The 114,349-nt window shown below is 68.0% G+C and carries 105 protein-coding genes and 1 tRNA gene (2 of these 106 running past the window's edge); 60 read left to right on the plus strand and 46 right to left on the minus strand.

What is annotated here, in order from left to right:
- Both ACQ5DX_RS26140 and ACQ5DX_RS26145 read left to right on the plus strand, forming a co-directional pair.
- Positions 1-147, plus strand: the 3' portion of a protein-coding gene (locus tag ACQ5DX_RS26140) for a mce associated protein mas1a (RefSeq protein ID WP_430335367.1). It extends 432 nt beyond the left edge of the window; 147 of the gene's 579 nt are visible here — the last part of the coding sequence; its start codon lies off the left edge, out of view; its stop codon occupies positions 145-147.
- Between the two features lie 37 nt (positions 148-184).
- Complete coding sequence (locus ACQ5DX_RS26145; protein WP_430335368.1) at positions 185-1,078, plus strand: oxygenase MpaB family protein; 894 nt, start codon at positions 185-187, stop codon at positions 1,076-1,078.
- A gap of 196 nt (positions 1,079-1,274) precedes the next feature.
- On the opposite strand, the gene ACQ5DX_RS26150 is transcribed toward ACQ5DX_RS26145, so the two are convergent.
- The 8 genes from ACQ5DX_RS26150 to ACQ5DX_RS26185 form a co-directional block, all read right to left on the minus strand.
- Positions 1,275-2,219: an alpha/beta hydrolase gene (locus ACQ5DX_RS26150; protein ID WP_430335369.1), complete on the minus strand. Its 945-nt coding sequence runs from the start codon at positions 2,217-2,219 to the stop codon at positions 1,275-1,277.
- 136 nt (positions 2,220-2,355) lie between these two features.
- Positions 2,356-3,828, minus strand: coding sequence for a pyruvate kinase (pyk, locus tag ACQ5DX_RS26155; RefSeq protein ID WP_430335370.1), 1,473 nt, complete (start codon positions 3,826-3,828; stop codon positions 2,356-2,358).
- On the minus strand, positions 3,825-4,325 hold the full coding sequence (locus ACQ5DX_RS26160; protein ID WP_430335371.1) for a hypothetical protein: 501 nt from the start codon (positions 4,323-4,325) through the stop codon (positions 3,825-3,827). Before ACQ5DX_RS26160 ends, pyk begins: the two co-directional genes overlap by 4 nt.
- Positions 4,326-4,411: 86 nt before the next feature.
- Positions 4,412-5,149, minus strand: a complete 738-nt coding sequence (locus ACQ5DX_RS26165) for an SDR family NAD(P)-dependent oxidoreductase (RefSeq protein ID WP_430335372.1) — start codon at positions 5,147-5,149, stop codon at positions 4,412-4,414.
- Positions 5,150-5,157: 8 nt separating this feature from the next.
- Positions 5,158-5,940, minus strand: a complete 783-nt coding sequence (locus tag ACQ5DX_RS26170; protein WP_430335373.1) for an SDR family NAD(P)-dependent oxidoreductase — start codon at positions 5,938-5,940, stop codon at positions 5,158-5,160.
- A gap of 34 nt (positions 5,941-5,974) precedes the next feature.
- On the minus strand, positions 5,975-7,330 hold the full coding sequence (locus ACQ5DX_RS26175; protein ID WP_430335374.1) for an MFS transporter: 1,356 nt from the start codon (positions 7,328-7,330) through the stop codon (positions 5,975-5,977).
- A 107-nt stretch (positions 7,331-7,437) separates the two neighbouring features.
- Positions 7,438-8,319 carry a polysaccharide deacetylase family protein gene (locus tag ACQ5DX_RS26180; RefSeq protein WP_430335375.1) on the minus strand — a complete coding sequence of 294 codons (882 nt, stop codon included), beginning with the start codon at positions 8,317-8,319 and terminating at the stop codon, positions 7,438-7,440.
- Between the two features lie 11 nt (positions 8,320-8,330).
- A complete protein-coding gene (locus ACQ5DX_RS26185; protein WP_430335376.1) occupies positions 8,331-9,341 on the minus strand; it encodes an asparaginase in 1,011 nt (336 codons plus the stop codon).
- A 133-nt stretch (positions 9,342-9,474) separates the two neighbouring features.
- On the opposite strand from ACQ5DX_RS26185, the gene ACQ5DX_RS26190 reads away from it, so the two are divergent.
- Positions 9,475-10,500, plus strand: coding sequence for a LacI family DNA-binding transcriptional regulator (locus tag ACQ5DX_RS26190; RefSeq protein WP_430335377.1), 1,026 nt, complete (start codon positions 9,475-9,477; stop codon positions 10,498-10,500).
- Between the two features lie 16 nt (positions 10,501-10,516).
- Here the strand turns inward: ACQ5DX_RS26190 and ACQ5DX_RS26195 are convergent, their stop codons facing one another.
- From ACQ5DX_RS26195 to ACQ5DX_RS26205, 3 genes are all read right to left on the minus strand, one after another.
- Positions 10,517-11,230, minus strand: a complete 714-nt coding sequence (locus ACQ5DX_RS26195; protein ID WP_430335378.1) for a type 1 glutamine amidotransferase — start codon at positions 11,228-11,230, stop codon at positions 10,517-10,519.
- Positions 11,223-12,461, minus strand: a complete 1,239-nt coding sequence (locus ACQ5DX_RS26200) for a MurT ligase domain-containing protein (RefSeq protein ID WP_430335806.1) — start codon at positions 12,459-12,461, stop codon at positions 11,223-11,225. The genes ACQ5DX_RS26195 and ACQ5DX_RS26200 overlap by 8 nt, the downstream gene beginning before the upstream one ends.
- A gap of 135 nt (positions 12,462-12,596) precedes the next feature.
- Positions 12,597-12,977, minus strand: coding sequence for an SHOCT domain-containing protein (locus ACQ5DX_RS26205; RefSeq protein ID WP_430335379.1), 381 nt, complete (start codon positions 12,975-12,977; stop codon positions 12,597-12,599).
- Positions 12,978-13,150: 173 nt separating this feature from the next.
- Here ACQ5DX_RS26205 and ACQ5DX_RS26210 point away from each other — a divergent pair, with 173 nt between their 5' ends.
- Together ACQ5DX_RS26210 and ACQ5DX_RS26215 are read left to right on the plus strand one after the other, a co-directional pair.
- On the plus strand, positions 13,151-15,043 hold the full coding sequence (locus tag ACQ5DX_RS26210; RefSeq protein ID WP_430335380.1) for an alkyl/aryl-sulfatase: 1,893 nt from the start codon (positions 13,151-13,153) through the stop codon (positions 15,041-15,043).
- Between the two features lie 78 nt (positions 15,044-15,121).
- Positions 15,122-15,568 (plus strand): hypothetical protein, encoded by a 447-nt coding sequence (locus ACQ5DX_RS26215; RefSeq protein ID WP_430335381.1) that lies wholly within the window; start codon positions 15,122-15,124, stop codon positions 15,566-15,568.
- 9 nt (positions 15,569-15,577) lie between these two features.
- Here the strand turns inward: ACQ5DX_RS26215 and ACQ5DX_RS26220 are convergent, their stop codons facing one another.
- Positions 15,578-15,952: a DoxX family protein gene (locus ACQ5DX_RS26220; RefSeq protein ID WP_430335382.1), complete on the minus strand. Its 375-nt coding sequence runs from the start codon at positions 15,950-15,952 to the stop codon at positions 15,578-15,580.
- 3 nt (positions 15,953-15,955) lie between these two features.
- On the opposite strand from ACQ5DX_RS26220, the gene ACQ5DX_RS26225 reads away from it, so the two are divergent.
- Both ACQ5DX_RS26225 and ACQ5DX_RS26230 read left to right on the plus strand, forming a co-directional pair.
- Entirely contained in the window at positions 15,956-16,285 is a 330-nt protein-coding gene (locus ACQ5DX_RS26225) for a MarR family winged helix-turn-helix transcriptional regulator (RefSeq protein WP_430335383.1), read from the plus strand.
- Between the two features lie 312 nt (positions 16,286-16,597).
- Positions 16,598-18,004, plus strand: a complete 1,407-nt coding sequence (locus tag ACQ5DX_RS26230; protein WP_430335384.1) for an aldehyde dehydrogenase family protein — start codon at positions 16,598-16,600, stop codon at positions 18,002-18,004.
- On the opposite strand, the gene ACQ5DX_RS26235 is transcribed toward ACQ5DX_RS26230, so the two are convergent.
- The gene (locus ACQ5DX_RS26235; RefSeq protein ID WP_430335385.1) at positions 18,001-18,171 is read right to left on the minus strand and encodes a hypothetical protein; all 171 of its coding nucleotides are present in this window, start codon (positions 18,169-18,171) and stop codon (positions 18,001-18,003) included. The genes ACQ5DX_RS26230 and ACQ5DX_RS26235 overlap by 4 nt on opposite strands.
- Positions 18,172-18,297: 126 nt before the next feature.
- Between ACQ5DX_RS26235 and ACQ5DX_RS26240 the strand changes: the two genes are divergently transcribed.
- Positions 18,298-19,266: a tellurite resistance/C4-dicarboxylate transporter family protein gene (locus ACQ5DX_RS26240; protein WP_430335386.1), complete on the plus strand. Its 969-nt coding sequence runs from the start codon at positions 18,298-18,300 to the stop codon at positions 19,264-19,266.
- A 126-nt stretch (positions 19,267-19,392) separates the two neighbouring features.
- Here ACQ5DX_RS26240 and leuA read toward each other — a convergent pair whose 3' ends face one another.
- Positions 19,393-21,201 carry a 2-isopropylmalate synthase gene (leuA, locus tag ACQ5DX_RS26245; RefSeq protein ID WP_430335387.1) on the minus strand — a complete coding sequence of 603 codons (1,809 nt, stop codon included), beginning with the start codon at positions 21,199-21,201 and terminating at the stop codon, positions 19,393-19,395.
- Positions 21,202-21,431: 230 nt separating this feature from the next.
- On the opposite strand from leuA, the gene ACQ5DX_RS26250 reads away from it, so the two are divergent.
- Complete coding sequence (locus ACQ5DX_RS26250; RefSeq protein WP_430335388.1) at positions 21,432-21,809, plus strand: hypothetical protein; 378 nt, start codon at positions 21,432-21,434, stop codon at positions 21,807-21,809.
- Positions 21,810-21,843: 34 nt separating this feature from the next.
- Complete coding sequence (locus ACQ5DX_RS26255; RefSeq protein WP_430335389.1) at positions 21,844-23,547, plus strand: SulP family inorganic anion transporter; 1,704 nt, start codon at positions 21,844-21,846, stop codon at positions 23,545-23,547.
- A 25-nt stretch (positions 23,548-23,572) separates the two neighbouring features.
- Here ACQ5DX_RS26255 and ACQ5DX_RS26260 read toward each other — a convergent pair whose 3' ends face one another.
- From ACQ5DX_RS26260 to ACQ5DX_RS26270, 3 genes are all read right to left on the minus strand, one after another.
- Complete coding sequence (locus tag ACQ5DX_RS26260) at positions 23,573-23,806, minus strand: hypothetical protein (RefSeq protein ID WP_430335390.1); 234 nt, start codon at positions 23,804-23,806, stop codon at positions 23,573-23,575.
- Between the two features lie 124 nt (positions 23,807-23,930).
- Positions 23,931-26,552, minus strand: a complete 2,622-nt coding sequence (locus ACQ5DX_RS26265; protein ID WP_430335391.1) for a LuxR C-terminal-related transcriptional regulator — start codon at positions 26,550-26,552, stop codon at positions 23,931-23,933.
- A 104-nt stretch (positions 26,553-26,656) separates the two neighbouring features.
- Positions 26,657-29,002, minus strand: a complete 2,346-nt coding sequence (locus ACQ5DX_RS26270) for an arylsulfatase (protein WP_430335392.1) — start codon at positions 29,000-29,002, stop codon at positions 26,657-26,659.
- Between the two features lie 120 nt (positions 29,003-29,122).
- Here ACQ5DX_RS26270 and ACQ5DX_RS26275 point away from each other — a divergent pair, with 120 nt between their 5' ends.
- A complete protein-coding gene (locus ACQ5DX_RS26275; RefSeq protein ID WP_430335393.1) occupies positions 29,123-30,823 on the plus strand; it encodes a SulP family inorganic anion transporter in 1,701 nt (566 codons plus the stop codon).
- 32 nt (positions 30,824-30,855) lie between these two features.
- Here the strand turns inward: ACQ5DX_RS26275 and ACQ5DX_RS26280 are convergent, their stop codons facing one another.
- From ACQ5DX_RS26280 to ACQ5DX_RS26295, 4 genes are all read right to left on the minus strand, one after another.
- Positions 30,856-32,013, minus strand: a complete 1,158-nt coding sequence (locus tag ACQ5DX_RS26280; RefSeq protein WP_430335394.1) for an acyl-CoA dehydrogenase family protein — start codon at positions 32,011-32,013, stop codon at positions 30,856-30,858.
- A 17-nt stretch (positions 32,014-32,030) separates the two neighbouring features.
- On the minus strand, positions 32,031-33,014 hold the full coding sequence (locus ACQ5DX_RS26285; RefSeq protein ID WP_430335395.1) for an NAD(P)H-dependent flavin oxidoreductase: 984 nt from the start codon (positions 33,012-33,014) through the stop codon (positions 32,031-32,033).
- A 13-nt stretch (positions 33,015-33,027) separates the two neighbouring features.
- Positions 33,028-34,221 (minus strand): thiolase family protein, encoded by a 1,194-nt coding sequence (locus ACQ5DX_RS26290; RefSeq protein ID WP_430335396.1) that lies wholly within the window; start codon positions 34,219-34,221, stop codon positions 33,028-33,030.
- A 90-nt stretch (positions 34,222-34,311) separates the two neighbouring features.
- A complete protein-coding gene (locus ACQ5DX_RS26295; protein WP_430335397.1) occupies positions 34,312-35,112 on the minus strand; it encodes a crotonase/enoyl-CoA hydratase family protein in 801 nt (266 codons plus the stop codon).
- A 221-nt stretch (positions 35,113-35,333) separates the two neighbouring features.
- Here ACQ5DX_RS26295 and ACQ5DX_RS26300 point away from each other — a divergent pair, with 221 nt between their 5' ends.
- The gene (locus tag ACQ5DX_RS26300) at positions 35,334-36,149 is read left to right on the plus strand and encodes an enoyl-CoA hydratase (protein ID WP_430335398.1); all 816 of its coding nucleotides are present in this window, start codon (positions 35,334-35,336) and stop codon (positions 36,147-36,149) included.
- Here the strand turns inward: ACQ5DX_RS26300 and ACQ5DX_RS26305 are convergent.
- The 5 genes from ACQ5DX_RS26305 to ACQ5DX_RS26325 all read right to left on the minus strand — a co-directional run bounded on the left by ACQ5DX_RS26305 (position 36,134) and on the right by ACQ5DX_RS26325 (position 39,708).
- Positions 36,134-36,745 carry a TetR/AcrR family transcriptional regulator gene (locus tag ACQ5DX_RS26305; protein ID WP_430335399.1) on the minus strand — a complete coding sequence of 204 codons (612 nt, stop codon included), beginning with the start codon at positions 36,743-36,745 and terminating at the stop codon, positions 36,134-36,136. The two genes, ACQ5DX_RS26300 and ACQ5DX_RS26305, sit on opposite strands and share 16 nt — an antisense overlap.
- Before the next feature lie 111 nt (positions 36,746-36,856).
- A complete protein-coding gene (locus ACQ5DX_RS26310) occupies positions 36,857-38,407 on the minus strand; it encodes an AMP-binding protein (protein ID WP_430335400.1) in 1,551 nt (516 codons plus the stop codon).
- Positions 38,408-38,416: 9 nt separating this feature from the next.
- On the minus strand, positions 38,417-38,767 hold the full coding sequence (locus ACQ5DX_RS26315; protein ID WP_430335401.1) for a DUF202 domain-containing protein: 351 nt from the start codon (positions 38,765-38,767) through the stop codon (positions 38,417-38,419).
- Complete coding sequence (locus tag ACQ5DX_RS26320; RefSeq protein ID WP_430335402.1) at positions 38,760-39,128, minus strand: YidH family protein; 369 nt, start codon at positions 39,126-39,128, stop codon at positions 38,760-38,762. Before ACQ5DX_RS26320 ends, ACQ5DX_RS26315 begins: the two co-directional genes overlap by 8 nt.
- Before the next feature lie 13 nt (positions 39,129-39,141).
- Positions 39,142-39,708 carry a VOC family protein gene (locus ACQ5DX_RS26325; protein ID WP_430335403.1) on the minus strand — a complete coding sequence of 189 codons (567 nt, stop codon included), beginning with the start codon at positions 39,706-39,708 and terminating at the stop codon, positions 39,142-39,144.
- A gap of 240 nt (positions 39,709-39,948) precedes the next feature.
- Between ACQ5DX_RS26325 and ACQ5DX_RS26330 the strand changes: the two genes are divergently transcribed.
- From ACQ5DX_RS26330 to ACQ5DX_RS26395, 14 genes are all read left to right on the plus strand, one after another.
- Positions 39,949-41,061, plus strand: coding sequence for an alpha/beta hydrolase (locus ACQ5DX_RS26330; protein ID WP_430335404.1), 1,113 nt, complete (start codon positions 39,949-39,951; stop codon positions 41,059-41,061).
- The gene (locus tag ACQ5DX_RS26335; RefSeq protein ID WP_430335405.1) at positions 41,058-42,089 is read left to right on the plus strand and encodes a phosphotransferase family protein; all 1,032 of its coding nucleotides are present in this window, start codon (positions 41,058-41,060) and stop codon (positions 42,087-42,089) included. Before ACQ5DX_RS26330 ends, ACQ5DX_RS26335 begins: the two co-directional genes overlap by 4 nt.
- Positions 42,090-42,096: 7 nt before the next feature.
- On the plus strand, positions 42,097-43,383 hold the full coding sequence (gene eno / locus ACQ5DX_RS26340) for a phosphopyruvate hydratase (RefSeq protein ID WP_430335406.1): 1,287 nt from the start codon (positions 42,097-42,099) through the stop codon (positions 43,381-43,383).
- Entirely contained in the window at positions 43,371-44,336 is a 966-nt protein-coding gene (locus tag ACQ5DX_RS26345; RefSeq protein ID WP_430335407.1) for a 2-hydroxyacid dehydrogenase, read from the plus strand. Before eno ends, ACQ5DX_RS26345 begins: the two co-directional genes overlap by 13 nt.
- A 149-nt stretch (positions 44,337-44,485) precedes the next feature.
- The gene (locus ACQ5DX_RS26350) at positions 44,486-46,006 is read left to right on the plus strand and encodes an ABC transporter substrate-binding protein (RefSeq protein ID WP_430335408.1); all 1,521 of its coding nucleotides are present in this window, start codon (positions 44,486-44,488) and stop codon (positions 46,004-46,006) included.
- 13 nt (positions 46,007-46,019) lie between these two features.
- Entirely contained in the window at positions 46,020-46,964 is a 945-nt protein-coding gene (locus ACQ5DX_RS26355; protein ID WP_430335409.1) for an ABC transporter permease, read from the plus strand.
- A 26-nt stretch (positions 46,965-46,990) separates the two neighbouring features.
- Positions 46,991-48,952 carry a dipeptide/oligopeptide/nickel ABC transporter permease/ATP-binding protein gene (locus tag ACQ5DX_RS26360; protein ID WP_430335410.1) on the plus strand — a complete coding sequence of 654 codons (1,962 nt, stop codon included), beginning with the start codon at positions 46,991-46,993 and terminating at the stop codon, positions 48,950-48,952.
- Between the two features lie 2 nt (positions 48,953-48,954).
- Entirely contained in the window at positions 48,955-49,965 is a 1,011-nt protein-coding gene (locus ACQ5DX_RS26365; protein ID WP_430335411.1) for an oligopeptide/dipeptide ABC transporter ATP-binding protein, read from the plus strand.
- A gap of 16 nt (positions 49,966-49,981) precedes the next feature.
- Positions 49,982-51,520, plus strand: a complete 1,539-nt coding sequence (locus ACQ5DX_RS26370; protein WP_430335412.1) for a class I adenylate-forming enzyme family protein — start codon at positions 49,982-49,984, stop codon at positions 51,518-51,520.
- The gene (locus ACQ5DX_RS26375) at positions 51,517-53,094 is read left to right on the plus strand and encodes a sulfatase family protein (RefSeq protein WP_430335413.1); all 1,578 of its coding nucleotides are present in this window, start codon (positions 51,517-51,519) and stop codon (positions 53,092-53,094) included. Before ACQ5DX_RS26370 ends, ACQ5DX_RS26375 begins: the two co-directional genes overlap by 4 nt.
- 10 nt (positions 53,095-53,104) lie before the next feature.
- Entirely contained in the window at positions 53,105-53,926 is an 822-nt protein-coding gene (locus ACQ5DX_RS26380) for an HpcH/HpaI aldolase family protein (protein WP_430335414.1), read from the plus strand.
- Positions 53,923-55,329: a 3-isopropylmalate dehydratase large subunit gene (gene leuC, locus ACQ5DX_RS26385; protein ID WP_430335415.1), complete on the plus strand. Its 1,407-nt coding sequence runs from the start codon at positions 53,923-53,925 to the stop codon at positions 55,327-55,329. Before ACQ5DX_RS26380 ends, leuC begins: the two co-directional genes overlap by 4 nt.
- Before the next feature lie 177 nt (positions 55,330-55,506).
- Positions 55,507-57,186: a SulP family inorganic anion transporter gene (locus ACQ5DX_RS26390; protein WP_430335416.1), complete on the plus strand. Its 1,680-nt coding sequence runs from the start codon at positions 55,507-55,509 to the stop codon at positions 57,184-57,186.
- Between the two features lie 4 nt (positions 57,187-57,190).
- Entirely contained in the window at positions 57,191-57,847 is a 657-nt protein-coding gene (locus ACQ5DX_RS26395) for a GAP family protein (RefSeq protein WP_430335417.1), read from the plus strand.
- A 3-nt stretch (positions 57,848-57,850) separates the two neighbouring features.
- Here the strand turns inward: ACQ5DX_RS26395 and ACQ5DX_RS26400 are convergent, their stop codons facing one another.
- Entirely contained in the window at positions 57,851-59,047 is a 1,197-nt protein-coding gene (locus tag ACQ5DX_RS26400; protein ID WP_430335418.1) for a low temperature requirement protein A, read from the minus strand.
- Between the two features lie 136 nt (positions 59,048-59,183).
- On the opposite strand from ACQ5DX_RS26400, the gene ACQ5DX_RS26405 reads away from it, so the two are divergent.
- The 3 genes from ACQ5DX_RS26405 to ACQ5DX_RS26415 all read left to right on the plus strand — a co-directional run bounded on the left by ACQ5DX_RS26405 (position 59,184) and on the right by ACQ5DX_RS26415 (position 63,137).
- Positions 59,184-60,449, plus strand: a complete 1,266-nt coding sequence (locus ACQ5DX_RS26405; protein WP_430335419.1) for an aspartate kinase — start codon at positions 59,184-59,186, stop codon at positions 60,447-60,449.
- A 6-nt stretch (positions 60,450-60,455) separates the two neighbouring features.
- Positions 60,456-61,487: an aspartate-semialdehyde dehydrogenase gene (locus tag ACQ5DX_RS26410; RefSeq protein WP_430335420.1), complete on the plus strand. Its 1,032-nt coding sequence runs from the start codon at positions 60,456-60,458 to the stop codon at positions 61,485-61,487.
- Between the two features lie 123 nt (positions 61,488-61,610).
- Complete coding sequence (locus ACQ5DX_RS26415) at positions 61,611-63,137, plus strand: acyl-CoA carboxylase subunit beta (protein WP_430335421.1); 1,527 nt, start codon at positions 61,611-61,613, stop codon at positions 63,135-63,137.
- Here the strand turns inward: ACQ5DX_RS26415 and ACQ5DX_RS26420 are convergent.
- From ACQ5DX_RS26420 to ACQ5DX_RS26440, 5 genes are all read right to left on the minus strand, one after another.
- The gene (locus ACQ5DX_RS26420) at positions 63,125-63,604 is read right to left on the minus strand and encodes a MarR family winged helix-turn-helix transcriptional regulator (protein ID WP_430335422.1); all 480 of its coding nucleotides are present in this window, start codon (positions 63,602-63,604) and stop codon (positions 63,125-63,127) included. The two genes, ACQ5DX_RS26415 and ACQ5DX_RS26420, sit on opposite strands and share 13 nt — an antisense overlap.
- A complete protein-coding gene (locus ACQ5DX_RS26425; RefSeq protein ID WP_430335423.1) occupies positions 63,604-63,726 on the minus strand; it encodes a hypothetical protein in 123 nt (40 codons plus the stop codon). Before ACQ5DX_RS26425 ends, ACQ5DX_RS26420 begins: the two co-directional genes overlap by 1 nt.
- Positions 63,727-63,978: 252 nt before the next feature.
- Entirely contained in the window at positions 63,979-64,434 is a 456-nt protein-coding gene (locus tag ACQ5DX_RS26430; RefSeq protein WP_430335424.1) for a DUF6069 family protein, read from the minus strand.
- 96 nt (positions 64,435-64,530) lie between these two features.
- Entirely contained in the window at positions 64,531-65,106 is a 576-nt protein-coding gene (locus ACQ5DX_RS26435) for a sigma-70 family RNA polymerase sigma factor (RefSeq protein WP_430335425.1), read from the minus strand.
- A 36-nt stretch (positions 65,107-65,142) separates the two neighbouring features.
- On the minus strand, positions 65,143-66,039 hold the full coding sequence (locus ACQ5DX_RS26440; protein ID WP_430335426.1) for a hypothetical protein: 897 nt from the start codon (positions 66,037-66,039) through the stop codon (positions 65,143-65,145).
- Between the two features lie 310 nt (positions 66,040-66,349).
- On the opposite strand from ACQ5DX_RS26440, the gene ACQ5DX_RS26445 reads away from it, so the two are divergent.
- From ACQ5DX_RS26445 to ACQ5DX_RS26490, 10 genes are all read left to right on the plus strand, one after another.
- Positions 66,350-68,191 (plus strand): multicopper oxidase family protein, encoded by a 1,842-nt coding sequence (locus ACQ5DX_RS26445; protein ID WP_430335427.1) that lies wholly within the window; start codon positions 66,350-66,352, stop codon positions 68,189-68,191.
- A 217-nt stretch (positions 68,192-68,408) separates the two neighbouring features.
- Positions 68,409-71,018, plus strand: coding sequence for a glutamate--cysteine ligase (locus ACQ5DX_RS26450; protein WP_430335428.1), 2,610 nt, complete (start codon positions 68,409-68,411; stop codon positions 71,016-71,018).
- 23 nt (positions 71,019-71,041) lie between these two features.
- Positions 71,042-72,826: an N-acetylglutaminylglutamine amidotransferase gene (locus ACQ5DX_RS26455; protein WP_430335429.1), complete on the plus strand. Its 1,785-nt coding sequence runs from the start codon at positions 71,042-71,044 to the stop codon at positions 72,824-72,826.
- Positions 72,827-72,888: 62 nt separating this feature from the next.
- Entirely contained in the window at positions 72,889-74,706 is a 1,818-nt protein-coding gene (locus ACQ5DX_RS26460) for an alpha/beta hydrolase family protein (RefSeq protein ID WP_430335807.1), read from the plus strand.
- Between the two features lie 17 nt (positions 74,707-74,723).
- Complete coding sequence (locus tag ACQ5DX_RS26465) at positions 74,724-75,878, plus strand: amidohydrolase (RefSeq protein WP_430335430.1); 1,155 nt, start codon at positions 74,724-74,726, stop codon at positions 75,876-75,878.
- A gap of 23 nt (positions 75,879-75,901) precedes the next feature.
- Complete coding sequence (locus ACQ5DX_RS26470) at positions 75,902-76,525, plus strand: class I SAM-dependent methyltransferase (RefSeq protein ID WP_430335431.1); 624 nt, start codon at positions 75,902-75,904, stop codon at positions 76,523-76,525.
- 152 nt (positions 76,526-76,677) lie between these two features.
- The gene (locus ACQ5DX_RS26475) at positions 76,678-78,216 is read left to right on the plus strand and encodes an arylsulfatase (protein WP_430335432.1); all 1,539 of its coding nucleotides are present in this window, start codon (positions 76,678-76,680) and stop codon (positions 78,214-78,216) included.
- A gap of 14 nt (positions 78,217-78,230) precedes the next feature.
- On the plus strand, positions 78,231-79,163 hold the full coding sequence (locus ACQ5DX_RS26480) for an HAD family hydrolase (RefSeq protein ID WP_430335808.1): 933 nt from the start codon (positions 78,231-78,233) through the stop codon (positions 79,161-79,163).
- A 15-nt stretch (positions 79,164-79,178) separates the two neighbouring features.
- Positions 79,179-80,114: a formylglycine-generating enzyme family protein gene (locus ACQ5DX_RS26485; protein ID WP_430335433.1), complete on the plus strand. Its 936-nt coding sequence runs from the start codon at positions 79,179-79,181 to the stop codon at positions 80,112-80,114.
- A 121-nt stretch (positions 80,115-80,235) separates the two neighbouring features.
- Positions 80,236-80,724 (plus strand): DUF1269 domain-containing protein, encoded by a 489-nt coding sequence (locus ACQ5DX_RS26490; protein WP_430335434.1) that lies wholly within the window; start codon positions 80,236-80,238, stop codon positions 80,722-80,724.
- Between the two features lie 37 nt (positions 80,725-80,761).
- Here the strand turns inward: ACQ5DX_RS26490 and ACQ5DX_RS26495 are convergent, their stop codons facing one another.
- On the minus strand, positions 80,762-81,538 hold the full coding sequence (locus ACQ5DX_RS26495; protein ID WP_430335435.1) for an SDR family oxidoreductase: 777 nt from the start codon (positions 81,536-81,538) through the stop codon (positions 80,762-80,764).
- Between the two features lie 126 nt (positions 81,539-81,664).
- Between ACQ5DX_RS26495 and ACQ5DX_RS26500 the strand changes: the two genes are divergently transcribed.
- The 4 genes from ACQ5DX_RS26500 (at position 81,665) to ACQ5DX_RS26515 (ending at position 84,965) form a co-directional block, all read left to right on the plus strand.
- Complete coding sequence (locus ACQ5DX_RS26500) at positions 81,665-82,294, plus strand: TetR family transcriptional regulator (RefSeq protein WP_430335436.1); 630 nt, start codon at positions 81,665-81,667, stop codon at positions 82,292-82,294.
- A gap of 49 nt (positions 82,295-82,343) precedes the next feature.
- Positions 82,344-82,775, plus strand: a complete 432-nt coding sequence (locus tag ACQ5DX_RS26505) for an SRPBCC family protein (RefSeq protein WP_430335437.1) — start codon at positions 82,344-82,346, stop codon at positions 82,773-82,775.
- Between the two features lie 174 nt (positions 82,776-82,949).
- Positions 82,950-83,399, plus strand: a complete 450-nt coding sequence (locus ACQ5DX_RS26510) for a Fur family transcriptional regulator (protein WP_430335438.1) — start codon at positions 82,950-82,952, stop codon at positions 83,397-83,399.
- Positions 83,400-83,498: 99 nt separating this feature from the next.
- Positions 83,499-84,965: a catalase gene (locus ACQ5DX_RS26515; RefSeq protein ID WP_430335439.1), complete on the plus strand. Its 1,467-nt coding sequence runs from the start codon at positions 83,499-83,501 to the stop codon at positions 84,963-84,965.
- Between the two features lie 160 nt (positions 84,966-85,125).
- Here the strand turns inward: ACQ5DX_RS26515 and ACQ5DX_RS26520 are convergent, their stop codons facing one another.
- From ACQ5DX_RS26520 to ACQ5DX_RS26530, 3 genes are read right to left on the minus strand one after another with little or no spacing between them, the layout of a single operon-like run.
- Positions 85,126-86,166, minus strand: coding sequence for a hypothetical protein (locus ACQ5DX_RS26520; protein ID WP_430335440.1), 1,041 nt, complete (start codon positions 86,164-86,166; stop codon positions 85,126-85,128).
- Between the two features lie 48 nt (positions 86,167-86,214).
- Entirely contained in the window at positions 86,215-87,681 is a 1,467-nt protein-coding gene (locus ACQ5DX_RS26525) for a pyridoxal phosphate-dependent decarboxylase family protein (RefSeq protein ID WP_430335441.1), read from the minus strand.
- The gene (locus ACQ5DX_RS26530) at positions 87,681-89,045 is read right to left on the minus strand and encodes an MFS transporter (protein WP_430335442.1); all 1,365 of its coding nucleotides are present in this window, start codon (positions 89,043-89,045) and stop codon (positions 87,681-87,683) included. The genes ACQ5DX_RS26525 and ACQ5DX_RS26530 overlap by 1 nt, the downstream gene beginning before the upstream one ends.
- 154 nt (positions 89,046-89,199) lie before the next feature.
- On the opposite strand from ACQ5DX_RS26530, the gene ACQ5DX_RS26535 reads away from it, so the two are divergent.
- Together ACQ5DX_RS26535 and ACQ5DX_RS26540 are read left to right on the plus strand one after the other, a co-directional pair.
- The gene (locus ACQ5DX_RS26535) at positions 89,200-90,012 is read left to right on the plus strand and encodes a metal-dependent hydrolase (protein WP_430335443.1); all 813 of its coding nucleotides are present in this window, start codon (positions 89,200-89,202) and stop codon (positions 90,010-90,012) included.
- Positions 90,013-90,192: 180 nt separating this feature from the next.
- The gene (locus ACQ5DX_RS26540; protein ID WP_430335809.1) at positions 90,193-91,950 is read left to right on the plus strand and encodes a cholesterol oxidase substrate-binding domain-containing protein; all 1,758 of its coding nucleotides are present in this window, start codon (positions 90,193-90,195) and stop codon (positions 91,948-91,950) included.
- Between the two features lie 85 nt (positions 91,951-92,035).
- On the opposite strand, the gene ACQ5DX_RS26545 is transcribed toward ACQ5DX_RS26540, so the two are convergent.
- From ACQ5DX_RS26545 to ACQ5DX_RS26555, 3 genes are all read right to left on the minus strand, one after another.
- The gene (locus tag ACQ5DX_RS26545; RefSeq protein WP_430335444.1) at positions 92,036-93,076 is read right to left on the minus strand and encodes an ABC transporter substrate-binding protein; all 1,041 of its coding nucleotides are present in this window, start codon (positions 93,074-93,076) and stop codon (positions 92,036-92,038) included.
- 112 nt (positions 93,077-93,188) lie between these two features.
- Positions 93,189-93,265 (minus strand) — tRNA-Pro (locus ACQ5DX_RS26550).
- A gap of 55 nt (positions 93,266-93,320) precedes the next feature.
- The gene (locus ACQ5DX_RS26555) at positions 93,321-94,301 is read right to left on the minus strand and encodes a metallophosphoesterase (RefSeq protein ID WP_430335445.1); all 981 of its coding nucleotides are present in this window, start codon (positions 94,299-94,301) and stop codon (positions 93,321-93,323) included.
- 64 nt (positions 94,302-94,365) lie between these two features.
- Between ACQ5DX_RS26555 and ACQ5DX_RS26560 the strand changes: the two genes are divergently transcribed.
- The gene (locus tag ACQ5DX_RS26560) at positions 94,366-94,842 is read left to right on the plus strand and encodes a GatB/YqeY domain-containing protein (RefSeq protein WP_430335446.1); all 477 of its coding nucleotides are present in this window, start codon (positions 94,366-94,368) and stop codon (positions 94,840-94,842) included.
- Positions 94,843-94,864: 22 nt separating this feature from the next.
- On the opposite strand, the gene ACQ5DX_RS26565 is transcribed toward ACQ5DX_RS26560, so the two are convergent.
- Complete coding sequence (locus tag ACQ5DX_RS26565) at positions 94,865-95,752, minus strand: LysR family transcriptional regulator (RefSeq protein ID WP_430335447.1); 888 nt, start codon at positions 95,750-95,752, stop codon at positions 94,865-94,867.
- Between the two features lie 123 nt (positions 95,753-95,875).
- Here ACQ5DX_RS26565 and ACQ5DX_RS26570 point away from each other — a divergent pair, with 123 nt between their 5' ends.
- Both ACQ5DX_RS26570 and ACQ5DX_RS26575 read left to right on the plus strand, forming a co-directional pair.
- Entirely contained in the window at positions 95,876-97,210 is a 1,335-nt protein-coding gene (locus ACQ5DX_RS26570) for an MFS transporter (RefSeq protein ID WP_430335448.1), read from the plus strand.
- A gap of 34 nt (positions 97,211-97,244) precedes the next feature.
- Positions 97,245-98,873, plus strand: coding sequence for an amidohydrolase (locus ACQ5DX_RS26575; RefSeq protein WP_430335449.1), 1,629 nt, complete (start codon positions 97,245-97,247; stop codon positions 98,871-98,873).
- 61 nt (positions 98,874-98,934) lie between these two features.
- Here the strand turns inward: ACQ5DX_RS26575 and ACQ5DX_RS26580 are convergent, their stop codons facing one another.
- From ACQ5DX_RS26580 to ACQ5DX_RS26590, 3 genes are read right to left on the minus strand one after another with little or no spacing between them, the layout of a single operon-like run.
- On the minus strand, positions 98,935-99,492 hold the full coding sequence (locus ACQ5DX_RS26580) for a type 1 glutamine amidotransferase domain-containing protein (RefSeq protein ID WP_430335450.1): 558 nt from the start codon (positions 99,490-99,492) through the stop codon (positions 98,935-98,937).
- A complete protein-coding gene (locus ACQ5DX_RS26585) occupies positions 99,489-100,124 on the minus strand; it encodes a DUF2231 domain-containing protein (RefSeq protein WP_430335451.1) in 636 nt (211 codons plus the stop codon). The genes ACQ5DX_RS26580 and ACQ5DX_RS26585 overlap by 4 nt, the downstream gene beginning before the upstream one ends.
- A gap of 46 nt (positions 100,125-100,170) precedes the next feature.
- Positions 100,171-102,477 carry a transglycosylase domain-containing protein gene (locus ACQ5DX_RS26590; protein WP_430335810.1) on the minus strand — a complete coding sequence of 769 codons (2,307 nt, stop codon included), beginning with the start codon at positions 102,475-102,477 and terminating at the stop codon, positions 100,171-100,173.
- A 314-nt stretch (positions 102,478-102,791) separates the two neighbouring features.
- Between ACQ5DX_RS26590 and ACQ5DX_RS26595 the strand changes: the two genes are divergently transcribed.
- The gene (locus ACQ5DX_RS26595) at positions 102,792-103,115 is read left to right on the plus strand and encodes a WhiB family transcriptional regulator (protein ID WP_430335452.1); all 324 of its coding nucleotides are present in this window, start codon (positions 102,792-102,794) and stop codon (positions 103,113-103,115) included.
- A 116-nt stretch (positions 103,116-103,231) separates the two neighbouring features.
- Here the strand turns inward: ACQ5DX_RS26595 and ACQ5DX_RS26600 are convergent, their stop codons facing one another.
- Both ACQ5DX_RS26600 and ACQ5DX_RS26605 read right to left on the minus strand, forming a co-directional pair.
- Positions 103,232-104,371, minus strand: coding sequence for an ArsA family ATPase (locus ACQ5DX_RS26600; RefSeq protein ID WP_430335453.1), 1,140 nt, complete (start codon positions 104,369-104,371; stop codon positions 103,232-103,234).
- Positions 104,368-105,453: an ArsA-related P-loop ATPase gene (locus ACQ5DX_RS26605; RefSeq protein ID WP_430335454.1), complete on the minus strand. Its 1,086-nt coding sequence runs from the start codon at positions 105,451-105,453 to the stop codon at positions 104,368-104,370. Before ACQ5DX_RS26605 ends, ACQ5DX_RS26600 begins: the two co-directional genes overlap by 4 nt.
- On the opposite strand from ACQ5DX_RS26605, the gene ACQ5DX_RS26610 reads away from it, so the two are divergent.
- Together ACQ5DX_RS26610 and ACQ5DX_RS26615 are read left to right on the plus strand one after the other, a co-directional pair.
- Positions 105,452-105,616 carry a DUF4177 domain-containing protein gene (locus ACQ5DX_RS26610; protein ID WP_005515911.1) on the plus strand — a complete coding sequence of 55 codons (165 nt, stop codon included), beginning with the start codon at positions 105,452-105,454 and terminating at the stop codon, positions 105,614-105,616. The two genes, ACQ5DX_RS26605 and ACQ5DX_RS26610, sit on opposite strands and share 2 nt — an antisense overlap.
- Before the next feature lie 4 nt (positions 105,617-105,620).
- Positions 105,621-106,091 carry a RidA family protein gene (locus ACQ5DX_RS26615; protein WP_430335455.1) on the plus strand — a complete coding sequence of 157 codons (471 nt, stop codon included), beginning with the start codon at positions 105,621-105,623 and terminating at the stop codon, positions 106,089-106,091.
- 46 nt (positions 106,092-106,137) lie between these two features.
- Here ACQ5DX_RS26615 and ACQ5DX_RS26620 read toward each other — a convergent pair whose 3' ends face one another.
- On the minus strand, positions 106,138-106,788 hold the full coding sequence (locus ACQ5DX_RS26620) for a TetR family transcriptional regulator (protein WP_430335456.1): 651 nt from the start codon (positions 106,786-106,788) through the stop codon (positions 106,138-106,140).
- Positions 106,789-106,922: 134 nt separating this feature from the next.
- On the opposite strand from ACQ5DX_RS26620, the gene ACQ5DX_RS26625 reads away from it, so the two are divergent.
- From ACQ5DX_RS26625 to ACQ5DX_RS26665, 9 genes are all read left to right on the plus strand, one after another.
- On the plus strand, positions 106,923-107,687 hold the full coding sequence (locus ACQ5DX_RS26625) for an SDR family NAD(P)-dependent oxidoreductase (protein WP_430335457.1): 765 nt from the start codon (positions 106,923-106,925) through the stop codon (positions 107,685-107,687).
- Positions 107,688-107,811: 124 nt separating this feature from the next.
- Positions 107,812-108,597 carry an MBL fold metallo-hydrolase gene (locus ACQ5DX_RS26630; RefSeq protein WP_430335458.1) on the plus strand — a complete coding sequence of 262 codons (786 nt, stop codon included), beginning with the start codon at positions 107,812-107,814 and terminating at the stop codon, positions 108,595-108,597.
- A gap of 24 nt (positions 108,598-108,621) precedes the next feature.
- Entirely contained in the window at positions 108,622-109,626 is a 1,005-nt protein-coding gene (locus ACQ5DX_RS26635; RefSeq protein ID WP_430335459.1) for a sigma-70 family RNA polymerase sigma factor, read from the plus strand.
- Between the two features lie 111 nt (positions 109,627-109,737).
- Positions 109,738-110,463, plus strand: coding sequence for an alpha/beta fold hydrolase (locus ACQ5DX_RS26640; RefSeq protein WP_430335460.1), 726 nt, complete (start codon positions 109,738-109,740; stop codon positions 110,461-110,463).
- Positions 110,464-110,560: 97 nt separating this feature from the next.
- Complete coding sequence (locus ACQ5DX_RS26645; protein WP_430335461.1) at positions 110,561-112,036, plus strand: 2-hydroxymuconic semialdehyde dehydrogenase; 1,476 nt, start codon at positions 110,561-110,563, stop codon at positions 112,034-112,036.
- A 34-nt stretch (positions 112,037-112,070) separates the two neighbouring features.
- Complete coding sequence (locus ACQ5DX_RS26650; protein WP_430335462.1) at positions 112,071-112,841, plus strand: 2-keto-4-pentenoate hydratase; 771 nt, start codon at positions 112,071-112,073, stop codon at positions 112,839-112,841.
- On the plus strand, positions 112,838-113,296 hold the full coding sequence (locus ACQ5DX_RS26655) for a RidA family protein (protein WP_430335463.1): 459 nt from the start codon (positions 112,838-112,840) through the stop codon (positions 113,294-113,296). The genes ACQ5DX_RS26650 and ACQ5DX_RS26655 overlap by 4 nt, the downstream gene beginning before the upstream one ends.
- Positions 113,293-113,814: a 3-hydroxyanthranilate 3,4-dioxygenase gene (locus ACQ5DX_RS26660; RefSeq protein ID WP_430335464.1), complete on the plus strand. Its 522-nt coding sequence runs from the start codon at positions 113,293-113,295 to the stop codon at positions 113,812-113,814. Before ACQ5DX_RS26655 ends, ACQ5DX_RS26660 begins: the two co-directional genes overlap by 4 nt.
- A 1-nt stretch (position 113,815) precedes the next feature.
- Positions 113,816-114,349 carry the 5' portion of an amidohydrolase family protein gene (locus ACQ5DX_RS26665; RefSeq protein ID WP_430335465.1) on the plus strand. Its footprint extends 471 nt past the window's final position, so 534 of the gene's 1,005 nt are visible here — the first part of the coding sequence; it begins with the start codon at positions 113,816-113,818; its stop codon lies off the right edge, out of view.

Here is a 114,349-nt window from a genome sequence, read left to right on the forward strand (position 1 = left end):
GGCTCGGACGCCGTCGTGCTGGCGTTCGTGGACCAGGAGGCGAAGAATGTGATTGCTCCCGAGGGGAAGTCGCAGAAGTACCGCATGGTCGTCACGCTCACCCGTGACGGTGACCGTTGGATCGTCGACAACGTCGAGACCAAGTAGCCGCCGAACGCCATCCGTCCGACCGGGAGGAGCCGCCGTGCCCCGATATCTCGATCTCGCAGACTCCGAGCCACGACTGACGAACGAGCGCACGCGCATTCGGATCACCACCTCCCCGCGCGCCACCCGCCGGCGAATCACCGATGCGCTCGACTTCTGGGCTTTCGCCGGGGGCGCGGCCAACGTCGTCATGCAACTGTCGTGGCCCGAGGTGGGGCACGGTGTCGTCGAGAGCAAGGTCGAGTCCGGCAGCCTCTTCCGGCATCCGTGGAAGCGGGCGCGCACCACGTTCACGTATCTGTCGGTGGCGATCCTGGGTACCGATGACGAGCGTCGCGCCTACCGGGAGGCCGTCAACGGTGCGCACAAGCACGTGCGGTCCGACGAGAACAGTCCCGTCGAGTACAGCGCTTTCAACCGCGAGCTGCAGCTGTGGGTGGCGGCGTGCCTGTTCGTCGGCTTCGAGGACACGCACCAACTGCTGCACGGAAGGCTGACACCCGAGCAGGCCGAGGAGTTCTACCGGTCGTCGTCGACGCTCGGCACCACCCTGCAGGTCACCGAGGACATGTGGCCGGCCACGCGTGCGGATTTCGACCGCTACTGGAACATCGCGTGCGAGCGGGTCGCGATCGACGACACGGTGCGGGACTACCTGACCGCGCTGACCGGCCTGCGGATGGTGTCGTGGCCGCTGCGTTTCGCATTCGGCGGGCTGCTGGGGTTCCTCACCGCCGGATTCCTGCCGCCGCTGTTCCGGGAGCAACTCGGCCTGGAATGGAGCGACGACGACCGCCGTCGCTTCGAGCATCTGTTCCTCGCCGTCGCGTTCGTGAACCGCTTCGTCCCGCGCTTCGTCCGCCACCTGCCCAGCCGGGTGCTGATGCGCGATCTGCGGTGGCGGATCCGCAGCGGACGACCCCTCGTGTAACACCGTGGTCTCACTTGTCGGGCAAACGGTCACAACTCGGGAAACTGCAGCTCGAGGCATTGCGGAGGCCGCCTCCGCGCGTACTATCAGTAGTGCGGATCAAGTGAGTAATCGGTAACGGTGAAACGCTTGTGAAGCAGAGATGCCGCCGAGGATGTGAAGACATTCCCGGCGACACCCCTGTTTGGGGGAGTTTTCAGACGGTCCTCGCCAGCGCGCGCTGCAGCCCCAGGTGCATGTCCTCCCGCGTTCGGTCCGAGACCGACACCCCGGGAAAAGCATTGGATCCGTGAAAGGTTCCCGGCCGGTGGTGCAACTCGACGGGGACGCCCGCCCGCATCAAGCGGAGCGCGTACTCGATGGCCTCGTCGCGGAGCGGATCCAGTTCGTTGGCCGCGATCCACGCCGGGGGCAGCCCGGAGACATCGTCGGCGCGCGCCGCCGCGGCATACGGTGGCGTTTCCGTGGATCGGTCGCCGAGGTAGAAGTTCCACCCCAGGACCGCCTGGCTGTGGGTCCACAGCGGCGTGTCGATGAACTCGCGGACCGACGGCGTCTCCAGTCGGTCGTCGAGCATCGGATTGTCCAACAGCTGGTAGACGAGGCGAGGGCCGTTCTCGTCCCGCACCCGCACAGCCAGTGCCGCCGCGAGCCCGGCTCCCGCGCTGACCCCACCGATGGCCAGACGGTCCGTATCCACACCGAGCTCGTCGCCGTGCGCCGCGACCCAGTCGAGGGCGGCGGAGCAGTCGTCCAGGCCGGCGGGATAGGGGTGCTCGGGGGCGAGGCGGTACTCGACGCTGACGACGACGCATCCCACGGTGCTCGCGATCTCGACGCACGAGCGCTCGGACGCCTCGATCTCGCCGAAGACGTATCCACCGCCGTGGAACCAGACCAGCGCACCGAGCCGGGAGAAGCTGCCGCCGGGGGTGTAGATGCGGACAGGAACCTGCGGGGCACCCGGCGGCCCCGGGACCAGGCGGTCGACGACGGTCAGATCGTGGGGACGCACGACCTTGGTTGCGAGTTCGGCCGCGCGTTTGCGCTGTCGCTCGCGGAACGCCACCGGGTCGGCGATGTCTACCTGGGGGAGCGTCGGCACTAGGGTCCGCAGCTCGGGGTGGATGCGATCGATCAAGGCGTCTCCTGGGTCTCGGCGACAGCAACAATCGGAGATGTGCGTGTGCTGCAACGAGATCCAGGTTAGGAACGACAGGAACCGGCCGGACCGTATCCTCCCGTCTGGCGGGACGATACGCACGATGAGGCGCCTTCTAGTGGTCTTCCTCCCCGATCCGGTGGACGTGGATCAGGTTGGTCGAGCCTACTGTGCCGGGCGGGGATCCCGCGACGATCACCACCAGATCGCCCCGGTTGTACCGGCCGAGCGACAACAGGGCGTGATCGACCTGGAAGAACATCTGATCGGTCGACGCGACCGGATCGACGAGGAACGTCTCGGTCCCCCACGACAGCGCCAGCTGGCTGCGCACCTCCGGCAACGGCGTGAACGCCAGCAGCGGCAACGGCGAATGCAGCCGCGCCAGCCGGCGGACGGTGTCCCCGGACTGCGTGAACGCCACCAACGCCTTCGCGTCCAGCCGCTCCCCGATGTCCCGGGCCCCGTACGAGATCACCCCACGCTTCGTGCGCGGGACGTGCGTCAACGGCGGCACCCGCGCCGGATCGGTCTCCACCGCCTCGAGGATCCGGGCCATCGTCTGCACCGTCTCCATCACGAACTTGCCCACCGACGTCTCACCCGAGAGCATCACCGCGTCCGCACCGTCGAGGACCGCGTTCGCCACATCCGACGCCTCCGCCCGCGTCGGACGCGAGTTCTCGATCATCGACTCGAGCATCTGCGTCGCCACGATCACCGGCTTCGCGTTCTCGCGGGCGATCTGGATCGCCCGCTTCTGCACCAGCGGCACCTGCTCGAGCGGCAACTCCACACCCAGATCACCGCGGGCCACCATCACCGCGTCGAACGCCAACACCACGGCCTCGAGATTCTCGATCGCCTCGGGCTTCTCGAGCTTCGCGATCACCGGCACCCGCCGCCCGACCCGATCCATCACCTCGTGCACCAGCTCGACATCCGCGGGCGAACGCACGAACGACAGCGCGATGAAATCCACCCCGAGACGCAGCGCGAACTCGAGGTCCTCGATGTCCTTGGTCGACAACGCCGGCACCGACACGTTCATCCCGGGCAGCGAAACACCCTTGTTGTTCGACACCGGGCCGCCCTCGGTGACCCGGCACACCACATCGTCACCGTCGACGGACTCGACCACCAGGCCGACCTTGCCGTCGTCGACCAACAGGCGGTCACCCGGCTTCGCGTCCTGCGCGAGCTGCTTGTACGTGGTCGACACGCGGTCGTGGGTGCCGTCGCAGTCGGCGACGGTGATCCGGATCTGCTCACCGGTCTCCCACACCGTCCGGCCCTCGACGAAACGCCCCAACCGGATCTTCGGCCCCTGCAGGTCGGCCAGAATGCCCACCGCACGCCCGGTCACCTCGGATGCCTCCCGCACCCGCCGATAGTTGTCCTCGTGATCCGCGTGTTCACCGTGACTGAAGTTCAGTCGCGCTACATCCATTCCGCTCTCGACGAGCTCACGGACACGGTCACCGGAGGCGGTTGCCGGGCCGAGAGTGCAGACGATCTTGGTGCGTCGGAGCGATCGGCAGGGATCGCGGTCCGGGCGCGTCACGGGTTCGATGGGTGTTCTCCTCACGATTCGTCGACGGTCAGACCGAGGCCGTGGCCGTCCCAGGTGGTCAATCGGATGGTGCGGTGTGGTTGTTCGACAACGGCTTCCACGGCGCGTCCGCGGCCGTGCCCGTACGCCGCCATCCCGCTGAGCACGAGTGCCGCGACGGTCGTCGACGTGAAGGGGAGCACGGTGGCGGGCTCGGCCCCGGGGAAGCCGACTTGTGCGACACGTTCCGAATGGCGTTGAGGTGCAGCGAGATGCAGTGCGACGCGTCGGCGGGCGTCCGGGAGATCGCCGGCCACGATCGAGACCGGCCGTCGGCGGTCGGTGAGGGGCTCGGGTTCGTCGAACCCGGCCGGGAGTGACATCGACGACCAGTGCGGCTCGGGAGCTCCGAGCGACTCGACCGCCGCCCACATGGCGGTCAGCGAATCCGTCACGGTGGTGCGACCGGTCGGAGTCGACACGGTCCAGCCGGACGCCGCGGCACGCACGCGCGCCGATCGGGAGTCGACCATCCGGGCCACCACCTCCCGCTGCGTACGGGACCGGACGACCAGCCCGAGCCAGTCCCCGATCCGTCCTCCCGGGCACCCGCCGCACATCAGGGCATCACGTCCCCGCTGTTCGGGCCGAGGGTCTGCCCGACATAGAGGTTGCCGCCCGGGTCCGACGCCAGCAGGACCGCGGTGGGCGCGACCTCCTCGGGTAGGCCGAAGCGGCCGAGTGGCAACTCCCGGCGCTTGGCCTGCTTCCAGTCTTCGGTGATGCCGTCGACCAGCGGTGTCTCGATCGGTCCCGGTGCGATCGCGTTCACCAGCACGTTGTCCTTCGACACCTCGAGCGCGAGTGACTTCGTCAGCGCGATCGCGCCCGCCTTCGCGGCCGAGTAGTGGGTGAGGCCGACGCCGCCCTTGATGCCCAGCTGCGATGCGATGTTGACGATGCGTCCGTTGCGGGCGGCCACCATCGCGGGGACGGCGGCGCGGCACATCAGGAACATGCCGGTCAGGTCGACGTCGATCGTCCTGCGCCACATGTCGAGTGACATCTCGCTCAGCGGTGACTCCTCGAGGATCCCGGCCGAGTTGACGAGAACGTCGACCGTGCCGATGACGCCCACCGCGGCCGAGTATGCGGCCTGCACCGACTCTTCGTCGGCGACGTCGACCGCGACGGCACCGTCGGCCGCCATCGCGCGAGCCGCGTCCTCGGCCGCGGTGAGATTCCGGTCGGCGATCACGACGCGCGCACCCGCGTCGACGTAGGCCTCGGCGATCGCGCGTCCGATCCCGCTGGCGCCGCCCGTGATCAGGGCGTGTCGTCCGTCGAGAATTCCCATGATCGCTCCTAGTCCTGCATCTTGGTGGTGAGCCCGCCGTCGACGACGAGGGATTGCCCGGTGAGGTAACGGGATTCGTCGCTGAGGAGGAAGCGGACGACCGTCGCGATCTCCTCGGGTGTGCCGACCCGTCCCCACGGGATCTTCGCGCCGGCGGCGACGAGGCCGTCGGGGCCGAGCGAGTTCACCGGGTCCGACGACTGGGGTGTCTCGATGAGCCCCGGCACGATCGCGTTGGAGCGGATACCCCGCGGTGCCAGTTCGACGGCCAGCGCGCGGCTGAGCCCGAGCACCCCGGCCTTCGCCGCCGAGTAGTGGGCGTGGTCGCCCCAGCCGTAGACGCCGCCGGCGATCGACGAGATCGAGACCAGGGCGCCTGGACCGCTCATGCGGTTCGCGGCGGCGCGCAGCGTCCGCATCACACCGGTCAGGTCGACCTGCAGCATGTCGTCCCAAGCCGCATCGTCCAGCTCGGCGATCGAATGCTTGCGGAGAACACCGGCATTCGCGACTGCGAAGTCGAGGCGTCCCCATTCGGTCAGGGCCCGCTGGGCGAACGCGTCCACCTGGCTCGTCGACCGGACGTCGACCTCGTGCACGACGGCCGCGCCACCGACCGCTTGCACGCGGCGGAGGGTCTCGGCCGGATCGTGCGGATCGCCGGGGAAGGTGCCGATCACCACCCGGGCGCCGACCTCGGCCAGGGCCACGGCGGCCTCGCGTCCGATGCCGCTGGCGGCGCCGGAGACGACGGCCACCTTGCCCTGCATGTGCTCGTAGGGGTTGTTCATCTGTCGTGATCCTGTCTGTCGGTGGTCAGGCGGGTCACCCGGCGGTGACGGCGACCTTCTTGGCGAGCAACATGACCAGTCCCGAGGCGAAGGTGCCCACGGCGCCGACCCAGAACGCGGCCGTTCCGAAGCTCACGCTCGCGGAGACCATCGCGGTCAGGAGGAAGCCGCCGATCACCGCGCCGGGCTGGCTCATGGCGCCGATGAAGGTGGCACCGGTGGCGCGGCAGTCGGTCGTGTAGCACTCGGCCATGAAGAAGTTCATCGCCGAGTAGGGGCCGAGGAGGAAGAAGAGTCCGAACATGTAGGCCGGGAGCACGAAGGCCGCCGACGACGGTCCGAGAAGCATGACCGCGAACATGATTCCGCCCACCATCCAGCCACCGACGATGACGTTCCGGCGTCCGAACCGGTCGCCGGCCCAGCCGTGGAACAGGTAACCGAAGACGCCGACGACGTTCGCGAAGACCACCAGGAGCAGCGTGAGGTTGCCCGAGAAGCCCTTCCCGTCCTCGAGGACGGTGGTGCCGAGGACGCTGAACGTCTGGATGCCGAACCAGTTGATCATCCAGGCGACGGACAGCACGATCGTGTTGCGCCGGTTCGCGCCCTGGAAGATGCGTGCCAGCGAGCTCGACTCGGAGTGCTCGATCCCGTACTCGGCGGCGAGCGCGCGAGCCTCGTCGGTCTTGCCGGCCTTGCGCAGGCGGCGGATCCGGTCCTGGAGGTCGAACTGGGGGGACTCCTTCAGCCGCGCGCAGACGAACGCGATGATGAGCGCCGGCAGCGTCGCCACCACGAACACCAGGCGCCAGTTCTCCGGCCCGACGATCGAGCCCATCAGCGCGACGAATCCGGCCGCGAGGAGGGCGCCGAGCGGCCAGCCGGTCTGCACGAACGAGTAGATGAATCCACGGTGCTTGCGAACCGCTTCACTCTCGGAGACCGCGTAGATCTCGTTGAGATACGTTGCGTTGACCGCCTGTTCGGACAGGCCCATGCCGCCGATGGACTTCGCGGCGACGAGGCTCAGGGCGCCACCGGACGCGGCGGTCGCGGCCGACGAGAGGGCGGTGCCACCGACGGTGATCATCATGCCCTTGCGCCGCCCGAGCCGGTCGACGACCGGACCCACACCGAGCACGACGACTGCGGTGCCGATGCTCACGAAGGTGGAGATGAGCAGGGCGTGTGAGCTGCTCCATCCGAAGTCTTCCTTCACGCGGGGGAGGAGCGTGCCGAAGAGGATGAAGTCGTAGACCGCGACCGTCCAGGCCAGAAAGGCGATGATGGTGGACTTGCGGGTCTCCCGAATGCTGAAGCGTGGGAGTTGCTTGGTCGGTGTCGCGGAAGTTTGCGATAGTGGATGTTCCTCGGCCGTCTGGCTCATGGGTGTCCTTCCCGGGACTGATGATGTCGGAGGCTGGGGCGACGGTGGGAGCGCGGGCCTTGCGCTCCCACCGTTTTCGTTCGCTGAGGGGTTTCGTGTGCCGAGCGTCAGTTCTGACGCGGGAACCGGGCCTTGAAGTCGTCGGCCATCTGATCAAAGGTGACCCACTCGACACCGTCGTGCTTGTTGATGTGCTCGATGAGACGCTCGAGCATGAGCAGGGACTGCGGACGCCCGGACACGTCCGGGTGGATCGTGATCGGGAAGATCGCGTAGTCCATCTCGCGGTAGACCCAGTCGAACTGGTCGCGCCACATCTCCTCGAGATGCCGCGGGCTGACGAAGCCGTGGCTGTTCGGGCTGGACTTGATGAACATCTGCGGCGGCAGATCGTCGAGCAGCCAGTTCGCGGGAATCTCGACCAGGTCGGTCTCCTCACCGCGCTCGAGCGGCTTCATCCAGGTCTCGGCGGCCTGGCTGTAGTCGATCTTGGTCCACGAGTCGCCGACCCGCACGTAGTACGGCGTGAAGTCGTTGTGCATGAGCGAGTGGTCGTACTTGATGCCCCGCTCGACCAGCAGCTCGTTGGTCACCTTGGAGAACTCCCACCACGGTGCCGTGTAGCCGGTGGGCTTGCGACCGGTGAAGGACTCGATCAGCTCGATGCAGCGGTCGAGGACCGCGGTCTCCTGCTCGCGGGTCATCGCGATCGGGTTCTCGTGGCTGTAGCCGTGGATGCCGATTTCGTGGCCGGCCGCGACGACCTGCTCGATCTCGCGCGGGAAGGTCTCGATCGAGTGGCCCGGGACAAACCAGGACGTCGTGATGCCGTACTTCTCGAAGAGCTTGACCAGCCGGGGAACGCCGACCTCGCCGGCGAAGAGGCCGCGGGAGATGTCGCCGGGCGAGTCCTCGCCTCCGTACGAGCCGAGCCAGCCGGCGACGGCATCGACGTCGACACCGAAGTTGACGTAGATCTTCTTGGACATGCGTACCTCTTTCATCGGTGGGACGGACGCAACGTGGCCGGGACGGCCACGGTGGGATGGGTATGGGAGCGAACGATGTTCGCGATCTCGGGGACCGGTGCGACGGCCAGGGCCGACGCGAGCAGTATTCGGGCCTGGGCGGGGCGCAGCAGCCCCGCGGACAGCACCCCGGCCTCGGCGAGGTCGGCTCCGCCGCCGTTGCCGTAGCGGGCGACGATGTCGCCGTTCGCGACACGGGTACCGACGATCACGGGGATCCCGGCTGCGATGCAGTCCCGTGCGGCCGCGACGAAGCTCGGATTGGCGTTGCCGACGCCGGTGCCCACGATGACCATTCCACGCGCGCCGGCATCGACCGCGGCGTCCAGGAGGGTGCGGTCCGCTCCGGGGTGCACCGCGACGATGTCGACTCGGGGTAGGGCGTCGGGCAATGGAAGCGGTTGCGGGCGTGCGGGACAGTGGTCGATCTCCACCTCGCCGTCGCGCACGTGACCCAGGGCGCCGCCGGCACCGTTGTCGAAGGCATCCAGTGCCGTCGTGTGGCTCTTGCGGGTTCCGGCCGCGGCCAGGATCCGACCGTGGAAGGCGATGACGGTACCGATGCCGCGCGCGGAGGGGGTGGCGGCGACCAGTACGGCGTCGCTCAGATTCCGGGCGCCGTCCCACTCCCGGGAATCGGCTGCCAGCTGCGCACCAGTGAACACGACCGGTCGATCGTCCGCCTGGTGAAGGTCGCACAGATACGCAGTCTCCTCCATCGTGTCGGTGCCGTGGGTGACGACGACGCCGCTCACCTCCGGGTCGGTCAGTGCATCGGCGATCGCGCGGATGATCGTCAGCTGGTCGTCCGGCGTGAGCAGATAGCTGCCCGTGGTCAGGACGTCGCGACCCTCGACACGGATACCGCCCGGGGCGACGGACGCGAGCAGCGAGGAGACGTCGTCGGCCGCGACGGCGTTTCCCGACGAGTCGTTGCGGGACGCGATGGTCCCACCGGTGGCGAGCACGACAACCTTGCTCATGACGTCCCTTCAGAGATTGCGCAAACGTTTGGGCCAAACGTTTGCGCCCATTAGAATGGTGACCGCGGCCACGTGTCAAGAGGGAGCGGGCTACGTTTCACAGCGTTTACATGGCGTGGAAGGATCGACTGTCGTGGGGAACCCGAAGAAGCCGCGGGCTACGTTGCGGCTCATTGCCGACGAGCTGGGCGTTCACGTGTCGACGGTTTCGCGTGTCCTCAACGGAACGTCGGCGCCGGGCACGCGCACCGCCTCGGCGGCAACCGCCGAACGCATCCGGACGCTCGCCGACAGCCTCGGCTACCGCCCGAACCTGCACGCCGCGAGCCTGCGGACGAACCGCACGAACCTCATCGGCGTGCTCGTTCCCCGCCTCTCCGACTATGTGCTCGCCACGATCTACGAGGGGATCGAGGAGGCCGCCGAGGAGTCGGGCCTGTCCACGTTCGTGACGAACTCGCTCGACAATCCGGAGAACCAGTCGACGCGGACCGAGATGCTGCTCGCCCGGCAGGTGGACGGCCTCATCTTCGGTGACGCCCACCTGGATCACCGGTTCCTCGACGGTGTCGCCGAACGGGGGACGCCGTTCGTCCTGGTCTCGCGGCGTGCGGGGGACCATCCGTCCGTGACGTGTGACGATTGCGCGGGGGGAGCGCTGGCGGCGCAACACCTGCTCGCGCGCGGACACCGTCGGGTGGGTGTGATCGCGGGTCTGCCGTTCGCGAGCACCACCGTCGACCGCACCCGCGGTTTCGTCGACGCGTTCGCGCGCGCCGGACATCCGGTCTCCGACGGCGACATCGTCTACACCGGGTTCGACGCGGCGGGCGGCCGCCAGGGTGCCACTACGCTGCTCGAGCGGTCACCCGACCTCACCGCGATCTTCGCCACCAACGACTTCGCCGCGATCGGTGCCTACGGCGCGCTCCGTGACGCCGGTCGGGAGGTGGGTCGCGACGTCGCGGTGATCGGGTACAACGACGTTCCTCTCGCCGCCGAGATGACCGTGGCACTCACCACGGTGCGTTCGCCGATGCACGCGATGGGCCGAGAGAGTGTTCGCATGCTGGTCTCGATCCTCGGCGGCACCGAGGTGACCTCGGAAAGGCTCGCGCCCGAACTGATTTCGCGAGCCTCCAGCGATTTCGTCCTGTGATGCGGCGGAAGCCGGCCTAGCGCACCCGCAACCGCTCGCGGCGCAGCAGTTCCACCTCGGGCAGATCCAGCGGCGGCAGTTCGTCGACGCCGAGCGCGCGCTTCAACAGCAGGTCGGCCAGTTCCGGGTTCCGCGCCAGGACGGGACCGTGCATGTAGGTGCCGATCACCGAACCCTGGGTGACGCCCTCGAATCCGTCGCCGACACCGTTGCCGACGCCGTGCGTCACCCGTCCCACCGGCTTGGCATCCGGGCCGAGAGTCGTTCCGCCACGGTGATTCTCGAATCCCGACAGGGGAGCGGTCAGGCCGTCGATCAGGGGCGTGGTGATGACCTCGCCGATCGAGCGCTTCTCCTGCGGGGAGGTGGTGGCGTCGAGCATCGACACACCCTCGACGCGCTCGCCGGCCGACGTCTCGTACCAGTGCCCGAGCACCTGGATCGCCGCGCAGATCGCGAGCACGGGGGCGCCGCGCTCGGCCGCCTTCTGCAGCCCCGGATAGGTCGTGAGGTGCCGGGTAGCCAGCCGCTGTGCCGAGTCCTCGGCGCCGCCGAGGGTGTACAGATCCAGCGACTCGGGTACCGGGTCGCTGAGGGTGATGTCGACGATCTCGGCGTCGAAGCCACGCATGCGCAGGCGCTGCCGCAGGATCAGCGCGTTGCCACCGTCGCCGTAGGTGCCCATGACGTCGGGCAGGACGAGGCCGATACGGACCGTGGACTCAGACATCGCGGCTGTTCTCCTTGGCGATTGCGGTGTTCAGATCACGGAACGCCGTGTAGTTCGCGAGCACCTCGACACGTCCGGGCGGGCACGCCGTGATCGCCCGCATCGGATCGTGCTCGAGCGTGTGCTCGACGCCCGCATACGTCAGCCGGACCGCGAGGTCGGTGCCGCGTTCGCCGGCGGCGACCACCTTCACGCCCTCGAAGTGCTCGAAGCGCACGTCCCACAGCCACGACAGGTCCTCGCCGTCGGGCACCTGACCGTTGACGGCGATGACGAGGCCGTCGACGCTGTGGTCGATCATCGACAGCGCCTCCTGCCAACCGGCCGGGTTCTTCGCCAGCAGCATGTGCACCGAATGCGCGCCCACCTGCACGGTGCTGTACCGGCCGGCGACCTCTTCGACGATCGACGCGGCCGCGACGGCGTCCTCGGCCTTCGCGCCCATCGCGACGGCCGCCGCCACGGCTTGTGCGGCATTGCCGCGGTTCGCCTTGCCGGGCAGCGTCAGCTTCATCGGGATCACGAGCCCGTCCGGGCCGTACAGGTTGTCGTCGTCGAGCCACCAATCGGGCGTCGGACGCGCGAAGTCGGAGCCGGTGCTGCGCCAGTGCGGGCCGTCCCACACGATCGGCTCGCCGGTGCGCGGGCAGCTGACGGAGTCGCTGGCCCAGCCGCTGCCGGCAGCAACCCAGATCACGTTCTTGCAGTCGTACGCGACAGAGGTGACCAGCACGTCGTCGCAGTTCGCGACCACGATCGTGTCGGGGTGACGCTCGAGGCCGGCGCGCAGCCTGCGCTCGATCATGTTGATCTCGCCGACGCGGTCCAGCTGGTCGCGGCTGAGGTTGAGCAGGACGACGACCTCGGGGTTCACCGCGTCGCTCACGTGCGGGACGTGCAGTTCGTCCACCTCGAGCGCCGCCAGCGGCGCGTCGACGCGGGCGGTGAGCGCGGCGACGATGCCGGCGTCCATGTTCGCGCCGTCGGCCTGCGTCGCGACCTCGTCGAGGGTGGCCAGCGCCGCCGCGGTCATGCGGGTGGTGGTGGACTTGCCGTTGGTGCCGGTGATGACGACTGTGCGCCGCCCGCGGCCCAGTTGCTGCATGAGTGTCGGGTCGATCTTGAGGGCGATCAGGCCGCCGATCATCGAGCCCTTACCGCGGCCGGCCTTCTGCGAGGCCCAAGCCGCCGCGGCGGCCGCGCGCAGCGCGAGACGGCCCCGCAGTGTCATCCGAGTGCTAGTTCCCACGTGCCGAGTTTTCCACAGGCGCGGAAGTGGCGGGGTGCGGTGTTGCGCCTGCCACGTCCGGAAACGACGATGCCGCGTCCGCTCGGGGACGCGGCATCGCGCAAGCGAGGAGGAACGTCAGCTCGCGAGGGCCTTGGCTTTGAGCGACTGGAACTCGTCCTGCGTGATGGTTCCCGCGTCGAGCAGGGCCTTCGCGTCGGCAATCTGGTCCGCTCCGGACTTGCCTGCGACCTGACGGATGTAGGAGTCCTGCGCGTCCTGCATCTGCTGGGCAGCCCGGACCGAGCGCTTCGTCATGTCGTCGCCCTTGACGATGAGGTAGATCAGCGCCGTGAGGAACGGCAAGATGATCAGGAAGACCACCCAGATGGCCTTGACCCAGCCGGAGCTCTTGTGGTCCCGGAAAAGGTCCGTGATGATCGAGAACAACAGCATCAGGTACGCGATGAACGCGAAGCTGACGAGAATCACCCAGAGAAAATCCCAGAAAGAGTCCATGAGGACGGCTCCATTCACGTGTTTCGGTCGAGAGTGCAACTGACTGTGACACAAACGGCAGCGTGATTGGGTCATTCGAGGCGGGTGAATTTCAAGTCGCGGCGAACAGTCGGCAAACGGGTGATGATTGACGGGAATCGGCTCACGTAAATGACATTCATGGGGGTTTCGCGATGACGGTTCCGGCAGATGCGACATCCGCGATCGCGGCGGCCAACGCTCGATTTGCCGCATCCCTGCCCGACGGCGACTGCGCGGACGTCGACAGAGGCTTCGTGGCGGCCCTGACGCCCTGCGTGATCCGGGGTGACGACGGAAGCGTCGTGTGGGACAACGACTCCTATGCGTTCCTCGACGCCGACTGCCCGCCGACGGTGAATCCCAGCCTGTGGCGACAGAGTCGCCTCGCCGCCAAGCAGGGCCTGTTCGAGGTGTGCGACGGCATCTACCAGGTTCGGGGTCTGGACATTTCGAACATGACGATGGTCGAAGGCGACACCGGTGTCATCGTCGTAGATCCGCTCATCTCCACCGAGACCGCCGCAGCGGCGCTGGCGCTGTACAGGGAGCACCGCGGCGACCGACCGGTCGTGGGTGTCATCTACACGCATTCGCACGTCGACCATTTCGGCGGCGTCGAGGGCGTCACCGACGCCGAATCGGTCACATCCGGTCGCTGCCCGGTGATCGCCCCCACCGGGCTGGTCGAACACGCCGTCGCCGAGAACGTCTATGCGGGTACGGCGATGGCACGCCGGGCGGCCTACATGTACGGGGCCGCGCTCCCACGCAACCCGCGGGGATCGGTCGGATCGGGCCTGGGCCAGACGACGTCGACCGGAACGGTCACGCTCATCGCGCCCACGGTCTTCGTCGAACGCACCGGACAGACCGAAGTCCTCGACGGTGTCCGGATCGCGTTCCAACTCACCCCCGGCACCGAGGCGCCGTCGGAGATGAACTTCCACCTCCCGGACCGTCGGGCACTGTGCATGGCGGAGAACGCAACTCACACGCAGCACAATCTGCTGACGCTGCGTGGCGCGCTGGTACGTGACCCGCACGTGTGGTCGAAGTACCTCACCGAGGCGATCCATCGGTATGCGGCCGACTCGGACGTGCTGTTCGCGTCCCACCACTGGCCCACCTGGGGGACCGAGCGGCTCACCGAGTTCCTGTCCCTGCAGCGGGATCTGTACGCCTACCTGCACGATCAGACCGTGCGTCGAATGAACCAGGGCCGCACCGGGATCGAAATCGCCGAGGAACTCCGGCTGCCACCGGCGCTCGAGAAGTCGTGGCACGCGCGCGGCTACTACGGCTCGGTCAGCCACAACGTCAAGGCGATCTACCAGCGGTACATGGGCTGGTTCGACGGCAACCCCGCGCACCTGTGGGAGTACCCGCCCGTCGAGTCGGCGAAGCGGCACGTCGAGTTCATGGGGGGCTCGTCGGAGGTGTTGCGCAAGGCGCGGAAGTCGTTCGCGGAAGGTGATTTCCGGTGGGTGGCGCAGGTCGTCGACTACGTGGTGTTCGCCGAGCCGGACAACGCCGATGCCAGGGAGTTGCAGGCCGCGACGCTCGAGCAACTGGGGTACGGCGCCGAGAACGCCACCTGGCGCAACTTCTACCTCACGGGGGCAATGGAATTGCGCAGCGGACCGGCCGGTACCCCGGCTCAGGCCGCGGCACCCGATCTCGCGCGGACGCTGTCGGTGGAGCAACTGTTCGACGCGGTCTCGCTGCGCGTCGACGGTCCTGCGGCGTGGCACGCACACATGATCATCGACTGGGCCATCCGCGACGAGGAACGCGTGCACCGGATGGAGTTGCGGAACGGTGTGCTGGTGCACTGGGACCTCGACGGCGCCCGGCCGGTCCCCGAGCCGGACGCGCGGTTCACCCTCACCCGTCCGCTGCTGTTCGGTGTGCTGCTGGGCGTGGTCGACCTACCCGAGGCCATCGCCGATGGTCGTGCCGACGCGGCAGGCGACGTCCGCCGGCTGACCGAGTTCGCCGGCTACGTCGATGCCCCGGATCCGAACTTCGCGATCGTGACACCGTGAGTTGGTGCACGTGGTGTGCTGTCGTAGTCGACCGATAGGTTCGTCGGGGAGGGGTCGCTGACCGAGGGAGGGAGAACGGTGGCCGAGCACGCGCGATCGTCAGGGGTGTCGTGGGCAGGGATGGTCGATTGGCTGGTCGAGTCGCTGACCGGACAGCCGGTGGCGTTCATGCTCGAGATGGGACCGAACGGGTACCGCAGCCAGGACGAGTTCGACGAAATCGCGTGCGCGCAGATCACCATGCTCGAGGACGGCGTACTGATGCTCCGCCGGTCACGCTCCGTCCTCGACCAGTTGATCTTGGCCGATTACTCGGTGGACCGACTGTCGTTGGACCGCTGGTTCTTCGACGACCACTTCGCCGACTGCACCGACGGCTACCTGTTCACCCGCGACGTCCGACTCGTCGCCGACGCTTGTGTCGCATGGTTCCGCGACGAGTGGGGAACCCGGTCCACCGACGACCTCGGCTGCGACTACCGCTTCCCCGACGAGTTGCCGCGGAACGTGCACTGCGACGACTGAGCGCCGCGGTCAGGCGGTGAGCAGACGCAGGACGATCGCTGCGACTGCGAGAAGTCCGAGGACCACCGGTCCACCGATGTTCTTGTCGCCGGCGCGCAGGTGCATGACCGTCGCGCCGACGAAGTAGAGCGTGACGCCGATCGCTGCCGCCACACCGATCCAGGGCACCCACAGTCCGACGATCAGTCCGATCGCGCCGAGCGCCTTCAGCGCGGCAAGCATCGGGAACCAGGAGTCGGGGACTCCGGCATTGTGCATGCCCTGGGTGACCTGCTCGTTCTGGCGCGGCGACAACCCCCACCGAGCGCCTGGCGTTCCGGGGGCGAGTTGGCCGGCGTCCGCCTGCGGGCCGCTCTCTCGTCGACCGGGCTCCGGCCGCGCCACGCGATGACCCTGCTGCACGTCGGTCACGGCCCGATCGGGCAGCGCCCTCTGGCCGAGGTCATGGGACTCGACCCGAGTCAACTGGTAGCGATACTCAACGACCTCGAGGACGCAGGGCTGGCGGAACGTCGACGTGAGCCGACCGACCGCCGTCGGCGCATCGTCGAGATCACCGCCGAGGGTGCGCGAACCGTCACCCATATCGAGAGCGCTCTCGCTGCCGCCGATGGCGAGATGTTCGCGGCACTCTCGGACCAGGAGTCGGCGATGTTGAAGTCGCTGCTCGAACGTGTCCGCGTGGATTCGGATGGCGTCGAATGCGGCGAGGACTGATCGGCAGGTTCCGGGGCCGGCGTCGGTGACGCTGCTGGTTTTGCGAATGCCTGTGTGAGACAGCTATTTCGGCAGGATTGGTCGGAGGCGTCGGTTGGGTGGCCAAGTCGTCGACTGCGCCGTGATCCTATGGTGGTCTTGACGGACGCGCGATCGGCGACGACAGTCGATGACCGGTACCCGGGCACCGTGGCCCCGATCGCACGGGTGTGAAGACGGACGCAACGACATACGCCCGTCGTTCGAAAGTCTTTGTCTTCCAAGATTTCCTCACGCGACATCATCTTCACGCGATATCGAGGCGAATCCGTCATGACTGACGAGCTGACCCGAAGTTCCGACACGATCCCCGACGCCCGCGTAGCCGATACCGTCGACGGCCTGCGCAGCACCTACGCCACCGGCCGAACCAGGAGCGCGCGCTGGCGAATCGAACAGTTGCGCGGTATCGAGCGCATGATGGTCGAGCGCGAGGGCGAGATCACCCGGGCGCTCGCCGCGGACCTGGGACGCAACCCCGTGGAGGCGTGGCTGACCGATATCTCCGGCGTCCGGAACGAGGCGGCATACGCGCGCACGCGGGTTCGTCGTTGGATGCGCCGACGGCTTCAGCCGGTGCCGCTCAATCGGATGCCCGCCCTGGGATGGGTTCAGTACGAGTCGCTCGGGGTGGTCCTCGTCATCGGGGCGTGGAACTGTCCCATTGCGGTGACACTCAATCCGCTCGTCGCGGCACTCGCGGCCGGAAACTGCGCGGTGCTCAAGCCCTCCGAGATGGCGCCCGCGACGTCCCACCTGCTTGCCCGACTGATGCCGGAATATGTCGACAGTGACGCCGTCGCTGTGATCGAGGGCGATGCGAACACGACCCAAGAGCTCCTGGCGCAGGGATTCGATCACGCATTCTTCACCGGGGGCACGGAGACCGGCAGGAAGGTCATGTCGGGCGCGGCCCAGCGTCTGACGCCTGTGACTCTCGAACTCGGCGGCAAGTGTCCGGCGATCGTCACCAAGGGTGCCGATCTCGACAGTACGGCACGGCGAATCGCGTGGACGAAGCTCGTCAACTCGGGCCAGACTTGCATTGCGCCGGACTATGTCCTGGTCGAGCGGTCTGTCCGAGACGACCTGGTGGCTCGACTCGTTCGAACCATCACCGAGTTCCGGTCCGACGCAGGGTCTCCCGGCCTGCCGATCGTCAACGAGCGTCACTTCGACCGGATCACCGAGTACCTGACGCGCACCGGTGGCACCGTCGCGTTCGGGGGCAGATCCGATCGATCCACGCTCACAATCGATCCGACGGTGCCGGTGGACCCGGATCCGGACGAGCCGGTCCTCCGTGAGGAGATCTTCGGGCCAGTCCTACCGGTGTTGACGGTCGACTCGGTGGACGAGGCGATCGCATTCGTGCGTGCTCGACCGAAGCCCCTGGCGGCCTACTTCTTCACCCGGTCACCTGCAGTCCAGCGACGACTGCTGTCCGAGATCAGCTCGGGCGGCGCGGTCGTGAACCATGCTGCGGTGCACTATTCGGTGCCTGGTCTCCCATTCGGGGGAGTCGGTGCCAGTGGCATGGGCGCATACAACGGCAAGTGGGGATTCGAGACGCTCAGTCACCGAAAGGCAGTGTTGGTCCAGCGTTTCAAGCCGGACCCGCGTTTCGTCTACCCGCCGTACACGGCCAGGAAGATCAAGCTCCTGCGTCGGTTCGTCTAGTTTCGCTCGGGTATCGAGACGACTCGCTTCACCCCGAGTGCGCTGAAGTACAGCACGGCCCAGAGCAAGACCAGCGGCCAGAGCGCATACGGAACAACGATTGTGGCTCCCACGGTGAGAAGCTTCCGGACCGACTCCCCGTCCTTGACGAAAGACGATGCTCCCATACAGATTTCCTCCCCTGTAGATACGGGGCCCCTCCCGCGCCCCCCTCGTCGGGAGTCTAAGCACATACCGCCGTCCGAACCGTCGAATCGACTGCCCGCGCGGATCGCCACGCGCATCATGGGGTCATGTCCGGCGGGTGGAGTGTGCGGGCGGGTGCCGGCCGCGCGCTGGCCGCGATACCCGCGGGCGCCGGCGCCGCGGCCATGTCGACCGGCATCGTTTCGGTCGCACTGCACCTCGCGAACGTCGAGTGGTTCTCGCTGTGCTGGCTGGGCGTCGCCGGGCTGATCTGGGTGGTACTGGTCGCGGTGTTCGTCGGGCGCCTGGTGGGTGACCGTGCCCGCTGGGCGGGCGAGGCCGACACCCCGCCCGCGCTGACCGGCGTGGCCGCGACGTGTGTGCTCGGGGCGCGGTGCGTGCTGCTGGACTGGAATCACGTCGCGTGGGTGGCCCTGGCGATCGCGTCGGTCGCGTGGATCGTGTTGATGCCGTCCGTGGTGTGGCGCTGGACGTCGCCGACCGTCGGCGTGCACTTCCTGCTCTGCGTCGCAACGCAAGGACTCGCGGTGCTCGCGGCGGCGCTCGGCGTGTCGGCGCCGGCGCACTGGCTGGCCGGTCCCGCGTTCATCGCGTTCCTGCTGGGCCTGCTCTTCTACCTGATGGTGCTCGTCAGGTTCTCGTTCGACCAGTTCCGGCTGGGTGCCGGTGACCATTGGGTGTTCGCGGGCGCGCTCGCGATCAGTGGGCTCGCGGCGGGCACGCTCGCACCGGTCGCGCGTGCAGCCGGGTGGCCCGAGGGACTCCACCACACGATCCAGATCACCGGCATCGTCATCGTCTGCCTCGCGATGATCGGGTACGTCGTGCTGGTGGCGTGCGAGATCCGGTGGCCGCGGCTGCGCTACGACGTGCGCCGCTGGTCCACCGCGTTTCCGATGGGTATGACGTCGGCGGCGTCGCTGACCGTTGCGGTGTCGTCGCACGCGGATTGGCTGCGGCCTGTCGGCCTGGTGCTGGTGTGGCCGGCCGTCGTGGTGTGCCTGATCCTGCTGGTCGGGTCGGGGCGACGTCTGGCCCGGGCGGCGTCGGCCTGAGCGCCCACTCTTCGAGAGTTTGTGCGGGAAACCGCGCGGTGTGGCAAGGAATGGGCGCTCAGGCCGAACCCCGGAACGCCGAAGGGGCCGCACCCTGACGGATGCGGCCCCTTCCAGCTGTCTAACTCAGTGCGCCCGGTTGACCGCCGAGACGACGGCGCGCAGCGACGCGGTGGTGATCGAGGTGGCGATGCCGACGCCCCACACCACCTTGCTGGTGCCGTCGGGCAGGGTCACCGCGCACTCGACGTACGCCGCGGCCTGGGCGTCGTCACCGGCGGACATCGCGTGCTCGGAGTAGTCCAGGACGCGGACGTCGAAGCCGATGGTGCCCAGCGCGTCGACGAACGCGGCCAGTGGGCCGTTACCCGCGCCGGAGATCTCCTGCTCGGCACCGTTGATCTTGACGACCGCGGTGATCGAGTCGGTGCCGCCATCCTCCTCGGCAGCCGTCACCTTTTGGCGCATGCGCTCCAGCGGGTTGACCGGCGCCAGGTACTCGTCGGCGAAGACGTCCCAGATCTCCTTGGGTGAGACCTCGCCGCCCTCGCCGTCGGTGATCTTCTGGACGGCCTGCGAGAACTCGATCTGCAGGCGACGCGGTAGCTGCAGGCCGTGATCGGCCTTCATGATGTACGCGACGCCGCCCTTGCCGGACTGCGAGTTGACGCGGATGACGGCCTCGTAGGTGCGGCCCACGTCCTTGGGGTCGATCGGCAGGTAGGGGACCTCCCACACGATGTCGTCCACGTCGGCGTTCTGCTCGTCGGCCGTAGCCTTCATCGCGTCCAGGCCCTTGTTGATCGCGTCCTGGTGGCTGCCCGAGAACGCGGTGTAGACCAGGTCGCCGCCGTACGGGTGGCGCTCGTGGACCGGCAGCTGGTTGCAGTACTCGACGGTGCGGCGGATCTCGTCGATGTTCGAGAAGTCGATCTGCGGGTCGACACCGCGGGTGAACATGTTCAGACCCAGGGTCACCAGGCACACGTTGCCGGTGCGCTCACCGTTGCCGAACAGGCAGCCCTCGATGCGGTCGGCGCCCGCCTGGTAGCCCAGCTCGGCGGCCGCGACACCGGTGCCGCGGTCGTTGTGCGGGTGCAGCGACAGGATGATGCTGTCGCGCTCGGCCAGGTTGCGGTGCATCCACTCGATGGAGTCGGCGTACACGTTGGGCGTCGCCATCTCGACGGTCGCCGGCAGGTTGATGATCACCCGATTGTCGGGGGTGGCGCCCAGGGTCTCGACGACCGCGTCGCACACCTCCTTGGCGTAGGACAGCTCGGTGCCGGTGTACGACTCCGGCGAGTACTCCCAGCGCCAGTTGGTGTCGGGGTGGTTCTTCGCCTCCTCCAGCACCAGCGCGGCGGCGTCGGTCGCGATCTTCTTGATCGCGTCCTTGTCGGCGCGGAACACCACGCGACGCTGCAGGATCGACGTCGAGTTGTAGAAGTGCACGATGACGTTCTTCGCGCCGGCGCAGGCCTCGAAGGTGCGCTTGATCAGCTCGGGGCGCGACTGGGTCAGCACCTGGATGGTGACGTCGTCGGGGATCGCGTTGTCCTCGATGATCTCGCGGACGAAGTCGAAGTCGGTCTGGCTCGCGGACGGGAAGCCGACCTCGATCTCCTTGTAACCCATTCGCACCAGCAGCTCGAACATGCGACGCTTGCGGGCCGGGCTCATCGGGTCGATCAGGGCCTGGTTGCCGTCACGCAGATCCACGGCGCACCACTGCGGGGCGCGGTCGATGACCTTGTCCGGCCACGTGCGGTCGGGCAGCGATACGGGCTCGACCTCCTCGCCGAACGAGCGGTAGCGGAAGGTCGGCATCGACGAGTTCTTCTGCGTGTTCCAGGCCGGCTGATCGGCCGGTGCAGGCTTGGACGGCGGCGTGATGGTGCGAGAGCCGGAAGTGAAGGCGTCAGCGGGGGACATGGGATTGATCTCCAGGTTCGAGTGCGGACTGTGTCGAGTCCTACAGCTGAGGCGACCGGCGCACGTAGAGGACCCGCGACGGGTGGCCAGTCTGGGTCAGACCCCGCCGCGGCACCCAAGAAGGAGCGCGCGCTGCATACGTAGCACTGTACCCCGGTGCCCTGATAGCACGTGAGGAGTGGGGATCAAATTCACACTCATCGGGTGGTCCGGCATGGTCGACTGTGCCTATGACAGCACAGCTCGACGCGGCTCGGACGTACGTGGCCGCCCTGCTCAGCCACGACGGTGATTCCGTGCCCTACGCGCCCGACGCGGTGCGCTACGAGGTCGGCCTGAAGACCGGCTTTTCGGGAAATCACCTGCGCCGCAGTCTTTCGCGCGGTCCGCAGTTTCGGGTGATCTGCGACATTCGCGAAGAGAGCTACCGGGTCGAGGGCGACGAGGTGGTGGCCGACTACCTGATCGACGCCGGTCTGTTCGGCCGCAAGCTGGTCACCGCGCACGTCCACGAGACCTTCCTCATCCCGGCGGACGACCCGCGCATCCACCGGATCGACGCCAAGATCCGGCTCGTCGGCAGGGACAACCTCATCCGCCGGGAGTGAGGACGCGGGCGGTTCGGATCCGCACACTGCACGCATGGCTGGTGTGGTCGGTGCCGTGCGGCGATGGGTGCGTTCGCGACTCCCGGAGCGGCGCTGGTTCAAGAACGACCTGATCGCGGGCATCCCGGGGGCGATCAGCAGCGTCCCCGACGGCATGGCGTCGGGCGTGCTGGCCGGCGTCAACCCGGTGCACGGGCTGTATGCGAGCTTTGCGGGACCGCTGTTCGGCGGGCTACAGACCAGCACGAAACTGATGGTGATCACCACGACCAGCGCCGCCGCCCTGGCGGCCGGGTCGGCCATCGCCGACGTCCCGGACGCGGACCGCGAAGGCGCGCTCGTGCTGCTGACGCTCATCGCGGGCCTCGTCATGGTCGCGGCCGCGCTGCTGCGACTGGGCCGCTACACCCGCTTCGTGTCGCACTCGGTGATGACGGGATTCCTCACCGGCATCGCGGTCAACATCATGCTCGGCCAGGTCCCCGACCTCGTCGGGGCCGACGCGAGCGGGTCGATCGCGGCCGCGAAGTTCTTCGACGTGATCTCCAACCCGTCGAGCATCGACTGGCGTGCGCTCGTCACCGGCGCGACGGCGCTGCTCCTCCTGGCGGTCCTCGCCCGCACGCGGCTGGCACTGCTCAGCTCGCTGTTGGCGCTGGTGGTACCCAGCGTCGTCGTGATCGCGCTCGGGTGGGACACCGTCGCCCGGGTGTCGGACGTCGGGACGATCCCGACCGGGCTGCCGCTTCCGGTGCTGCCGGATTTCGGCACGTTCTCGTTCGAACTGCTGGGTGGCGCCCTCGCGGTCGCGGTGATCGTGTTGGTCCAGGGCGCCGGCGTGGCGGAGTCGGCGCCCAACCGCGACGGCAGCCGCTCGGATGCGAACGTCGACTTCTCGGCGCAGGGCGTCGGCAACGTCAGCTCGGCGCTCTTCGGTGGCATGCCGGTCGGCGGCTCGGTGGGGCAGACGGCACTGAACGTGACTGCCGGGGCCCGCGGGCGGTGGGGTGCCGTGTGGTCGGGCATCTGGATGCTGGTGATCCTGGTGGTCTTCTCGGGGCTTGTCAGCAAGGTGCCGATGCCGACTTTGGCTGCGGTGCTGATCTTCGCGGCCGTCGGCTCCATTCGGCCCGGCAAGATCCGGGTGATCCTGCAGACCGGACCCGGCTCACAGATCGCCCTCGTGACGACTTTCGTTGCGACACTGCTGCTTCCCGTCGCCGCCGCGGTGGGTATCGGCGTCGCGCTGTCGCTGCTGCTGCAACTCAACCAGGAGGCGATGGATCTGTCTGTGGTCGAACTGGTCCCGGGCGACGACGGCACGCTGCGGGAGCAGCCCGCGCCGCGCACGCTCGCGGACGGGCAGGTCGTCGTCCTCGACGTCTACGGCAGTCTCTTCTACGCGGGTGCCCGCACCCTCCAGGCGCGTCTGCCCGATCCGGCCGGCGCGGTGAACCCGGAGGTGATTCTGCGACTTCGGGGCCGCACCACGTTCGGCGCGACGTTCTTCTCCGTCGTCCGGGACTACGCACGGCGTCTCGACGCGGTGGGCGGGCGTCTGTACCTGAGCGGGATCGGTGAGCCGGTCGCCGACGACTGGGGCGACGATCGCCTTGCCGAACAAGGCCTTGCGCTGGAGATCTTTTCGGCTACCGACACGATCGGGGAGTCGACCCGACGCGCGTTCGACGCGGCCGAGCACCGGCTCGTCCGAGTGACCGAACGAGCCGACGGCTGATCTGTCCCTGTCGGCAGCGTGGCCGTCAGTCCGGCAGGCGGCGCATCTCGACGATGGTGAGACCCAGCGCGTCGAAGCGAGCGAGCATGCCGCGCAGTTCGGTGGGGTTGCGGACGGGGCCGTACAGCGTGGTGTGTGCGTGAGCGGTCTCCGACACCTGCAGTTCCGGGAAGGCCGCGAGAACCCGCTCGGACAGTTCACCACCGACGAGGAAGGCGTAGCGCACGGTGGCCGGCCATCCCGAGTCGGAAGTGCCCATGACGCCTCCTCTGGTGGTCGTCCAGTGTCGTCCGAATGTTCGCCCGGCATTCGCTACCCGGCCCATCGAGGATGCCTTGGCGGCGTGGGCTCTCGCCTCACCCGTCGATGGTGAATCCGAGCCCTCAGAGGAGCCCGTGGTCTTGGGCAGCGGTGACCGCGTCACGCCGCGTGGTGACACCGAGCTTGCGATAGATGCCACGCAGATGGGTTTTGACCGTGTTGACCGACACACACAGGTCGGCGGCGATCTCCTCGGCTGTCCGCCACGTGGGCAGCTCCGCAAGCAACTCCATCTCGCGACGGGTGAGCTGCTCGGCAGTGGTGACGGTCGTCTTCGGGAAGGACGCCCACACCAGATCGGCGAAGGAGTCCCTCGCACCGAACCGACCACGACTGGCGGACAACAATTCCCGTGTTGCGGAAGTCGTGTCGTGGAAGGGACGCAGGACGCCCTCGGGTTCGGCGAGGCGAAGGGCCTCGACGAGAGCGTCGTGGGCACGCGAATCGTGGGCGCGGCGTCGGGCCACCTCGGCCTCGACGAGCCACGCCGTCACCATGTTGGTAGCGGCCGCGCACGGCAATTCGCCGTCGAGTACGGGGCGCAGCAGGGTCCGTGCCCGCTCGAGCTGGTTGGCGCACAGGTGCAGGATCGCCTCGAGGAGCGCGATGTCACCGGTGTGGCCGAGTATCTTCGATGCGCCGCCGAACAGTTCACGAGCCCAGGTCGTTTCCCCGATGTGGAGGAAGGCGAACTGGATCGATGGGAGGAAGGCCGCGAGTACCCCGGGCGGAAGGGGCGCCGCGCGCCCGGTGACGGTGGCCGTATGCAGGGCCGAGACCGCGGCACGCCGATCCTCGGCGAGATCGACCCCGAACAGTGCTGCGGTGAGGGCGCTCTCGCGGGACAGGTAGGTGTCGGTGCCGCCCACGTCGGCTGCGGAGGTGAGATCGACGGCGCGGGCGATGTCGTTCCGCAGGTAGTGGCACACCGCTTCGAGCAGCAGCGCCCGACGCGTGTCCGTCGATGCGTGCGGGTCGGCATCCAAGGTCGTCGAGCGGCTGTGGGAGGCCAACGCCTGTGCCTCACCGAGCTGACCTCGACACAGTGCCACGACGCCGAGCGCCGACGACGCCTGAGCCTCGACACGCGTGGACTCGATCTCGCGTGCATGCGCGCGCGCTCGGCGCAGGTCTTCCTCGGCGGGGCCGAGATGACCGAGATACAGCTGTCGGCGCCCGCGTTGGAGGGCCGTGAACGAATCCAGAGCGGGATCGCCCGACAAGCCCGGATCCTCGACGGCCGCACCGTCGACCGTGCACGCGATGTCTCCGGTGTGGATGGAGACCTGTACGCGCAGAGCTTGCTCGAGCAGCGTTGCGCTGACAGATGCCCCGTCCTCGGCCGTGTCGACGGACTCGAGCAGCGACGCGGCGACCGTCGGGTTGTCCGATTGCAGGTGTGCCGCTGCACGTACGAGGCCGGCGATCGTCCGCTCCCGGATGGAACGGGGTGCCTGGGCGATGAGGCGCTCGACGGACTCCCCGTGACCGTCGAGGACCAGTGCCAGGCCCGATTCTTCGAGCACGGACTCCACATCGGCGACATTGCCGGCGATGATGCCGTGCTCCAGTGACAACAGCGCCTCGCCGAACTCGGCATACCACCGCGCAGCGACGTGCTCGAGTTCCATGACCGCGCGGTGGCCGAGTCTGCTGATCTCGGCGCGGAGGTAGCTGCGCAGCAACGGGTGATATCGGAACTGGGTGGGATAGCTCTCGATTCGACTGATGAGGAAGTTCCGGTGCTCGAGTTGGTCGATGATCGCATGGGCGTCGGCGCACCCGGTGAGTTCCTCGGCCAGTGCAGCGGTGAACGTCGACGGCACCGACGTCTTGATCAGGAATTGCCGGATCTCTACGCTCTGACCGGCGAGGACCTGCTCGATCAGATAGTCGGCGACGGCGCGGCGGCACCCGGTGAAGTTCTCGATCAGGGACGTCGGATCAGGATGTCCGGCAAGCGACATGCCGGCGAGTCGGATTCCAGCCGCCCAGCCTTCGGTGCGTTCCATCAGAGCCAGGAGATCGACGGGGGCGAGCGAGACGTCGTGCTCGCCGAGCATGACCGATGCTTCCGCGGCCGTGAACGCCAGATCGTCGAAGGTGACATCCGTGACGCGGCCCTCGAGTCGGAGTTTCTGGAAGGCGAGAGGGGGTTCGAAGCGCCCGCAGACGATGACGCGGAGGTGTTCCGGTGGGGCCCTGAGGAGTTCTTCCAGATCGGCCAGTTCGTCCGGGTCGTGAAGTAGGTGTGCATCGTCCAGGACGAGCCACACGGGTTCGTCGAGTTCCAGTAGTGCCTGCACGACTGGAAGTCGTTGTTCAGCTGAAGGTTTCGGTAGAATTCGGCATCTTCGCACGATTCCTGGATGGTCGGTGTTCTCGAGCGCGCGAACCAGTTCCGCATGCAGAGTGGGTGGACCGTCGTCGTTGTCGACGATGGTCGTCCACGCGACCACCGGATGCTCGGGTCTCCCGCGTGCGCGGTTCGCCCAGTCCGCGAGAAATGTCGTCTTACCGGAACCTGCTGGCGCGCATACCAGTACGATGGACATGCAGTTTGCTGGATCGGTGAGAGCCCTGTCGATTGTGTCGAGCAAGCGCACCCGCGACACGACACGATCGCTGCGGAACACTGGAACATCTGCGCCCGCAGCGTAACTCCCGTCTTGCGTGATCGACACCCGACATGCCTCCCCACATAACGAGTTCTGGACCGGATGGAACGGACGAACCGCCTGCAGCGGGAGCTTAACCCGTGCAGGCGGTTCGTGCGGGTCGAACTCGCTCAGTCTCTCGACATTGCGGCCGCAAGGTGACCTTCGATGTCGATGTACGCGTCGTCGGCGACGTCGAACACGACCTTTCGGATCTCACCACCGCGGAACTCGAAGCGTGGCTCGGGATATGCGCTCGACACGGGATCCGCGCTGTCGTAGCCGATGCACAGACCCTCACCGCAGAGCGAGAAATGGCCCAGGACAGTGCGGATCTTCTGTTCGCCGACCTGCTCGTCGTCGATGTACAACTTGAGCGGGCCGACGCCCTCACGGTTCGGCCCCATGCCTTCCTTGACGAACTCGACGCCGATGATGTGCTTGCCCGACGTCGGCACGGGCGCCGAAATGCGGTCTTCGGGCGGAATGCCGAGGAAGTTGTACGCGTAGGTGACGATGCCGTCCTTGATGAACAGCGAATGGCCACCGAATCGTGAACCGTGCGCGAAGATCACGCCCTGCGAATCGGGCGTGAGGTCGACCTCCGCGAGGACCTTGTAGGAGACGCCGTGCACGTTGGCCGCGGAGCGCTCCGGCACTTCGCTCGTGCCGGGGTAGTAGATGTACTGCCCGCTCGGCGGCACCGGCTGGTGGAACTCCATCCCGATGAAGGTTTCGAAGTCCTTGGGGTTGCCGATGATCTGCAGATCATTCAGCGGCAGCACGTTGTTCGCCTTCGCCTCCCGCATCCACAGCGCCTTGAGCTCCTCGAGCTTGTCGGGGTGCTCGGCGGCCAGGTTGTGGGCCTCGGCGCGGTCGACGTCCGCGTGGAACAGTTCCCACTCGTCCTTGTCGAAGTTGCTCATGCCCGACACCGGACCGTGCACGGAGACGGCCTTCCACCCCTTGTGCCACAGGCCGCGCTGGCCGAACATCTCGTAGTACTGCGTCTCCTTGGTCGTGGGACCGTCGGCCGGTGCGTCGAACGAGTACTTCATCGAGACTCCCGAAAGTGGGGTCTGTTCGACACCGTTGTAGGTGTCGGGGAACGCGACGCCGCAGGCCTCGAGGATCGTCGGTACGATGTCGGTGCTGTGGTGGTACTGGTGGCGAATCTCGCCGCGCGCCTTCATGCCGGCCGGCCAGTGGATGACCAACGGATCACAGACGCCGCCCTGGTAGGTGTAGCGCTTGAACATCTTGTACGGCGTGGAGAACGCCGCCGCCCAACCGGTCGGGTAGTGGTTGTAGGTGTCGGGGCTGCCGAGCTTGTCGACCAACCGCAGGTTTTCGGCCTCGTCGTCGGGATACCCGCCGAAGATCTTGCCCTCGTTCACCGATCCGTTCGGGCTGCCCTCACCGGAGGCGCCGTTGTCGGCGCAGTAGACGATCAGCGTGTTGTCGAGCTGGCCGGACTCCTCGAGGTAGTCGACGATCCGCCCGACCTGGGCGTCGGTGTACTCGGAGAAGCCGGCGTACACCTCGGCCATGCGGCTGAACATGTGCTTCTCTTCGTCGTTGAGCTCGTCCCACGGTCGCACCTCGTCCGTGGGCGAGAACGTGCCGTCGGGCATCGGGTTCAGCGGTGTCAGATCGGTGTCCGCGGGCAGGATGCCGCGCTCGATCATCCGGGCGAGGACCCATTCGCGGTACGCCTCGTAGCCGTCGTTGAACATGCCCTTGTACTTGTCGATGTACTCCTGCGGGGCGTGGTGTGGGGCGTGGTTCGCGCCCGGGCAGAACCACAGGTACCAGGGCTTCTCCGGCTCCGTCTGCTTGACGTCGCGGATCATCTTGAGCGCCTGGTCGGCGAGATCCTTGGACAGGTGGTAGCCCTCGTCGGGGGAGTAGGGCTGATCGATGTAGCGGTTGTCCTCGGCCAGGGAAGGGAACCAGTTGTTGGTCTCGCCACCGATGAAGCCGTAGAAGCGGTCGTAGCCCTGCGCGAGCGGCCAGTTCTTCTTCGAGGCGCCGGCCGTCCACTCGTCGATCGGCACGTTGTGGTTCTTGCCCACCCAGAACGTCGACCATCCGGCGTCGCGCAGCAGGTGCGCCATCGTGACGTTCGACGGTGGGATGTGCGAGTTGTAGCCGGGGAAGCCGGTGGACGACTCCGAGATGGAGGCGAACCCGTTGAGATGGTGGTTGCGCCCCGTCAGGAAGGTGGAACGGGTGGGCGAACACAGCGCGGTGGTGTGCCACTGCGTGTACGTGAGCCCGTTCTCGGCGAGGCGGTCCATCGTCGGCATGTTGATCCGGCCCCCGTAGGGCGACCACGCGGCCATTCCGGTGTCGTCGTAGAGGACCACCAACACGTTGGGCGCGCCCTGGGGTGCCTTGTTCGGCAGGAAGGCATCCCAGTCGGACGTCGAGTCCCGGACGTCGAGGTTGATGACACCCTTGAATTCTCTGGCCATGCCGCTCCTCCGTGTTGCGAAGATTCGTCTCGTTGTCGTCATGTTCGGCGCGAGCGCGAGATCTGGCTTCACCCGCCGCGTGTGAAGATCGGACACTCCGGTCCGGGACACGATGGCGTGGTGACGACCACGACTCGGAACTGGCCCGTGTTCGCCTCGCTGCAGAACTATCGGCGCGGCTGGTTGAGGCCTGACGTCATCGCCGGACTCACGGTGTGGGCGGTGCTCGTGCCCGAGGCACTCGCCTATGCGACCATCGCCGGAGTGCCCCCGGTGGTCGGCCTGTATGCCGCGGTTCCTTCGCTGATTCTGTATGCGGCGGTGGGAAGTTCGCGACACCTGGTGGTAGGACCGATGTCGGCGACCGCCGCACTGTCGGCCGCGATCGTCGCACCGTTGGCGGGAGCGGACGGGGGCAAGTACATCGCGCTCTCGGCGGTGCTGGCGATCGCGACGGGGTTGGTGGGTCTGCTCGCCGGCCTGATCCGTCTCGGATTCGTCGCGTCGTTCATCTCCGAACCGGTACTCAAGGGCTTCATCGTCGGACTCGCACTGACGATCGTGATCGGCCAGGTACCCAAGCTGTTCGGCGTCGAGAAGACCGGCGGCAACTTCTTCGAGCAGGCCTGGGGTGTGATCCGACAACTCGGCGATACCGATTGGCGCACACTGCTCGTCGGCGTGCTGAGCCTGGTCGTGGTGCTCGGATTCAAACGGTGGTTACCGCTGATACCGGGATCGCTGCTCGCGGTGCTGCTCGGCATCGCGGCGGTCGCACTGTTCAGCCTGGACGACAAGGGTGTGGCGATCGTCGGGCACATCGACGCCGGACTACCGTCCCTCGGCCTGCCCGGCGGCGTCGGCTTCGACGATTACGTGGACCTGCTCGGCCCGGCGGTCGGCGTACTGCTGATCGGTTTCGCGGAGGGCCTCGGGGCCGCCAAGACATATGCCGCGAAGGCGGGGTACGAGGTGGACGCCAATCGGGAACTCATGGGCCTGGGTGCGTCGAACCTCGGCGCCGGACTCGCGTCGGGGATGGTGGTCAACGGCAGCCTGTCCAAGACCGCCGTCAACGGTGGCGCGGGCGCCAAATCCCAGGTCAGCGGGCTCGTCGTGGCGGCCTTGACGATTCTGACGCTGCTGTTCCTGACCGGGCTGTTCGAAAAGTTGCCCGAGGCGACGCTCGCTGCCGTGGTTATCGCGGCCGTCATCGAACTCGTCGACATCGCGGCGCTGCGGCGGCTGTACAACGTGTGGACCGAGCGACTCGGCCGCATCTACGGGCACGCCGCCCGCGCCGACTTCTCCGCGGCGATCGCGGCGATGGCCGGCGTCCTGTTCTTCGACACCCTGCCCGGACTGGTCATCGGGATCGGGGTGTCGATGCTGCTGCTGCTCTACCGGGCCTCCCGCCCCCATGTCGCGGCGCTCGCCAAGCAAGGCACCCTGTGGGTCGACGCCGAACGGCACCCCGAACTGCCGACCCGTCCCGACGTCGTCGTCATCCGAGTGGAAGCGGGGCTGTTCTTCGCCAACTGCGACCACGTGAAGGCGCGGATCGAGGAACTGTGCACCGATGAGACCCGCATGGTGGTGCTCGACGCCGAGACGTCGCCGTACGTGGACGTGACGGCCGCGGAGATGCTGGTGCAGCTACGGAACACGCTGTCGGACCGTGGAATTGCACTGCGTGTCGCTCGCGATATCGGGCAGTTCCGGGACACTCTCCGAAAGTCTGCGGAGGAGGGGGCAGCCGTCGGGGTCTACCCGACCGTGGCCGATGCACTGGCAGGCGCGACTTCGCGGTCGGACGGCTGAACGAGGTCACGGACGCGTGATCGGGCAACCGTTCACGCGAACTCCGCTGCGATGTCACGACCGATGATCTCCTTCATGATCTCGGTGGTGCCGCCGTAGATGGTCTGAATGCGCGAGTCGACGTAGGCGCGGCCGATCGGGTACTCCATCATGTAGCCGTAGCCGCCGTGCAGCTGGACACAGCGGTCGACGACGCGCTTCTGCAGTTCGCTGGCCCACCACTTGGCCTTGGATGCGTCGACCGCGGTCAGTTCGCCCGCGTTCAGGGCGAGGACACAGCGGTCGATGTGCGACTCGGTGACCTCGATCTCGGTGAGCATCTCGGCCAGCTCGAACCGCGTGTTCTGGAGGTCTCCGATCGGTCTGCCGAAGGCTCGACGTTCGAACGCGTAGTCCTTGGTCCAGGTGTAGGCGGCCCGTGCCGCGGCGATCGCGTGCACCGCGATGGACAGGCGTTCCGTCGGTAGGTTCTCCATGAGATGGATGAACCCACGGCCCTCGGTGCCGAGCAGGTTGCCGGCCGGCACCCGGACGTCCTCGAACACCAGTTCCGCGGTGTCCTGGGCGGCGAGGCCGACCTTGTGGAGCTTTCGTCCTCGGCTGAAGCCCGGTGTGCCGCGTTCCACGACGATCAGTGAATAGCCCCTCGACCCGGCATCGGCATCGGTCCGGCACACGACGATCACGACATCGGCGTGGATGCCACTCGTGATGAACGTCTTCTGACCGTTGATCACCCACTCGTCGCCGTCCCGGACGGCACTGGTCCTGATGCCCTGGAGATCGCTACCGGCGCCGGGTTCGGTCATCGCGATGGCCCCGATCAGCTCACCCGTGGCCATGCCGGGCAACCACCGCTGCTTCTGCTCCACGGTGCCCAGGTTCACGAAGTACGGGAGCACGATGTCGTCCTGCAAACTGAGTCCCGCCCCCAACGACGTCGTTGCGGTCCGCGCGATCTCCTCCGCGACGACGTGCCGGAAGCGGTAATCGGTGACGCCGGATCCGCCGAACTCCTCCGGGACCGCGATCCCGACAATTCCCGACTTTCCTGCAGCCAGCCAGGCCGAGCGGTCGATCAGGCGGTCGGCCTCCCAGCGCTCGTAGTGCGGCTCGATCTCCCGGGACAGGAACTCGCGCACCGTCTCGCGGTACGCCTCGTGGTCTTCTTCGAAGTACTTGCGGTGCATTGTCTCTCCTCGTGGGGTCAGGCGTCGACGCGAGTCGTCATGGCGTGGAGGCGCTCGCCGACGACGGACTCTGCGTCGGCGATGATGCGGTCGACGAGTTCCCGGACCGGTGGGATGTCGTCGATGAGCCCTTGCGCGGTGCCGACCGTCCAGATCCCCGCGTCGAGGTCGCCGGATTCGAAGACCTTGCGGCCGCGCACGCCGGCGACCAGTTCACGGACATCCTCGAATCGTCCACCACCCGCGAGGATTTCGACGACCTCGCGACTGACGGTGTTGCTTGCGACCCGCGCGGTGTTGCGGAGTGGCCGGAAGATCAACTCGGTTTCGGTCTCGGAGGCGTTGACGATCGCCTCCTTGACCCGGCGATGCACGGGTGCTTCCTGGGTGCACAAAAACCGGGTGCCCATGTTGATCCCGTCGGCGCCGAGTGCGAGTGCTGCGACGAGCCCGCGACCGTCCGCAAAGCCGCCGGAGGCGAGGATGGGAACCGTCAGCCGTGCCGCGGCCGCGGCGATCAGGACCAGACCCGGGACGTCGTCCTCTCCCGGGTGGCCGGCACACTCGAAGCCGTCGATGCTGATGGCGTCGACGCCGGCATCCTGGGCCTTGACGGCATGTCGAACACTGGTGCACTTGTGAATCACCTTCACACCGGCGGCGTGGAAGTCCGGTAGATGTGGTCCCGGATTCGAACCCGCGGTCTCGACGATCTTGACACCCGACTCGACGATCACCTGGCGGTACTCGTCGTAGGGCGGCGGGTTTATCGCCGGCAGGATCGTCAGATTCACGCCGAAGGGCTGATCGGTGAGTTCCCGCGTCCGTTCGATCTCGGCGGCGAGGGCGTCGGGAGTGGGTTGCGTCAGCGCGGTAACCATCCCGAGAGCGCCGGCGTTCGCGACGGCCGCGACGAGTTCGGCCCGGCCGACCCACTGCATCCCGCCCTGCACGATGGGGTGCCGAACCCCGAACATCTCGGTGAAGGCAGTCGAAATCACGGTGGCTCCCGGTTCAGAGTCGTTCGATGATGGTGGCGTTGGCCATGCCCGCGCCCTCGCACATGGTCTGCAGGCCGTAGCGGCCCCCAGTGGACTCGAGGTGGTTGACGAGCGTGGTGAGTAGACGGGTCCCTGAGGAGCCGAGGGCGTGCCCGAGCGCGATTGCACCGCCGCGGGGGTTGAGCCTGGCGGGGTCGGCACCGAACTCGTGGGCCCACATCAACGGGACAGGCGCGAACGCCTCGTTGACCTCGTACGCGTCGAGGTCGGCGATCGAGAGTCCGGACTTCGCGAGGACCTTCCGAGTCGCGGGGATGGGGGCGGTGAGCATGAACATGGGGTCGTCGCCGGCGACGGCGAAGGAGTGGAACCGCGCACGGGGTGTCAGTCCCAGTTTGGTGGCCATGCCCTCGCTCATGATGAGGACGGCGGAGGCGCCGTCGGTCAGCGGGGACGAGTTGCCGGGCGTGATGTGCCACCCGGCCTCCGGGAAGCGTTGCGCGTGAGCGTCGGTGCGGAACGACGGGCGTAGCCCCGCGAGACCGTCTGCCGTGGTCGTCCCGCGCACGGTCTCGTCGACGGTGTGCACGGCCGTGTCGCCGGCAGAGTTCACGACGTCGATCGGGACGATCTCGGCGTCGAAGAATCCCGAGTCGATCGCGGCCGCGGCGCGGCGGTGTGACGTCGCAGAGTACGCGTCGAGCGCCTCACGGTCGAGCTTCCATTTCGCGGCGATCAGTTCGGCCGAGATACCTTGATGGATCAGGCCTTCCGGGTATCGGGCGGTGATTACGGGGCCCGCCGGGTCCTGGCCGACGGGCGACGTACCCATGGGAATCCGGCTCATCGATTCGACACCGCACGCGATGACGATGTCGTAGGCGCCGGCGATGACGCCCTGCGCGGCGAAGTGCGCTGCCTGCTGGCTCGAGCCGCACTGGCGGTCGATGGTGGTGGCGGGAACCGAGTCCGGGAAGCCGGCCGACAGCAGCGCGGTGCGGGTGATGTTGAGGGCTTGTTCACCGACCTGTTGGACGCAGCCACCGATGACGTCGTCGACGAGGCCGGGGTCGAGGTCGTTGCGGTCGACGATCGAGCGCAGGACATGAGCGAGCAGTTCCACGGGATGGGTGCCGGCGAGGGCGCCGCCGGGCTTCCCCTTTCCAGATGCGAGGCGGACCGCGTCGACGATGACGGCGTTCGTCATGGGTGTTCCTTTCCGAGAACGGAGATCTGCGTGGTGGCGGAGAGCGATTGGAGCGGTGCGCAATTCACGCGTGAGTGACGTCAGTGAAGGTCAACGGCCCTGCCAGACCGGTGTGCGCTTCTCGGCGAAGGCCTTCGGCCCCTCCTGCGCATCGCCGCTACTGAAAACGATCTTCATGGCGGTGGCGTTTCGGTCCCACACTTCCTGCTCCCAGTCGGAGTAGGCGGCGGTGCGGTGGATCATGGACTTCGACTCGCGCACGGCCAGTGGCGCGTTCGCAGCAATCTTGTCGGCGAGTTCGAGTGCGAGTTCGAGGGTGGTTCCGGCGGGCGCGACCCGGTTGATCAGGCCCAGCTCGAGCGCACGGGCCGCAGTGACGGGCTCTCCCGTGAAAGTGAGTTCGAGGGCTATCTTGCGGGGGATCTGCTGCTGCATGCGAATGACGCCGCCGGCGGCCGCGAACAGCCCGCGTGTGACCTCGGGCAGACCCAGCTGCGCGTGTTCGTCGACGACGGCAAGGTCCGAGGCCAGGACGAGTTCGGTGCCACCGCCGAGTGCGAAACCGTTGACCGCGGCAATCGTCGGCTTGTCGACCCAGTGCTGGGTGTAGCCGGCGAAGCCCCACTCGGGATGCCCGTCGGCGTCGAGCGATGAGCCGGCCCCCAGTGCCTTGAGATCCGCTCCTGCGCAGAAGGCGCGGCCTGCGCCGGTGATGACGACGACCCGCACCTCGTCGTCGGTGTCGGCCTGCTCGAGCAGCGTGCCGACAGCGGTGGAGAGTGCCGCGTCGACCGCGTTCAGGGCCCGCGGACGGTTGAGAGTGATGATCGCGACGCCGCCACGACGTTCGTACAGCGCAGCGGGTTCGGTGACGGTCGGCTCGTCGGCCATGCGGCCCTCCCTGATAAGTTCTGCCAGCTACTTACTTAACGCTCGCTAAATAGCTACCATGAGGACGACGGGCGGTCAACGCCAATGCTTTTCCCGCGCAGCCCAAGTCGTCGTGCGACCGCGGGCGTGGCCGCCCGTGCCGCACGTCGGCTGTGGGCGCGCCATCTCCGGAATCCGTTCCCGGAATCTGGATTTCATCAAGGATCGTGAGGAGATCGGCCATGAGCACGACAATCGATCGTGACGTCGTAACGGAACTCGACGGAGGGGTCCTGACGGTCACCATCGACCGACCGTCCGTCATGAACGCGGTGACCGCGCGGACACTCGCGGAGGTGGCCGATTCCTTCGAGCGGCACGCCCACGATCCAGCTGTGCGCGTCGCGGTGCTGTCCGGTGCCGCAGGTGTCTTCTGCAGTGGCGCAGACCTATCGGCCGTCGGTGATTTCTCGGAGCCGCCCTCTGCGGATACGATCGACGCTGCCAACCGCGCGGTGGCGGCGGTGCGGACCTTCCCGGCTCCCGTGATCGGCTCGGTCGACGGCGCCGCGGTCGGCGTCGGTGTATCGCTCGCGCTCTCTTGCGATTTGGCCGTCGCCTCCGAGTCCGCCTACTTCATGCTCGCGTTCACGCGGATCGGCCTGATGCCCGACGGTGGCGCCACCGCGCTGGTCGCGGCCTCGGTCGGGCGGGCAAGGGCCATGCGCATGGCAATGCTCGCTGAGAGGATTTCGGCTGCGCAGGCGGCGGATCTAGGGTTGATCGCTTCCGTGCACCCCGGTGCGGACTTCGCGGAAGAGGTACGCGCACTTACGGTCCGACTCGCGTCGGGGCCGCAGCGTGCCTACCGGCTCACGAAGGCGGCGGTCAACGATTCGGCGCTCACGGAGCTCGAGCGTGCGTTCGCGCGAGAGCGCGCCGGACAACTCGAGTTGCTCGCTTCCGCTGATTTCGCGGAGGGAGTGCGGGCGTTCCAGAGCAAGCGCACACCCGAGTTCGGTCTGCACCGACGTCCCGCGGATCAGTCCTTCCAATAGATGGACCGGTACCAGATGGAGGCCATCGTCGACACCGCGGCGTCGTCGTCGACGGTCTCCGGGTCGACACCGTTGGCGAGTTGGTCGTAGCAGAACTGGTTCAGCATCGCGACGATCGCAGATCCGGTCATTCGCGGGTTGACGCCGGGGCAGTAGCCTTCCTTCTGCGCGCGCCGCACTGTTTCGGAGACCGCGTCGACGAGTTCGTCGCACAGCTCCTGCCAGAACGCGGCGAAAGTGTCGTTCACCATTGCCAGTTGGAAGACGCCGACCATCTCGGCGAGCCTTTCCCGGTACGTCATCCAGTGGGCGCGGGTCCACAACTCGATGCGCTCGCGGTTGGTCCTGCCGTGAGTGAACGCCTCGAGAGCTCGCTCCCGTGCCTCCACACGGAACTGCTCGGCCCAGTGTGAGAGCAGGGCTTCCTTGGAGTCGTAGTAGTTGTAGAACGACGCGGTCGATCGGCCTGCCTCGTTGGCGATGTCGGCGACTGTCATCGCCAGGTAGCCCTTGCGTGAGATCACCCGCCGTGCGGCGCTCTCGATGGCGGCCAGGGTCTCGCGACCCCGCACCGTCGGCTTGGCCTGTGTGTTCACCGGCGCATCCCCCTTCTGTCGAACAGCAGTCGATCCGGACGGGCGCCCATCGCACACACCACGGACCGAATCTGACTCTAACATCAGATTCGGTCCGTGGTTGGTGTCGGTTCAGTTGACCTGTCGGCCGCCCACTGGCCAGTATTGCTTGCGTAGCGCGACTTTCTGGACTTTTCCCGTTGCATTTCTCGGAAGAGCATCCACGACATCCACCCCGGTGGGGCACTTGTAATGTGCGAGATGCTCGCGCGTGAAGGCAATCAGTTCGGCGGGATCGACTTCGGCGCCCGGGCGTGCGACGACGATTGCCCGGACTGTCTCCCCCCATCGCTCGCTCGGTACGCCGATGACCGCGGCCTCGGCGACCGCGGGATGTGACATGAGCACGTTTTCGACCTCGGCCGGGAAGATGTTCTCTCCGCCGGAGACGACCATGTCCTTGATGCGGTCCGTGATGTAGAGATAGCCGTCGTCGTCGAAGTATCCGGCGTCGCCCGTGCGGAACCAGTTGTCCGGGGTGAAGGCTGCGGCCTGTTCCTCGGGGCGGTTGCGATAGCCGAGCATGACGAGATCGCTTCTCGTCCGGACCTCACCGACCTCGTGTGCTGCCGACGGTTCGTCGGTCACGGGGTCGAAGACACCCACCTCGATGCCTTCCACCGGCCGTCCCGACGAGGCCAGGCGGTGTTCGGGAGCATCGGCGGAGTGATCGGCCGGCCACAGGAACGAAATGGGTCCGTTGGTCTCCGTCATCCCGTAGCACTGGGCCAGGGCGGAGTCGAATGCGGCGCGCGCCTCCTTCATGAGGGTCGTCGATATGGGGGAGCCGCCGTAGATGATCATCTCGAGGGTCGGAAACGACATTCCGGCGATCGCCGGGTCGCGTACCAGCATCTGGATCACCGCGGGAACCATTGCCGCGTATGTGATCCCGGCTGAATTGATGAGTCGAAGGATGTCCGACGGGACGATGTCGGTTGCGAAGAGTGCTGTCGCTCCCTTCGACAGGCACAGGAAGAAGAACCCGGTGCCGGAGATGTGGAACAGGGGTGACGGGATGAACAACACGTCGTCACACCCGATGTCGAAGGGCGTCCGCTTCGCCAGATTCGCCGCGATGTTGGCGTTGGTGAGCTGGACACCCTTCGGTCGGCCGGTGGTCCCCGACGTGTAGAAGATGAAGGCGACGTCGGCATCGACCGGATCGATGCCGGTGTCCTGCGCCGAGTGTGGCGCGAGCCAGGCTTCCAACTCGATTGCCTCGGTGCCCGCGACGGCATAGACCGCGCCGACGTCCCCGGCCGGCAGCCCGAGCAGCGGCAACATCGACGCCTCGCACACCGTGACAACAGGCGCGGCATCCTCGACGAGCTCGCGCACCTCGCGCTGCGCGAGTCTCCAGTTCAACGCGATACCCGCGGCACGCACCTTCGAGGCGCCGACGAGGGCGGTCACCCAGGACTCGGGATCCCGGCCGAGGAAGGCGACGCGATCGCCGGGCGACGCTCCCAGCGCGAGTAGGGCATTGGCGAATCTGCTCGTCCGCTCGTGCAACTGCCCGAAGGTCAGTGCAGGACCGGAGCCGACGGCGACAGCGTTCGCATCGGGAGACTTGTGTGCCCACTCTCGAAGCATGTGGGCAAGTGAGGTCGGTTCGTTCACGGTGCTCCTCTATCCAGGGCGGGAAACTACTATGAGAAGGGCGGCAACGGCGATGGCGACGGTGACCGCCGCGGCGGTGTAGACGAGGGCGGACGATCTCTGTGGAACGAGGTCGTCGAGTTCGCGGGGGTTGCCGGCGGGGTCCCGGACCGATCGCCGGTACCGACGATCGGCGATCGTGCCGAATCCGATGACAGACCCGGCGGTGAGCGCCACCATCAGCGCGATCGGGGTCGGTCCGGACGAGGCACTGCCGTGGCGCAGGACCAGTACGCCGGTGGCGCCGACGGCGAGCACGAATCGATTCCACGAAAGCAGCGTTCTCTCGCGCTGCGCCAGGTCCGGCGCAGGGCTATCCATGAGTGAGCGTGGCGACCAGGACCGTGCCGCAGATGCACGCGACGAACAGGGAGAGTGCCGGGACGGCGAGTGTGGCCGGCAGGGGGCGTCCGATGCGCAAGGCGATCTGGACCCGTCGCCACTGGACGGCGGCGGCGACTGCGAGCATTCCGCCCGACGCTATGAGCAGTATCGCTACCAGGTGCGCTGTTCGCGCCGGTAGTCCGTGCACCACGAACTCGTTGAGTGCCACGCCGGCCGCGACGAGCGCGAGCCCGGTTCGGACCCAGGCGAGAAAGGTGCGCTCGTTCGCGAGGGTGAATCGCGGATCGGGTTCTGTGCCGAGGGTGTCGAGGCGAGCAAGCGTTCGACGCAGTGACATCGGCAGGGAACGGTCAGAAGACTCTCGCGACCCGCTCGGCGCCGGTGCGAGGTACGTGACAGACGTCGTCGGGAGTGAACTCACGCAGCCAGCACGAGAATTCCAGGAGGATGTCGTCCGGATCCTGGAAGTAGAACGATCGGACGTAGACGCCCGGGTGCATCGTCTCGGCCACCTGTGTCTCGCTGTCGTCATGGTTAACGAGAGGGCCGACGCGAATACCCTTCTCCTTCAGTCGGTTGCGGTACTCGACGAACTTGTCCGCGGGCACGTCGAACGCGACGTGGTTGAGCGAGCTCACGGAACTGGTCCACTCACCGAACCCGGGGAGTGTGATCGGCGAGGAGATGCCCGGCACCGCGTCGTGGTTGTCGGCGAACCAGAAGAACGCCAGCGAGTTGCCGTTGCCGGCGTCGAAGAAGAAGTGCTGACCGATGCCGTCGGGCAGCGCGACGGTCTTGATCAGCGGCATGCCGAGGATGCCGCTGTAGAAGTCGACGGTGCGCTGCATGTCGGAGCATACGAGCGCCACATGATTGAAGCCGCGGAGCTCGAACTCCGTGTTCGTCGGGGAGGTCATTGATCCTCTTTCCATGTCGAGGGCTACCCGGAGCCGGGTGGGCGAGATTTTCCTGAGGCTAACATCAGGTTCAGGTTTTGGGGAAGGTTTCGCGGCATTCGTCGTCGGGAGTGTCGGTCCGGAGCGGTCTCGCTAGTTGTATTGAGATGCAAAGATTTTCGCCATCGTGGACATACTGTGGGCGCGGTGATACTAATGTGACGTCAGATTTAGTTCCGACGGAAGCGGAGGGTGAATCTCATGCAGATCAGCCGCACGTTCGTCGGGTTGCCGTCCCCGACGGCAACCCGCGCCGGAGCAGGGGGTCACCCCTGCCAGGGCGTCTACTGCCATGCCGAAGGGAAGCGGCCGAAGGTGGCGGTGATCGCCACCCACTACGGTATCGACTTCTCCGAGCACTACATGTCCACGTATCTTGCCGAACGCGGAATCGGGTTCCTCGGGTGGAACACGCGTTTCCGCGGCGACGAGAGCCACTTCCTGCTGGACCATGCACTCGTCGACATCGGGGTCGGCGTGCGCTGGCTGCGCGAGGTGGCAGGTGTGGAAACCGTAGTGTTGCTGGGCAACTCGGGCGGCGGATCGCTGATGTCGGTCTACCAGTCCCAAGCGGTCGAGCCGAACGTGACGCCGGTCGTGGGCATGCGTCCCGCGGTCGGGCTCGACGAACTGCCGGCCGCCGACGCCTACATCTCGACGGCGGCACATCTCGGGCGTCCGGACGTACTGACGTCCTGGATGGACGGTTCGGTGACCGACGAGTCCGACCCTGTCGCCACCGACGCTTCACTCGACCTCTTCAACCCGGACAACGGGCCCGCCTACGACGCCGAGTTCCTGACCCGCTACCGACGCGCCCAGGTGGAGCGCAATCACCGGATCACCCGGTGGGTCAAGGACGAACTGACGCGCATCGGTGCCGCCGGCTACCACGACCGGCACTTCTCCGTCCACCGCACGTGGGCAGATCCGAGAATGGTGGATCCGACGATCGAACCCACCAACCGTGAGCCGAATCGCTGCTACGTCGGTGTACCTCGGCGCACCAATCGTTCCGTCTTCGGAATCGCCGCATCGTGCACGTTGCGGACGTGGCTGTCGTTGTGGAGCCTCGAAGACTCGCAGACCCGAGCACGGCCTCATCTCGCGCGGGTCACGGTTCCCGCGCTCGTCGTCAACGGAGACGCGGACACCGGGGTGTTCCCCAGTGATGCGGCGGAAATCGTCTCCCATCTCGGGTCGGCGGACAAGGAGTCCTACGAGCTCCATGCCGACCACTACTTCCTCAATCCCGGTGCACGCGACGAGCTGGCCGACCTGATGGCCGCCTGGATCGAGAAGCGGTTCGGATGACGGTGACCGCGCCGCGGCCGAACTTCATGGATTCGGTACCGCGGGAACTGGTTGTCGCCCTCCGCCGCCTCGGGCTCGCCGGACCGGCCGAGGACGTCCGGGGTATCCCGCTTACGGGCGGCGTCTCATCCGACGTGTGGCGCGCGGAATTGTCGACCGGCCCGGTGTGTCTGAAGCGTGCACTGCCGAAGCTGAAGGTGGCGGCAGACTGGCACGCGCCGACGGCACGGGCGCAGTGGGAGGCTCGCTGGCTCGAGATGTCGGGGCAGGTACTGCCTCCGTCGATCCTGCGAGCGTTCGACGACGAGACCGGCGTGTTGGTGCTCGAGTGGCTCGAACCGGGCCGGTACCCGGTCTGGAAGGACCTACTGATCGAGGGGCATGTCGACGCCGACTTCGCCGCCGCGGTCGGGTGCTCGCTCGCGCGATTGCATGCGGCGGGTGCGCGTGAAGACCTCGACGACTGGAATGCTGCCCGCCCGCTGTTCGAGGCCCTGCGCATCACGCCGTACTTCCGTTCCACTGCCCAGAGGAATCCCGAATACGCGGCACTGCTCGCGGAGGCGGTCGCTTCCCTCGAGCGCGCGGCCGTGACGGTTATCCACGGAGACGTCAGCCCCAAGAACATCCTTGCCGGACATGCGGGTCCGATCTTCCTCGACGCCGAATGCGCCTCGCCGGGAGACCCTGCCTTCGACGTCGCATTCTGCCTGAACCATTTGCTGCTCAAGGCGGTATGGCTACCCGGCCGCCGCGGTGCGCTCGACGCGGCGGCCACCGCGTTGTTCGAGGCGTACCTCGAAGCCGTCGACTGGGAAGCCTCCGACGGCCTCGCGCGCCGGGTGCTGGCGTTCCTGCCGGCGCTTGCCCTCGCGCGCGTGGACGGAATGTCCCCCGTCGAGTACTTCGACGAGGAGAACGGGCGTCCCGCAGTACGCGTCGCGGCAGTAGACCTCCTGAAGTCGCCTGCGCGAAGTATCGACGAACACACCGCGCGTTGGGCGACGCTCACATCGACGAACGGATGACAGAACCATGACAGATTCACACGAGATTGTTGCCGTCCGCGGCGCCCGGCGCTGGGACTCACGCGGGCGCCCGACCGTCGAGGTGGAGATCCGAACTCCTGTAGGGGTCGGCCGCGCGATCGCTCCCGCCGGCGCGTCGACCGGCACGGGCGAGGCCGTCGATCTCCGGGACGGTGGTCCGGGTTTCGGTGGCATGGACGTGGCGACTGCCGTGCGGAACGTCGACACCGTGATCGCGAAGGCACTGCTGGGCCGTCGCGTCGACGACCAGGCCGGCATCGACACCGCACTCGAATCCGTCGACGGTACGAGTTCCTTCGCCTCGATCGGTGGAAACGCCGCGGTGGCGACGTCGATGGCGGCCGCACACGCGGCGGCGGCGGTCGAGGGTGTTCCGCTGTGGCGGCACCTGAATCCCGATGCCCGACAGCTTCCGCTGCCGGAGATCCAGATCTTCGGAGGGGGCGCGCACGCGCACGGACGGATCGATCTGCAGGATCTGATGGTCGTGCCATACGGGGCGAGCTCCTTTGCCGAGGCCGTCGACTGGGCCGTCGAGATCCACCGCGCCGGCGGACGTTGGCTGGACGATCGAGGTCGGTTGGCGGGTGTCGCTGACGAGGGTGGCTGGTGGCCGGCGTTCGACTCCAACGTCCAGGCACTCGACGCGCTCGTGGCCGCGATCGAAGGTGCCGGGCTGGTCCCTGGCGACCAGGTCGGGATTTCGATCGATGTGGCCTCGACCCAACTGGTGACCGCCGAGGGCTACAGCCTCGCGAGCGAGGGCCGGGTGCTCGACCGCGACGACTGGCGCGCGGAATTGCTGACGTGGCTGTCGAAGTACCCGATCGCGTCCATCGAGGATCCGTTCGCGGAGGACGATCCGGCCGGCATGCAGTCGATCACCACCGCGGTAGGGGAGCGCGTCCAGGTCGTCGGCGACGACTTCCTGGTCACCGATGCGAAGCGGGTGCGAGCGGCGGCGGACGACCGGAGCGTCAACAGCGTGCTGATCAAGCCGAACCAAGCCGGCACGCTGACGCGCGCGAAGGCCGCGTTCGATGCTGCCGCGGCCGAGGGCCTGGGTGCGATCGTGTCCGCGCGCTCGGGCGAGACCGAGGACGTCACCATCGCCCACCTCGCGGTCGGGTGGGGGAGCGGCGGGTTCAAGGTCGGCTCCGTCACGCGTAGCGAGCGAACCGCCAAATGGAACGAGATGATGCGAATCGAGGAGGAGCTCGGGGCCTCCGGTCGATTCGCCGGGCGCGCGGGACTGGGGCCGTGGCTGCGGTGACCTCGGGGGAACCGTTGCGGGTCCTCTTCCACTTCGACAGTTCGCCCACGCTGGTCGAACGGCTCGCCCCGATGCTCGCGGGACTGGACGTGCGCTGGTGCGCCGAGCACGACGAGCAGCGGTATCGGGACCTGCTTCCGGATACCGATGTCCTGTGGCACGTGCTCAGACCGGTTACGGAATCCGATCTTGCACAGGCGCCCAGGCTGCGACTGGTCCAGAAGCTGGGTTCCGGGGTCAACACGATCGATCTTGCTGCCGCTCGGCGACGCGGAATCTCGGTGTCCAACATGGTCGGTGCAAATGCGCAGGCGGTCGCTGAAGCGACGCTGATGCTGATGCTTGCGGCCCTTCGGCGAACGGTCGAGCTCGACGCGTCGACCCGATCGGGGACCGGTTGGCCGCTGGACACGTCGCTCGCGGACCGAACCGGGGAGCTCGCGGGCAGAACCGTGGGGTTGGTGGGGTTCGGCGAGATCGCGCGGAAGGTCGAGCGTCCTCTGGTGGCGCTCGGCGCTCGCGTCCTGTACACGACACGACGGCCGGAATCTGCTGGAGAGCAGTGGCGTTCACTGGACGACCTGTTGGCCGAATCGGATGTCGTCTCGCTGCATCTGCCCCTCGACGGGACGACTATGCGATTGCTGGATACACGCCGGCTCGGCCTGATGAAGCCGGGTGCGATCCTCGTCAACACCGCTCGCGGCGAGCTGGTCGACGAGGAAGCGCTGTACGCGGCGCTCGCCTCCGGGAGGCTTGCCGCGGCTGGGCTCGACACGTTCGTGGCCGAGCCCGTCGGTCGGTCGAATCCACTGCTCGGCCTGCCCAACGTCGTGCTCACGCCACACGTTGCCTGGCTCACGCCAGAGACCCTCGAACGCTGCGTCGCCGTCGCCGCGGACAACTGCCGTCGGCTCGCCGACGGACTTCCCCTGCGCAACATCGTCCCCTGACTGCGGGCCGTGTGGCCGGGAACCGTTGGCGCACAGCACAAGGCGAGACTCCGGTCACAAGCATTCATTGACAGAGACCTGGGTCACATATATAACTAAATCTGAAGTCAGATTCGCTTTTCTTCGATCACAGACGAGTGGAGTTCTCTATGTCGAATGGATGGTCCCGTCGGAGAATCGGCGCGGTTGGACTGGCCGCCACGGCCTTCGCCGGCGCAGTGACCGGCTGCGGCTCGGCATCGAGCGCTGCCGGTGACGGAACTCTCGCGATCGGCACTCTGGTCGATGTCCAGAGCTTCGATCCGGCGCTCAACCCCGGTCAGGGGCAACGCCTTTACCTCGATCCGATCTACGACTCGCTGCTGCGCACCGATTCCGAGGGCAAGATCGTTGCGGGTCTGGCCACGCAGTACACGCTGACTCCGTCGTCGCTCGACCTCACGCTCCCGGAAGGGCGCGTGTTCAGTGACGGCACGCCCTTGGACGCGCAGGCGGTCAAGGCCAGCCTCGAGCACATCAAGTCCGCGGCCGGGCCCGCCTCCACCGCGCTCGCGAGTGTCAGCGAGGTGCGGGTGGACGATCCGGCGCACGTGTCGCTGCAGTTGTCCGCGCCCTCGCCGGCCCTGCCGATCGCGCTGACGGACGTCGCGGGCATGGTCGTGGCGCCGAGTGCTATCGGTGGGAACGACTTGGGCTCTGCCCCAGTGGGTTCCGGTCCTTACATGCTGGACGTCGCCGCCTCGAGCAAGGGTGTCTCGTACGTGTACGTCCAGAACCCCAGCTATGCCGACAAGTCGGATCAGGGGCTGAACCGGGTCGAGATCAAGGTGCTCACCGACGGTGCGGCACGCGCCGGTGCGCTGCGGTCGGGGCAGATCGACATGGCTCAGGTCGACCGTACGCAGGTCGATGCGGTCAGCTCGGCCGGACTGGTGCTGGAATACACGACCGGCAACCACTGGATGCTCCAACTCGCGGACGTCGGTGGGCAGAAATCTTCGGCACTGGCCAGCAAGGACATCCGCCAGGCGATCGGGTACGCCATCGATCGCGACGCGATCGTCAAGGCGAACCTCTTCGGTCAGGCCACCGCGACCAACCAGGTCTTCGGCCCGGAGAGCCCGTTCCACGTGGAGACGTTGCCGCAGTCCTACGGATACGACCCGGAGAAGGCACGACAGCTCGTGGCGCGATCGGGCATCCCGTCGCCGAAGTTCACGGTCCCGGCGTTCGGCCCCACCAAGCCGATCGCCGAAGCGGTGCAGGGGTACCTGCGTGCGGTCGGCATCGAGATGGAGATCGTGCTCGTGCAACCGGGAACTCTCGAGAAGGAGAATCGATCCACGAACTTCGGCGGCTTCCTCACCCCGATCAAGCAGGTGCACCCGGAACAGCTGTACAACGAGCGCCTCGCGCCGGGTGGCCCCCAGAACCCGTTCGGTACCGTAGCGCCGACGATCGATGCATTCCATGCCGAAGCGCTGGCGGCGCTGGACGAGGCTGCGCGGGATGCGGCCTACCAGAAGATGCTCGCCGAGGTTGCGGACCAGGCTCTGTGGATCGATCTGTTCACCGATGACGCGCCGGTGGCGTGGGCCGAGAAGGTCCAGGGAGTCACACTGCAGCCGGGATGGGTCATGGGCCCGTCCCTGCGCGGTGTGACTGCGTGACGGGACTCGGGTGATGACGAAACTCATTGGTGGGCGGGCCCTTGCGCTCGTACCGATGCTCCTGTTGATCACCGTCATCAGTGTCGGCCTGATCCAGCTCATCCCCGGCGATGCCGCTGAGACCATCGCTGGAGCGTCCGCCACTCCGGAGCAGGTGGCGCAGATACGATCCGAGCTGAGCCTCGACCGTCCGGTGTTCGAGCAATACTTCGGATGGCTGGGGCACGCCGTTCAGGGCGACCTCGGACGGTCGGTGATCGACCAGAGTGAGGTTCTGCCGGTCGTCCTCGAAAGACTCGGTGTCACAGTTTCTCTCGCGCTCGCCGGCGCGGTGATCGGTCTGATCCTCGGCATCGGCGCGGGCACCGCCGCGGCGCTTCGCCCGGGCTCCTGGATCGACCGCGCCATCACCCTGCTCGCATCGACGGCGCTGGCGATGCCGACGTTCTGGCTCGCGTTGATCCTGGTCTCGGTGTTCGCGCTCCGTCTCGGCTGGCTTCCCGCCACCGGGTACGTCCAGCCGGCCGTGAGTCTCACCGGCTGGGTGCAGTCGCTCGTGCTCCCGGGTATCGCACTGGGACTGGTCATGGCCGCGATGATCGCCAGACACGCACGTGCGTCGATGATCGCGGTGATGCAGATGCCGCACATCCGGACCGCGCGCGCGATGGGACTGCCCGCGATCCGAGTGATCGGGAAGCACGGACTGAAGAACTCGCTGGGCCCCGTGGTGAGCACGTTGGGATTCCACTTCGCGCACCTGCTCGGGGGTGCAGTCGTGGTCGAACAGGTCTTCGGCGTCCCGGGCATCGGCGACCTCGCTCTGGCTGCGGTGAACCAACGTGACATTCCGGTGATCCAGGCCGTCGTAGTGGTGACCGGAATCTGCGTCGCGTGCGCCCAGTTGCTCGTCGACATCTGCTACGGATACCTCAATCCCAAGGTGAGGAAGCCATGACGACCATCACTCGACAGAGGGGCCGAATGCCGGGAGCCACGGAGGAAGCCCCCAGCGCGTCCCCCGTGGTCCGCGTTCCCGGGCGTTGGGAACGTGTCGGTAGACGTATCGTCGGCGACCCCGTGGTGCTGGCGGCACTCACTGTGCTCCTCGCCATCGTCGTCTGTGCCGTCTTCCGTGATCATCTGATGCCGTACGACCCCGAGGCCACCGACCTGTCCCGGGTCCTGGAAGGTCCGTCGAGCGACCACCCCCTCGGCACCGACAATCTGGGCCGGGATACGTTGTCACGCCTGATCGACTCGAGCCGTGTCGCGATGCTCGCCTCCTTCGAGGCTGCGGGGATCGCGCTCCTCGTAGGTGTGCCGGTCGGCCTCGTCATCGGATACGTGGGCGGGTGGCTCGACAACGTCGTCATGCGCATTGTCGACGGTTTCACCGCACTGCCGGGCCTGATCGTCGCGATCGCCGTGATCGCCGCGTTGGGCCCGGGTATCGGTAACGCGATGCTTGCGCTCGGCTTGATCTTCTCGACGACGTTCGCGCGGGTCACCCGCGGTGAAGTGATGGCCGCGCGCAAGCACGTGTACGTCGAGGCGGCGCAGGTGACAGGTGCCGGAACGTCGAGAATCCTTGTGCGGCACGTACTGCCCAACATCGTCGGCCCTCTGATCGTGCAGTTGTCGCTCACCTTGGCGGCGGCGTTGCTGGCGGAGGCGGCATTGTCGTTCCTCGGACTCAGTGCACAACCGCCCGAGGCGAGCTGGGGCGTCATGGTCTCCGAGGGCGGACAGATGCTCGCTCGGCAGCCGTTCCTGGTGATCCCTCCCGGAATCGCGATCGGTCTGACGGTGTTGTGCCTCAACATCGTTGCGGACGGGGTGTTGGCAGGTCTTCGTGACGAGCCGCGCACTGTTCGTCGTCGGCGTCGCCGCACCGAACAGGTGTCCGCGCCACTCCTCGTCGCGCCCGCGGGCGGTGCAGCGGTCGACGCGGTCGAACCGTCGAACGACCCGGAGGTCGTTCTACAGGTACGTGGGCTGGGCGTCGACGTCTCGCGCACGGACGACGACGTCAGGCTCCTCGAAGACGTGTCGCTGACCGTGCGGCGCGGTCGGACCCTGGGTCTGGTGGGCGAGTCGGGTAGTGGCAAGACGATGGCGGCACTCGCGGTGATGGGTTTGCTGCCGCCCACCGCTCACGTGACGGGAGGCTCGGTTCGCCTCGGCGACACCGAACTGCTCGGGCTGCCGAACTCCGGCTGGAATCGAATCCGTGGTGCCAGGATGTCGATGATCTTCCAGGAACCCTCGACCGCGCTCGATCCCGCGTTCACCGTCGGAGATCAGATCGCCGAAGTCGTTCGCTGCCATTCCGGGATGAGCCGAAAGGACGCGCGCGAGAAGACGCTTCACCTGCTCGAGCGGGTCGGCATCCGGGAGCCGCACCTGCGCTACGGGAGTTATCCGCACGAGTTGTCCGGGGGCATGGCCCAGCGGGTGATGATCGCCCTCGCGATCAGTTGTGACCCGGAGTTGCTCATCGCCGACGAGGCCACGACCGCACTCGATGTGACGCTGAAGGTGCAGATCGCGGATCTGCTCCGCGACCTGCAGGACGAGCTCGGGATGGGCATGATCTTCGTGACTCACGAACTCGGCATGGTCGCCGACCTCGCAGACACGGTGGCCGTCATGTACGCCGGCCAGGTCGTCGAGACCGGTGACGTCGCCGAACTGCTGCGCGCGCCGCAACATCCGTACACCGCGGCATTGCTCGAGTCCAGCTCTCAGGGCCGGCCGCGCGGTGAGGAACTCGGCACGATCCCAGGCTCGGTGCCCTCCCCGGGCGGCCGGCCCACCGGCTGCCGCTTCGCGCCGCGATGCACCTACGCCACCGAGAGCTGCACGCAGGCAGTGCCGTCCGCCAGTGGAAGCGCGAATGCGTTCGTGCGCTGCGTAAACCCGCTGCTTCGAGTCGAGGGGTAAAGATGAGTGCACTACTCGAGATCGACAACCTTCGTGTCATGTTTCGCCGCCCCGGACTGGTCCGGCGTCCGCCACCGTTCGTCGCCGTCGACGATGTCACACTCCGACTGGGTGCCGGTGAGACCCTCGGCGTCGTGGGCGAATCAGGGTCCGGGAAGACCACCGTCGCGCGTGCCGTGTTGCGTCTGCTCCGACCGGAGTCGGGCTCCGTACGTTTCGACGGGCACGACGTCACCGAGTTCGGCAGGGTACCGAAGTGGTACCGGCGCAGGGTGCAATCGATCTTCCAGGATCCGACCACCTCCCTCAACCCGTCCTGGACGGTGCGTGACATCGTCGGCGAACCGATTCGGGTGCACGAGAACGTCGGACGCCGGGAACTCGTTCTGCGAGTGGGCGAGTTGCTCGAGCAGGTCGGCCTCGATCCAGCGACCGACCAGCGGCGTCCGGCCGACTTCTCCGGCGGTCAGCGTCAGCGGATCGGTATCGCGCGGGCCCTCGCGACCAGACCCGAACTCATCGTGTGTGACGAACCGGTGAGTGCCCTGGACGTCTCGACACAGAGCACCGTCGTCAATCTGCTCAACAGAATTCAGCGCGAGACGGGTGTGTCGTACCTGTTCATCGGTCACGATCTGACGTTGATGCGGCACGTCAGTGACCGGATCGCGGTCATGTACCGCGGGCGTCTCGTCGAGGAGGGACCGGCGGAGGACATCTACCGCGACCACGCCCACCCGTACACCCGCATGCTGCTCGACGCGGCACCCACGCTCGACCCCGAGGAGCAGGCCCGCCGCCGTCGCCGTCGCGCCGACTCCGTGACCGCGGCCGTCATGACGGAGTCGTCCCAGGGGTGTTCGTTCGCACCGAGATGTCCGTCCGCGATCGAGCGCTGCCTGACCGAGGTGCCCGCATCGCGGCCGCGCGCTGGTGGCTCGGTGGGCTGTCATCTCGCCCCGACACTGCCGCAGACCAACTCCCGATCGCTCACCTCGAGTTCGCACTCCTGACCGGAGGAAGCCAGCAATGTTGTCTTGGATTCACCTGCTCGAATGGCGCGCACGGCGCCATCCGGAGCTGACCGCGCTCGCCGACGATCACGGTCGCTCCCTGACGTACGCCGAACTCGTTGCCGCGGTAGACCGTTGTGCCGGGGGTTGGGCCGCGACGGGAATCGGCTGCGACGACGTCGTCGCGATCGTCGCCCGCAACCGCGTCGATTGGATCGTCCACCTTCTTGCGCTCAACCGGGTCGGTGCCGTTCCGGCAGCGGTGAACTGGCGATTGTCACCGGACGAGATCCGCGCGCTGTTCGGTGAACTGTCACCGGCTGCAGTGGTCACCGACGACGAGGACCTGCCGTTGATCGAGGCTGCCGCGCCCGACCTGCCTCGCGTGGTGATGGCGGGCGCGGGACGGCCGGACGACTTCGGAGGGCCGATCCCGGAGCGACCGGCTCACCGGCTGCGCGGCGACACCCCCTTCGTCCTGATGCACACGAGCGGCACGACGGGTGCAGTCCCGAAACTGATCCCATTGACGAACCAGCGCATGATCGCTTCCGCGACCTACCTGAAACTGGTGGTTCCCGGAGCGGACGAGGGCGCGCGACACCTTCGTGCGATGCCGCTGTTCCACCTCGCCGGGCTGGCCAACGTCACCTACGGGCTGTTCATCGGGGCCAGCGTGTTCATCCAGAGTCGCTTCTCCGCAGCAGAGTTCGTCGACGCGGTCACCGAGCATCGCATCCAGTTCACGAACCTCGTGCCGTCGGCGATATCGATGGTCGTGGACGAGATCCGGAGCCGCGATCAGGCCCCGGACCTGTCGTCGCTCGTCGAAATCGGTTACGGCGCATCGGCGATCTCCCCGGAGCTGCTACGTTCGGCGATCGAGACCCTGGGTTGCCGATTCCGGCAGAACTACGGGTGCACCGAGACAGGTGGCTTCCCGATCTCGACACTCGAGCCGTCCGATCACACGCCCGAGTCCACGCACCTGCGTTCCGCCGGCAAGCCTGCACTCAACTGGGAGGTACGGATCGTCGGGCACGATTTCGACGATGTGCCGGTGGGAGAACCGGGCGAGATCGTGGTCCGGGGAGCCGAACCCTTCGACGGCTACTGGAACAATCCGGAGGCCACTGCCGCAGCGATGACACCGGATGGATTCTGGCGTATCGGCGACATCGGTCGTATCGACGCGGAGGGTTACCTCACCATCGTCGATCGCGCGAAGGACATGCTCGTCTCCGGCGGCGAGAACGTCTACCCGGCCGAGGTGGAAGCGTTGTTGCGCCAGCATCCCGGGATCAGCGAGGTGGCAGTGATCGGTGTGCCGCACCCGCGGTGGGGTGAGAGTGTCCATGCCGTTGTCGTCGAGCGCGGCCAGGAGGACCTCCAGCCCGATGCTGTGATTGCCTGGTGCCGCGAGAGGATGGCCGGCTTCAAGTGCCCGACGAGCGTCGAGTTCGTCGATGAGCTCCCCCGGAACGCGACCGGGAAGATCTTGAAACGCGTTTTGCGGGAGAAGTTCTGGGTGGGGCAGGAGAGGGCGGTTTCATGAACGTGGCAGACAACGATCCCGGCATGCCGAACATCGTGTTGATCATCGCGGACCAGTTGCGCGCCGACCACGTCGGCTTCGGCGGCAACGAGGTGGTCCGTACCGGGAACATGGATTCCGTCGCAGCGCGGGGTACCCGATTCGACCGCGCGTACGTCGCGAACCCGATCTGTATGCCGAACCGCGCCAGCATGCTCACGTCGCGGGTTCCGTCGTCGCACGGCACCCGCTACAACGGCATCGCATTGGATCCTGATGCGAACACCTTCGTCCGCTCCCTCCGGTCCTCCGGATATCGGACGATGCTGGTCGGGAAGGCGCACTTCCAGAACATCGGTCATCAACCCGAGCTCGCCGCGCGCGCACGCGCCGGCACACCCGAACAGGACGCTGTCGAGCGCGAGTGGAGGCCGGACTGGGACCGCTGGGAGGACCTCGCGCTCCACCGGCAGGGCTGGGTGGACGTACCCGAGGACTACTACGGGTTCGACCACGTGGAGTTCGCGATCGATCACTCCGACTACTGCGGAGGACACTACGAACACTGGCTCCGTGAGCAAGGCTTCGATCCGGACCGCCGTGGCGGCGACCACGCGACCGAGATGTCCGGCGAGTGGGACCAGATCTACCGGCCGGCGATGCCTGCCGATGTGTACCCGACGGCGTGGGTGGGCCGTCGTAGCGCCGAGCTGATCCGTTCAGCCGCCGACAGCGGACAGCCCTTCTTCCTGCAGTGTTCCTTCCCCGACCCGCATCACCCGTTCACGCCGCCCGGCGAGTACTACGACCTGTACTCGCCCGCGGACGTGCGACTGCCGGCGACGTTCGACGACCCGCACGAGGCGTCGATGCCGCACATCCGCTCCAAGGTCAAGCACAAGGGCAGCCAGCGCGGTCCGATGTCGCCGTTCGCTCCGACGGAGAAGCAGTACCGCGAAGCGGCGGCAAAGGAGTACGGCGCGATCACCTTCATCGACGATGCGGTCGGGACGGTACTCGACGCGTTGACGCAGGCCGGTGTCCGGGACAACACGATCGTCGTCATCACCAGCGACCACGGCGACATGTTCGGCGACCACGGGTTGATGCTCAAGGCCGGTTTGCACTACGAGGGATGCGTGCGGGTGCCACTGGTCATCTCGGCGCCGGATGGTGCGGCGCCCGGGGTGTCGGACGCACTGGCGTCGTCACTCGACATCGGACCCACGCTGCTCGAGCTGGCGGGTGTGGAGGGATACGCGGGGATCCACGGCCGGAGCCTCACCGGTGTCATGGAGGACACGGGAACGGCGGTCCGGGACCGGATCTACATCGAGGAAGACCAGATGTTCGAGCTGCTGCCGGGCTGTGGTCCGCTGCAGATGCGGACCCTCGTGGACGACGACGGTCGTATCACCGTCTACCGGGGAACCGACGACGGCGAACTGTTCCTGTACGCGGACGATCCCGGTGAACTGCTGAACCGTTGGCACGATCCCGAGTATGCCGAGGTCAAGTCCCGGTACCTGGCACGGCTGGTCGACGCCCAGCTCGAACACACCGACATGTCCCGCCGGCCCACTGCCATGGCGTGAGAGGGAAGAGATGACACGCGAAACAGATTCGGCATTCGGCCCTCGCCGGGGCAATCGGGTTCGCCGGCGACTCGACGGCGGGGGAGTCGCGGTCGTCGCGGCCGGTCATTCCGGCCGCGCCGACACTGCCGACTTCGTCGGCCAGCTCGGCTTCGACGGCTTCTGGTTCGAAGGCGAACACGGGCCGGCGACCTGGGATGCGATGGGTGACGTGAGTCGCGCATGCGAGCTCTGGGGCATGGCCATGATGTACCGGGTCCGAACGCTCGAGCCCTCTCTGGTGGCGCGCGCGTTGACCCTCGGCGCACACGGAATCGTGGTTCCTCAGGTGCAGACCGCGCGCGAGGCTGCGGAGTTGGTGGCGGCGGCGAAGTTCGCTCCGCAGGGTCGCCGCGGTGTCTCCCGCGGGCGCCGCTCCTACGGCGTCCGCGACTTCTTCGAGGGAGAGAATGCGGACACCGTCCTCGTCGTCCAGCTCGAGGATCCGAAGGGCCTCGCCAACATCGACGAGATCGTCGAGGTGCCGGGGATCGACGTCGTATTCGTCGCGCCCAACGACCTCGCTCAGGCAATGGGGCACCAGGGCGATCCCGGCCATCCCGATGTGGCCGAGGCGATCGACCACGCGGTGTCGAGAATTGCGGACAGTGGTGTCGCCGCCGGTACGTTCTGTGCGCCCGGACAGGTGGATCGTTTCGTATCCTTGGGCGCCCGGTTCCTCTATACCTCGTACGACAACTGGATCGTGGAGGGTGCCAGGCAGTTCCAGGCCGAACTGGATCTCGCAACGGTTCCAGGCGGTGGCAGCCCGACTGCGGCAATCGTCTCGTGAACCCGCGCACGCTGGTCGAGAAGATCTGGTCCGACCATGTCGTTGCCGGTGTGCCCGGACAGCCCATGGACATCCTGTACGTGGATCTGCACCTCCTGCACGAGGTGACATCGCCGCAGGCATTCGACGCTCTGCGTGCGGAGGGGCGAGCAGTGCGCCGTCCGGACCTCACCATCGCCACCGAGGACCACAACGTCCCCACCTTCGGGATCGGCGGTGCGGTGGACGATCCGGCCAGCAGACAACAGATGGAGATGCTCCGCCGCAACTGCGCCGAGTTCGGGGTTCCGAACTACGCGATGGGTGATCCGCGACAGGGGATCGTCCACGTGATCGGACCCGAGCAGGGCCTCAGCCAGCCGGGAATGACGATCGTGTGCGGCGACTCGCACACGTCGACGCACGGCGCGTTGGGCGCTCTCGCGATGGGTATCGGCAGCAGCGAGGTCGGCCATGTCCTGGCGACTCAGACCCTTGCCCTGCACCGGCCCCGAACCCTGGCCGTCGAGGTGACCGGGCAACTGAGTGAGGGCGTGTCCTCGAAGGATCTCGCGTTGGCCGTCGTGACGGCGCTCGGGCCCAACGGTGCCGCCGGATGCGTGATCGAGTACCGCGGACCGGCGATCGAGGCGCTGTCGATCGAGGGACGAATGACACTGTGCAACATGGCGATCGAGTCGGGTGCACGCGCCGGACTGGTGGCTCCGGACGAGCGCACCTTCTCCTATCTGGCAGGGCGGTCGTTCGCTCCCCGGGGCCGCGACTGGGACGACGCGGTGCGGTACTGGTCCTCACTGCCGACCGACGACGGCGCGGTCTTCGACCGCCACCTCGAACTCGACGGTGCCGGCGTGACTCCGTCGGTGTCGTGGGGCACGAACCCGAGTCAGGTCGTTCCGGTCGACGGTGTCGTACCGGATCCGGAAGCCTGCGTGGACCCTCGGGAGCGGGCGAGTGCCGCGGAGGCGCTGCACTACATGGGGCTGACCGTGGGAACGCCGATGCGAGACATCGGGATCGACACAGTATTCATCGGTTCCTGCACCAACGGTCGGATCGAGGATCTGCGTGCGGCAGCAGAGGTGCTGCGCGGGCGCCGGATCGCGGACGGCGTGCGGGCGCTCGTCGTGCCTGGTTCGATGCGGGTTCGGAAGCAGGCCGAGGACGAGGGCCTCGATGTCGTGTTCCGCAGTGCCGGATTCGAGTGGCGCACATCGGGATGCTCGATGTGCACCGGCATGAACCCCGATCGGCTGGGTGCCGGAGAACGAAGCGCATCGACGACCAACCGCAACTTTCAGGGTCGGCAGGGGCCTGGCGGGCGGACACACCTGGTGTCGCCCGCGGTTGCGGCGGCCACTGCGGTTGCGGGCCGTTTTGCACTGCCCCAGGACTTGATCTAGGGAACCGCGAGTCGCCGAGCGGTCGGCTCCCGGTGGGCCGGGGAGTGGACATATTCGGATGGTCGTCGGCACGTCCGCTTCACCCGGCCCGGGTGAGCCGCCGAACCCGCCGTCCTGGTCTGCTGAGGAGTAGAGACCGCTCCTGGAGGATTCGATGCCGACCGAAGCCTGGCCGAGATGACCGCAGTGTTCGCGCCGACGCTCGTCGGCTATCGGAAGGCCTGGCTGCGGGCCGACGTCGTGGCCGGGGTCAGCGCGGGCGCCGTGGTGATCCCGCAGGCGATGGCGTACGCGACGATCGCGGACATGCCGGTGCAGATCGGCTTGTACACGTGCATGGTGCCGATGATCGTGTATGCGCTGCTGGGTGGTTCGCGCACCGCGAGCGTCAGCACGACGTCGACGATCGCGACGCTCACCGCGTCCACGCTGATCGGTGCGGGCATCGCGGCCGGGTCGGAGGACGCGCAGACGTCGCTCATGACACTGACCCTCATGGTCGGCGTGATCCTGATCGCCGCGCGGGTCCTCAAACTCGGCGCGATCATCGAGAACATCAGCGAGGCAACACTGTCCGGGATCAAGGCCGGTGTCGGTCTGACAGTTGCGGCCGGTCAGCTGCCCAAGCTCCTCGGGGTGCCGGGTGATCCGGACGCCTCCGGGTTCCTGCACGTGCTCGGGGGTGTGCTGGGTCAACTCGGCGACGCGAACGGGGCCACCGTCGCGTTGTCGGTGGCGTCGATCGCGGCCCTCGTCGCGATGAGCAGGTTCGTGCCCCGCGTGCCCGGTCCGCTCGTCGTCGTCGCGATCGGCATCGCGCTCATCGCGTTCACCGGACTGCAGGACCGAGGCGTCGAACTGATCGCGGAGGTTCCGCGCGGAATTCCGCTGCCCGGGATCCCGTCCCTGCACGACGTCGGCGCGTTGCTGCCGGGCGCGCTGGCGATCTCGGTGATGGCCTTCCTCGAAACGGTCGCGGTGGCGCGGGGCGTGCGGCGCTCCGAGGAGCCGCAGATCGACAGCGACCGCGAGCTGCTCGCCAACGGGGTTGCGTCGGTGGCGGGTTCGTTCTTCCACACACTGCCGCCCGCGGGCGGTTTCTCCCAGACCGCGGTCGCGCTGCGGGCCGGTGCCCGCACCCAGCTGAGCGGGATCGTCACCGCGGTCCTCGCGGTGCTGGTGGCACTGTTCCTGGCCCCGGTACTGAGTGACCTGCCGCAGGCGACGCTCGGCGCGATGGTGGTGGTGGCGACGCTCGGGCTCGTCGACCTCGGATCGTTCGCGCGGTACTGGCGGGTGAACCGGGTCGAGCTCTGGATCGCGACCGTGACGGCGGTGATCGGCCTGACTGCGGGGCTGCTGCCGGCCGTCCTCGCCGGTGTGCTGCTGACGCTGTACCTCGTTCTGCGTGAACTCAACCGGCCGCACGTCTCACAGTTGACCCGGAACGTCGAGGGCGGTTGGCGCGCGCTGGAGCCCGACGCACCCCCCGTCGCGTCGGACCCGTTGGTGCTGCGGATCGACTCCGGCCTGTACACGGCGAACGTCCGCGCGAACACCCGCGAGGTCGGTCGGCGTGTCGGCGAGATCCGGCCGACGACGTTGGTGATCGACTGCTCGCGGCTGACGCAGGTGACGACGACGGTGATGCGCAGCTTCGTCGACCTGACCAAGGAACTGTCGGACGCCGGCACCGAGGTGTACTACGCATCTCTGCCGCGGAAGAACCTCGCCACCGTGCGTCGAACGGTGATCGGTCGTGAATACGAGTCCGAGGGAAGGATTTTCGCGAACGTCGAGGATGCGGTCTTGGCGCTGGCCGACCGTCCGAGATCGACCGATTCCGCAGAGAGGTGACGACATGGGCGGACTGATAGGGCAACTGCTTCCGGAACTGGCCGGAATGATCATCACGCCCGCGGCGATCGCGGGGTGCGTGCTACTGCTGCAGACGAAACGCGCGCTGGCGAACGCGTTCGCGTTCTTCGGCGCCTTCATGATCGTGTACACCGCGATCGGGATCACGGCGCTGCTCGGGGGCGCGACCCACGAGACGGCGCGGTCCGGGTCGATCAGCCACTGGGCGGGTCTCGGGGTGGGCCTGGTGTTCGTCGCGTTCGGTGTGGCGCAGTTGTTACGCAAGCGGACACCGTCGGACACCGGTCCGGAGTGGATGCAGCAACTCACGAACGCCAAACCGCGTGGGGCCTTCGTCATGGGCGCGGCGCTCTCCATCGTCAACCCCAACCTCGCGATCATGATCTCCGGCATGACCGTCATCGCCGCAGCCGACACCACCCCGGCCACCGCGGTGACGGGCACGGCGCTGCTGCTGCTCGCGGCGGCCCTGGACTTCCTCGTGCCGATCGGGATCTACGTGGCGTTCGGGAAGCGGGCGCAGGACGGCCTCGCGGCCGTGAAGAAATGGATGATCGAGCACGACCGGCCGCTCAGCATCGCGGTGTTCTTCGGCTTCGGTGCGCTGTTCCTGTTCCGCAGCCTGTCCGCACTGCTCTAGCGGTCAGGCCCGGATGGTGCGCCGGCGTTCGGCGAACACGAAGGTCTCGTAGGCGATCAGCACGAGCAGAACTACGGCGAGGAGCCCCAGAGTCACCAACGCGGGCAGATGCCACGCGAGCGGGATCAGTGCGAGCAGCACGACGACGGTCACCGTGCGCGGCAGGCTGAACGAGTCGGCGCCGTACTGCTTGAAGTAGACGAGCGCCGCCAGGTAAAGGGCGGCGCCGCCGAACAGCGCGGCCAGCGGCCAGCCCTGCAGGGGGTCGGCCAGTCGGTGCTCGTTGCCGTCGCCGACGTAGTAGAGGATCTTCTTCAGCCCGAGCGAGACCATCACGATTCCGAGCACCATCGGCAGGTGCGCGTAGCTGTAGCAGCGCTGGGCTATCCGGATGCGGCGCCGACCCCGCGACTCCTCGAAGGCCTGCTCCACCAGTAGCGACGTGACGTCGAAGTACGCCCACCACAGCAGCGACGACACCGCGAGCCCGAGGAGCGACGCGACGACGATCGCCCACGTGGTCGGCTGGGTCGCGACGCCGATGCCGATCGACGCGATGGACTCGCCGAGCGCGATGATCACGAACGAGCTGTGCCGCTCGGCGAAGTGGCTCACCGACCGCAACCGCCAGTCGGTACCGCTGACAAGCGTGCCCAGATAGTCGCCGGCGAGGGCCAGGAACCACATCACCGTCTGCCACGGCCCGGTCAGCTGCGACGCGATCAGCAGGAACGTCGTGCCCATGAGCATCGACGGCACGAACCGCATCACCTGTCCGCGCAACTGGGGGTCTTCCTTGCTGATCACCAGGAAGATCAGGATGTGCAGCGCCCGCACCACGAAGTAGCCGACAGCGAAGACGAGTGGGGCGTCGAGGCCGCCCGGCAGGTCGTCGAACGCCTCCGGGATGGTCAGCGCGATGACGAACACCGCGGACATCGCCGCCAGCATCACCACCCGCAGCACGCCCTCGTCGGCGCGTACCAGGTTCGCCACCCACGAGTAGCAGACCCAGGACCACCACAGCACTGCCATCAGCAGGACCCCGTGCAGCAGGTTGATACTGCTGGGATCGTTGCCCCACAACTCGGTGACCCGCGTGAGCGCGAAGACGAACACCAGGTCGAAGAACAGCTCGAGCGGCGAAACCGACGCCCTCTCCTCGGTGGGGCGGGCGGTCAGACGGCGGGCGACGTTCACCTTGCAGATGCTGCCACCGACGGAGTACGACCGCGCCCCCATCCGTTGGTCAGGACGCGGTGCACTCCCGGCGACGCACCTCGGTAAGCTCGACAGCTGGACTTGCATCAATCCATCTATCCGGAGGTACACACGCGTGGCTCTCGTCGTCCAGAAGTACGGGGGATCCTCGGTCGCGAGCGCCGAGCGCATCCGACGCGTCGCTGAACGGATCGTCGAGACCAAGAAGGCGGGCAATGACGTCGTCGTGGTCGTCTCGGCGATGGGCGACACGACCGACGAACTGCTCGACCTCGCGCAGCAGGTGTGCCCGGTGCCACCCGCCCGTGAGATGGACATGCTGCTCACCTCGGGCGAGCGCATCTCGAACGCTCTCGTCGCGATGGCCATCCACTCGCTCGGCGCGCAGGCGCGGTCGTTCACCGGCTCGCAGGCGGGTGTCATCACCACCGGCAGCCACGGCAACGCCAAGATCATCGACGTCACGCCGGGCCGCGTCCGCACCGCGCTCGACGAGGGGTCGATCGTGCTGGTCGCCGGCTTCCAGGGCGTGAGCCAGGACAGCAAGGACGTCACCACCCTCGGTCGCGGCGGCTCCGACACCACCGCCGTCGCGCTCGCCGCCGCGCTGAAGGCCGACGTGTGCGAGATCTACACCGACGTCGACGGCGTCTTCACCGCCGACCCGCGCATCGTGCCCGACGCCCAGCGCCTCGACACCGTCTCCTTCGAGGAGATGCTCGAGATGGCCGCGTGCGGCGCCAAGGTCCTCATGCTGCGCTGCGTCGAGTACGCCCGCCGCTACAACGTGCCCGTGCACGTCCGCTCGTCATACACGACCAAGCCCGGAACGATCGTGTCCGGATCGATGGAGGACATTCCCGTGGAAGAAGCCCTGATCACCGGTGTTGCCCACGACCGCGGCGAGGCCAAGGTCACCGTCGTCGGCCTGCCCGATACGCCGGGCCATGCCGCGAAGGTCTTCCGTGCCGTCGCCGAGGCCGAGATCAACATCGACATGGTGCTGCAGAACATCTCCAAGGTCGAGACCGGCAAGACCGACATCACCTTCACGCTGCCCAAGGCCGACGGCCCGCGCGCAGTGGAGAAGCTGACGGCGCTGCAGTCGGAGATCGGCTTCACGCAGATCCTGTTCGACGACCTCATCGGCAAGGTGTCGCTCGTCGGCGCCGGCATGAAGAGCCACCCGGGCGTCACCGCCAAGTTCTGCGAGGCGCTGGCCGAGGCGGATGTCAACATCGACCTCATCTCGACGTCGGAGATCCGCATCTCGGTGCTCGTCAAGGACACCGATCTGGACGACGCCGTGCGGGCCATCCACGCAGCATTCGACCTCGGCGGCGAGGAAGCGGCCGTCGTACACGCAGGAACGGGACGGTAATCAGTCATGACCACCATTGCTGTCGTCGGTGCCACCGGCCAGGTCGGCATCGTCATGCGCACCCTGCTCGAGGAGCGCAACTTTCCGGCCGACAAGGTGCGGTTCTTCGCGTCCGCGCGCTCGGCCGGAAAGACGCTGCCGTTCCGAGGTGAGGACATCGTCGTCGAGGACGCATCCGCGACCTCCGACGAGGACCTGAAGGGCATCGACATCGCGCTGTTCTCGGCCGGTGCGACGCTCTCCCGCGCGCAGGCGCCCCGCTTCGCGGCGGCCGGCGCGATCGTCGTCGACAACTCGTCCGCGTGGCGCAAGGACCCCGAGGTTCCCCTCGTGGTCAGCGAGGTCAACCCGGAAGCGACGAAGAACCCGCCGAAGGGCATCATCGCCAACCCGAACTGCACCACGATGGCCGCGATGCCGGTCCTCAAGGTCCTACACGACGAGGCCGGCCTGCAGCGCCTGATCGTCAGCAGCTACCAGGCGGTGTCGGGCAGCGGTATCGCCGGTGTCGAGGAGCTCGTGGGCCAGGTCCGCGCCGTCGCCGACGACGCCGAGAAACTGGTGCACTCCGGCGCGGCCGTCGACTTCCCGGCCCCGAACAAGTACGTCGCGCCCATCGCGTTCAACGTCGTGCCGCTCGCCGGTGCGATCGTCGACGACGGCAGCGGCGAGACCGACGAGGACCAGAAGCTCCGCAACGAGAGCCGCAAGATCCTCGGCCTGCCGGACCTGCTGGTGTCGGGCACGTGCGTGCGCGTCCCGGTCGTCACCGGTCACTCGCTCGCGATCAACGCCGAGTTCGAGCGCCCGCTGTCGGTGGAGCGTGCCAAGGAACTGCTGGCCGACGCCCCCGGCGTCGAGCTGGTGGACGTGCCGAACCCGCTCGCGGCCGCCGGTGGCGACGTGTCCCTCGTCGGCCGGATCCGTCAGGATCCGGGTGCCCCCGAGGGCCGCGGCCTGGCGCTGTTCGTCTCGGGCGACAACCTGCGTAAGGGTGCGGCGCTCAACACCATCCAGATCGCCGAGCTGCTCGTCTAGCTCCCGCTCTTCCCGCGTGCGCGGTCGCGCCGGCCTTCGGGTCGGGGTGGCCGCGCACGCGTCGTTCTCGGTGAGTGATGAGTGCCGTTGCGGCCGAAAGTGGTTGGTCGTAGCTTCACTGCTGTGACGGCGAACACGGAGAACGGTGCGGACTGGCAGCCGCTGCTGAAGCGGCTGGCCGAGCGGAAGGCTGCGGCCCGCGCGATGGGGGGTGCGGAGAAGGTCGCGCGGTATCGGGCGTCGGGCCGGCTCGATGCCCGCGCCCGGGTCGCCGGGCTGCTGGACCGGGAGTCCTTCGTCGAACTGGGCGTGCTCGCAGGCGATCCGGCGGTGCCGGCGGATGCATTCGTCGCGGGGTCCGGGTCCATCGATGGACGCCCGGTGATGGTGGGCGCGGAGGACTTCACCGTCGCGGGCGGCTCGATCGGGACCGCGGCCGCGTCGAAGCGGGCCCGCTCGGCCCAGCTCGCGCTGCGCAACCGGACACCGCTCGTGATGATGCTCGAGGGCGCCGGTCACCGCGCCACCAACGCGCTCGAGCGAAACCGTCCGGCGCCCAATGATCTTCAGGCGATGGCCGATCTTTCCGGGCTGGTGCCCACCGTGACCATCGTGACCGGGCCGTCGGCCGGCCACGGCGCCCTGGCCGCGCCGCTGTCGGACTTCGTGATCATGGTCGACGGCCACGGTGCGTTGTTCACCGCCGGCCCGCCGCTGGTCGCGGCGTCCACGGGCGAGCAGGTCGACAAGCAGGCACTCGGCGGACCGCACGTCGCGGTCGACGCGTCCGGCGTCGCGCACAATCTCGTGGAGTCGGACGAGGCGGCGCTGGCGCTGGCACGCCGGTACCTGTCCTATTTCCCCAGCAGCGCGTGGCAGCGCCCGCCGTGGGCCGGCCCCGACGCCGGGAACCACGACGTGGGGGAGCGCGCTCTGTCCGAGTTGCTGGATCTGATTCCGGTGAACCAGAAGCGCCCGTACGACATGCGCGCGGTGCTCGACGTGCTGGCCGACGCGGGCACCGTCACCGAGATCCAGCCGACCTACGGGACGTCGATCATCACCGCGCTGGTGCGGCTCGGCGGGCACACGGTGGCCGTCGTCGCGAACCAGCCGACCGTGATGGCGGGCGCGGTCACCGTCGCGGCCGCCGACAAGGCCGCGTCCTTCCTGCAACTGGCCGGCGCCTTCCACCTGCCGGTGCTGTTCCTCGCGGACAACCCGGGTGTGATGGCGGGCAGCGCGTCCGAGAAGGCGGGAATCCTCAAGGCCAGTGCCCGCATGTTCGCCGCGCAGCACCGGCTACGGACCCCCAAGTTCCATGTGACCGTGCGCAAGGCGTTCGGGTTCGGCAGTTCCGTGATGGGCATGAATCCCTACGACAATCAGACGATGACCCTCGCGTTCCCCGCGGTGACGCTGGGCGGGATCCCGGCGGACGTCGGTGGCCGTACCGCGAAGGAGGACGACGAGACCCGGCGCGCCCTGGTGGAGAACGAGTCGTCCGGCCCGTGGGCGTTGGCGCAGACGCTGTTCTACGACGACGTCATCGACCCGCAGGAGCTGCGGAACATCCTGATCCGCGGCTTGGGTGCGAGTGCGCGGGGCGACGCCGTCGAACCCGTTGCGCACCACGGCTATCTGCGTTGACCTGCGGGCCGGTCGTCGGTCGGGGCGTCGTCGGCCAACTGGTCGAGGACGGTCGAGAGTCGGCGTAGCGCCGCGAGGGTGTCGGTGAGCTCGTCGCGTCCGAGGGCCTGCGTCAGGCGGTGGGCGAACGCCGCGTGGGCCGGATCGATTCCGGAGACCGCCTGCCGCCCTTCCGGTGTCGGTGCGACGAGCTTGGCGCGGCGGTGCGCCGGGTTCGGTCGGTACTCGGCGAGGCCGCGCGCGACGAGCAGGTCCGCGATCCGCTGCACGCTCTGCCGGGTGATACCCATCTCGCGTGCGATGTCGGAGACCGACAGCGGTTGTGTCAGAACGGCGCCGAGAACCTGCCACCACGCGGCCGTCAGTCCTGCCGGGCGTGCGAGATTCTCGGCGACGTCGAGGAACTGCCCGTTGAGCCGGAACACGCCCAGCGCGAGACCGCTGAGCAGGTCCTGTTCGTCGCGCATCAGCCGGCGGCCAGTTCGTAGAAGCCCGCGGGATCGCGAAGGCCGTACAGCTTGAACCACGACGCCAGCGCATCCGGTTCGAACACGTCGAGACGTTCGAGGATCTCGCGGGCGAAGTGCACCGGCGCGTTGGCGGCGGCCGTGATGAGATCGCGATCGGTGACGGCGGGCTCGTCGCGGTACAGATGCCCGCCCGCGTAGCCGACCGAGGCCAGGAACTCCGTTGTTCCAGATATCGTTGCCGGCCAGGATGAGCATCGCGCTCCCCGCCGGCCCGATCTCGTCGAGCGTGGTGTCCGGGACGATGCGGAGGCCGCCCATCGTCACGACCGGATTCGTCGTGGCGCCGACCGTGGCGATCGAGTACGGCTCCGCTATGCCTCGGACGGCCGCCGGGTCCGGGCGGTTGCCGCGACCCCCGACAGCAAGGACACGATCGCGATGCCGACGAAGAGGTAGATCAGCGAGCTGCCGATCTTCGAGTCGGTGTCGGCATAGACGGTGAACGGCCACAACGCCACCGCGATGGTCGCGAGCATGCAGATCCAGCCGAAGAACGACGACGCGCGGGGCGTCGAGACCATCAGCAGGTGCAGCAACGCGGTCGCGAGCAGCGCCGCCACGATCGAGTACCCGGCGATCGTGGTCGCCTGGGATTCCCCGATCGCCGAGTCGGGGGTGATGACCGGGATGTCGAGCAGTCCGCGGACGATCAGCAGCCCCACCACCGCGGCGAGCGCGGCGACCAGAGCGGTGGCCACCCCACCGGCCCACAATCGCTTCGCGTCGACGGCGGGTGTGGTCGGGGGGCCGGGCGGGTACGCGCTCATCGAGTGCTCCTCCTCGGATGCAGAACGGCTCGTGTCCTGCCCAGACGGTAGAGCGACGATGGGCCGCAGCCGTCACCCGCGACGGGTGAAACGACGTCAGCGCGGCGCCGCGAACTGTTCGCGCAGCCGCGTCAGCGCACGGTGCTGGGCCACGCGGACCGCGCCGGGCGTCATGTGAAGCGCGGCCGCGGTCTCGGCCGCCGTCTTCTCCTCGATGATCCGTAGGTGGAGGATGCTTCGCTGCTGCCGGGTGAGGACGTCGAGCATCGCCTCGATGCGGCCCAGTTGCTCCGTCCGCATCACGTGTTCGTCGGGAGCTTCGGTGTCCGCGGCGACGTCGGGGAGATCGTCGACCAGGACGGACCGGTCGCGATGCACCGCGCGGAGCGCGTCGGTGACCTTGTGGGTGGCGATACCGAACACGAAGGCCGTGAACTTGCCGCGGTGCTCGTAGCGAGGCAGTGCGCCGATCACGGCGATACACACCTCCTGGGTGACGTCCTCGGCGCTGATACGCCGCACACTCCCGAGCCGTGACCTGCAGAAGCCGAGGATCATGGGCCGGACCTGAGCCATGAGGTCGTCCATCGCACCGTCGATCCCGGCCGATGCCGCGACGGCGATGCCGTTCACGTCGGCCGGCGAGAGGGTGCGGCAGGAACTCGCATTCACACCGCCTAGGTAACCCCCGTTTCCTGAGCTTCTTCTTCAGGCAACCATGGAGGTTTCTGGGAGTGGCTCCACCGGACCGCGCAGGTACCGTCCGATCGGTCCCTCGTCCAGCGCGAGGGCCTTGGTGATCACCGTCGCGCTGATGATGACGAAGCACGCCGTGAACATCCAGCCGATCCCGGTGAACACCAGGCCCAGCGCGCCGAACTTGGCCTCCGCCTCGGCGGCCGTCCGCGGCAGGATGATGTCGCCGGCCAGTCCCAGGGCCGTCAGGCCGACGGCGGTGATCACACCGGTGCACCACAGCACCCGACTGGACAGTCGTCGTTCGGTGAGTAGGTAGGGCACCAGCGTCCACAGGCCCGTCCACACCGCGAACTGGCCGACCAGGACGAGGCAACCGCCCAGGTAGGGGACGTCGTGCATGAGTCGGGTGAGTCCGATCAGTGCGGCGGACGCCGCGACCGACAGCAGCACCGCGACCCAGCGCCACCAACTCGACACCTTCAGCGTCGGCACGTGCCAGGCCCGGCCGTACATCCGGCCGAGGGCCCGGGCGAACGACGTGCCGCTGAGTATCACCATCAGCAGGCCGACGACGCCGAACGCGGCGAACGACGGTTCGGCGGGCGCAAACGTGCCCGGGGCCAGGTCGACGGCATCGACGTCGATGCCGAACTGGGCGAGGAACCCCTTCGTGACCGCGTCGCGGCGACCGATGGTCGACACTGCGATGACCACTGGCAGCACCGATGTGAAGGACTGCGCCGCCAGCGTCATCGACCGGTCCGCCCACTCGATGTCGATGAACCCGGTCAGGATGCGCTGCACCGTCCGGCCGGGTGGGGTGCCGCGCAGCCAGCCCTGCGCGGTCTCGGAGCGGGCCGCGAGCGCCTCGCGCGCCAACGCGACGTTGAACTTGGACGACCCCACAGCACCCCTCCGAACCTGACGGGAGCGGCGCGGCCGGTCCCGGTGAACTGTCGACAGCGTAGGCGAATCGGACGATCGTGTCGGACAGGCGAATCGGATGTCGTCGTCGCGTGCGCACGGGCCGGCGGCCGGCCGCACGCCGCGGAGTTCTCGCCGCACGGCGGTCCGGGCGCGACGATTCGTCCGCCTCGCCGGGAACCGCCCGAACCAACTCGGTAGATCCGGGGAAAGAGGCAGGGCGGCAGCCGGTTCCGGCGTAGCGTCGGGCGGGCGTGCTCCGGTAGGGCGACCACGGGGAGTGTGACGAGTGATGGGCGGACGGATGTCGCGGCGCGCGTTCAATCGCGGGCTGGCGTGGACCGCGGGTGCGCTCGGCGTCGGGGCGGTGGGAATGTCGTCGGTGCGCGCGCAGGATATCGGCGACGTCGACCCGTCGCGGCCGTTGCTGTTCGAGTCGCCGCGGCTCGAACCGTTCGCCGACGACCTCCCGCGGCTTCCGGTACTCACCGGATCCAGCCTCGAACTGCGGTCCGCGAGCACGACGCACCGGTTCCACCGCGATCTGGGCCCGTCCCCGGCGCTGGCGTACGGCGGCATGGACTACCTCGGGCCGACGGTCGAGGCGCACAGCGGCGACCCGATGACCGTCGCGTATCGCAACGAGATCGGAGTCCACCCGTTGGCCGCGGACTTCGACACCACGCTGCACGGCGTCACCGAGCAGGACCGGACGTCGGTGCCGACGTCGATGCATCTGCACGGTGCGGTCACGCCCCCCGAGCACGACGGGCATCCGGCGTTCCTGCAGCGGCCCGGGCAGGGGCACGTGCACGAGTACCCGAACGGCCACGAGGCCACCCAGTTCTGGTACCACGACCACGCCATGGGCATCACCCGGCTCAACGTCTACGCCGGCCTCGCGGGCATGTTCCTGCTGCGCGACGAATTCGACACGGGCACAGCCGACAACGCGTGGGGACTGCCGTCGGGGGAGTTCGAGATCCCGCTGATCCTGCAGGAGAAGCTCTTCACCGCCGACGGCCGTCAGAGCATTCGGGCGACCCCGATGGTGCCCCAGGGCCGGTGGGACGGCGGAACCCCGGGCGACGTCGGGGTGGTGAACGGCAAGATCTGGCCGCAGCTGGAGGTGGCGCGCGGGATGTACCGCCTGCGGCTCGTCAACGCCGCATCGTTCAGTGTGTGGAATCTGTTCTTCGGCAACCGGATGCGGTTCTGGATCCTCGGGATGGAGAGCGGACTGCTGCCGGCGCCGGTGCCATCGACCCGGGTGCGGCTCTCGCCCGGTGAACGCGTCGACCTGCTGGTCGACTTCGCGGCGCTCGAGCCCGGTTCGACGGTGGAACTGTGCAACGACGAGCCACCCCCGCTCGCGGCGTCGCAGCGCGGCGCGCGGGCGATGCCGCTGTTCTGCCGGTTCCGGGTGGCCGAGGGGCGCGGCTCTACCGGTGCGGTGCCGCAGACGCTGCGCGGCGGGCCCGGACAGCCCGCGGACCTCGAGCCGGTCCCCACACCGCAGGCGCAGCGGACGGTCACGGTCATGCAGCTGCTGGACCAGTCGACCGGCGGCACGATGATGTCACTGAACAATCTCATGTTCGGCGACCCGGACATCGAGATGCCGCGGCAGGGCACTGTCGAACAGTGGAACATCGTCAACGTCACGCCCGAGCCGCACCCGATTCACCTGCACCTGGTCAACTTTCGTGTCCTGGGCCGGCAGGACATCGACGTGCAGCGCTACATGCAGCGGTATCCGGTACCCCCGGTCGGCACCAAGTGGGCGCCGCCCGCCGACGAGTTCGTCACCTCGCCGCTGGCACCGCCCGAACCGTGGGAGACCGGTCGGAAGGACACCGTCGTGGCGGATCCGGCGTCGATTACGCGGATCGTCGCGGTCTTCCCGACCGCCGCGCAGCTCGGCTTCGACCCCGACGCGACCTTCGGCGTCGGGGAGGGCGTCGCACCGGCGCAGCCCCCGCCGGACCACGGTGGGCACGAGATGCCCGCCCACGCGGGCCACGACACCGCCCCGGTCGCATCCGGTCCGTTGCAGGGCTACGTGTGGCACTGCCACATGCTCGACCACGAGGACCACGACATGATGCTGGGATTCCGGACTGTTGCGGAGTAACAGCACGAACACCACGGACGTCGTCGGGGGGCGACGGACACTGATCGGGCAGCGCGGTTGAAATCCTGACGGCGGGGGTAACCGAAGGCTCCACGAGTCGGGTCGCGAAGGCAGGATCTCCTCCGCGGGCGGCTCGGTTCGCTCGTCGACCGGACAGTGAGGACCCCGGATGAGCCCGACGCCTACTACGCCTTCGCGGCGCGCGAGGTAGATCACCGTGTCGACCAGCGAAGTACGCAAGCTGGGTGTCGAGGAGGAGTTCCATCTCATCGACGCGAAGACCCGGCGGCTCGTCACCCGCGCACCCGAACTGCTCGAGCGGCTACCGCGGGACGTCTACGTCGAGGAACTGCAGCGTTGCGTCGTGGAGGTCAACAGCGGGGTATTTCCGGATCTGATCGATCTGCGCGCCGATCTGACGCGCCGGAGGCGGGTCCTGGTCGACACCGCCGCCGAACTCGGCGTCGGGGTGGTGGCCGCGGGGGCGGTGCCCCTCTCGGTGCCCGCCGAGATGGCGGTGACCGAGACACCACGTTATCGACGGATGCTCGCCGACTATCAGCTCCTCGCCCGCGAGCAGCTGATCTGCGGCACGCAGGTGCACGTGGACGTGGCGGACCGCGACGAGGCCGTGCGGATCGCCAATCGCGTCGTCCCGTACCTGCCGGTCTTCCTCGCCCTCAGCGCGAGTTCACCGTTCTGGGCCGACGGCACCGATACCGGATACGCCAGCATGCGAACCCTGGTGTGGAGTCGCTGGCCCACCACCGGCCCCGCGGCGCCGGTGCATTCCGCCGCGGAGTACGACCGGCTGATCGCCGACCTCGTCGCGAGCGGTGTGATCAACGGTCCCGGGATGGTCTACTTCGACCTGCGCCCGTCCGACCGGTATCCGACGCTGGAGCTGCGGGTGTGCGACAGCTGCCCGTCGGTGGACACGATCGCGTTCGTCGCCGGGGTGTTCCGGGCGCTCGTCGAACGCGAGGCCGTCGCCCTCCGCGAGGGCAGGCCGCCGCTGCAGCTGTCTCCCACGCTCCTTCGCGCGGCGATGTGGCGGGCAGCGCGGTCGGGACTCGAGGGCGACCTGGTCGACGTGGAGGCTGCGGCACCGCGCCCGGCATCGCGGGTGGTCGAGGGTCTGATCCGATCGCTGCGACCCCACCTCGAGTTCACCGGCGATTGGGACGTGGTCTCCAAGTTGGCGGACGTCTCCCTGCAGGTGGGGAGCTCAGCGGCACGGCAGCGCCGGACCCTGCGCCGGCGGGGCCGCCTGACCGACGTCGTGGACCTGTTGGCGGCCGAGACGGCAGGCCGCCTCGATCCGGTGGCCTACATCGACGGCACAGTGACGAATCTGCTGCACGGTTACGCGCCGTCGCCGACCGGAGTGATCGAGGACGAGTACGACGAGGCGGTCGACCCGGCGCACGGGGTGCGGCCGGAATACCGGCCGATCCTGGGGCCCGCCACGCGGATCGGAGCGGACGGGCTCGACCGGATCCGGTCGTCGGTGCAGCGCTGGGAGAGCGACTACGGGATGATCCCGGCTGGTGGCACACGGGGCGTGATGGACCCGTTACCGCGCCGGATCGGCCGCGACCGCTGGTCCCGACTTGTTCCGGGGCTCGAGCAACGCGCGCTTGCGCTCAACGCGTTCCTGGTCGACGTCTACGGCGATCGGGCAGCGATCCGCGACGGTGTCGTCCCGGAGGAGCTGCTCGATCGTGCGCCGGGGTTCCGGACCGTCGGCACCGCCGCGAACGGGCACCCCGTGCGTGCCCACATCTGCGGTGTGGACCTCGTCGCGACGGACCCGGACCGGTTCCTCGTCCTCGAGGACAACCTGCGCATTCCGTCGGGCAGCGGGTACGCGATGACGTACCGGGAGATGACGAACCGGTTCTTCCCGGAGCTGCACGTGCCGCCGGACGTGGTCGGAGTCGACGCCGTCCCCGAGATGCTCCGCGACACTCTGCGGGCGGCGGCGCCGGCGGCGTCGGGCGCCGAGGTGTCGGCGGTGCTCGCCACCTCAGGGCCGGAGGACGCGGCGTGGTTCGAGCACCGACTGCTCGCCGAGCGCGCCCGGCTGCCCCTCGCCCGGGCCCGGGACCTGTCCGTCACCGACGACGTGCTGTATCTGCACAGCGGCGGGGAGAGGAGGCGGGTGGACGTGCTGTACGCCCGCATGGAGGAGGACATGCTGCTGTCGTCGTCGGGCCACGACGGCCGGCGCCTGCGCGCGGGTGTGCTCGGCGCGTTGCGCGCCGGGACGTTGACCGTGGTCAACGCGCTGGGCAACGGAGTGGCCGACGACAAGGCCGTCTACGGCTACGTGCCGGCGCTGATCGAGTACTACCTGGGGGCAAAGCCCCTGCTCGAGCAGGTTCCGACGTGGGTGTGCGCCGAGCGTGCACAGCGCGACGAGGTGCTGGACCGTCTCGGCGAGCTGGTGGTCAAGCCGATCGATGGGTTGGACGGCAACGGCATCACCGTCGGCCCCGAGATCTCTCAGCGCGACCTGGAGCAGCGGCGGCTGGAGCTGTTGGCCGGCCCGCAGCGCTTCGTCGCGCAAGAGGTGGTCGAGCTGTCGACGCTTCCCACCTTCGACGGAACCGGCCTGTATCCGCGGCACGTCGACCTGCGCGCGTTCGTGCACCTGCGCGCGGACGGTGACCGGGTGCGGGCGCACGTCGTGCCTGCCGCTCTGACGCGGGTGGCGCCGGCCGGAAGCTCGATCACGAACTCGTCGCGGGGTGGCGGCGGTAAGGACACCTGGATCGTGACCGGCCCGCACGACGCCGACACCGATCCGGGCGACGGACGCTGACAGCCCAGGAGGAGTTGCCGAACATGTGTGGCATTTGCGGTGAGGTTCGTTTCGACGGGACGACGCCCGACGTGGGCGCGGTGGCCCGGATGACCGACGCGATGGTGACGCGCGGGCCGGATTCGGCCGGCGCGTACGCCCGGCAATCGGTGGCGTTCGGCCATCGTCGGTTGTGCATCATCGACCTGTCGGCGCGGGGCGGTCAGCCGATGGTCGACAGCGAACTCCGGTTGTCGCTCGTGTTCAACGGCTGCATCTACAACTACAAGGAGCTGCGCGCGGAGCTGCAGCAGGCCGGATACCGGTTCTTCTCGACGGCCGACAGCGAGGTGGTGCTCAAGAGTTTTCATCGCTGGGGTGCGGACTGCGTCCACCGTTTCAAGGGGATGTTCGCCTTCGCGGTGCACGAGATCGATTCGGGTGTGGTGACTTTCGCCCGCGATCGACTGGGTATCAAACCTCTGTACTTCGCCGAGCAGCCGGGGCGGCTACGGTTCGCCTCGACGGTGCAGGCACTGTTGCGCGGCGGCGGCATCGACACGACGATCGATCGCGTGGCGTTGCACCACTATCTGAGCTTCGCCGCGGCCGTACCGGCACCGCACACCATGTTCGAGGGCGTCCGCAAGCTCCCGCCGGCGACGATCCGAGTGGTGCATCCGGACGGAAGATCCATCGAAAGATGTTACTGGGAACCGAGGTTCGAGCCATCGCCCGAACGAGCGTCATGGACGGCGGAGCAATGGCAGCACGCCCTGATGGAGTCGCTCCGCGCGGCCGTGGCACGCCGGATGGTCGCCGACGTGCCGGTGGGGGTGCTGCTGTCGGGAGGCATCGATTCCAGCCTGCTCGTGGCTCTGCTGGCCGAGATGGGACAGCGGGACCTCGCCACGTTCAGCATCGGATTCGACTCCGTTGGAGGTGAATCCGGAAACGAGTACTTCTACTCCGACCTGGTGGCGCGGACCTTCGGCACCGATCACCAGCAGATCCACATCGATCCGTCGCGGCTGCCGGCGGCGGTACCGAAGACGGTCGAGGCGATGAGCGAGCCGATGATCAGCCACGACTGCGTGGCGTTCTTCCTCCTGTCGGAGGAGGTCGGCAAGTCGGTCAAGGTGGTGCAGTCCGGCCAGGGCGCGGACGAGATCCTCGGCGGCTACCACTGGTATCCCCCCCTGGTCGGGGTGGCCCGGGAACAGTCGGCCGAGGCGTACGCGAAGGTGTACTTCGACCGCACCCACGACGACATCGCAGACCTGCTCGAGCCCGAGTACTGCCTCGATCACGACGTCAGCTCGGAATTCGTCGTCCGGCACCACAGCGCGCCGGGCGCCGACACCTCCGTCGACGCCGCGCTGCGGCTCGACACGACGGTGATGCTCGTGGAGGATCCGGTCAAGCGGGTCGACACGATGACCATGGCGTGGGGGCTCGAGGCCCGCGTGCCGTTCCTCGACCACGAGTTCGTGGAGTTGGCGGCCACCTGCCCGCCGGATCTCAAACTGGCGGGCGACGGCAAGGGCGTGCTGAAGGAGGCCAGCCGCTCCTTGCTGCCGCACGAGGTGATCGACCGCACCAAGGGGTACTTTCCGGTGCCCGCCATCCGGCACCTCGAAGGCGACGTCCTCGACCTCGTGCGGGACTCGCTGCGCAGCCGAAGCGCCCGCGAGCGACGGCTGTACCGCCCGGAAGCGCTCGACGCGATGTTCGCCGCTCCCAACGATATTCGCACCGCCCGCGGTGTGAGCACCTTGTGGCAGGTGGGCCTGCTGGAGATGTGGTTGCAGGCCATGGAGCGGCTGTGACTTCCGAGGAGCCGGTGGAACCGCAAGGCGGACAGCACATCCGCTTCACGTCAGGCGCGTCGGTGTCGCCGGACGGGACCGGTTTCGCGCACATCGTCGACGACGGGGGTTACCCCTGGGCCGTACAGCGATTCCTGTCGGGCCGGCACGGCAGCACCGACCGTCGCGTGGACCTACCCATACCCGGTCCGGTCACGCGGATCGTGCATTCGGCCGACAGTCGGTGGCTCGCGTGCCAGGTCGCGCCCCACGGCGGTAACCGCACTCAGGTATGGGTCGTGCACACCGACCCGCACGACCGCTCGGCCCGCGTCGTCGGAGCGCAGCATGCCTGCTCGACCGAGCTGATCGGATGGGACGGGAACCGCGTGGCGCTCACCTCGACCGACGAGGACGGAGTGGCGGAGGCGCGGTTGGTCGATCCGGACACCCGGGACACCGTCACGCTCGACCGCCGTGTCGGCTGCTACCTCGTCGACGCGTGGGCCGGATCGGCGCTGCTGCGGGTCGGTCCCCGTGGGCACCGCGAACTGTTGCTGCAACGCGACGACGGCAGCCGGATCCCGTTGCTGCCGTCCGACTTCGGTTCGACCACCGACGCGGGCGTCATCCTCGACGACCATCGCCTCATCGGCGTGCTCGGTCAGCACCGATCGCCGTGGGCGTCGAGCGAGGGAGAGCCGGACAGGTACATCCGCGCGCTCGTGCGCAGCGACAACGGTGCGGAGTTCGCGCGACTGCTGGGTGTGGCCGTCTCCGATCGGGGGGTCTCCTACAGGGTTCTGGCCGAGCGGGAAAACTGCGAACTCGACGAATTCGTCGTCAGCGACGACCACGGCACCGTGGGCCTGCTGTGGAACTACAAGGGCCTGAGCGAGCTGCAGATCCTGCATCTGGCGGACGGCACGGTCGATTCTCCGATCCAGTTGCCGGGGCTGGTGGCATCGGAGCCGAGTATCAGTGCCGACGGCTCGCTGCTGGCGGTCACGGTGGAGGGCCCCGGGATGCCACCGTCGGTGGAGATCGTCGACCCGCGAACGGGCGAGTGGGGTCCGGTGGAACCGGCCCGGACGCGTATCGCCCGGGCCGACGCCCCGATGCTGGCCGAGTTCACCGCGAGCGACGGGTTACCCCTGACCGGGTGGCTGTACCGTGCGGCCGGGGACGGTCCCGGGCCGGTGATGCTCTGGTTCCACGGCGGTCCGGAGGATCAGGAACGCCCTGCGTACAGCGACTACTTCCCAGCCCTCGTCCAGGCCGGCATCACGGTCTTCGCGCCGAACGTGCGCGGCTCGGGCGGATTCGGCCGCATCTTCGTGCACGCCGACGAGCGGTACGGCCGATTCGCCGCCATCGACGATGTGGCGGACTGTGTGCGCTACGTCGTCGACAACGGACTTGCCGACCCCGCGCGGATCGCCTGCGCCGGGCACTCGTACGGCGGGTACCTGACGCTGGCGGCACTCACCTTCCACCCCGACCTGTTCGCCACGGGCATCGCTGTCTGCGGCATGAGCAACCTCGAGACCTTCTACGCCAACACCGAACCGTGGATCGCGGCCGCCGCCTATCCCAAGTACGGGCATCCGGAGCACGACCGGGAACTGCTGGCCGAACTGTCGCCGATCCACCGCGTCGACGCCCTGAAAGCACCTGTCCTCGTGGTGCACGGCGCCAACGACACGAACGTGCCGGTCAGCGAGTCCGAACAGGTGGTGGCGTCCGTGCAGGCCCGAGGCGGCGTCGCCGAGCTCCTGTTGTTCCGCGACGAGGGCCACGACATCGTCAAGCGTGAGAACCGGGACACGCTCGCGAAGACCATGGTGAACTGGCTGACGAGCCGGCTGGCCCGGGCCGACGCCCCGGTGTCGGCGATCTGACGGGGGTGTCCAGCAGGATGATTGTCGATTACGACCGGCTCGTCGCGTGGCGACGGGATCTGCACATCCACCCGGAACTGTCCTTCGCGGAGTTCCGGACGACCGCGCTCGTGCACGACCACCTGCGCTCGCTGGGGCTCGATCCGGTGGTGCTGCCCGGCGGGACCGGACTGTGGTGCGACGTCGGCCCGCGCGACTCGATGTGCGTCGCGTTGCGGGCCGACCTCGACGCGCTCCCGTTGACGGAGACCACCGGGGCGCCGTACGCGTCCACGGTCGAGGGGGTGTGCCACGCGTGCGGGCACGACGCGCACACCGCGATGCTCCTCGAGGCTGCGACCGTCCTCGCGGCCGAGCCTCCGCCGCAGCGGGTTCGGTTGATCTTCCAGCCCGGTGAGGAGACGACCCCGGGAGGTTCGCTCGAGGTCGTAGCGGCGGGCGCGCTCGAGGGCGTCTCGCGGATCTTCGCCCTGCACTGCGCGCCGCAGCTCGAGGTCGGCAAGCTCGCCACACGGGCGGGCCCGATCACCTCGTCGGGGGCCATGCTCACGGTGCGGCTGTCCTCGCCTGGCGGTCATTCGGCGCGTCCGCACCTGACGGGCGATCTGATCCATGCCGCGGCCGTACTGGTGACCGGGCTGGCGTCGGTGCTCGATCGCCGCGTCGACGCGCGCACCGCCACCGTGCTGACATGGGGTCGGATCCGGGCCGGCCGGGTCGGCAACGCCATACCGGAGTCGGGGGAACTGGTGGGCACCCTGCGCAGCGCGTCGCACCGGACCTGGGCCACCGTGGAGCCGTTGGTACGGCGCAGCGTCGCAGACCTGCTCGCGCCCTATGCCGTGGAGCACGAGCTGGACTACGTGCAGGGCGTGCCGCCGGTGGTCAACGACCCCGAGGCGACCGGCGAAATGCTCTCCGCGATCGAGTCCGTGGTGGGTCTCGACAATCTCGCCGAGGCCGGACAGTCGAGCGGCGGTGAGGACTTCGCGTGGTACCTCGAGCATGTCCCGGGTGCCATGGCGCGCCTGGGAGTCTGGGACGGGATCAGTCCGCGACACGACCTCCACACGCCCGACTTCGATTTGGACGAGCGAGCCCTCGTGCACGGGGTGCGCACCTTTCTCGCTCTGGCCTACGGCGGGGAGGTCGATGTCATGCTGGGGGAGTGAGGGAACGGATCAGGAGGCTGCCCATGGGGTTCTACACGGATCGGATCGTCCCGCGCCTGGTGGACGTCTCGTGTGGGGCGTCGCTGACCGAATCATCGCGGAAACGGGTGTGCGCGGGACTGCACGGCCGCGTGATCGAGATCGGCTTCGGCTCGGGCCTCAACGTCCCCTTCTACCCGGAGGCCGTCACGTCCGTCAGCGCGGTCGAACCGGCCGACGAGGCATGGCGGTTGGCGCGGAAACGCCTTGCGCGCACCAGCGTTCCCGTCGAGCGATCGGGGCTCGACGGTCAGTCGCTGCCCTTCCCCGACAACACTTTCGACACCGCACTGTCCACGTGGACGATGTGCACCATCCCCGACGCCCGAGCCGCGCTGCGTGAGGTGCGGCGAGTCCTGAAGCCCGGGGGGACGCTGCATTTCGTCGAACACGGGCTCGCGCCCCACGAGAAGGTCCGACGCTGGCAGCACCGGCTCGAGCCGATCCAGAAAGCGGTCGCGGGCGGATGTCACCTGACCCGCGACATCCCCGGCCTCGTACGAGGCGCCGGCTTCGAAATCGGAGATCTCGACACCTTCTACGAGGACGGTGCGCCGAAGGTGATGGGTGCCCTCTCACTCGGCGTCACCGCGCCCTTCGGTGGTTGATCCGCACCACCGAGCCTGACCGGGTCCAGTCTTCATCCGGTACGGGTGATGCGACAGCAGGTGTCGTTGGGCAGCCTGATCCGCAGACAACTCGCTGCTACGTGTGCGTCGGGGGACTGTCGCGCCGTGCCGAACGGACGAGGAGACTGGTGATGGCGGATTCGAAGCCGAACATTCTGGTGATCTGGGGAGACGATATCGGGATCACCAACCTCAGTTGCTACAGCGACGGGTTGATGGGGTACCGGACACCGAACATCGACCGGCTCGCCGACGAGGGGATGAAGTTCACCGACTCGTACGGCGAGCAGAGTTGCACGGCGGGCCGCGCGTCATTCATCACTGGGCAGAGCGTCTACCGGACCGGGATGAGCAAGGTCGGGTTTCCCGGCGCCGACATCGGACTGTCCGCCGAGGACCCCACTATCGCGGAACTGCTCAAGCCGCTGGGCTACGCGACCGGGCAGTTCGGCAAGAACCACCTCGGTGATCTGAACAAGCACCTGCCTACCGTGCACGGGTTCGACGAATTCTTCGGCAACCTCTACCACCTCAACGTCGAGGAGGAGCCCGAGCTGCCGGACTACCCGCACGAGGAGCAGTTTCCGCGGTTGTACAACCTCCAGAAGCCTCGTGGGGTCCTTCGCTCGTGGGCCATCGACGAGGACGATTCCGCCGAGGACCCGAAGTTCGGCCGCGTGGGACGACAGAAGATCGAGGACACCGGTCCGCTGACCAAGAAGCGGATGGAGACCGTTGACGACGAGATCGCCGACGCGGCTGTCGATTTCATCCGACGCAAGCATGCCGAGGACACGCCGTTCTTCATGTGGGTGAACTTCACCCACATGCACCTGCGCACGCATACCAAGCCCGAGAGCCTTGGGCAGTCGGGCATCTGGCAGTCGCCGTACCACGACACCATGATCGACCACGACAAGAACGTCGGTCAGGTGCTCGACGTTCTCGACGAACTCGGTCTGGCCGAGAACACGATCGTCATCTACAGCACGGACAACGGACCGCACGCCAACACGTGGCCGGACGGGGCGACCACGCCGTTCCGCAGCGAGAAGGACACCAACTGGGAGGGCGCATTCCGGGTTCCGCAGGTGATCCGGTGGCCGGGTCGGATTCAGGCGGGCTCGGTGTCCAATGACATCGTCCAGCACCACGACTGGCTGCCCACGTTCCTCGCTGCAGCCGGCGACGCGGACATCGTGGACAAGCTGAAGGCCGGGCACACCGTCGACGACAAGACGTTCAAGGTGCACATCGACGGCTACAACCTGCTGCCGTACCTCACCGGCGAGGTCGACACGAGCCCGCGCCGCGGGATGGTCTACTTCTCCGACGACTGTGATGTCCTCGGCGTCAGGTTCGAGAACTGGAAGATCGTCTTCATGGAGCAGCGGGCCCAGGGCACCCTCGGTATCTGGGCGGAGCCGTTCACCCAACTGCGCGTCCCCAAGCTGTTCAACCTGCGAACCGATCCGTACGAGCGCGCCGACGCCACCTCGAACACTTACTGGGACTGGTTCCTCGACCACGACTACATCGCCTTCTACGGAACCGCGATCACCACCGCATTCCTCGAGACGTTCAAGGAATTCCCGCCCCGGCAGGAGGCGGCCAGCTTCACGATCAACCACGCGGTGGACAAACTGCACGCCTTCCTGGCCAGGGACTGAGTGTCGTGTCCGACATCCTGGAGTCGTGGGCGGACGGCGAAACCAGATCCGCCATCGTCGATTTCGTCGAGCGGGTCACCGACGAGGGTGGACCCGGGTACGTCGAACCCGCGGCGCGCGTCGCGGTGTTCGACAACGACGGCACCCTGTGGTGCGAGAAGCCGATGCCCATCCAGTTGGACTTCACGATCCGACGGTTGGGCGACATGGCGGAGCGTGACCCGTCCCTGCGGTCGCAGCAGCCGTGGAAGGCGGCGTACGAGAACGACACGCACTGGCTCGGCGCCGCCATGGTCAACCACTACCACGGTGACGACGCGGACCTGAAGTTGTTGATGGGGGCGATCACTCGGGCGTTCGACGAGGTGACGGTCGAGGAGTACGACGCCCGTGTCACCAGCTTCTTCGGCGACGCGGACCATCCGACACTGGCCCGGCCGTATCGGGGCTGCGGATACAAGCCGATGGTCGAGTTGCTGCGTTATCTGGAAGCGAACGGGTTCACCGTCTACATCGCCTCGGGAGGCGATCGGGACTTCATGCGCCCGATCGCCGGGGAGCTCTACGGGGTGCCCCCGGAGCGAATCATCGGCAGTGCGTTGGGGATCTCCTACCGGGCGGGCGACGGCCACACGGATCTGCTCTACAAGGCGGCGATGGACTTCTTCGACGACGGGCCCGAGAAGCCGGTGCGGATCTGGAGCCGGATCGGCCGACGTCCGATCCTGTCGGTCGGCAACTCCAACGGTGACCTGCCGATGTTGGCGTTCTCCGAGTTGCCCGGCACGCCGGCACTGCGGCTGCTGCTCCTCCACGACGACGCCGAGCGGGAGTTCGACTACGTCGCCGGTGCGGAGGACGTACTCGAACACGCGCGTCGGAACGACTGGACCGTCGTCAGCGTGAAGAATGACTGGAACGAGGTGTTCGCTCCCGACACCGCTTGAGCAGGAAGAGGTCCCGTGGACACCGTCGCCCTCACCGAACTCCAGCAGGTCCCCGCCCAGGTCTTCACGATGGGCTCCGACGGCCACTACCCGGAGGAGGGGCCGGCCCATCGGGTCGAGGTCGACCAGTTCGCCATCGAGACCCGGCAGGTGACCAACGCCCAGTACGCACGCTTCGTCGCCGACACCGGCTACGTGACCGTGGCCGAGCGTCCGCTGGATCCCGCGGACTATCCCGGGGCGCCGGCCGAGAACCTCGCACCGGGATCGATGGTGTTCGTCGGAACACCCGGGCCGGTGGACCTTCGGCACCTCAGTCAGTGGTGGCGGTGGACGCCCGGGGCGTCGTGGCGGCACGCGGAAGGCCCCGGATCCGCGACCGACGGCCGCGAGGATCATCCCGTCGTCCACGTCGCTCACGAGGACGCACAGGCATACGCCGAGTGGGCCGGCCGCGCCCTGCCCACCGAGGCGCAGTGGGAGGCGGCGGCGCGGGGCGGGCTCGAGCATGCCGACTTCACGTGGGGCGACGAGGCGGAGTCGGGCGATCGGCGGCTCGCGAACTTCTGGCACGGCGACTTCCCCTGGCGCGCGGACAGCGGGTACGGCACGACCAGCGCCGTGGCGTCGTATCCGCCGAACCCGTACGGGCTGTACGACATGGCGGGCAATGTCTGGGAATGGACCGACGACTGGTACGCCGAGCGGCACGGCGGCGGCCAGTCGTCGTGCTGCGTTCCGCGGAACCCGCGCGGTCCGGGGGTCGCGGACAGCTTCGACCCCCGGCAGCCGCAGTTCCGGGTGCCGCGCAAGGTCATCAAGGGCGGCTCGTTCCTGTGCGCCGACAGCTACTGCCGCCGCTACCGGCCCGCTGCGCGACGGCCGCAGATGATCGACACCGGGATGAGTCACATCGGGTTTCGCTGCGTTGTGCCCTCGCCGGTCGAGTGACCACCCGCGGACTTCGAATGGTCGTCAGTTCATCCGAAAGGTGTGAGGTGTCCGGGTGAATCTGTTCCTACCGTGGCTGTGAGACCGACCCGGCTGGACCCCACCATCGGAGGAGATGACCATGGCAGGAACGCTGACCGTCTGGAAGTTCGCATCCCCGACCGGGGCGGACACAGCCATCGCGACACTGGAAGACCTGCAGAAGCAGGCCCTGATCACCGTCCACGACGCCGCAATGGTGAGCTGGCCGGAGGGCCGGAAGAAGCCGAAGACCCACCAGCTCACCAATCTCACGGGCGCGGGTGCCCTCGGCGGGGCCTTCTGGGGCCTGCTCTTCGGCATCCTGTTCTTCATCCCGCTGATCGGCGTCGCCGTCGGTGTCGCGGTCGGTGCAGTGTCCGGAGCACTGACCGACGTGGGCATCGACGACGACTTCATCAAGCGTCTGAAGGAACAGATCACCCCGGGCACGTCGGCGCTGTTCGTACTGACCTCGGACGAGACCCTCGACCGGGTGCACGAGGAGTTCCACGGCCAGCACGCAGAACTGATCTCCACCAACCTGTCGCACGAGCAGGAAGCCCACCTGCGCGAGGTGTTCGCGGACTGACCGCCCTATCGCTGTCGGGCCGAACGGTCCTGCGGGGCTACCAGGTCCGGTCGCCCCGCAGGACCGCGTCGGCCCCACCGTCGACGAAGACGACCTGCCCGGTCACGTGCGAATTCTCGGGGGACACGAGCCAGGACAGCAGCGGTGCGACCTGCTGCGGACGGGCATGTCCGTTCAGGGGCATCGGGACGGCGCCGTCGATGGCGGCGAGGCCCTCCGGGCTGTCGAGCATCGCCTGGATCATCGGGGTGACGATCGTGCCGGGCGCGATCGCGTTGAGCGGGATGCCGGCGCCCGCCCACTCGGGGGTCACCGCGGTGCGGCGGACCCAGCGCGCGATCGCGGCCTTCGACGACGCGTAGATCTGGGCTCCGTCGCCGCACGCGACCGCGGCCTGCGCGGCCTCGACCGCCGCCGCCTCGTCCCCGGCGAGCGCCGCGTCGACGATCGCGGGATCCGTCGGATGCAGCGACGCGACCGAGGAGATCACGACGGCGCGGGGATCGTGGCCGGCGGCGAGCAGGGGACGCAGCCCTTCGAGGGTGGCGACCGCGCCGAAGTAGTTGACCTTGATGGTAAGCGGGTCGAACAGCGCCACGCCGGCACACGCGATCACGCCGTCGAGTCGGCCTTCGGTCAGGTCGCGGGCCTGCTCGACCAGGGACTGGCGGCCTTCGGCGGTGGCGAGGTCGGCGGTGATGTCGGCGTCGCGCAGATCGGCGCCGATGACCTTGGCGCCCTGGTCGCGAAGGTGAGCGGCGGTCGCAGCGCCGATACCGGAGGCGCTGCCGGTGACGAGGAATGTGCGGGGCATGTCCTGCCCTTTCGTCTCGGGGGAAGGCTGGGGTGATCGGCAACCCTCAGGAATGCCAATCTGTGCCAGGTTGCCAGTCTGTGACACGCTGCTAGTGTGTGTCAAGACACATTTCGGAGGTGATTCGTGGAGCGCGACCAGCGTGGATTGGCCGAGCGTCGGCGCGATGCGGTGCGCATGGACATCGCGGCGGCCGCCGCCAAACTGTTCATCGCCGACGGCTTCGACGCGACATCGGTCGAGGACATCGCTCAGGGCGCCGGGATCTCGGTGCGCACGTTCTACCGGCACTGCGAGGCCAAGGAGGACACGCTCACGCCGGTGCTGACCTCCGGCATCCGCGACTTCGCGGGATATCTCGCCGCCCGTCCGGCGGACGAGTCCGTGGCGGTCGCGGTGCACGAGGCCTTCGTCGAGTGCCTGCGGCAGGACCGGTACGCCGAATTCGTCTCCACCCGCGACCTGTTCGTCATCCTGACGTCCGTGGCGGGCATCCGGGCGCGGTGGATGGTCGCCGCCCACGACCTCGCCGACGACATGCGCACCCACCTCGCGGAGCGCGCCGGGCTGGATCCGGCCGGCATCGAGGCAAGGCTGTTGTCGCACACCCTGATCGGTGCGCTCACCGTCGCTCTCGAGTACTGGGTGACGTGCGATCCGGACGATCCTGCCGGTCCCGCCGACGTCGGACAGTTGGCGGAGTCCGCCCTTTCGGTCCTGCGTCTCGACGTCGGTCAGTCGACGCGAAACGCCTGACCCCCAATCGCTTCGGAAGAAGTTCGACAGTAGAAACGGAGAGAGCAGAATGGATCGTTCACTGGAACGCAGCATCGTCGTCGACGCCGACGCGGATGCCGTCTGGGCCCACATCGGCAACTTCGACGGTCTGGGTGCGTGGCACCCCACCGTGCCGCCGGCGGAACTCGAGGGTGATCCGACGCAGGTCGGTTCGATCCGCACCTTCTCGGTCGACGGCCGCGTCGTCGCGCGGGAGCTTCTCGTCGCCCGCGATCCCGCGGCGCGCACGTACAGCTACCAGGTGCTCGATCCGATGCTCCCGATCAGCGACTACGTCGCCACGCTCGCGGTGACCCCGCAGGGTGAGGGATCCGAGATCCGGTGGAGCGCCGAGTACAAGTCCGAGGACGACGCCGTCGCCACCGTGGAGCAGATCTTCGGAGACGGCGTGTACGTGGCCGGTCTGCAGGCGGTGCAGGCGCACTTCGCGAACGCCTGATCGACGTGAGACCGCTCGGCCCCGGTGTGCTGCCGGGGCCGGCGGAGAGCTGAAGGGTCCCTTCATGCGCTGACAGCGCACGAAGGGACCCTTCAGCTTTCCAGGGGCGAGTGTCGATTTATCTGGACCCAGTCGTTCTTTTGACTTATTCCAGAAAAGGGCCATACTGGGTTCATGCAACAACGAGAGCACGACTTCGACCCCCGCACCCGGCTACGGGACGCGGGTCTGCGGGTCACGGCTCCACGCGTTGCGGTTCTGAACACGGTTGCCGCCAACCCGCATTCGGACGCGGACGAGATCGCCACCGAGGTACGTCACCAGCTCGGGTCGGTCTCGACCCAGGCGATCTACGACGTGCTCGGGGCCTGCGTCCGGGTGGGGTTGCTGCGCCGTATCGAGCCCGCGGGCTCGCCGGCGCGGTACGAGACCCGCACCGCGGACAACCATCACCACCTGGTGTGCCGCTCCTGCGGCACGGTCGTCGACGTGGACTGCGTCGTCGGCCATGCTCCCTGCCTGGAGCCCTCGAACGACCACGGCTTCGAGCTCGACGAAGCCGAGGTTGTGTTCTGGGGACTGTGTCCCGGCTGCCGGAAGGATTCCGCGAAAACCGGGGCGTAGACGGTTGCCAGCTCACAGAATCGAAATGATGTGCCCGGATCGGGCGGGTCGAACCATTCGAAGACAGCCAGCCCATCAGTGCAAGGAGGCTTCGCAGAAATGACGTCCGCAAAATCACGTCCGACGACGAACAACTTCGGAATTCCCGTCAGCAGCGACGACGAATCGCTCACCGCGGGAACGCAGGGCCCCATCCTCCTCCACGACCACTACCTGATCGAGAAGCTCGCGCAGTTCAACCGGGAGCGGGTCCCGGAGCGAATCGTGCACGCCAAGGGCGGTGGCGCATTCGGCGAGCTGGTCATCACCGGTGACGTCAGCAAGTACACCAAGGCGAAGTTCCTGCAGCCCGGTAAGAAGACCGAGTCGCTGGTGCGCTTCTCCACCGTCGCCGGCGAGCAGGGCAGCCCCGACACGTGGCGCGACCCGCGTGGTTTCGCGATGAAGTTCTACACCGAGGAAGGCAACTACGACCTCGTCGGCAACAACACGCCGATCTTCTTCATCAAGGATCCGATCAAGTTCCCGGACTTCATCCGCTCGCAGAAGCGGCTGCCGGGATCGGGTCTGCGCGACCACAACATGCAGTGGGACTTCTGGACCCTCCGCCCGGAGACCGCGCACCAGGTGACGTGGCTGATGGGTGACCGCGGTATCCCGAAGACGTGGCGGCACATGGACGGATTCGGTTCGCACACCTACCAGTGGGTGAACGCGGCCGGCGAGCGCTTCTGGGTGAAGTACCACTTCAAGACCGACCAGGGTATCGAGTTCCTCACGCAGGCCGAGGCGGATCGGCTGGCCGGCTCGGACCCGGACTACCACCGCGCCGACCTGTACAACGCGATCGAGCGGGGCGAGTTCCCGAGCTGGACCCTGAAGGTGCAGATCATGCCCGTCGGCGACGCGGAGGGCTACCGCTTCAACCCGTTCGACCTCACCAAGGTGTGGTCGCAGAAGGACTACCCGCTGATCGAGGTCGGCAAGTGGACCCTCAACCGCAACCCGGAGAACTTCCACGCGCAGATCGAGCAGGCGTCGTTCGAGCCGTCGAACGTGGTGCCCGGCATCGGATTCAGCCCCGACAAGATGCTATTGGGCCGCGTCTTCTCGTACGCCGACGCACACCGCTACCGCATCGGCACCAACTACGCCGACCTGCCGGTGAACGCGCCCAAGGCGCCCGTCAACTCCTACTCCAAGGAGGGCGCGATGCGGTACACGTTCAACACTGCCGACACCCCGGTGTACGCGCCCAACTCGTTCGGTGGGCCGCACGCCGACCCGGCGGCGGCCGGCGACGAGGGCCTGTGGGCGTTCGACGGTGAGGCCGTGCGGGCCGGGTACATCCAGCACCCGGAGGACGGCGACTTCACCCAGGCCGGAACCCTGGTCCGCGAGGTCCTCGACGACGCGTCCCGGGAGCGTCTGGTGAGCAACGTCGTCGGCCACGTCCTCGGTGGTGTTCAGGAACCGGTGCTCGCTCGCGTCTTCGAGTACTGGAAGAACGTGGACGCCGAACTCGGCAAGAAGATCGAGGAAGGCGTGCGCGCCGGCCTGAAGTAGTGCGATGACGAGGAAGGACCCGTTCCGGAGCGTTCTCGGAACGGGTCCTTCCTCCTTGGCTCATCGCGTCAGGGGAGCAGCCCCCACCAGTAGATGAGGGTGGCAGCCAGCCATAGAAGCAGAGTGTCCATAACCGCCTCCTATGTCGGTATTGCCTCCATCATGCTCCCCGCCGTCGGCGTTGGACAACGACTGCGATCCCGTACAGGATCACGGCGCCGAAGATCCAGGCCTCGAGGACGGCGATGCCGGACGCGACGCCGTCGTTGTCGAAGTAGGCGGCGCCGCGCAGGGCCCGAACGGTGACGCCGACCGGAAGGATGCCGGTCAGGGGCTCGAGCCACCCCGGAAGGAACTGGGCAGGCAGGATGCCGGTGCTGGTGGCGTTCCCGAACACGAGCAGGACCACGGCGGAGACGAAGATCCCGACGGGCCCGAGGAGTTTGAGCAGGGCCGCGGTGGTGACGCCGACGGCCAGCGCGAGCAGGCCGATGAGCGTGCCGGTCATGAGGAACGACGCCGGCAGGGCGTCGAAGACCGGCCCGACGAGCCAGGCGACGACGATGCTCACCAGGAATGCGAAGACCACCGCGCTCACCGCGCGCCAGAGCGCGGGCAGGCGCGGGCCGGCCTGCATGCTCGTCAGGCCGAAGAGGAAACCGGCCAGCACGACCCCGAATGCGGCGTAGAACACGGACAATCCACGCGAGTCGCCCGCCGCCAACGGAGCGATGTCGGTCACCGTCAGTGTCGCGCCGGATGCCGCCGCCGCCGCGCCGAAGGCATGCGTGAGCACCTCGGTGACCGACGGTCCGTTCGCGCCGGCGACGATCAATTCCGAGGCGGGGGTCCCCGCCACGAAGGCCCCGGAGACCGCGTGCGTTCTCACCGCCTCGCGCGCCATCTCGGGGGAGGCGTACGGGCGCACGTCGAAGGCGTCGCCGCCCGCCGCGGACTGCGCCGCGACCGCATCCGTGACCGGTGGCGGGCCGACGACCGCCACCGGTAAGTCGTGGGGCCTCGGATCGTGGAATGCCGCGAGGAACACCGCTGCGAAGATCGCCCCGATCAGCAGCCCGACCAGAACGGGGACGACGGTTCCGCGTGCGATCGAACTATTGCCCGGTTGCGGGCCTGGTCGCGGGCGCGGTTGCGATTCCGGTTGCGAGGCATTCGTTGACTGCGTCGACGTCGCTGCCATACATCGAGTGTGACCACGTCGAGCCGTCTCCGGTAGGGGTCTACCTACTCACGGCTCGAGGAACCGCGCGAGGAACTCGACCAGCAGGCGCTCGGCGACCGGCGCCGGCAATTCCTCGACGAGCGCGAGAATGTCGGCTTTGGGGCCTTCGAGGCCGGCCTTCGGGTCGAGTCCGGCCAACGCGAGGACGCCCGCGCTGATCTCGCTCGTCAGCTCGGCGGGATCGATGTGGGCCGCGGCGGCGACGAACTCGGCGGGTGCGCTCGCCCCGGGGACGCCGCGGGTGCGGTCGGCGGCATTCGTCAGCGCGGCGACCAGCGCGTCGACGACGGTCTCGGTGACCGGCGTGATCGTCAGGTGGGTGGTCCGCGGCAGCACGGTGCCGTCGGGTTGGACGTGCCGCGGCTGCGGCTGCAGTGCCCAGCCGTCCTCGTCGGCGGCGTCGGACCAGCGGTGCGGATCGACCCGGCGGTCGACGGGCACCGCTTCGTCGGTCGCGATCGCCAGCAGCGGGCCCACCGGGTCGCCGACCACGCGCAGCCCCTCGATCCCGTCGATCGCCTCCGCGATCCTGTTCGTCGCGCGCACCATCGGCGCCACGAGTTCACCGAATCCTTGCTCGCCCAACGCCTGCGTCACCGCCCAGCCCGCCGCGATCGGCATCGCGCTGCGGGACCCGAGCAGCGTCGGGTTGACCACCGCGTAGCCGGGCCAGCGGGTGGTCGCGAACCAGTGCGCGCGGTGCCGGTCGCGGTCACGGAAGAGCAGCAGCGAGACACCCTTGGGGGCGTACCCGTACTTGTGCAGATCCACCGACAGGCTGGTCACCCCGGGGACGGTCAGGTCCCAGCGACGCTCGTCCGCGCCCGGCCACCACGGCAGCACCCAGCCGCCGATGCAGCCGTCGACGTGCAACGCGACGTCCTGCGCCGCACACACTTCCGCGATCGCGGCGATCGGATCGAGCGCACCGTGCGGGTACGACGGCGCGCTCGCGACCACCAGCGCGACGTCGGGGGACAGGGCGGCGGCGACGTCGTCGGCCCGCAACCGCGCGGTCGTCGGGTCGACCGGCAGCACCTGGAGTCGCAGATCGAGGTGCTGGGCGGCCTTCTGGAACGCGGCGTGCGCGGTGGCGCCCACCAGCAGCGTCGGACGGTGCTCGGCGCCGGTGCGGGCCCGCCACGTGTCGCGCGCGGACTTCACCGCGAGCATGCAGCTTTCGGTGCCGCCGCTGGTGACGCTGCCGACCACGTCCGGGTCGCCGCCCGCGAGGACGTCCCGGCCCAACGCGACCAGGTCGCGTTCCATCGTCGCGATCGACGGAAATGCGGTGGGATCCAATCCGTTCAGCGGCTGCGCCCGCAGCGCGGCCGCGCCCGCGAGGTCGGCCAGCTCGGTCACCCCCGGGTCGTACACGTACGACAGCAGGCGTCCGCCCGACGTCGGGGCGTCGGTTGCGCGCAGCGCGTCGAGTCGGGCGAGGATGTCGGCGGGGTCGAGGCGGAACTGCATCAGTGGCTTCCGTTCTGTGCGTGGGCGTCCTCGGCGGCGAGTCGGTACCGCGACAGTGCGACGAGGCTGAGGGCGGAGAGGATCGCGGGGGCCGCGGAGAGAGCGAGGACGATGCCGTCGACCGCGGTCTGGGACTGGACGGCGTGCTGGTCGCCGGTGGACGAGACGAATCCAGTGACCGCGAGGATCGCCAGGACCAGTGCCGGACCCAGTGCGAGGCCGATGGTCTCGACGGCCGTCCACACGCCGCTGAACGCCCCGGCGCGCACCGATCCACCCTCGCGCCGCTCGTGATCGGAGATGACGTCGGGCAGCATCGACATGCCCAGCATCTGCATGCCCGCATAGCCGACGCCGGCGACCCCGACCGCCGCGTACACCCATCCACCGGTGTCGACCAACATCCCCAGCAGTGCGAGGCCCGCGGCGAGGAACAGGCTCGTGGCCAGGAGATAGGCGCGACGCTTGCCCCACGAGCGGACCAGCCGCGACCACAACGGCATCACCGCCACCGCCGGTCCGACCAGCGCGGCGAACAGGTACGACACCGAATCCTCGTTACCGAGCACGTATGTGGCCGCGTACTGTGCGGCGGCGAGCATCGTGCCCGTCGCGAAGGCCTGGAGCGCCGACGCCGTCAACAGCATTCGGAACGGGCGGCTGGATCGGACGACGCGCAGCGAGGCCGAGAACGAGGTGTCTGCGCCGACCTCCGACGTCGTTGTCGGATGGCTGGGGGCCACGCGGGAGGCCGCGAACATGCCCAACCCCAGCACCCCTCCGGCGACGATCCCCATCACCAGGTAGCCCCAATGTCCGCCACCGCCGACTTCACGTAGCTGTGGGCCGCCCGCGCCGAACAGCAGGATCGCGATGCCGAGGACGGCGACGCGCCACGCCATCAGCCGGGCCCGTTCGTGGTAGTCGTCGGTGAGTTCGGCCGGCATCGCGATGTAGGGAACCTGGAAGAGGCTGAACGCCACCGCAGAAGCCGTGAACGCCACCGCCACCCACACGGCCCCCGCGGTCGGGGCAACGCCGTCGGGCACCGCGAAGGTGAGGACGAAGAACACCGGCAGCAGCGTCGCACCGAGGGTGAGGAACCGGCGTCGGCTGCCGGTCCGACGGGCCCACGAGTCGCTGAGCGAACCGATCGCCGGATTGAGCACCACGTCGAGCGCCTTCGGCGCGAACACCACGAACGTCGCCACCGCCGCGGCGACCCCGAGCGTGTCGGTGAGGTAGTACGCCAGTACCAGTCCCGGCAGCGTCGAGAAGCCGCCGGTGCCGACCGATCCCAGGGCATAGCCGCGGATCGTCGCGGGGCTCAGCCGCGTCGTCGCGGGTGCGGAGGTGCTCGTCATGGCGTCAATCTAGGCGGCAACAGCCCGTCATGGCCGTCGAACACGCGTGTCGGTGGTCGTTGCTAGCGTCTGCGGCGAGGGGTCCGGGGCAGCCGCGCCGGACCCCTCCGTCGTTGGTGTTCTGTCGTCGGTGCTCGAAAGGTGCTGTCCCCCTATGGTGATGGGTGCAACCCACGCAATGTCCGGTGCTGTGGTCGGCCTCGCCGTCGCAGATCTGCTCCCGACGGACTGGGGTGGCCCCACCTCCACCGCCGAGACGTTCGCGTTCGCGGGGGTCTGCGCCGGCGCCGCCCTCCTGCCGGACCTCGACACCACCCAGTCCACCGTCGCGCGCTCGTTCGGGCCGATCTCGAAGACGCTGGCCGCGGGCGTCGACTCGGTCTCGATCGGTGTGTACCGGCTGACGAAGGGGCGCAAGGACGGGAACCGCCGGGGCGGCCACCGCACCCTCACGCACACGGCACTGTTCGCGGCCGGACTCGGCGCCGGGATCTCGGCGCTGGTCGGCCAGTTCGGCCGCACCGCCATCATCATCACGCTCTTTTTCACGCTCGGCCTGGCGCTGCGCGGCCTCGCCGGGAACTGGGCGCGGGACAAGGGGTGGCTCGTCGTCACCGGCGTCTCGGCGTTCCTGTCGATTCTCACGTGGCAGTGGTTCCCCGACCAGGTGGGCTCGACGGGGCTCGGGGTGGCGGTCGCGCTGGGGTGCGCGACGCACTGCCTCGGCGACATGATCACCAAGGAGGGGGTGCCGTTCCTGGCGCCGTTCGTGCCCCTCGGCGGCCGCCGGTGGTGGGAGTTGCGGCTGCCGTCCTTTCTCGCCATCCGGGCCGGCGGCGGATTCGAGCGCGCCGTGCTGGGCCCGCTGCTGACGATCGCGGCCATCGGGCTCGCGGTGTGGGCGGTGGACGGCGCACCCGAGGCGATCACCGACGCGCTGCGGAACTCGGTTCCCGTCGAACGGTAGACCGGACAACTCACTCCGACGAGAATTACGGAACCACTGGCATCGGAACCGAACTTGTTCTAGTTTGACTCCCAGATCACGCGGCGAGGTTCCGTGCGCCGCTTTCCCGACGAGTGGATCGGAGTCGAACCGGTGGATGCCGACGAGAACGTGATGTCGACGAGCGAGGCACGTAACGGAATGTCCCGCAGGGGATTCCTCGGGCGCGCCGCGGGCGCTGCGGCGGGGGCCGCGGCCATGGCGGGCATGGGCTGGACTCCGGCCTTCGCTCTCCCCGCGGGATCGAGCGGTTCCGCCGGCTCGAGCGGCCCGGTGTCCAACCTTCCGGTCCCGCCGGCCTTCCCCGAGGACATCCCCCTCGCCCAGCAGGCGTACGTCAACTGGGCCAAGGACATCGCGTTCGACGCCGTGTGGACCGCGACCGCGCGCACCCCGGACGACGTCGTCCGGCTCGCGAACTGGGCCAAGGACAACGGTTACCGCGTCCGCGCCAAAGGCACGATGCACGGCTGGAGCCCGTTCACGGTGGTCCCCGGCGAAAGCGTCGAGAAGGTCCTGCTCGTCGACACCATGTCGAACCTGAACTCCGTGAGCGTGGACCGGAGCGGTTCTCCGGCCCGCGTGACCGCGGGGGCGGGCGCCACCATCGAGGCGGTTCTCGCGGCTCTCGAGAAGGAGGGTCTCGGATGGGCGAACGCCCCGGCCATCGGTGAACTGTCGATCGCGGGTGCACTCGCGATCGGAGCCCACGGCGCCACCTATCCGGCACCGGGGGAGAAGGCGACTCCCGGTCAGTCCTTCGGTTCGCTGTCGAACCTCATCCTGGGCATGACGGCCGTGGTGTGGGACGCCGGTTCGGGCCGGTACGTGCTACGCGAATTCACCCGTGCCGAGCCCGAGATCACGCCGCTGCTGACGCATCTGGGCCGCACCTTCGTCACCTCGGTGACCCTGCAGGCCGGTGCGAACGCGCGCGTCCGTTGCGAAACGTTCCTCGATATTCCGTGGCAGGAGATGTTCGCGCCCGCGGGATCGCCGGGACGCACCTACGAGAGCTACGTCGAGAAGTCCGGCCGCGTGGAGGCCATCTGGTTCCCGTTCACCGACAAGCCGTGGCTCAAGGTCTGGACCCCGACGCCGGTGAAGCCGGCGCAGTCGCGGGAGGTGTTCGGCCCCTACAACTACTTCTTCACCGACACCATCCCGGAATTCGTGACCACTCCGCTCGGCCAGGTGATGGAAGGCATGCAGTCCGCGACGCCCGTGTTCGGCGCGGCGCAGCTCGCCGCCGTTCAGGCCGGCATCCCGCTCACCAACACCGGTGACCTGTGGGGCTGGTCCAAGGACGTGCTGTTCTACCTGCGCCACACCACGCTCCGGGTGATCGCCGGCGGTGGTGTCGTGCTCACCAAGCGGTCGAACATCCAGCGGGCCATCAACGAGGTCACGACGTGGCACAACAATCGGATGACCGAGCTTGCGGCGCAGGGTAAGTACCCCATCAACTGTGCGTTCGAGGTCCGCATGTGCGGCGTCGACGACCAGTCCGAGGTGCTCGTCGAATCGGCCGGCCCGCCGAACCTGTCCGCGGTGCGTCCGCGGCCGGATCACCCGGAGTGGGACACCTGCATCTGGATGAACGTCACCACGCTGCCCGGGACCGCCGGCGCGGCCGAGTACCTCCGCGAGCTGGAACGCTTCATGGTCCAGAACTTCTCGGGCAACTACGCGACGTTCCGATCCGAGTGGGCCAAGGGCTGGGCCTTCACCGACCAGGGCGGTTATCGCGACGAGGAATGGCTGACCCAGATCATCCCCGCCGCCTTCACCACCGGCATCCCGGCGTCGGGCAACTGGAACGCCGCGCGGACCGGGCTCGACGCGCTCGATCCGCATCGCGTCTTCGCCAACAGCTTCCACGACCGATTGCTGCCGTAGATCCCCCTCCTGCGGCGCACGCGAGTGAAGAAACGACGAGGCCCGGCGCCGAATCCGGTGCCGGGCCTCGTCAGCGTCGGAAGCGTTACTGCTTGCCGCCCAAGATGTTCTGCAGGTCGTCGAGCACGATCATCGCGCCCGTCGGACCCAGCGCCAGGAACCAGGTCTCGTCGGACACCTGGACCGCCTTGCCGTTCTTGACGGCACTCATGCCGGCCCACAGCGGGCCGCCCAGCACCTGGGCCTCGGCCGTGGTGTCGGGCTTGCCGTAGGTGGAGTAGAACACCCAGTCGCCGTCGGCCTGCGTGATGGTCTCGGGGCTCACCTCGACCGCGAGCTCCTCGATGTTCTGCACGTCCGGGCGGCGCAGGCCCACGTCCTGCAGGATCACGCCGATGAACGACAGGTTGCCGTACAGGCGGGTCTTGCCGGTCATGAAGCGCACCAACGAGATCGACGGATCGCCCTGGATGCCGTCGCGGACCGCGTTCGCGCGGGTCTGGTAGTCGTTGAGCACCGACTCGGCCTTCGCCTCCTCGCCGACGGAGTCGGCGACGAGCAGGAAGTTCTCCTTCCACGGGAAGCCCGGGCGGATTCTGAACACCGTCGGTGCGATCTGCGACAGCTGCGGGTACAGCTTGTCGGCGCGCAGCTTGCTGCCCAGGATCAGGTCGGGCTGCAGGGCGGTGATCGCCTCGAGGTTCAGGTTGTTGGTGGTGCCCACGTCGGGGACGCCCGCCAGCTTGTCCGCCAGGTACGACGGCTGACCCGACACACCCTCCGGGCTCGCGATGCCGACCGGCGTGATGCCGAGCGACAGGACGTCGTCCAGCTCGCCGCCGTCGAGCACGACCACGCGCTCGGGCTTCTTCTCGATGACGGTCTCGCCGAGCGCGTGCTTGACGGTGCGGGGGAACTGACCGGGCTGTGCGTCGCTGCCCAGCTCCGCCGTGGCGGTGTCGGCGGTCGCGAACAGGCGGCCGCCGGTCGCGACATCGGTGTTGCCGGCCGGGGCGTCGGCGGCGTTGTCGGAGGAGCCGCACGCGGTGGCCGCGAACACGGTCGCGAGGGCGAGCATCGCAACACGAACCGAGGCCCGCTTGCGGAACGAGGATCGAACGAACATTAGGTCAGGCTAGCCTGTGTGGATTGTGGCGCTTCCGGCGGGAGGGAGGCGAAGTCGCGAAACGAGAAAGACCCCGTCCGAACGAGCCGGACGGGGTCTTTCTGTTCTTCACTGGTCGGGGTGGCGGGATTTGAACCCACGACCTCTTCGTCCCGAACGAAGCGCGCTACCAAGCTGCGCCACACCCCGGTGTTGAACCTCGGATAGCTTACAACACGGATTCGCCGGGGATTAAATCGGCTGGTCAGCGGCCCAAAACGGCGCCCTCTACGGCCGCGCTGCCGCGTGCGGTGGCGGTGTTCTCGCGCGGTGCGGGGACCAGGGTCAGCAGCGTCGCCTCGGGGCGGCAGCAGAACCGGGCCGGCGCGTACGGCGATGTGCCGACGCCCGCGGACACGTGCAGCCGCATGTGCGCACCCCAGCGCGACGGCCCCTTCACGCGGGAACGGTCCAGCTGGCAGTTGGTCACCAGCGCACCGTAGAACGGCAGGCACAGCTGTCCGCCGTGCGTGTGCCCGGCCAGCACCAGGTCGTAGCCGTCGTCGGCGAACCGATCGAGGACCCGCGGCTCGGGGGAGTGCGTGATGCCCAGCTTGAGCTGCGCGAGCGGATTCGGCGGGCCGGCGATGGTGTCGTAGCGGTCCCGCTTGAGGTGCGGGTCGTCGACGCCGGCGGACGCGATGCGCACGCCCGAGACCTCGAGGTCGCGGTGCACGTGGGTGACGTCGAGCCAGCCGCGTTCGGTGAACGCGGCCCGCAGGTCGGCCCACGGCAGCGGCGCGCCGAGCACCCGGCGGTGCTCCTTCTTGAAGTACTTGAACGGGTTCTTCGGCTTGGGGGCGAAGTAGTCGTTGCTGCCGAACACGAACAGGCCCGGCCGCGCTAGCAGGCCGCCCATCGACTGCACCACGGCCGGCACCGACTTGGGATGCGACAGGTTGTCGCCGGTGTTGACGACGAGGTCGGGCTCGAGCCGGTCCAGCTCGCGCAGCCAGTTCTGCTTGAGCTTCTGGTTCGGCATCATGTGCAGGTCGCTGATGTGCAGAACCCGCAGGGTCGCCGACCCGGGTGCGAGGACCGGCATGGTCGCCTCCCGGAGGGCGAACGCGTTGCGTTCGATCAGCGACGCGTAGCCGATGCCCAGTGCGGCGGCGCCCGCCGTGGCGAGCGCGGCCCGGTTCAGGGCGCTGCGGTTCGGGATACGGGAAGACAGATCAGGCACCACTTCAGAATACGGGTGTCGGCAATGAAGGTGCAGGACACCGCGCCGGGCGCGTAGCGTTCGGCGCATGGCCGACACTGCTTCCACGCTCAAGTCCAAGCTCCGCGCCGACCTCACCACCGCGATGAAGGCGAAGGATCAGCTGCGCCTGTCGACGCTGCGCATGATCCTGGCCGCGGTGCAGAAGGAGGAGACCTCCGGCAAGGAGGCCCGCGAACTCGACGACGACGAGGTCCTCAAGATCCTCACCAAGGAGTCGAAGAAGCGTGGTGAGGCCGCCGAGATCTACACCGAGGCCGGCCGCGGTGAACTCGCCGCGAACGAGCGGGCCGAGGCGCAGGTCATCGACTCCTACCTGCCCACCCCGCTCACCGACGCCGAACTGGCCGACGTCGCCGACACCGCCATCGCGCAGGTGGCGGAGGAGCTCGGTGAGCGCCCCGGCATGCGTCAGATGGGTCAGGTCATGAAGGTGGCCACCGCCCTCGCGGCGGGCAAGGCCGACGGATCGCGAATCTCCAAGTCCGTCAAGGATCGTCTGTAGATCTCGCCGGGTCGTTTCGGCCTCATTCGAGGGTGCGGGTGGCCACCATGTCGGTCATCCACCGCCCCAAATCGTGCGCCACCGCCCGGATCTCCCGCTCGGCGTAGTGGTCCGGGGCCCATGCGGCGTAGAGCTGGACGGACATCGGGACGCCGCCATTCGTCAAGGTCGCCCAGTCGAGCCCGAAACGCGGATCTTCGATCACGACGGCGACGCCGTTGCCTGCAGCCGCGTGCGCCTGGGCGATCGTGGCGTTGCTCGTCGTGGAGAACTCGGTGGGGTGGGCGCCGAGTTCGCTTGCAGTGGACAGGAATGCTCGTTCGATGGCACTCCCGTAGCCGGGGGCGAGGATCGGGCCTCCCATCGCCAGTAGGTCGGCCAGTTCGATGGGGTCGTGCCCGGATCGTCGCTGCCCGGTCTCCCGGAACTGCACCATGATCGGACAGCTCACGAGTTCGACTGACGAGAGTTCCGCCGGTGGCGCAGCGGTATTCACTGCGAGGTCCAGCCCTTGGAGCAGGGTGGGGTAAACGTCGCTCGGGCGCGCGGTCACGATCTCCCGGATGGGTGAGCCGCTCGCGATGAACGTCGCGACGAAGTGATTGGCGGTCGTCTCCGGGCACACCAATGTGAACATCTGATTTCCGCCGTCGAGGGCGGCCATGACCTCGCCCGCCCGAACGGTGCGGGTGATGATGTCGCGCGCCATCGTCTGCAGGACCTCGCCCGCCGGCGTCAGCCCCATGCCGGAGACGGTTCGGCGAAAGAGTTTCACCCCCAGGTCGGACTCCAATTTCGCGATCCGCCGGGAGACGGTCGGCTGCGACAGATGCTGGCGGGTGGCCGCCGCGCTCACCGAGCCCACGGCCGCGACCTCCAGAAACTGGACCAGCTCGTCAGCAAGCATCATGCGCTTCACGTATACCCCCCGCGCAGAATTGTCATTGGACAAGCATAAATGCACCTCCGATAGTTGATCCCACTGCGTTTCGGGGTCGAACCTTCGGCCCCGTGAATTCTCGAAGGGGCAGCGATGAACTCAACAGCTCAATCTGACGCGGTGCTGTCACGTCAGCGCCGGGCGACTATCGGCGCGTTCGTCGGTACCGCCACCGAGTGGTACGACTTCTACATCTTCGGCACCGCGGCGGCGCTCGTCTTCGGCAAGGTGTTCTACCCCGGGGTCGCACCCGGCGCCGCCCTCATGGCGTCCTTTGCAACCTTCTGGGTCGGTTTCCTCGCGCGTCCGGTCGGTGGCGCCGTCTTCGGTCACTTCGGTGACCGCTTCGGGCGCAAGAACGTGCTCGTCACGACCCTGCTTCTCATGGGCGTTGCCACAACGTGCATCGGACTGCTGCCCAGCTACGCCCAGATCGGCGTCGCGGCACCGATTCTCCTGGTCGTTCTGCGCGCTCTCCAGGGACTCGCCGTCGGCGGTGAGTGGGGCGGGGCGGTCCTGCTGGCGACGGAGAACTCCGCGGAGGACAAGCGCGGCTGGGCCGGTGCGTGGGTGCAGCAGGGTTCGCCGGCGGGCTCGATTCTGGCGACGTTGATGTTCATGCTCGTCAGTCAACTGCCCAACGACGCCTTCCTCTCGTGGGGATGGCGGATTCCGTTCCTGATGTCGTCGGTGCTCGTGATCGTCGGTCTCATCATCCGCGCCGGAGTCGAGGAGTCCGCGGACTTCGAGGCGACGAGGAAGTCCGACGCAGTCGTCCAGCAGCCGACGATCGCGGTCTTCCGATCGGTGCCGGGCATCCTGTTTCTCGGGATCATCGCGTCCATCATGGGCATCTCGCTCGCATACTTCACGAACACCTTCCTGCTGTCGTGGACCACTGGAAGTCTCGGGATCGAGCGGCAGACGATGCTCAACGTCCTGCTGGGAATGGCTGTGCTGCAGTTCTTCTGGCAGCCGATTGCCGCCCTGATCGCGGAACGGGTCGGTGCGCTCAAGGTTATGGTCGGTGGCCTGACGTTGTGTCTGATCATGGTGGTGCCGTTCTTCTTCGCCATCGGGTCCGCGAACCCGTCGACCATTGCGATCACGCTCTATGTCGTCACCCTCGGCGGCACGGCCTACTATGCGCTGCTGGCGAATTCACTCGCATCCGCGTTCCCGGCCAACATCCGCTACAGCGGTGTCTCGCTCGCCTACCAGCTGTGCTCGTCACTGATCGGTGGTTCCACCCCGTTGGTTGCTCAGTGGATTCTCAACAACTCCGACGGAAGCCCATGGGGTGTCGCGATCTTCTTCGCCGTGATGCTGGTGGCGACGCTGATCGGTGTGATCGGTCTGTCGCGTGCCATCGCGAAGCGTGCACTGTCCAATCCTGATTCGGCGGAAGCTGTTTCGGCAGTCGCCTGACCTTGTGAACCAAAGTACGGAAGGAACTTCACCAGTGCGTCTTGATGCCATTTTCGAGAACGGTCGATTTCGAACGCTGTCTTCTGGCCGTCCGACGGCGACCCGTGTCGGCGTCCTCGGCGGCCGGATCGTCGGATTCGACGAGGAACTCGACGGTGTGACGGCGGCCGAGGTCCACGACCTGGGTGGGGCGCCGGTCCTGCCCGGATTCCACGACGCTCACTACCACCTCTCGATGACCGGTGCGAGGCTCGCGCAGCTCAACCTTCGCCCGGCGAACGTCTCGACCCTCGACGATCTCTACCGCGAGGTCGCAGGGCGCGCACAGACGTTGCCCCCCGACGCCTGGGTGCGCGGATCGGGCTACGACCAGAACGTGACCGGAGCGCACCCGAGCGCCAACGCGCTCGACAAGGCGGCCGGCGGCCGGCCCGTCCTACTCGAGCATGTCTCCGGACACATGGTCGTGGTCAACAACGCAGCCTTCGCGCTGGCCGGTTTCCCCGGCGGCATCGGCGTCCCCGACGTGCCGGGTGGGTCGGTGGCGCGCGACGAGTCCGGCCGCGCGACCGGCCTGCTGCAGGAACGCGCGATGGAGCTGGTCTACCCGCTGGTCAAGCCCATCTCGGCCGAGGATCTCCTGCACCACATCGAACTCGCCAGCGATCAGGCGATCCGGTACGGCCTCACCTCCGTCACGGAGCCGGGCCTCGGGGACTACCGCATGATCGGCTCCACGCCGGTCGACCTCGGCATCTTTCAGGCCGCCGTGGAGTCGGGTGTCCTCCGCACGCGCATGACAGCGATGCCGTACTGCACGACCCTCCACGGGATCGAGGGGTGGGAGGGCTGGCGCGGGCTCGACCTCGGTATCCGAACCGGCCTGGGCGACGACCGCTTTCGGATCGGCCCCGTGAAGATCGTCTCCGACGGTTCCTTCATCGGCCGCTCGGCGGCGATGCACCACTGCTACCACGGCGAGCCGCACAACCACGGCGTCATGCAGTTCGACCCGAAGGAACTCGAGGCGATGGTCGTCGAGGCACATCGCGCCGGCTGGTCGGTGGCCGCCCACGCGATCGGGGATGCCGCCATCGACCACGTTATGGACGCGTTCGCCCTGGCGCAGAAGGACACCCCGCGCCCCGACGCGCGGCACCGCATCGAGCATTTCGGGCTGACGAGCGACAGCCAGGTCGCGCGGGCGGCCGCGCTCGGGTTGACGCCTGTTCCGCAGGGAACCTTCATCTCCGACTTCGGTGACGGAATGCGGGCCGCCGTGGAGCCGGAGTTCGAGCATCAGATCTACCGGATGAAGTCGCTCCTCGAGGCCGGCATCGTCATCCCCGGGTCCACGGATTCCCCTGTCTCCGACGGAAACCCGCTGGTCTCCATCCACGACATGGTCAACCGGACCACCGCGTCGGGCCACGTGCTCGGACCGGACGAGCGACTGACCGTGGACGAGGCGGTGCGCGCCTACACCTACGGCTCCGCGTACGCGGTCGGGCAGGAGGACCGGAAGGGCGTGCTGGCCCACGGCATGCTCGCCGACTTCGTCGCGTTGTCCGACGACCTCTACGAGATCGATGTGACGAGGATCCGCAACGTCTCGGTGGTACAGACTGTCGTGGACGGCAAGGTCGAGTTCCAGGCCGACTGAGAGTCGCAGTACAGCGATCGCCTGCTCGTGGGCCTGTCGGTCTGCGAGCAGGCGATCGCAGTCAGACCGGCGTGGTCGTCGCCGCGAACACGTCGACGATCGCGTCGCAGAACGCCGGCAGGTCGTGCGGATTGCGGCTCGACACCAGCGCGCCGTCGATGACGACCTCACGCTCGACGACGTTGCCGCCCGCGTTGCTGATGTCGGTGCGAATGCTCGGGTACGACGTCAGAGTGCGGCCGCGGACGACGTCGGCTTCTACCAAGGTCCACGGGCCGTGGCAGATCGCGCCGACAGGCTTCCCGGCCTCGACGAAATCGTGCACGAACGCAACGGCTTTCTTGTTCTGCCGGAGGTGGTCTGGATTGGTCGTTCCGCCGGGCAGGATCAGGGCATCGAAGTCGTCGATCGTCACGTCCGTTACGACGGCGTCGACGTCGTAACGCCCCGCGGTGTGGACGTCGCCCTTCATCGCCTGGATCCGTCCGATCGACAGCGACAGCAGTTGCGTGGTGGCGCCCGCCTGCTCGACAGCCTTGCGTGGCTCGACGAGTTCGGACTCCTCGACACCGTTGGTGGCGAGGATCGCGACGGTACGTCCCGTGAGTGTGCCGGTCATCGATGGCCCCTTCCGGTCAGTACGTGATGGCGATGGCCGTTTCCCTCGTGCGTTTCGGTTTCGGCATCGACCTCGGCGAGAACCGGGTCGAACGCTGGTCCGTCGTTGGGCGTGGTCATCTCGAGACCCGAACCCTGCCCGAAAACAAGGTGCCCGCCCAGGGCACCGCCGACCCCGACGGCACCGAGCGCGGCCGCGGACAGGCCCACGGCCAATGGTTTGGAGGCAGCGGGGTCGCGCCGACGCACGAGGAACGACGCGGCCATCAGCGCGATGCCGGTTGCGTTGGATCCGGCGTGAATCAGTCCTACTCGCCGCTGGCGGACGTCACGTTCGCTCCAGTCCGCCCAGCCGGTCGCGGTCGTCGGGAGCGAGGCGAGCAACCCGACGCCGATGAGCCGACACGCGCTGCGATGGTCGCCGAAGGAGTCGAAGATCAGGGAACTGGTCCATGCCCCGATCGGGATCGCGACGAGGGCCGGATGCACGGGATGGCCGAGCCAGTCGCCGCGCAGACGGTCGCCGATCGGCGTGCGCCCCAGCCCCGCCTGGATGCGGTGCTGGAGCGCGGCGCTGAACCCGTCCAGGAACGACGCGGACTCGGCCCGGTTGTACAGATGACGAAGATTCATGCTCCGCGACTACCCGGGACCCGCCCGGTCGAAACCCGCGGAAGAATCAGCCGCCCGGCGTCTCCGTCGGTCGCGGCGAGGCGGTACCCGACGGCGACGCCTTCACCGAGCCGTCGCTGACGTAGACCGTCACCGCCGACCCCGGCACCGCCAGGCCCGACGGCGCGCTGCCGGTGACGTTGCCCTTCGGGGCATCCGACTTGGTGTTCACCGGGTTCACCGTGAAACCGGCTGCCTTGAGTGCCGCCGCGGCGGCGTCCTGCGTCATGCCGACGACGTCGGGCACCTGCGCGTTCTGCGAGCCCTTGACGTACTTTTCGTCGACCGGGGGCAGCGCGGTGGGGCCGAAGTTGCCGACGATCGGCATCATCGCCTGGAACCACGTGCGGGCCGGCTCGGTGCCGCCGTACAGGTTGCCGTCACCGCACGGACGCAGTGGCGCCGAGCAGATCTCGCCGGGCGTCGTGGAGTCGCCGTACACCAGCACGCTCGCGGCCAGGTTGTTGGTGAACCCGAGGAATCCCGACGACATGTGGGACTCGGTGGTACCGGTCTTGCCCGACATCGGCAGCTTCCAGCCGGCCGCGTTGGCCGCCCCGTACGACGTGCCGCTCGGTTGGTCGTCCTTGCTCAGTGCCACCGACAGCGTGTCGGCCAGACCCGGATCGACCACCTGCTCGCAGGCCTCCTGCGTGATGGAGACCGGCTTGCCCTCGCGGTCGGTGATCGAGTCGATCGGCGTCGGCGGGCACCACTTGCCGTGCGACCCCAGCGTTGCCGCGACGTTGGCCAGTTCGAGCGGGTTGACCCACGTGGGGCCGAGCGTGAACGAGCCGAGGTTCTGCTGCTTCTGCATGTCCGCCATGCTCTGGTCACCGAATCCGGACGAGCCCGGCACCGTGTACGAGCGCAGGCCCAGCCGGACGGCCATGTCGACCGTCGGGGTGACGCCGGTGGACTCGATCAGCTTCACGAACGCGGTGTTCGGCGACTGTGCCAGCGCGTCGGTGACCGACAGCTTGGCCGCGTAGTTGGGGCTGGCGTTCTCGACGCAGTACGTGGCCGCGGGGCAGCCGCGTGCGCCACCGTTACCCATGCCGCGGGCCTCGAAGCGCCGGGGCACGTCGAGCACGGCGCTGGTGCCGAGGCCCTTCTCCATCGCTGCCGCCGTCGTGAAGATCTTGAAGATCGATCCGGCGCCGTGACCGACCAGCGTGTACGGCTGCGGCTGCACGGTCTGCTCTGCGGCGGTGTCGAGGCCGTAGCTGCGGCTCGACGCCATCGCCAGCACCCGGTGCTGGTCCTGGCCCGGCTGGACCACGTTCATCACGTTCGCGATGCCGTCGAGCTTCGGGTCGGCGTTGGCGACGAGCGCCGACTTCACCGACTTCTGCACCGTCGGGTCGAGGGTCGTCTTGATCGTGTAGCCGCCGCGGTTGATCTGGTCCCGGCTCAGGCCGGAGGCCGCGAGGTACTGCAGCGCGTAGTCGCAGAAGAAGCCCTGGTCGCCGGCGGCGATGCAGCCCCGCGGCAGAGCCTTCGGCTCGGGGAGCATGCCGAGCGGGGCGGCCTTGGCGGCCCGGATCTCGGCGGCCCGGTCGGGGATGTTCGCGATCATCGTGTCCAGGACCGTGTTGCGGCGCTCGAGCACACCGTCCGGGTTCGTGTACGGATTCAGTGCCGAGCTGGACTGCACCATGCCGGCCAGCATCGCCGACTGCGTCAGGTCCAGGTCCTTGGCGTCGACACCGAAGTACGTCTGGGCGGCGTCCTGGATGCCGAACGAGCCGTTGCCGAACGGCACCAGGTTCAGGTACCGGGTGAGGATCTCGTCCTTGCTCAGCTTCTTGTCGAGGGTCAGCGCCATCCGGATCTCGCGGATCTTACGGGCGGGCGTGGTCTCGATCGCGGCGCGTCGCTCGGCATCGTTCTTGGCGACCACCAGTAGTTGGTAGTTCTTGACGTACTGCTGGTCGATCGTCGAGGCGCCCTGCTGTACCTCGCCGCTTGTCGTGTTCGTCATGAACGCGCGCAGCGTGCCCTGCCAGTCGACGCCCTTGTGGTCGGCGAAGCGCTTGTCCTCGATCGAGACCAGCGCCAACTTCATCTCGTTGGAGATCTGGTCGCTCGGTACTTCGAACCGGCGCTGCTCGTACATCCACGCAATCGGGTTGCCGGCGACGTCCGTCATCGTCGTCACCGCCGGGACGGTGCCCTCGACGAGCTCCGCGGAGACGTTGTCGACGGCGTCGGTGGCGCGGTTGGAGGCGAAGCCGAAGCCTCCTGCCAGCGGAAACATCACTCCGGCGAGGAGGACACCGGCGAGTGCGGAACATCCCGCGAGCTTGGCGATCGTTTTGGCTCTCGACACGATCTACAGAGTACGTCGAACGGACCGACTGTCCCGGTGGACGACCCGAACTGGACGCTCGTTCGACGACGAACAGCCGCTTTGACCCGGGCAAATGCGACGAAGAATGCACGCGCGTACCAGAATCTACGCTCTCGATCTTGCGCTGCGAGCGATCTTTACCTAAATTAGCTCCAGTCAGTGTGATACAGCTAACACTGGATTAGGAATGTGGTGCAGTCCTCACGTGATAGCGGAGGTCTGCGTGTACATCCTGAGCGCCGTGGGGAACGGCGTTCGGACTGAAGGGGAACCGAATGCACATGACCAGCCCCGCCTCGAGACTCGACTACGAGCAGGCAGAAGCTCGTATTCAGTGGGTCGCGCAGGCACGATGCCGTGAAATCGACCCCGATCAACTTTTCGTACGTGGCGCAGCTCAGCGCAAGGCGGCAACCATCTGCAGGCACTGCCCGGTGCTCATGCAGTGCGGTGCCGACGCGCTCGACAACCGGGTCGAGTTCGGTGTCTGGGGAGGCATGACCGAACGTCAGCGCCGGGCGCTGCTCAAGCAGCACCCCGAGGTCGAGTCCTGGGCCGACTTCTTCGAGGCTCAGCGCCAGCACCAGTCCGCAGTCTGATCACTTTCGACCACATCCGAGTCGGCCCTCGTCGGGGAGTAGGTCCGATCGGAACGACAACGTCGTGGACGCAGCGGCGCCCGGTCGCCGCTGCGTTCGCGTGTGGGGGCGGGGCGTCAGCCCTGACGGGTGAGCTGATCGGCCACGGCGCGCAGCGCCTCGAGGTCGGAGACCTCGAACGGCAGTGACGGCACCCCGATGATCGGTACGTGCTGGTGCGACGCCGTGAACCGGCTGAGCAGCCGCACCTCGCGCTTCGCGGTCACGGCCCGATGCGCATGCACCCGCAGGACTGCCGAGGTCAGCTCGTTCGCCGCGTCGGCCGGCTCGCTCTCGTCCAGCAGATCCGCGCCCGTGAGGGCGTGATCGGCGGACAGCGAGCACAGCGTCGGGTGGGTCCGGTTGAGCACCAGACCCGCCAGCGGCATCCGATCGCCGGACAGCCGGTCCACGAAGAACGCTGCCTCGCGCAGCGCGTCGGGCTCGGCGGCCGCGATCACCACGAACTGCGTGCCCTCCTGCCGCAGCAGCTCGTATGTGCGGGTCGCGCGTTCCCGGAAGCCGCCGAACATCGAGTCCAGTGACTGCACGAACGCCGACGCGTCGGACAGCATCTGACTGCCCACCACCGTCGAGACGCCCTTCAGCGCCAGTCCCATCGCGCCCGTCACCAGCCGGCCGATGCCGCGCCCGGGCGCGGTCAGCAGCCGGATCATCCGGCCGTCGAGGAAGGCGCCCAGGCGCTGCGGCGCGTCGAGGAAGTCGAGTGCGTTGCGCGACGGCGGGGTGTCGACGACCACCAGGTCCCACCGGTCGTCGGCCGCGAGCTGCCCCAGCTTCTCCATCGCCATGTACTCCTGCGTGCCGGAGAACGACGTGGCGACCGTTTGATAGAAGGGGTTGGACAGGATCTGTGCCGCCTTGTCCGGCGCCGAGTGCTCGAGCACCATCTCGTCGAACGTGCGGCGCATGTTCAGCATCATCGCGTGCAGCTCACCGGTCGAACCGGGTGCCAGCTCTACCAGCTGCGGCTCGTTGTCGAGGTCCTGCACCCCGAGTGCCTGCGCCAGCCGGCGGGCCGGATCGATCGTCAGGACCGCGACGCGTCGACCCTGCTCGGCGGCACGCAGAGCCATCGACGCCGCGGTGGTCGTCTTGCCGACGCCGCCCGCGCCGCAACACACGACGATGCGGGTCTTCGGGTCGGCGAGGACGCCGCCGAGGTCGAGCGCCGGGGCGGTGCGCGGCGGGTTCATCGCACACCCTGCTCGGTCAGGCGCTCGGCGAGCTCGTAGAGCCCACCGAGGTCGACGCCGTCCACCAGCGCGGGCAGATGCATGCGGGCCACCTTCACGTCGTCGAGCTGTGCGGCGCTCTCGTCCTGAGCGGCCAGGGTGGCCGCATGCTCGATCGCCTCGGTCAGCAGACCGGCGAAGTCGTCGTCCGAGAGCGTGATCCCGGCCGTGGCGAGGCCCTTGTGGATCGCCTCCGCGTCGATCCGGCCCTTCGCGGCGTCGGCGAGCGCAGCCTGGTCCAGGAAGGCGGTGTTGGTGCGGTTGACGATCACCGTTCCCAGGTGCAGGCCGGCGGCCTCGAGCTCGGCGACGGCGTCGGTGGTCTCCTGCACCGGCAGGGCCTCGAGCAGTGTCACGAGATGGACGACGGTCTCGGTCGAATGCAGCAGGCGCACCACGCCCTGGCTCTGCGAGTGGATCGGGCCGCCCTTCGCGAGCTCCGACATCGCGCGGGTCACGTCGAGGAACTTGCCGATCCGACCCGTCGGGGGTGCATCCACCACGACGGCGTCGTACACGCGGCGACCGGACTTGTCGGTGCGCACCGCGCACTCCTTGATCTTGCCGGTGAGCAGGACGTCGCGCAGGCCGGGTGCCAGCGTCGTCGCGAACTCGACGGCGCCGATCTTCTTCATCGCGCGGCCGGCGAAGCCGAGGTTGTAGAACATGTCGAGGTACTCGAGGAATGCGGTTTCGAGGTCGACCGCGAGCGCGACCACCTCACCGCCGCCCTCGGCGGTGGCGATCTTGGTCTCCTGCGGTGGGAGCGGCGGCACGTCGAACAGCTGCGCGATGCCCTGCCGGCCCTCCACCTCGATCAGCAGCACGCGCCGTCCGCCGGACGCGAGCGCGAGCGCCAGCGCGGCGGCCACGGTGGACTTTCCCGTCCCGCCCTTGCCGGAGACGAAGTGCAGTCGTGCCGCGTCGGCGATGGGAGGCCATCCCGGGTCGCCGGAGTCCGGCCGCGTGTCTGTCGGTGCTGCCACGGGCACGAGCCTATAAGTCGAGGAGCGCGCACGTGCGGGGGATAGGCTCAGCGGCATGAGTGAATTGACTACCTGGGAGTACGCCACTGTGCCGCTGCTCACGCACGCGACCAAGGCGATCCTCGACCAGTGGGGTGGGGACGGTTGGGAACTGGTGACCGTGCTTCCCGGTCCGACGGGCGAGCAGCACGTGGCCTACCTCAAGCGTCCGAAGGGCTGAGACCGTGGCAGACACCGCACAGTCCTGGACCGCGCGCCTGGCCGAACTCGGCATCGAACTGCCGCCGGTGGCTGCGCCCGTCGCGGCGTACGTGCCGGCCGTCCGCACCGGAAACCATGTCCACACCTCGGGTCAGCTGCCGTTCGTCGACGGCAAGCTCCCGCTCGTGGGCAAGGTCGGGTCCGACGTGTCCGAGGCCGACGCCAAGGCGGCCGCCCGCCAGTGCGCGCTGAACGCGCTCGCCGCGGTGGACGCCCTGGTCGGCCTCGATTCGATCGTGCGCATCGTCAAGGTCGTGGGCTTCGTGGCCTCGGCTGAGGGCTTCACCGGCCAGCCCGGCGTGATCAACGGCGCGTCCGAGTTCCTCGGTGAGGTGTTCGGCGACGCCGGCATCCACGCCCGCTCGGCCGTCGGCGTCGCCGAGCTGCCGCTCGGGTCGCCCGTCGAGGTCGAGCTCATCGCCGAGGTGCGCTGAACGAATTCCACAGTCGCTGAGCCGCATTCCCGGAAGGGGATGCGGCTCAGTCGTTTTCGAGGTTCCGTGCGTTGGCCTGGTCGACGAGCCGACGCATGCAGCCCACCGCGAGTTCCGCGGGACCCTCCGGGCCGGTGACGGGGGCGTCGCTCGCCGCCCACGTCTCGACCGCGATGCGCATCGCCGCGTTCGCGGCGGCCGCCACGAGCCGGACGGTCAGCGGATCGGCGTCGGGGCCCATCAGCGGGGTCAGCGCCTCGACCAGGGCCTCCTCCGAATCATGTTGCACACGAAGCCATACCGCCCGCAGATCCGGTTCGTCGTGGACGGTCCGGAGCAGCCCCCGCGTCCACTCCAGCATCTCCTCGGTGGGGTACTCCGACGGCGTCAGCGCCTGCCGCGTTGCCCGTTCGAGGGCCTGCCCGACGGTTTCGTCGGCCGGCGCCGCCGGGTCTCCGAGGTGGGCGATCCATCCCGTCACCCCGCCCGCGAGCAGCGGCGCGACGGAGTCCTCCTTGGTGCGGAAGTAGCGGTAGAACGTGCGCAGGCCGATCCCGGCCGCGGCCGCGATCTGCTCGGCCGTCACCGACGACGCGCCCCGCGCCGAGAACAGTTCGGCCGCGCGGCGGGAGATCTCGAGTTGGGTCTGCGCCTTCCGTCGCTCGGTCAGCGACGTCACAGGCTGCACGCCGGGCATGTTCTGGGCTCCTCCGCTTATGTCGGATCGCAGACTACCGGTCCTGTTCCGAAGAAATGCGTGACACAACGTGCCATATCGGCCTACTGTGCCAATAGGTCCACAACACGACTCTAGATCACCCAGGAGAGATCATGAAGCGATTCGAAGGCCGTCGAGTACTCATCACCGGCGCCGGATCCGGTATCGGGCAGGCCACGGTCGCCCGCATCCTCGAGGAGGGCGGCATCGTCGTCGGCGCCGACGTGTCCGAGGCCGGGCTGGAGACGACGCGTGAGCGGGCCGCGGCGGCCGGCACCGCCGACCGACTGAGCACCGCGGTCGTGGACATCTCCAACGAGGACTCGGTGCGCGACTCGATCGGTGGCGCGATCAAGAACCTCGGCGGCCTCGACGTGCTGATCAACGCCGCGGGCATCCTGCGGTCCTCGCACACCGACAAGACCACCCTGGAGTTCTGGAACACCGTGGTCGGGGTCAACCTGACCGGCACGTTCCTGGTCACCCGCGAGGCGCTGCCCGCGCTGCTCGAGTCGGGCAAGGGTGTCGTGGTGAACTTCAGCTCCACCTCCGCGCACTTCGCGCACCCCTACATGGCCGCGTACGCCGCCACCAAGGGCGGCATCCGCTCGTTCACCCACGCGATCGCGCTCGAGTACGCCAAGCAGGGCCTGCGCGCCGTCGCCGTCGAACCCGGCAGCATCGCGTCCGGCATGACCAGCGCTCCGGGCTTCCCGGAGGACGTCGATCCGAGCCTGATCGGCAAGCTCTACCCGTGGATCGGCGACGGCTTCGCGCCGCCGGAGGATGTGGCCGGTGTGATCGCGATGCTCGCCTCCGACGACGGCAAGTTCGTCACCGGCACCGAGATCCGCATCGACGGCGGCACCCACATGTGAGTGCGCTTGCGCCGCACCAGGTGTCGGGCTGATCGGACGCGCGTTCGGTGGAGTCGTACAGTGAGACCGGTCTCGGTTCCGGATTCCACCGAACACGCTGTCTGCCCGTCAGGAAGGTGCGTCGATGACGCTTCAGCACCCCGCGTACGCCCAGTTGCGCCAGGTCACGCCCGTCGCGGCGGTCATGCTCGAGAACAACCCGAGCATGTACTCGCTGGAGGGCACGAACACCTGGATCCTGCGGGCGCCCGGCAGTGACGAGTGCGTCGTCGTCGATCCGGGCGACGACGACCCCGAGCATCTGGCACGGGTCGCGGGCGTCGGCACCGTGGTGCTGACGCTGATCTCGCACCGTCACCACGACCACACCGGCGGCATCGACCGGTTCTTCGAACTGACCGGTGCCCCGGTGCGCGCGGTCCGTGAGGAGTTCCGCCGCGGCGGTGGCGGAGGCCTCGAGCACGACGAGATCGTCGAGGCCGCCGGCCTGACCCTCCGGGTGCTGCGCACGCCCGGGCACACCGCCGACTCGGTGTCGTTCGTGATCGAGGGGGAGGGGTCGGTGCTCACCGCCGACACCATCCTCGGCCGCGGCACCACCGTCCTCGACGCGTCGGACGGCAATCTGCGCGACTACCTCTCCTCGCTCGAGATCCTCATCGGCCTGGGCCCCGGCCGCACCGTGCTACCGGGGCACGGGCCGCACCTGCCCGACCTCCAGGCGGTTGCGAAGTACTACCTGGCGCACCGCGAGGAGCGCCTGGCGCAGGTCCGGGGCGCCCTCGACGTCCTCGGTGACGACGCCAACGTGCGTGCGGTGGTCGAGCACGTCTACACCGACGTCGACGAGACGCTGTGGCCCGCCGCCGAGCAGTCCGTGCGGGTGCAGCTCGAGTATCTGCGGGGCTGAGCCCCCGACCACCGAACCCATCCGATGACGCAGGAGCGCCGGGAGACGGCGGCCCGGGATGGTGAGGAGACGGCGTTTGGCGAGCTCGTCGAGCAGTATCGGCGCGAGCTGCAGGTGCACTGCTACCGGATTGTCGGCTCGTTCGAGGAGTCCGAGGATCTGGTGCAGGAGACCTTCCTGCGGGCCTGGCGCAAACGGGAGAGCTTTCAGGGTCGTTCCACCTTCCGTGCGTGGCTCTACCGGATCGCGACCAATGCCTGCCTCGACTTTCTCGACCGGCACCCGCGCCAACCGTCCCCGCGGGAGGTGGCGCGGGCAAGCGATCCGAACGGGCCGCCCCCGGATGCGATCCGGTGGTTGCAGCCCTACCCGGACCGGTTGCTGGAGCCGATGGAGCCGGACGCCGCCGCGGTCGGCAAGGAGACCATCGAACTGGCGTTTCTGGTCGCAGTCCAGCACCTGCCTCCCCGGCAACGGGCGGTGCTGATCCTCCGAGACGTGCTCGGCTGGTCGGCCGCCGAAACTGCCGCGGCGCTGGGGTTGACCATCGCCGCGGTGAAGAGCGCCCTGCAGCGGGCACGCCCGACCTTGAGGGAGCACCTTCCACGACGTCGCGAGGAGTGGGCGCCGTCGACGCCTGCGACGGCGCAGGAGCGGGCACTGCTGCAGCGCTTCATGGACGCCCACGAGAGGTCCGACGCGGCGGCGTTCGCCCAGTTGCTCCGTGAGGACGTGCGGTTGACGATGCCTCCGCTTCCCTTCTGGTCCTGCGGTCGCGAGGCAGTCACGGGCTTCGCCGAGCACGCCTTCGGGCCGGACTCGCCGCTGTATCGGGCGCGGTGGCGGAGTGTGCCCACCCGAGCGAACCGGCAGCCCGCGGTAGCGGGGTACGTCCGGCCGCCGGGAGCGGCCGAGTATCAGGCTCAGGTGCTCAACGTGTTGAGGGTCGAGGGCGGGAAGATCGCCGAGATCACCGCCTTCGAGCCGCACCTGTTCAAGGCGTTCGATCTGCCGATGACACTGTCCTAGCCGCCGGGCAGCGATTCCTTTTCGGCCTCCTCACCGTCTCGACTGTGGACGACCTCGATACGCGAGGTCGACGACAATGAGGGAGTACCGATGGGGATCGAGGATCGCCGCATGACCGACACCCGCGTCACCCAGCCCGCAACGTACGTCCTGATCCACGGCGCGGGGGCCGACTCCTGGTGCTGGCACCGCGTCCGCCCGCTGCTCGAAGCGGCCGGGCACACCGTGATCACACCCGACCTGCCCGTCTCCGACGACACCGCCGGTCTGACCGAGTACGTCGACACCGTGCGGCGGGCCGTCGGCAGCCGAGAGCACGTGATTGTGGTCGCGCACTCCTTCGGCGGCTTCGTCGGACCGATCGCTGCCGAAAGTCTCGGGGCCGACCTGCTCGTCCTGCTGCACGCCATGATTCCCCGACCCGGCGAAGCCCCCGGCCAGTGGTGGAGCGCGACCGGCCACGAGGAGGCGCGTCGACGCGACGACGAGCTGCACGGCACGGCAGCCGACGAGGTCGAGTTCTGGGCCCACGACACACCCCCAGCGCTCGCCGCCGAAGCCATGCGACGCGCCATCCCGCAAAGCGTCACCCCGTTCACCGAGCCGTGGCCCATGGACCACTGGCCACACACTCCCACCCGTGTCCTCCTCAGCCGAGGTGACCGCTTCCTCCCCGCCGAATTCCTCGAGACGGTGACGGCGGACCGGCTCGGTATCGCGGCCGACACCATGCCCGGCGACCACCTGCCGATGCTCGGCCACCCCGAATGCGTCGTCGAACGGCTCGAGACCTACCGCAGTGCGCTCAGCGCCGACGGAACCAGCCACCCGCAATGACCGATCGCGGCGACGATCGGCACGTATGTCGAACAGGGCATGGGAGGAAGCTGTTTTGGTATTTGTTCGGTATGGATCGGGGCTCGACCATTGATCCATGACTTCATCCCTCGACGGCTGGATCCGTAACTTCGTCGACGGCGAATTCGTCGATCCCGATCCCCAGCGCGGCTTCGACCGGATCGATCCGGCGACCGGTCGCGTGCTCGCGCAGGTGCACGAGGCCGACCAGGCTCTGGTCGACCGCGCAGTGACCTCGGCGCGTCGTGCGCTCGACGGCGGCTGGGCCGACACCCCGGTCCGGGACCGTGCCGCGCTCCTGCGCCGCGCCGCGGACCGGATCGAGGAACGCTTCGAGGAGTTCGTCGCGGCCGAGATGGCGGACACCGGCAAACCGATCACCCAGGCGCGCGAGCTCGACGTCGCCCGCGCGCTCACGAACTTCCGGACCTTCGCCGACATCGTGTCCGCGGCCGGTCAGGAATCGTTCATGACCGACCTGCCCGGCGGCCGGCAGGCGCTGAACTACGCGGTGCGCAAACCGCTCGGCGTGGTCGCGGTCATCGTGCCGTGGAACCTGCCGCTGCTGCTGCTCACGTGGAAGGTCGCACCCGCGCTGGCGTGCGGCAATGCAGTGGTCGTCAAGCCCAGCGAGGAGACCCCTGCGACGGCGACCCTGCTCGCGGAGGTGCTCGCGGAGGTCGGTCTGCCGGCGGGTGTCTACAACGTCGTGCACGGCTTCGGCGGCAATTCCGCCGGCGAGTACCTGACCACCCACCCGGGCATCGACGGCGTCACCTTCACGGGCTCGTCCGCGACCGGATCGCACGTGATGAAAACCGTTGCGCCCCGGGTGCGTCCGGTGTCCTTCGAGCTGGGCGGCAAGAACGCGGCGATCGTGTTCGACGACGTCGACCTCGACGAGGCGCTCACCGGACTCACCAAGTCGGTGTTCACCAACACCGGGCAGGTGTGCCTGTGCACCGAGCGGGTGTACGTGCACCGCTCGATCTTCGACGACGTCGCGACCGGTCTGGCCGAGCGTGCCGAGCAGTTGCGTCTGGGTGACCCCACCGACGGTTCGACCACCACCGGTCCGCTGATCTCGCAGGCGCACCGCGAGAAGGTGCTCAGCTTCTTCCGGATGGCGGAGCAGTCCGGCGCGAAGGTCCTCACCGGCGGCGGAATCCCCGATCTCGGTGAGAAGTTCGCGTACGGGTCCTGGATCCAGCCGACGCTGTGGACGGGGCTGACCAACGAGGACCCGGTACTCCGGGAGGAGATCTTCGGTCCGGTCGCCGCGCTGGTGCCGTTCGACACCGAGGAGGAGGCCATCGCGCTGGCGAACGACACCAAGTATGGTCTCGCCGCGGCGGTGTGGACCAACGACCTCCGTCGCGGCCATCGCGTGGCGCAGAAAATGAACGTCGGAATCTCTTGGGTCAACACGTGGTTCACGCGTGAGCTGCGATCGCCGTTCGGCGGGGTCGGGCTCTCCGGAATCGGACGCGAGGGCGGCGAGTCGTCGCTGCACTTCTACACCGAGCCCACGAACGTGTGCGTGGCGCTGTGATCGACAAGAACATGATCGTGGGAAGCGGGTACTGATGTCACTGAGCAGCAAGGAAATCGCGGCGCTGGCCGAACGCCTGGACGAGGCGCAGACCGGGATCCACGACACGACGAGCCTCGCGGACGACACCGACGTCGACATCGACGACGCGTACCGCATCCAGGAGGCCGTCGTCGCGCAGCGCCTCGGTCGCGGCGAGCAGCTCGTCGGTGTGAAACTCGGATTCACCAGCAAGGCCAAGATGGCGCAGATGGGGGTCTCCGACGTGATCGTCGGACGCCTCACCGACGCGATGCGCGTCGCGGACGCCGGGGAAGTGGCACTGCGCCGCTTCATCCACCCGAAGATCGAACCCGAGGTTGCCTACCGGCTCTGCCGCGATGTCGACCTCGACGACCCGACGGTGGACATCGTCTCCTGCGTCGACGCCGTCGCACCGGCCATGGAGATCATCGACTCCCGCTACCGCGACTTCCGTTTCACGTACACCGATGTCGTCGCGGACAACACGTCGGCGGCAGCGTACGTGATCGGGGCGTGGTCCGACGTGCAGGACGTCGCCGACCGCGCGGTACGGATGACGGTCGGCGACGACACGGTCACCGGATCGACCGCGGCGATCCTCGACGACCCGGTCAACGCGCTGCACGCGCTGCTCGACATGTGCCGGCGCCGCCGGATTCCGCTGCGCGCCGGGGACGTCGTGCTCGCGGGCGCGGCGACCGCCGCAGCGCCGTTGACCGAGGCCGTCGCCCGCTGCGAGATCGCCGGATTGGGCATCGTGACAGTGAAGGGAATCGCATGAGCGACAACGCCGCCAAGGTCATCGAGCGTCTGGCCACGCCGCGCGGACGCTTCCCGCACGTGAAGGTGGCGGGCGACTTCGTGTACGTCTCCGGTACCAGCTCCCGTCGCCCGGACAACACGTTCGTCGGCGTCGAGGTCGACGAGATGGGGACCTCGAACCTCGACATCCGCGCCCAGACCCGCGCGGTGATCGAGAACATCCGATCGATCCTCGCGGAGGTCGGCGCCGGCCTCGACGACCTCGTGCAGGTGACGTCGTACCTGGTGTCGATGAACGACTTCGGTGGATACAACGAGGTGTACGCCGAGATGTTCGACGAATCCGGACCTACCCGTACCACCGTTGCGGTGCACCAGCTTCCGCATCCGCACCTGCTCATCGAGATCCAGGGCGTCGCCTACCTGCCCGCTCATCGCCGCATCAACGCCCCCGACACGGAGGACCGCTCATGACCGTCATCCCGCCCGTCATCGACTTCCAGAAGTGGATCGCCGAGAACAGGCACCTGCTCGCGCCGCCGGTCAACAACCAGACCATGGCGCTCGGCGACGACTTCATCGTGCAGGTCGTCGGCGGCCCCAACGAGCGCACCGACTACCACCTCGACCCGTACGAGGAGTGGTTCTATCAGATCGAGGGCGACATCCACGTCGATGTCATGACCGAGGACGGACCGCAGCGGGTTCACATCCGCGAGGGCGAGACCTGGCTGCTCCCCGGCAATCTCCCGCACTCGCCGCAACGCCCGACCGCCGGTTCCATCGGTCTGGTCATCGAGCGTGTGCGCCGGGAGGGCACCCTCGAGACGTTCCAGTGGTACTGCCTCGAGTGCAACCACCTGATCCACGAGATCGAACTCCAGGTGCGCGACATCGTCGCCGATCTGCCGCCGGTGTTCGTGCAGTTCTACGAGGACGAGCAGGCGCGCACGTGCAGCAACTGCGGTGCCCTGCACCCCGGAAAGGGCTGACGTGAGCGGCATCATCGACGTCCACACCCACTACGTCCCCAAGGGGTGGCCGGACCTGACCGGCGACGCGGGCCCGAACGCCCCGTGGCTGCGGGTCGAGAGCGAGTCCGAGGCCGTCATCATGATGGGCTCCAAGGAGTTCCGTCGGATCCAGTCCGACGCCTGGGATGCGGAGACGCGGCTGCGGGACATGGACGCCGACGGCGTCCGGACCCAGGTGGTCTCGCCCACACCGGCGTTCTTCAACTACGGGCGGTCCGGTGAGCAGGCCGAGCGGATCTCGCGCATCTTCAACGATCTCGCGCTCGAGATCGTCGCGCCGGCACCCGACCGGCTGATCCCGTTCTGCCAGGTCCCGTTGCAGGACGCCGACGCGGCCTGCCGCGAGGTGGAGCGCTGTGTCGCCAACGGGCACCGCGGCGTCGAGATCGGCAACCACGTCGGCGACCGCGACCTCGACAGCGAGGGCGTGGTGACGTTCCTGCAGCACTGCGCATCGCTCGACGTCCCGGTGTTCGTGCATCCGTGGGACATG

The sequence above is a fragment of the Rhodococcus sp. ACT016 genome (genome assembly GCF_050477185.1).
Taxonomy (GTDB): domain Bacteria; phylum Actinomycetota; class Actinomycetes; order Mycobacteriales; family Mycobacteriaceae; genus Prescottella.

Coding starts and splice junctions, on each gene's coding strand:
- ACQ5DX_RS26205 (WP_430335379.1), bottom strand. CDS start 12,977: ATGGACTCTTTCTGGGATTTTCTCTGGGTGATTCTCGTCAGCTTCGCG.
- ACQ5DX_RS26335 (WP_430335405.1), top strand. CDS start 41,058: ATGACGGTGACCGCGCCGCGGCCGAACTTCATGGATTCGGTACCGCGG.
- ACQ5DX_RS26180 (WP_430335375.1), bottom strand. CDS start 8,319: ATGTCCAAGAAGATCTACGTCAACTTCGGTGTCGACGTCGATGCCGTC.
- ACQ5DX_RS26420 (WP_430335422.1), bottom strand. CDS start 63,604: ATGCGCGACGAACAGGACCTGCTCAGCGGTCTCGCGCTGGGCGTGTTC.
- ACQ5DX_RS26445 (WP_430335427.1), top strand. CDS start 66,350: ATGGGCGGACGGATGTCGCGGCGCGCGTTCAATCGCGGGCTGGCGTGG.
- ACQ5DX_RS26320 (WP_430335402.1), bottom strand. CDS start 39,128: ATGTCACTGCGTCGAACGCTTGCTCGCCTCGACACCCTCGGCACAGAA.
- ACQ5DX_RS26165 (WP_430335372.1), bottom strand. CDS start 5,149: ATGGGAATTCTCGACGGACGACACGCCCTGATCACGGGCGGCGCCAGC.
- ACQ5DX_RS26610 (WP_005515911.1), top strand. CDS start 105,452: ATGAGTGAATTGACTACCTGGGAGTACGCCACTGTGCCGCTGCTCACG.
- ACQ5DX_RS26380 (WP_430335414.1), top strand. CDS start 53,105: ATGACACGCGAAACAGATTCGGCATTCGGCCCTCGCCGGGGCAATCGG.
- ACQ5DX_RS26430 (WP_430335424.1), bottom strand. CDS start 64,434: ATGAGCGCGTACCCGCCCGGCCCCCCGACCACACCCGCCGTCGACGCG.
- ACQ5DX_RS26520 (WP_430335440.1), bottom strand. CDS start 86,166: ATGGCAGCGACGTCGACGCAGTCAACGAATGCCTCGCAACCGGAATCG.
- ACQ5DX_RS26505 (WP_430335437.1), top strand. CDS start 82,344: ATGGATCGTTCACTGGAACGCAGCATCGTCGTCGACGCCGACGCGGAT.
- eno (WP_430335406.1), top strand. CDS start 42,097: ATGACAGATTCACACGAGATTGTTGCCGTCCGCGGCGCCCGGCGCTGG.
- ACQ5DX_RS26630 (WP_430335458.1), top strand. CDS start 107,812: ATGACGCTTCAGCACCCCGCGTACGCCCAGTTGCGCCAGGTCACGCCC.
- ACQ5DX_RS26325 (WP_430335403.1), bottom strand. CDS start 39,708: ATGACCTCCCCGACGAACACGGAGTTCGAGCTCCGCGGCTTCAATCAT.
- ACQ5DX_RS26655 (WP_430335463.1), top strand. CDS start 112,838: ATGAGCGACAACGCCGCCAAGGTCATCGAGCGTCTGGCCACGCCGCGC.
- ACQ5DX_RS26170 (WP_430335373.1), bottom strand. CDS start 5,940: ATGAACAACCCCTACGAGCACATGCAGGGCAAGGTGGCCGTCGTCTCC.
- ACQ5DX_RS26255 (WP_430335389.1), top strand. CDS start 21,844: ATGGCTGGTGTGGTCGGTGCCGTGCGGCGATGGGTGCGTTCGCGACTC.
- ACQ5DX_RS26625 (WP_430335457.1), top strand. CDS start 106,923: ATGAAGCGATTCGAAGGCCGTCGAGTACTCATCACCGGCGCCGGATCC.
- ACQ5DX_RS26270 (WP_430335392.1), bottom strand. CDS start 29,002: ATGGCCAGAGAATTCAAGGGTGTCATCAACCTCGACGTCCGGGACTCG.
- ACQ5DX_RS26175 (WP_430335374.1), bottom strand. CDS start 7,330: ATGAGCCAGACGGCCGAGGAACATCCACTATCGCAAACTTCCGCGACA.
- ACQ5DX_RS26365 (WP_430335411.1), top strand. CDS start 48,955: ATGAGTGCACTACTCGAGATCGACAACCTTCGTGTCATGTTTCGCCGC.
- ACQ5DX_RS26315 (WP_430335401.1), bottom strand. CDS start 38,767: ATGGATAGCCCTGCGCCGGACCTGGCGCAGCGCGAGAGAACGCTGCTT.
- ACQ5DX_RS26360 (WP_430335410.1), top strand. CDS start 46,991: ATGCCGGGAGCCACGGAGGAAGCCCCCAGCGCGTCCCCCGTGGTCCGC.
- ACQ5DX_RS26510 (WP_430335438.1), top strand. CDS start 82,950: ATGCAACAACGAGAGCACGACTTCGACCCCCGCACCCGGCTACGGGAC.
- ACQ5DX_RS26370 (WP_430335412.1), top strand. CDS start 49,982: ATGTTGTCTTGGATTCACCTGCTCGAATGGCGCGCACGGCGCCATCCG.
- ACQ5DX_RS26515 (WP_430335439.1), top strand. CDS start 83,499: ATGACGTCCGCAAAATCACGTCCGACGACGAACAACTTCGGAATTCCC.
- ACQ5DX_RS26195 (WP_430335378.1), bottom strand. CDS start 11,230: ATGTCTGAGTCCACGGTCCGTATCGGCCTCGTCCTGCCCGACGTCATG.
- ACQ5DX_RS26525 (WP_430335441.1), bottom strand. CDS start 87,681: ATGCAGTTCCGCCTCGACCCCGCCGACATCCTCGCCCGACTCGACGCG.
- ACQ5DX_RS26240 (WP_430335386.1), top strand. CDS start 18,298: ATGTCCGGCGGGTGGAGTGTGCGGGCGGGTGCCGGCCGCGCGCTGGCC.
- ACQ5DX_RS26395 (WP_430335417.1), top strand. CDS start 57,191: ATGGGCGGACTGATAGGGCAACTGCTTCCGGAACTGGCCGGAATGATC.
- ACQ5DX_RS26225 (WP_430335383.1), top strand. CDS start 15,956: ATGACCCTGCTGCACGTCGGTCACGGCCCGATCGGGCAGCGCCCTCTG.
- ACQ5DX_RS26455 (WP_430335429.1), top strand. CDS start 71,042: ATGTGTGGCATTTGCGGTGAGGTTCGTTTCGACGGGACGACGCCCGAC.
- ACQ5DX_RS26330 (WP_430335404.1), top strand. CDS start 39,949: ATGCAGATCAGCCGCACGTTCGTCGGGTTGCCGTCCCCGACGGCAACC.
- ACQ5DX_RS26640 (WP_430335460.1), top strand. CDS start 109,738: ATGACCGACACCCGCGTCACCCAGCCCGCAACGTACGTCCTGATCCAC.
- leuA (WP_430335387.1), bottom strand. CDS start 21,201: ATGTCCCCCGCTGACGCCTTCACTTCCGGCTCTCGCACCATCACGCCG.
- ACQ5DX_RS26660 (WP_430335464.1), top strand. CDS start 113,293: ATGACCGTCATCCCGCCCGTCATCGACTTCCAGAAGTGGATCGCCGAG.
- ACQ5DX_RS26160 (WP_430335371.1), bottom strand. CDS start 4,325: ATGGTCGACTCCCGATCGGCGCGCGTGCGTGCCGCGGCGTCCGGCTGG.
- ACQ5DX_RS26595 (WP_430335452.1), top strand. CDS start 102,792: ATGCACATGACCAGCCCCGCCTCGAGACTCGACTACGAGCAGGCAGAA.
- ACQ5DX_RS26235 (WP_430335385.1), bottom strand. CDS start 18,171: ATGGGAGCATCGTCTTTCGTCAAGGACGGGGAGTCGGTCCGGAAGCTT.
- ACQ5DX_RS26295 (WP_430335397.1), bottom strand. CDS start 35,112: ATGGCCGACGAGCCGACCGTCACCGAACCCGCTGCGCTGTACGAACGT.
- ACQ5DX_RS26540 (WP_430335809.1), top strand. CDS start 90,193: ATGTCCCGCAGGGGATTCCTCGGGCGCGCCGCGGGCGCTGCGGCGGGG.
- ACQ5DX_RS26490 (WP_430335434.1), top strand. CDS start 80,236: ATGGCAGGAACGCTGACCGTCTGGAAGTTCGCATCCCCGACCGGGGCG.
- ACQ5DX_RS26260 (WP_430335390.1), bottom strand. CDS start 23,806: ATGGGCACTTCCGACTCGGGATGGCCGGCCACCGTGCGCTACGCCTTC.
- ACQ5DX_RS26545 (WP_430335444.1), bottom strand. CDS start 93,076: ATGTTCGTTCGATCCTCGTTCCGCAAGCGGGCCTCGGTTCGTGTTGCG.
- ACQ5DX_RS26565 (WP_430335447.1), bottom strand. CDS start 95,752: ATGATGCTTGCTGACGAGCTGGTCCAGTTTCTGGAGGTCGCGGCCGTG.
- ACQ5DX_RS26645 (WP_430335461.1), top strand. CDS start 110,561: ATGACTTCATCCCTCGACGGCTGGATCCGTAACTTCGTCGACGGCGAA.
- ACQ5DX_RS26410 (WP_430335420.1), top strand. CDS start 60,456: ATGACCACCATTGCTGTCGTCGGTGCCACCGGCCAGGTCGGCATCGTC.
- ACQ5DX_RS26470 (WP_430335431.1), top strand. CDS start 75,902: ATGGGGTTCTACACGGATCGGATCGTCCCGCGCCTGGTGGACGTCTCG.
- ACQ5DX_RS26535 (WP_430335443.1), top strand. CDS start 89,200: ATGGTGATGGGTGCAACCCACGCAATGTCCGGTGCTGTGGTCGGCCTC.
- ACQ5DX_RS26185 (WP_430335376.1), bottom strand. CDS start 9,341: ATGAGCAAGGTTGTCGTGCTCGCCACCGGTGGGACCATCGCGTCCCGC.
- ACQ5DX_RS26620 (WP_430335456.1), bottom strand. CDS start 106,788: ATGCCCGGCGTGCAGCCTGTGACGTCGCTGACCGAGCGACGGAAGGCG.
- ACQ5DX_RS26650 (WP_430335462.1), top strand. CDS start 112,071: ATGTCACTGAGCAGCAAGGAAATCGCGGCGCTGGCCGAACGCCTGGAC.
- ACQ5DX_RS26230 (WP_430335384.1), top strand. CDS start 16,598: ATGACTGACGAGCTGACCCGAAGTTCCGACACGATCCCCGACGCCCGC.
- ACQ5DX_RS26355 (WP_430335409.1), top strand. CDS start 46,020: ATGACGAAACTCATTGGTGGGCGGGCCCTTGCGCTCGTACCGATGCTC.
- ACQ5DX_RS26200 (WP_430335806.1), bottom strand. CDS start 12,461: ATGACACTGCGGGGCCGTCTCGCGCTGCGCGCGGCCGCCGCGGCGGCT.
- ACQ5DX_RS26580 (WP_430335450.1), bottom strand. CDS start 99,492: ATGACCGGCACACTCACGGGACGTACCGTCGCGATCCTCGCCACCAAC.
- ACQ5DX_RS26375 (WP_430335413.1), top strand. CDS start 51,517: ATGAACGTGGCAGACAACGATCCCGGCATGCCGAACATCGTGTTGATC.
- ACQ5DX_RS26390 (WP_430335416.1), top strand. CDS start 55,507: ATGACCGCAGTGTTCGCGCCGACGCTCGTCGGCTATCGGAAGGCCTGG.
- ACQ5DX_RS26475 (WP_430335432.1), top strand. CDS start 76,678: ATGGCGGATTCGAAGCCGAACATTCTGGTGATCTGGGGAGACGATATC.
- ACQ5DX_RS26605 (WP_430335454.1), bottom strand. CDS start 105,453: ATGCCGCTGAGCCTATCCCCCGCACGTGCGCGCTCCTCGACTTATAGG.
- ACQ5DX_RS26635 (WP_430335459.1), top strand. CDS start 108,622: ATGACGCAGGAGCGCCGGGAGACGGCGGCCCGGGATGGTGAGGAGACG.
- ACQ5DX_RS26300 (WP_430335398.1), top strand. CDS start 35,334: ATGAGCACGACAATCGATCGTGACGTCGTAACGGAACTCGACGGAGGG.
- ACQ5DX_RS26350 (WP_430335408.1), top strand. CDS start 44,486: ATGTCGAATGGATGGTCCCGTCGGAGAATCGGCGCGGTTGGACTGGCC.
- ACQ5DX_RS26530 (WP_430335442.1), bottom strand. CDS start 89,045: ATGACGAGCACCTCCGCACCCGCGACGACGCGGCTGAGCCCCGCGACG.
- ACQ5DX_RS26280 (WP_430335394.1), bottom strand. CDS start 32,013: ATGCACCGCAAGTACTTCGAAGAAGACCACGAGGCGTACCGCGAGACG.
- ACQ5DX_RS26560 (WP_430335446.1), top strand. CDS start 94,366: ATGGCCGACACTGCTTCCACGCTCAAGTCCAAGCTCCGCGCCGACCTC.
- ACQ5DX_RS26465 (WP_430335430.1), top strand. CDS start 74,724: ATGATTGTCGATTACGACCGGCTCGTCGCGTGGCGACGGGATCTGCAC.
- ACQ5DX_RS26250 (WP_430335388.1), top strand. CDS start 21,432: ATGACAGCACAGCTCGACGCGGCTCGGACGTACGTGGCCGCCCTGCTC.
- ACQ5DX_RS26495 (WP_430335435.1), bottom strand. CDS start 81,538: ATGCCCCGCACATTCCTCGTCACCGGCAGCGCCTCCGGTATCGGCGCT.
- ACQ5DX_RS26290 (WP_430335396.1), bottom strand. CDS start 34,221: ATGACGAACGCCGTCATCGTCGACGCGGTCCGCCTCGCATCTGGAAAG.
- ACQ5DX_RS26585 (WP_430335451.1), bottom strand. CDS start 100,124: ATGAATCTTCGTCATCTGTACAACCGGGCCGAGTCCGCGTCGTTCCTG.
- ACQ5DX_RS26600 (WP_430335453.1), bottom strand. CDS start 104,371: ATGAACCCGCCGCGCACCGCCCCGGCGCTCGACCTCGGCGGCGTCCTC.
- ACQ5DX_RS26210 (WP_430335380.1), top strand. CDS start 13,151: ATGACGGTTCCGGCAGATGCGACATCCGCGATCGCGGCGGCCAACGCT.
- ACQ5DX_RS26570 (WP_430335448.1), top strand. CDS start 95,876: ATGAACTCAACAGCTCAATCTGACGCGGTGCTGTCACGTCAGCGCCGG.